The following is a 113,458-nucleotide window of genomic DNA, read 5'->3' as shown; positions in this document are numbered from 1 at the left end:
GCTCCGGCTTCCGCTACGGCTGGACATTCGACTCCACCGTGCTCTGGCAGGAGCCGTTCGTCATCTACAGCCGCATCCTGGAGCACACCGAGCGGCTCGTCGTGGGGCCTATGGTCACCAACCCCTCCACCCGCACCCCCGAGGTCACGGCCTCCACCTTCGCCACCCTCAACGACATGTACGGCAACCGCACGGTGTGCGGCATCGGCCGCGGCGACTCCGCGATGCGCGTGGCCGGCCGCAAGCCCAACACCCTCGCGTCGCTGCGGGAGTCCATCCGCGTCATCCGCGACCTCGCCGAGGGCCGCGAGGCCGACGTCGGCGGCACGCCCCTGCGCATCCCCTGGATCCGCGACGGCAAGCTCCCCGTCTGGATGGCCGCCTACGGCCCCAAGGCCCTCGCCCTCGCCGGCCAGGAGGCCGACGGCTTCATCCTCCAGCTCGCCGACCCGTTCCTCACCGAATGGATGATCAAACACGTGCGGGAGGCGGCCGCCGAGGCCGGCCGCGACCCGGCCGCGGTCAGCATCTGCGTCGCCGCCCCCGCCTACGTGGGCGACGACCTCGCCCACGCCCGCGAGCAGTGCCGCTGGTTCGGCGGTATGGTCGGCAACCACGTGGCCGACCTCGTCGACCGCTACGGCGAACACTCCGGCATGGTCCCCGAAGCCCTCACCGCCTACATCAAACAGCGCCACGGCTACGACTACAGCCACCACGGCCGCGCCGGAAACCCCTCCACCGACTTCGTCCCCGACGAGATCGTGGACCGCTTCTGCCTCCTGGGCCCCGTCGCGGCCCACCGTGAACGCCTGGAGCATCTGCGGGAGCTGGGCGTGGACCAGTTCGCGGTCTACGCCATGCACGACGCGAAGGAGGCGACGATCGACGCGTACGGCGAGCATCTGATCCCCGTGCTGGGATGAACAGGGCCGGCCGGCTCGCGGCGCCTCGTGCATGGCCAAGGGCCGGGGTCGAGCACGCACTTGCCCTCTGGTTTCCGTCACCGCGAAGGCGCGGAAACCAGAGGGGCGATGTCCGTCACCCGTAGGGTCTACTGCCCGGCGCTGCCCAAGGTGAGCAGCGGAGTGAGCCTGGGCTTTCCCTGGTCTCCGTCGGTGATATCGCGGAGCGTTGCGTACGTATCGACATCACCGCCGATACGGATCGACACGGGATTCCCGGGCCGGCCGTTCTCCAGGTTGTTGACGAGCTTGGAGAGCTTGCTCCAATTGTTTTCCAGTTCGGCTCCCCACGGTTCGATGGTGTGGGCGCCGTTCGGCATGCCGCCGCGAGTGAGCGTGGTGGCAATCCTGGTCTGGATCCAGCCGAAACGTGCCGATTCGGAAGTTGCCCCGATGATGGATGCCAGGGACTTCTTTATGTCCGGATCGTTGCCCGCCCCTCGGATGCCGGTCAGCTTCGTCAGGTCCTTCTTGAGGCTCTGCGGCTTGTATGAAATGCTGCCGCGCGTCTTATCGTTGGCCTGGAGCCCGCCTGACGTGTAATCGCCCGTGTAGTCCAGCATTTGCCAATGCTGGTCACCTTCGGGGTGTGCCATGCTGAATCCCTCAATCATGGCGTTCGGGGATTCCTTGAACCTGTAGTTCCGTCCCTCGATGGTGAAACCGTCGAGGTAGAGGTTCGAGGCGCGAATGTAGAGGGAGATGCGGTGGGGATTCTGTTTGTCCTGGTGATCCCAGACCATCACCTCGATGTAGTTCCTGCCGTCATTCCCGGTCCGGAATATTCCAGGAGTGTTCCCTCCCGTGCTGGCCTTCCGCCGGATTCCGTCCACCATTCTGCTGTAGTAGGAACCGGCTGCCGGGTCTCCCTCGGACATGCCTGTCACGTCCCAGTCCTCCCGTCCCCACCAGTTGGCCGGGAACGCCTGCGCGGGCGCGGTGGAGGTGACTTGCACGAGGGTGCAGGTGGCCAGGACGGAGAGCAGCAGTGCCCCCAGGCGCCGGCCCAGCCTCTTGGCGGGTGTCGGATGCGTCATCGGCGATTTCCGTTCCTATCTATGGACATGGCGGTCCGACGCCGGGGGACCCGGTGCCGAGGTGGATCACGGATCGCCGGCCGTCGTTGACCTGCAGGGAGTCGTCGATGCTCGCGCGCTGTGCGAGATCGCGGCCCAACGCCTGTTCGGCCAGGCCTCGACGCGGTCGGCGGCCTACGCGGCCACGCTCCCTCGCCGACCCGTCCCCGCGGGGTCCGCCGCCCCGGCCGGGGCGCTGTCGCCGTGCACGAGGGTGCGCTTCTTGCACTCCCTGCCGGGGATGGGCCGGCAGTTGCCCCAGGAGGTGTTGGCGAAGGAGATCTCGTGCGCCTTGGAAGGGTCGTGCAACGACCCGCGGGTGGCCGTCGGTTCCCCTTGGCCGCTCGCCGGCATGCGCTCCGGCGACTCGCCGGCGATGGCGGGGGCCGCAAGGGCGCACAGGGCGGCCAAGGCCGTGACGGCGCCGGCGGTGGTGCGGAGAAGACGGTTCACAACGCGATCCTTTGAGCGGTGGTGTCATCGCTGCCGGTTTCATGATTCTTTCCCGCATACCCCCTTTGCGGCCAGGTGCGTTGCCTGTCATTAAAGTGTCAGTTTCATCAGGGGACAGGGGGAGGAAGTGCTCGAAACGGACGCGGTGGGCGGTCGGGGCGTGCCGGGGCCGGGGGGTCCGAAGCCGTCCACGGGACGCGGCGGATGCACCCCGCTTCCGTACGGCCCCGGTGTTCGCAGCGGCGACGATGTGATGGACCGGCGGGTCTATGACCACGTCCGCGTGCACGGCTCCCTGGATCCCGCTGTCCTGGCGCAAGCCCTCGGCGCCGACGTGCAGGAAGCCGGCATCGCACTGGCCCGGCTGATCCGGCGTCATCTGGTCCGCCGCGATCCGGCCGACCCCTTCCAGGGCCGCGCCCTGCCCGCGCAGGAGGCCCTGGAGAGCCTCACCGCCGAGACTGAGGCCCGTATCGCCGTCGAGACCGCCGCCCATCAGCAGCGCCTGGCCGCCCTGCGCGCGGACGTCCACCGGGTCACCCGTCCCGCCCGCCCCGATGCCCCCGGCGCCGGCCTGGACGCCGTGACGGTGCTGCCCGATCTCGCGGCGGTCAACTCACTGCTGGAGCAGGAGGCGGCCCGCTGCCGGTACGAGGTCATCGCCTGCCAGCCCGGCGACGTCTCCCGCAACCCCGCCAACCTCGAACCGGCTCTGGTTCGCGACCGCGCCCTCCTCGAACGCGGCGTCCGCATGCGTACCCTTCAGCAGCACGTCGTCCGCTTCCACGCCCCGACCCGGGCCTACATCGCCGCCGCCACGGCCCTGGGCGGCGAATACCGCACGGCCCACGAACTTTTCGGGCGCCTCATCGTCTTCGACGACACCGTCGCGTTCCTGCCCACCGACACCACCACCTCCGGCGCCGTCGTCGTCCGAGAGCCCCATCTCATCGCCTACCTCCGCGGCATCTTCGAACAGGCGTGGACTCACGCCACCGCATTCGTCGACCCCAACTCCCTCGGCGCCGAAGGGTTCGGACAGGCGGCCCGCGACATTGACACCACCCTGCTGAAACTGCTCGCAGCCGGCCTCAAGGACGAGACCATCGCCCGCCGCCTGGGCATGTCCCTGCGCACCGTCCGCCGTCACGTCGCCGACATCCTCGAACGTCTCGGAGCCGAGAGCCGCTTTCAGGCAGCCGTCATCGTCACCCGCACCGGCCTCCTCGGCACCCGCGACGACGAACCCGGCCGCTGAGAGGGCGGCCGGGCTTCCTCTGGGGAACGCGAGCAGTCCTCTAGGGAACGCGAGCAGTCCACTCGTGGGAGCTGAACTTGGTCCGTGCAAGTTCTTGCGCACGGCTCAGCTCCTGCTCGGTCACCTCGCCGACCGAGCAGCCGTAGCGGTTCCGGAAGGAGGCGATCATGCGATCAATGACGTCGTTGCGAGGAAGCCCCGTCTGCCGGCGAAGCGGATCGACCCGCTTCTTGGCACTCTTGGTCCCCTTGTCCGACAGCTTTTCCCGTCCGATGCGCAGCACCTCGAGCATCTTGTCCGCGTCGATGTCGTAGGCCATCGTCACGTGGTGCAGCACCGCACCGTTCTCGCCGACCATTCGTTTCTGTGCGGCACCGGCGATCTTGCCGGCGTCGGTGGCGATGTCGTTCAGCGGCTGATACCAGGCTTTGACGCCCATGTCCCCGAGGGCGGCCAGCACCCAGTCGTCGAGGTAGGCGTAGCTGTCGGCGAAGGACAGCCCTTGTACGAGAGAGTCCGGTACGTAGAGCGAGTAGGTGATCGTGCTTTGGGGCTCTACGAACATGGCCCCGCCACCACTGATACGCCGGACGACCGTCATGCCATGACGGTCGGCGGACTCCACGTCCACTTCGTTGCGCAGGGACTGGAAGCTGCCGATGACCACGGCCGGGGAGGCCCACTCCCACACGCGCAGCGTCGGCGGTCGCCGGCCGGCCGCCACCTCGGCCGTCAGGACCTCGTCGAGGGCCATGTGCAGGGCGGGGGACTGGGGGCCGTCGTGGATCAGCTGCCAGTCGTAGTGGTGCCAGTCGGTGGCGTTCGCCAGGGCGCGGCGGACGGCGATGCCCACGGCCTCGGAGGTGAAGCCGAACATCACCGTGCCCTCGGGCAGCGCGGCGTCGATGCGCGCCGCGAGCTGCGGGGCGGTCAGGTCGGCGGGCGCGCCCTCCAGGGCGCGGTTGATGTCGAGGAGCGCCTCGTCGGGTTCGAGGAAGAAGTCCCCGGCCACGCGTACGCCGTGCAGCACCTCTCCCTGCGCGGCGGACTCGACATCCAGGTCGACGACGACGAGTTTGCCGCCCGGCACCTTGTATTCACCGTGCACGGCGCCTCCTCCAGCTTCTCTTCCCAGGCCGGCACTGCCGTCCGGCGACGGATCAACCGTAACGCCGTCCCGCGGGTCGCCGTGCCGCCCCCGCGGCGCACCCGTGAGCCCTTGCGCACCGGCGGTCGGGTCTGACGTCATGGACGCCATGTTCACCACCCGGCCCACCCTGCAGGGCACCTTCGGCATGGTGTCGTCCACCCACTGGCTCGCGTCGCAGTCCGCGATGGCTGTCCTGGAGAGCGGCGGCAACGCCTTCGACGCGGCGGTCGCGGCGGGCTTCGTCCTGCACGTCGTCGAGCCGCACATGAACGGGCCGGCCGGGGAGGTGCCGGCGGTGTTCGCGCCGGCCGGCGGTCCGGTGCAGGTCCTCGCCGGGCAGGGGCCGGCGCCGCGCGGCGCGACCATCGAGCACTACACCTCGCTCGGCCTCGACCTCGTCCCCGGCACCGGCCCCCTGGCGGCCGCCGTCCCGGGCGCGTTCGACGCCTGGATGCTGCTCCTGCGCGACCACGGCACCAAGCCGCTCGCCGACCTCCTGTCGTACGCCATCGGCTACGCCGAGCACGGCCACGCCCCCGTCGAGGCCATCGGCCGGACCGTGGCCACCGTCCGGCGGATCTTCGAGACCGAGTGGACGTCCTCGGCCGAGGTCTACCTGCCCGGCGGCCGCCCGCCGGCCCCCGGCACGCTCCTGCGCAACCCCGCGCTCGCCGCCACCTGGCGCCGCCTGATCGCCGAGGCCGAAGCCGCCGGCGGCAGCCGCGAGCAGCGCATCGACGCGGCCCGCCGCGTGTGGCGCGAGGGCTTCGTCGCCGAGGCCCTTGTCGCCGCCGCGGCCCGCCCGACCCTCGACACCTCCGGCGAACGCCACGCCGCGCCCCTCACCGGCGACGACCTCGCCGCCTTCCGGGCCGGATACGAGGAGCCGGCCCGCCACGACTGGAACGGCTGGACGGTCTGCAAGCCCGGCCCGTGGTCGCAGGGGCCGGTCCTGCTGCAGCAGCTCGCTCTGCTCGACGGCCCGCCGGAGTACGGCACCCCCGAGTACGTCCACACCCTCATCGAAGGCAGCAAGCTCGCCATGGCCGACCGCGAGGCCTGGTACGGCGACGCCGCCGACGTCCCCCTGAAGGACCTGCTCTCCGCGGGCTACAACGCCGCCCGCCGCGCCCTGATCGGCGACCTCGCCTCGTACGAGCTGCGCCCCGGCGGCCCCGGGGGCCGCAGCCCGCGGCTGGCCCGGCACGCCGTCGCCGCCGCGGAGAGCACCGCCCCGGCGCCGGCGCCGGGCGCGGGCGAGCCGACCGTCACCGTCAGCGGCGCGACCCGCGGCGATACCTGCCACCTCGACGTCGTCGACCGCTGGGGCAACATGATCTCGGCGACGCCCAGCGGCGGCTGGCTGCAGTCCAACCCCGTCGTCCCCTCGCTCGGCTTCCCCCTCGGCACCCGGCTGCAGATGGCCTGGCTCGAACCCGGGCTCCCCAACTCCCTCACCCCCGGACGCCGGCCGCGCACCACCCTGACGCCGTCGCTGGCCCTGCGCGACGGCGAGCCCGTCCTCGCCTTCGGCACGCCCGGCGGCGATCAGCAGGACCAGTGGCAGCTGCACTTCTTCCTCGCCGTCGCCCTGCGCCCGCCCGTGCGCGGCGGCCTCGACCTGCAGGGCGCGATCGACGCCCCCAACTGGCACCACGAGTCCTTCCCCGGCTCCTTCCACCCGCGCACCATGGCGCCCGGCTCGGTCGTCGTCGAACGGCGCCTCGGCGAGACCGCGATCGGGGAGCTGCGGCGGCGGGGCCACCGGGTGACGGTGGGGGAGGCGTGGTCGGAGGGGCGGCTGTGCGCGGTGGCCCGGGACCCGCGGACGGGCGTGCTGTCGGCGGCGGCCAACCCGCGCGGCATGCAGGGGTACGCAGTGGGCCGCTGAGCGGATGCCGGGGGCGGTGGGGCCCGTGAGGCCGTGGGGGCCCGCGTTCACCGAGGGGACGCCTCGGAGACGCAGGGCCGCCACTGGTTGTCGGTGGGGCATGGTTCGATGGACGCATGCTCGAAGACTTTCTCGCAGGTGACCTGACCGACGTCGAGGAGGCGGTGCGCAAGGCGGCCGCCGCCGAGATCGTGCCCCGCTTCCGGCAGCTCGCCGCGGACGAGATCGTCGAGAAGAACGGCCCGCACGACCTCGTCACGGTCGCCGACCGGCGCGCGGAGGAGCACCTCACGGCCTCGCTCACCGCCCTGCTGCCCGGTTCGGTCGTCGTCGGCGAGGAGGCCGTGCACGCGGATGCGGGTGTGCTCGCCGCGCTCAGCGGCGACGCGCCCGTGTGGATCGTCGACCCCGTCGACGGCACCCGCCAGTTCGTGCACGGCGACCCCGGCTTCGCGACCCTCGTCTGCCTTGCCCACCGCGGCGAGCTCCTCGCCTCCTGGACCTACGCGCCCGCGCTCGACCTGATGGCCGTCGCCCGCCGCGGCGCCGGGGCCGCGCTCAACGGCGAGCCGCTGAAGGCCGGCTCGCCCGCCCCCGGCAAGGTCCTCGAAGTGGCGATCTCCCACTACGACTTCACCAACGACGAACAGAAGCGCGTCCTCGCGGCGCTCGCCACGGAGGGCGTCGCGCCGCGCCCCTGCGGCTCGGCCGGCCTCGAATACCTGAACGTGGCCCGGGGCAACATCGACGGGCTCGCCTTCAGCTGGGAGAACGCCTGGGACCACGCCGCGGGCCTGCTCCTCGTCGCCGAGGCGGGCGGCGCGAGCGGGACCGTCGCCGGCGAGCCCTTCCGCATAGCCGGCGGCAACGCGCTCCCGTTCGCCGCCGCGCGGGACGAGGCGACGCTCCGTCATATCCTGGGGCTGCTGGCGTCCGCCGGCTGATCCCGAGGCCGGATCCGAGGACCGGTCCGAGGGTGGATCCCGTGACGGGTTCGAGGACGGATCCGGTGACGGGTCAGGGACCTTTCGAGGACGAGGGGAGTGGCGTCCGGTGCCGACCATGCTCGACGCTGTTGTCGTAGGCGCCGGGCCCAACGGGCTCACCGCCGCCGTGGAGCTGGCCCGCCGCGGCCTGTCGGTGGAGGTCTTCGAGGCCGCCGACGCCGTCGGCGGCGGCGCGCGGACCGAGGAGCTCACGCTCCCCGGCTTCCGGCACGACCCGTGCTCCGCCGTGCACCCGCTCGGCGCCGGCTCCCCGGCCTTCCGCGCGATGCCGCTCGACCGGCACGGCCTGGAGTGGGTGCACCCCGAGCTGCCCATGGCGCACCCCTTCCCCGACGGCACGGCCGCCGTCCTCTCCCACAGCGTGGGGGAGACGGCGCACTCGCTCGGCCCGCGCGACGCCGGGGCCTACCGCCGGCTCGTGGCCCCCTTCCGCGGCAAGTGGGACACCGTCGCGGCGGACTTCCTGCGCACTCAGTGGGACGGGCCGCCGCGTGACCCCGTCCTCTACGCACGGTTCGGCTTGGTGGGAGCCCAGCCCGCGGCCCTGCTGACCCGCCGCTTCCGGGACGAGAAGGCGCAGGCCCTGTTCGCCGGGCTGGCCGCGCACGGCATCTCCCCCCTCACCGGCATCGGCACGGGCGGCATGGCCCTGGTCTTCGCGCTCGCCGCGCACGCGGGCGGCTGGCCGGTGCCGCGCGGCGGCTCCCAGGCCATCGCCGACGCCCTCGCCTCGTACCTGCGCGCGTACGGCGGCACCGTGCACACCGGCTTCGAGGTCAAGCGGCTGGACGACCTGCCACCCGCCCGCGCCTATGTGTTCGACACTTCGCCCACCGCGCTCGCACGCATCGCCGGCCTCGGCAACGCCTACCACGGCTACCGCTACGGCCCCAGCGTCTTCAAGATCGATTACGCGCTGTCGGGTCCCGTGCCCTGGACGTCGGAGGCCGCGCGCCGCGCCGGGACGGTCCACATCGGGCCGACGTACGGCGAGATCGACGCGGCCCTCGACGCCGCGCTGCACGGCCGCGACCCCTCGGTGCCCTTCCTCATCACCGCCCAGCCCAGCCTCGCCGACCCCACCCGTGCGCCCGAGGGCAAGCACACGTTCTGGGTGTACGGGCACGTGCCGAGCGGCTGGGAGGGCGACGCCACCGAGGTGATCGAGCGGCAGATCGAGCGGTTCGCGCCCGGCTTCCGCGACCTGGTCCTGGCCCGCGCCACGGCCGGCCCCCCGCAGCTTGCCGCCCGCAATGCCAACTACGTGGGCGGCGACTTCGCCATCGGCTCCGTGGCCGGCCTGCGCCTGATCATCCGCCCCAAGCTCGCCCGCGTGCCGTACGCGACGGCCCACCCGGCCGTCTTCCTGTGCTCCTCGGCCACCCCGCCGGGACCGGGCGTCCACGGCATGTGCGGGCACCACGCGGCGAAGGCGGTGTGGCGGAGGCTGCGGAGGGGGTAGACCCCGGCCGGACGGTCCGGGGGGAGCCACGCCCGCCCCGGGCGGGCGGCACGGCCCGGTTGCCGCGATGCGGTCGCCCTGCCGTCGGGGGCAGGCAAACGCCCCCGTACGCCGCACCGCTGAGGGCCCGCCGGAATGCGTTGTCTCCGCAACCGGTGCGCTCGGCGCGATCCGCCAAAAGGGCCTACGCCGCCCGGGGAAGCTCCTGCAGGATCCCGTTCCGTACGGTGACGGTGTCGGTCCCCAGCTTCCTCAGCACGCCCGCCGTCACCTTGTCGTCCGGGTCGAGGACGCCCAGGGCGACGTGTTCCGCGCCGATGTGGCGCTCCTTGCGGGCGTGGGCCTCGCGCAGCGAGCGCTCCAGGGCCTTCTTCGCGCGGGGCGTGAAGGGGACGTGGACCCTCCGGCGGGGTTCGGCCCGGCGGCCCCGGCCGAAGGGCAGGATCCGCCACCGCTCCTCGGGAGGCCCGGACCGGTCCAGCGCCCCGGGCCCGAAGGTGTCCTCCGCCCGGGCCCGTACGGCCTCCAGGTCGATGCCGAACGCGCGCAGCGCCTCCGCGTCGCCCGCCCCGAGGGGGCCGGCGGGCGCCAGCGCGCTCCGGCACCCCTCCGGCGTGACCCCGAACCGGGCCAGCGTGGTGACCACGGGGGCGCCGGCCTGACCGAGCACGCCGAGCAGCAGGTGCTCGCTGCCGATCCATGCGTGGCCCAGCGTGCGGGCCTCCTCCTGCGCCTGCAGGACGGCCTCACGCGCATCCAGGGTGAACCGTTCGAACATGCCTACCTCCTGGCGTGTTTCTTGTGCACTGCCTGCCTGCTGACCCCGAGCGCGGCGCCGATCTCCTCCCAGGACCAGCCCTGCCGTCGCGCGCTGTCGACCTGAAGCGCCTCCAGGCGCTCGACGAGCCGCCGCAGCGCGGCGACGGCGTGCAGTCCCACATGGGGATCGCTGTCCATGGCGGCCTCGGTGGTGCCGACCGCGTCCTTCGCATCCGTTCCGGCCATGGTGTCAACCTAGGATGACAAAGCCCCGCCTGTCAATCATTGTTGACAGGCGGGCGGCGTTCCGCTCGGTGGGCGGTGTTCCGGTCAGTCGTCGTTCAGGGGGCGCTTGTAGTAGCTCCACGGGAAGTAGCCGTTGCCGACCTCGGTCCAGCCGTCCGCCTTCATGCGCCGCCCGCGCCCGGCGACCGCGAGCGTGACGCGGCGGTACTCCCACCGCCGGTCGGACGCCACCACCGCGTGGTACAGCGGGCCGAACTCCACCAGCTCCCAGCGCTCCAGGCCCGCCTCGGCGAGGGCGGCCATCTCGTTGAACGCGGTCAGCGGAGTGAGCACCCGGCGCTCGGGAGACCCCTTCGGCATCGCGGCACCCTTGGCCGCGAAGCGCTGCTGCGCGGCCTGCCGGCTCACGCCCAGCAAGCGGCCGATGGTGTCCCAGCTGTGCCCCGCGGCCCGCGCGCCCTGCACGGCCTCGCGCAGCAGCCGGCTCGTCTCCTGGGCGCCGGTCCGGGTCGCGGCCACCAGGCGTAGATAGCCCTCCGGGTCGTGCTCCAGCGACTCGGCGAGCCCCTGGGGGGCGCCGAGCACCGCGCTCGCGATGCCCTCGCGGATGCGGGCCTCCTCGTCCGGACTGAGCCGTGCGGCGTCGCTCATCGCCGCCCCCCTTCGTGCAGGGGCTCGAGGGTGTCGAGGGTCGCCTCGTCGCGCTGGTGCTGCGCGGCGTCGGAGGTGCTCTGCACCTTCACCGTCCCGAAGAGGGCGCCCATGCCCGCGACGAGGAGGAGTTCGGCGCTGGTGAGCGCGAGGAACGCCGGGGTGCCGAGGTTCTCGGCGAGCGACAGGGCGAGCGTGATCAGGGCGATGGCGCCGAGCAGCAGCGCGAGAGCGGTGTAGGCGAGGGTGGGCTGCGGGGTAGGGGTGGTCGCAGCCCGCGACGAATTGATCATGACGTCAAGCTTTCCTTGACGGCGAACCCTTGTCAACTCTTCATTGACGCCCGTCGGTCTGCCGGCCCCTCGGTCCGCCGGTTCGCCGGCCCGTCCGGCTACCCCGCGGCGATCCGCTCCAGCAGCACCGGCAGTGCCGTCCCGATCGGCTCGCGCACCAGCTCGTCCGCCCGCTCGTCGTACGGCGTCGGCTCCGCATTGACGATGATCAGCCGCGCGCCGTGGTCGGCCGCCAGCCCCGCCAGTGACGCGGCGGGGTGCACCTGGAGGCTCGTGCCGACCGCGATGAACACCTCGCACGCCTTGGTCACGGCCACGGCCTCGCCGAGCACCTGCGGGTCCAGGCCCTCGCCGAACATCACCGTGGCCGACTTCAGGATTCCGCCGCACGTCTCGCACGCCGGATCCGGATCGCCCGCCGCCACGCGCTCCAGCGCCGCCTCCATGCTGGAGCGCTCCTTGCACCGGGTGCAGTGCACCGCCCGCGCCGTGCCGTGCAGTTCGAGGACCTTCCGCTCCGGCATCCCCGCCATCTGGTGCAGCCCGTCGACGTTCTGCGTGATGACGCGTACGGGCACGCCCGCCCGCTCCAGCCGCACCACGGCCTCGTGGGCGGCGTTCGGGCGGGCGCGCAGGGCGGGTCCGTCGCGCCGCATGCGCCACGAGCGGCGGCGGATCTCCGGGTCGGCCATGTAGTACGCGTACGTGACGAGCTTCTCGGCCTCCGGGTCGCGGCGCCACACGCCGTTCGGGCCGCGGTAGTCCGGGATCCCGGAGTCCGTCGAGATGCCGGCGCCGCTGAGGATCGCCACCAGGGGGCGCTTCTTGCCGCCGCCGTTGTTGCTGCTGTCGCTGCCGCTGGTCATGGCGTGAGCGTACGGAGCGGGTGGGGGTGCGGCGAACGGGTTTTTGTGGAGATCTGTCGATATTTTCAGCGGCTGGCGGGCGTGGGAGAGGGGGGTGAGGTTCATGATGATTTATCGACTTTCCGGATATTCGTTCCGATGGAGTCGTTTTATATGCGCGGCACTCGCTCGTGAGGGTGAAGGAAACGGCGGCAACCGGGTCAAGAACCGGGCTCGCCTCGCGGGTGCGGGTCCGCCCGTGTGTTGCTGTGGCCGCTGTGGGTCCCTTGGAGTGAAGGGAGCGATATGTCGCTAATTCGGAGACGGGCCGGGGCTTTCGTGGCCGGGCGCGGCGCGGTCGCGCTGGGCGCGCTGATCGCCTTCTGCGCGTCGGCGGGCGGGGGCGGTGCGGCCGCGGTCACGTCGCCGCCGGCGCCGTCGCCCGTGCCGGGGCCTGCGGGGCGTGGAGTGCCGGGCAAGGTGATCTCGCGGTTCGGTCAGAAGGTACGGAAGGCGCCCTCGACCTCTGCGCCGGTCGTGGGGAGCTACGGCCCGGGGGAGCGGGTGCGCATCGGCTGCAAGGCGGCCGGGGAGCGGGTGGAGGGGGACCGCCTCTGGTACCGGCTCGCGGGCGGGCGGGGCTGGATGAGCGCCCACTACGTGCGGGCGTTCGGGCAGGTGCTGCCGTGCCGGGGTGGCGGTCACGGCGGTGATCACGGGGGCCATGGGGGCCATGGGGGCTCGGGCGGCTCCCACGGCCGCCCCGGGCCGGCGGGCCCGCCGGGGCCCCAGGGCCCGAAGGGCGACCCGGGCCGCCCGGGCCCGGCGGGGAGGCCCGGCCCGGCGGGGCCTCCGGGGCGTCCGGGTGCGGGCGGGCCCCCTGGGCCGCCCGGCACCGTGGGTCCTTCGGGCGTTCCCGGTGCCAAGGGGGATCCGGGGGCCAAGGGCGCCCCGGGAGCCGCCGGTCCGGCGGGCCCGCCGGGTCCTCCGGGCGGGCCCGGGGCGAAGGGCGATCCGGGTGCGGCGGGCCCTGCGGGCGTGAAGGGGGACAAGGGCGATCCCGGTGCGGCAGGCCCCGCCGGAGCCAAGGGTGAGAAGGGCGCTCCGGGTGCCCTGGGCCCCGCCGGCCCCGCCGGCCCCGCCGGCCCCGCCGGCTCCGCGGGTCCGAAGGGGGATCCGGGTGCTGTGGGCCCGCCCGGGGCCGTCGGTCCTGTCGGCCCTCCTGGCGTCGCGGGCCTCAAGGGGGACAAGGGTGATCCGGGCGCCGTAGGCCCTGCCGGTCCTCCTGGACCTGCTGGTCCGGAGGGCCTTGCCGGCCCTTCTGGTCCAGCCGGAGCCAAGGGGGACAAGGGCGACGCGGGGGCTGTAGGTCCTGCCGGGCCTCCCGGTGCCGTGGGTTCTGCCGGGCCCATCGGAGCTCCTGGGCCGCCCGGGCTCGTTGGTCCTCCTGGCCCTGTCGGCGTCAAGGGGGACAAAGGCGATCCGGGCGCCGTGGGGCCTGCCGGGCCGACCGGTCCCGTCGGGCCTGCCGGTCCTCCGGGCGTCGCCGGCGTCAAGGGTGATCCTGGCGCTGTCGGACCTGCCGGCCCTCCTGGCCCTGTCGGTGTGAAGGGTGACAAGGGCGATCCGGGGACTGCCGGTTCTCCCGGGCCTGCCGGAGCCAAAGGTGACAAGGGTGATCCCGGTGCCGTCGGCCCTGCCGGCCCCGTCGGACCTGCTGGACCCGTGGGACTCGCAGGTTCCGAAGGTCCCGTCGGTCCTCCTGGTCCTGCCGGTGCCAAGGGAGACAAGGGTGATCCCGGTGCCGTCGGCCCCGCCGGCCCAGTCGGTCCTACCGGTCTCGTAGGGCCTGCTGGTGTCAAGGGAGACAAGGGCGATCCCGGTGCTGTCGGCCCCGCCGGCCCGGCTGGCCCTGTCGGCTCTGCTGGTGCTGCCGGTGCCAAGGGAGACAAGGGTGATCCCGGCCCCGTCGGCCCCGTCGGCCCGGCCGGTTCTACCGGTCTCGTGGGGCCTGCCGGACCCGCCGGCCCCACTGGCCCCGCCGGTCCTGCCGGCCCGCCCGGCGGTCCCGCCGGCCCCGTCGGCCCCAGTGGGCCCATGGGTCCTGCCGGGCCCGTGGGACCCCGAGGGGAGCAAGGGGATCCGGGGGTCACCGGGCCTGCTGGGCCCGCGGGGCCCGTGGGGGCGGTTGGGCCCGGTGGGCCTGCCGGGCCGGTTGGGCCCGTCGGGGCGGTCGGGCCGGCAGGGGGCGCCGGACCCAAGGGCGACCGGGGTGAGGCAGGCCCCACCGGCCCCGTCGGGCCCGAGGGGCCGGCAGGACCAGTGGGGCCCGCCGGGCCGGCAGGTCCCACCGGGCCCACCGGGTCCGCAGGGCCTTCCGGACCCACCGGGCCCGTAGGGCCGGGCGGTTCCGCCGGACCTCTCGGCCCCAAGGGCGACCGAGGTGACCCCGGCCCCGCCGGCCCGGTGGGACCCGTCGGCCCGAGCGGTCCCACCGGGCCCGCGGGCCCCCTCGGTCCTGCCGGAGCCACCGGGGCAACCGGCCCGACAGGGCCGATCGGACCACAGGGCGCCAAGGGAGACCCCGGAACCGCCGGCCCGGCCGGCCCCCTCGGTCCCGCCGGAACCGTGGGACCCGCCGGTCCGACCGGTCCCACGGGACCCACCGGCCCGGGCGGCCCCTCCGGCCCCATGGGCCCGGTCGGCCCCAAGGGCGAACCCGGTGCCCCCGGCCCCGCCGGTCCGGCAGGCCCCGCCGGACCCCCGGGCCCCACGGGCCCGCAAGGCATCCCCGGCACCACGGGCCTCCCGCTGACCGTCGTGCAGGACCACTCCGTGCCGCCCCTCTCCCGCGACCAGCAACTCCGCAGCCCCGTCTGCCCCGCCGGCACCCAGATCGTCGGCGGCGGCTACTTCCAGCCCGGCAGCCGGATCGGCGGCCTGGAAAAGCTCGACGCGTACCCGAGCGTCATCGAGAACGTCTACCTGGTGGGCGTGAACAACACGAGCCCCACTGCCATCGACCTACGCGTCTTCGCCATCTGCCAGCCCGCGCCGACCGCGCCGACCGCGCCGGCCCCGCCACCCCCGCAGAGCTGACAGAAGTGGAGAGCCCTCGGTAATTGACCTACAGGTCAAAAAGACCTACCGTTTCCTCCGTGGGAAGGCCCAAGCAGTTCGATCCGGACGCAGTCGTCGGCAAAGCCATGGACGTCTTCTGGCGCAAGGGCTACGCCGCCACCACGCCCCAGGACCTCGTCGACGAGCTCGGCATTGGCAAGGGCAGCCTCTACCACGCCTTCGGCAGCAAGCACGCCCTGTTCGAGCGTGCGCTGGAGCGCTACCGCGACACCCAGGCCGCGGCGCTGGTGGAGCTGCTCGATCAGCCCGGCCCCGTCCTGCCGCTGCTGCGCTCCGCGCTGGAGCTGCTGATCGAGACGGACCTCGGCGAGTCCGGCCGCCGCGGCTGCCTCGCCGTGAACACCGCCACCGAACTCGGCGGCAGGGACGACGCCTCCACCGAACTCGTACGCCGCATGTTCGAGCGCACCGAGGGCGCCTTCAAGGCCGCCGTCGAGCGCGGGCAGCGCACGGGCGAGTTCGCCCCGGACCGGGACCCGGCCGCGGTCGCGAGCCTGCTGCTCGCGGCGCTCGTCGGCATGCGGGTCATCGCCCGCGCCCAGGGCGGCCGGGAGCGGCTGTGCCGCGTCGCGGACGCGGCGCTCGCCATGCTCTGAGCGGCCGGGGCCGGGCCGGCCTCCGGCCCCGCCCACCCGTACCCATACCCATACCCAAATTTTGTACCTTCAGGTAAAGAAAGAAGCGTACGTCATGGATCTCCACCTCACCGGCAAGACCGCCCTCGTCACCGGAGCGAGCCGCGGCATCGGCCTCGCCACCGTCCGCTCCCTCGCCGCCGAGGGCGTACGGGTCGTCGGCGCCGCCCGTACGATCACCCCCGAGCTCAAAGAGGCCGCCACCGCGGCCGTCGCCGTCGACCTCAGCACGCCCGACGGCGCGCGCACGCTCGTCGAGCAGACCCTCGCCGCGCTCGGCGAGGGGATCGACCTGCTGGTCAACAACGTCGGCGGCGGCGACGAGGTCGTCCTCGGCGGGTTCCTCGACGCCGACGACGCCCAGTTCCAGGCGAACCTCGACCTGAACTTCCTCAGCGCCGTCCGCGTCAGCCGCGCCGCCCTGCCGTCCCTGACCCCGCGCCGCGGCTCCGTTGTCAACGTCTCCTCCATCAACGCGCGGCTCCCCGCCGCCGGCCCCATCGCGTACAGCGTGGCCAAGGCGGCGCTCACGGCCTTCGGCAAGTCCCTCTCCGAGGAGTTCGGGCCGCGGGGCGTGCGGGTCAACACCGTCTCGCCGGGTGTGGTCCGCACCGCGATCTGGGAGGACCCGGACGGGTTCGGCGGCAAGGTGGCCGCCGCGGCCGCCCGCCCCGTCCAGCCGCCCGCCCCGTCCGGCCCCGCTCCCTTCTAGCCCCCGCCCTGCCCCTCGTCGTCGCGGTCGCGGACGCTGTCCGCGACCCGGCGCAGCCGCGGGTGGCGCACCGGGCCCGGGGCCCGCTCCTCGATCGCGTCGCCGACCATCGTCCGCAGCGCGTCCCGCAAGCCGTGCATCGCGTGGTGCCGGGCCGGGCCCGCCCCCGGGTCCTCGCGCAGCTCCGACATCAGCGACCAGCACAGGGCCAGCATGACCAGCACGAACGGCAGGGCGACCAGGATCGTCGCCGACTGCAGCGACTGCAGCCCGCCGGCCACCAGCAGCACCGCCGCGACCGCGGCCATCAGGACGCCCCACGTCACCACCAGCCACGTCCGCGGGTGCAGCGCGCCGCGGCTGGAGAGCGAGCCCATCACGAGGGACGCGGAGTCCGCGCTGGTGATGAAGTACGTCATGACCAGCGCCATCGCGATCCACGAGGTGAGCGTCTCCAGCGGCAGCGTGTCCAGGAGGGCGAACAGGGACGCCTCCGCGCCGTCCTTGACGGTCCCGGCCATGTCGGCCGCGCCCGTCATGTCCAGCCGCAGGGCGCTGCCGCCCATCACGCAGAACCACACGACCGTGGCACCGCTGGGCACCAGCAGGACGCCGATGAGGAACTCGCGGATCGTCCGGCCGCGCGAGATGCGGGCGATGAACGTGCCCACGAAGGGGGCCCAGGACAGCCACCACGCCCAGTAGAAGATCGTCCAGGCGCCGAGCCACTGGGAGTCGGTGAACGCGCCCGTACGCGTCGCGAGGGTCACCAGGTCGTGCAGGTAGCTGCCGGCGGCCGCGGGGATGGTGTTGAGGACGAAGACGGTGGGGCCGAGGAGGAAGACGAAGAGCATGAGGCAGGCGGCGAGCACGATATTGAGCGTGCTGAGCCACTTCACGCCCTTGTGCAGCCCGGAGAACGCCGACAGCACGAACGCGGCCGACAGCCCGCCGATGATGATCAGCTCCAGGCCCGTGGTGTCCTTCACCCCGGTCGTGATGTTGAGGCCCTTCGACACCTGCAGGGCGCCCAGGCCGAGGCTCGTCGCCGTGCCGAACACGGTGGCGAAGACCGCGAGCAGGTCGATGACCCGGCCCGGCCAGCCGGCCGCCCGCTCCTCGCCGAGCAGCGGGACGAACGCCGAGCTCAGCCGGTTGCCGCGGCCCTTGCGGAAGCCCGCGTAGGCGAGGGCGAGCCCCGCCATGCCGTAGATCGCCCACGGGTGCAGGGTCCAGTGGAAGAACGAGTACTCCAGCGCGGTACGGGCCGCGGCCGGCGTGTTCGCGGTGACGCCGCTGCCGGGCGGCGGGGAGACGAAGTGCAGGAGCGGCTCGCCGACGCCGTAGAACATCAGGCCGATGCCCATGCCCGCGCTGAACATCATCGCGATCCACGCGAGGTTGCTGAACTCCGGCTGGTCGTCGTCCCGGCCGAGCCGGATCCGGCCGAAGCGGCTCACGGCGATCACCACGCACAGGGCCAGGAAGACGTCCGCGGCGATCACGAACAGCCAGGCGAAGTTGGACAGCACCCAGTTCAGTGCCGACTTCGTCAGCCGGTCGAAGGAGTGCTTGCCCAGCGCCGCCCACGCGACGACCGCGAGCACCGCCGCGCCGCCGATCGCGACCAGGGCCGCGTCCGGGGGCTCCTCACGGCCGCCCGGTGCGGCGGGGGCGTGCGGGTCGGACGGATCGTGCGCATGGGTGCTCATGACGCCCCACTATGGCCGGAAGAGTACGGAATTGGGCGGACTGGCACGCCGCGCGCGGGCATGGGCAACGGCCGATCCGCCCCGGTAGGGTCCAGGCGGCACGGCCGGGCTCGAAGCGCTTCGACGCGAGGGGTGGGGTGGGGCAATGGCGGACGCGGTACGGGTGCTCATCGCCGCGGACAAGTTCAAGGGCTCCCTGACGGCCGCCGAGGTCGCCCGGCACGTCGCCGCCGGGCTGCGGCGGGCCGCGGACGCCGCCGGCAGGCCCCTCGACATCGCCGCGCTGCCCGTCGCGGACGGCGGGGACGGCACGGTCGACGCCGCGGTCGCCGCCGGCTTCGAACGCCGCGAGGTGCGGGTGACCGGGCCGGTGGGGGCGCACGTCACCGCCGCGTACGCGCTGCGCGGCGGCACCGCGGTCGTGGAGATGGCGGAGGCGTCCGGGCTGCGGCGGCTGCCGGGCGGGGTGCCCGCGCCGCTCACGGCCACCACGTACGGGACCGGTGAGCTCGTACGGGCCGCGCTCGACGCGGGCGCGCGCTCGCTGATCCTCGGCATCGGGGGCAGCGCCACGACGGACGGCGGGGCCGGGATGCTCAGTGCGCTCGGCGCTCGGCTCCTCGACGCGTCCGGTGCGCCGGTCCGGCCCGGGGGAGCGGCCCTCGCCGGGCTCGCCACGGCCGACCTCTCGGGGCTCGACCCCCGGCTGCGCACCGTCTCCCTCGTCCTCGCCAGCGACGTCGACAGCCCGCTGACCGGGCCCGCCGGGGCTGCGGCCGCCTACGGCCCCCAGAAGGGCGCCTCCGCGGACGACGTGGCCCTGCTGGATGCCGCGCTCGCGCACTACGCCGCCGTGCTCGATGGTGGCGCGCTCGCGGGCTCGGCCGGGGCGGGTGCCGCGGGCGGGCTCGGCTACGGGGCCCTCGCCGGGCTCGGCGCGGTCTTCCGGCTCGGCATCGAGGTCATGCTCGACGTCCTCGGCTTCGCCGACGCCCTCGCCGGTACGGACCTCGTGATTACGGGCGAGGGCTCCCTCGACGCGCAGACCCTGCGGGGCAAGGCGCCGGCCGGGGTGGCCGCGGCGGCCCGTGCGCGGGGTGTCCCGGTCGTGGCCGTCTGCGGCCGGCTGGCCCTGTCCGTAGAGGAGCTGTCCGCGGCGGGCATTGAGCGCGCGTACGCCCTGACGTCCCTGGAGCCGGACCCGTCCCGTTGCATGGCCCTTGCGGGGCCCCTGCTGGAACGTCTCGCAGAACGGATTGCGGAGGACCACGTCCGGTAGCCCGGCACCGCCGGGCACCTCCGGTGGGGTTGTTCGCCGCGGCGGCGGGGTGAGAGAGCAGGCCCTCTCGACCGTCGCCACGGCTTCGGCGCGGCCGCTGTCTCCCGGCCGGATTCGGACCTGGGCGAGGCCCTCGGCTCGTCGGGCACCGCCGGACACCTCCGGTGAGGGTTGCGCGCCGCGGCGGCGGATGGGAGAGGCGGGGCTTCTCGATCAGCGCAACGGCTTCGGCGCGGGCGCTGTCTTTCGGCCGGACTCGGCCCTGGGCGAAGGCCCCGGCTCGTCGGGTACCGCCGCCCGCTTCGCCTCCGGTGAGGGTTGCGCGCCGCGGCGGCGGATGGGAGAGGGCAGGGTCTCTCGATCAGCGCAACGCCCATGCCCTCTGCCGCAGGCAGAAAACTCCCGCCGCAACGGCGAGAAGCCCCCGCGGCGCGGACCGGCGGTGCCCGCCGCACCTCGGCCGAGGGCCCCCGCCGAGCCCCCGCCCCGAGGGCACACCGCACACCCGCACACCGCCGTGGAAACGCCGAACGGAGTGGTCCCCGAACCCGAAGGTTCCGGGACCACCCCGTCCGTGGTCACCCGCGACGCCGCCGCTACGGAAGCTGCGTCGCCCTCGCCTCGCGGCGGTTGTCGCGGAACGTGTTCACCCGGCGCGCCGTGGCGAACAGGGGGATCACCGCGCCCAGGACCACCTGGAGCGCACAGCCCGTCTGGAGCAGGAGCTCGCCGCCGGGCGCGTCGAACGCCCAGGCCGCCAGCAGGCCCATGCTGAGCACGATCCAGCTGAGCATCGCCACCGCGAGGCGCCCCCGCGGCTTGGGGTACTCGACCCGGCTCACCATGAGCCACGCCACGCCCACGATCGCCAGCAGCGTCGGGACGAAGGGCAGCTCCAGGAGCACGATCGAGACGACCGTGAGCGCGCCGAAGGGACTCGGCATGCCCTGGAAGATGCCGTCCCGCAGCTGGACGCACGAGAAGCGCGCCAGTCTGAGGACGACCGCCAGCAGCACCACGACCGCGGCCACGGCCGACACCCGCTGGTGGGCGTCGTCGGCGACCATGCCCCACACGACCACGAAGTACGCCGGGGCGAGCCCGAAGCTGATCAGGTCGGAGAGGTTGTCCAGCTCCGCGCCCATCGCCGAGCTGCGCAGCTTGCGCGCCACGAGCCCGTCGAAGAGGTCGAAGACCGATGCGAGGAGCATCAGTATGACCGCGGTGGCCGCGCTGTGGCGGGCCATGCCGCCGTCCTCGTTCCCCGTGAGGTGGGGGATGAGGACGCCGGTGGTGGTGAAGTACACCGCCATGAACCCGCAGATCGCGTTACCGAGCGTGAGCGTGTCCGCTATTGAGAGCCGGGTGGACAGCGGCATGGTCTCCGCGTCCTCGGCCTCGTCCGCCTCGGGCACCCACGATGCCTCTTGATCAATCACGGTCAAGGCGTGTCACCCCCGCCGTGGTCTTCTGCCCGACCTCGACCGCGATCTCGACGCCCTCGGGGAGGTAGATGTCGACGCGCGAGCCGAAGCGGATCAGGCCGATCCGCTCACCCTGCTCCACCTTGGTGTCCGCGGTGAGGTAGGGCACGATGCGACGGGCGACGGCGCCGGCGATCTGCACCATCTCGATGTCGCCGAGCTCGGTGTCGAAGTGCCAGACGACGCGCTCGTTGTTCTCGCTCTCCTTGTTGAACGCCGGAACGAACCCGCCGGGGATGTGCTCGACGGACGTCACGGTGCCGGCCAGCGGCGCCCGGTTGACGTGGACGTTCAGCGGGCTCATGAAGATCGCGACCCGGGTGCGCCCGTCCTTCCACGGCATGATGCTCTGCACCACGCCGTCGGCCGGGGAGATGACCCGGCCCGGAGCGATCTCGCGCTCGGGGTCGCGGAAGAACCACAGCATGCCCGCCGCGAGCGCGGTGGCGGGCACGGCCAGCGCGGCCCAGCGCCCGGAGCGCCGGGCGCGGGACAGGCTTACCGCCGCCGTGGCGACGGTCGGGAGGAGCCACGGCGATGCTCCGCGCGCGAGGCGAACGCCGGCGAGGCTGTCGCGGTGTGCAGAGGAAGAGCTGTGGGGCATGGGTGACCTTCGTAGCGGAGGGTGCCGCGAAACGATTGGGGGACGGCGGCTTTCGGGGGATGCTATCGGTTGCGACCGGCAACTGGCTAAGCGCCAGGGCCAGTCCGTGGCCGAAGTCCGATGACAGGGTGTGATCTTCTTCTCGACCAAACCACCCCCAACCGGAACATTTATCCCTGGATCCGGTACTCCTCGAGTAGCCGGCGACCGATGATCATTTTCTGGATCTCTGCCGTTCCCTCACCGATGAGCAGCATGGGAGCCTCTCGGTAGAGACGCTCGATCTCGTATTCCTTCGAGAACCCGTATCCGCCATGGATGCGGAACGCGTCCTCGACCACCTCCTTGCAGTACTCGGAGGCCAGGTACTTGGCCATTCCGGCCTCGAGATCGTTGCGCCGGCCCGAGTCCTTCTTCCGGGCCGCATTCACCATCATCGCATGCGCGGCTTCGACCTTTGTCCCCATTTCGGCAAGTTTGAACTGGATTGCCTGGTGCTGGGCGATGGGTTTTCCGAAAGTTTGCCGCTGTTGTGCGTAGGCCACCCCCAGCTCGAACGCACGCTGTGCGACTCCGCAGCCACGCGCCGCGACATTGACCCGGCCGACCTCGACGCCGTCCATCATCTGATAGAAGCCCCGGCCCGTGACCCCGCCGAGCACGCGGTCGGCCGGCACCCGCAGCCCGTCCATGATCAGCTCGGTGGTGTCGACGCCCTTGTAACCCATTTTGTCGATCTTTCCGGGGATGGTCAGCCCCGGCTTGACCTCGCCGAACCCCGGCTCCTTCTCGATCAGGAAGGTCGTCATCGACTTGTGCGGAGCGGTCCCCTCGGGATGCCCCTCGTCCGTCCGGCAGAGCACCGCCACCAGCGTCGAGGTGCCCCCGTTCGTCAGCCACATCTTCTGGCCGTTCAGGACGTACGTGTCGCCGTCCCGCACGCCCTTCGATGTGATAGCGGACACATCCGAGCCCAGGCCCGGCTCCGACATCGAGAACGCGCCCCGGATCTCCCCCGCCGCCATCTTTGGCAGGAAATAGTCCTTCTGTTCCTGGGTGCCGTGCTGCTTGAGCATGTACGCCACGATGAAGTGCGTGTTGATGATCCCCGACACGCTCATCCAGCCCCGGGCGATCTCCTCCACGCACAGCGCGTATGTGAGAAGCGACTCACCCAGCCCGCCGTACTCCTCCGGGATCATCAGGCCGAACACCCCGAGGTCCTTGAGGCCCTCGACTATCTGCGCGGGGTACTCGTCCCGGTGCTCCAGATCCGTGGCGACCGGGATGATCTCCTTGTCGACGAAGCCGCGGACCGTCGAGAGGATCTCCTGCTGGACGTCCGTCAGCCCGTCGGTCTGTGCCAGGCGGCCCATCTCACTTCTCCCGGATGATCGGCTCGGGGCGGCCGGGCTGCTCCCCGCCGCGCTCCTTGATGTACGTGGCGGTGGGCACCATCACCTTCCGCCGGAAGGTGCAGACCACGGTGCCGTCCTGCTTGTAGCCGATGGTCTCGACGTGCACGATCCCGCGGTCGCTCTTCGACTTCGACGGCGTCTTGTCCAGCACGCGCGTCTCGCCGTAGATCGTGTCGCCGTGGAAGGTCGGCGCGACGTGCTTCAGCGACTCGACCTCCAGGTTGGCGATGGCCTTGCCCGAGACGTCGGGGACGGACATGCCCAGCAGGAGCGAGTAGACGTAGTTCCCGACCACGACGTTCTTGCCGAAATCGGTCGTCTTCTCCGCGTAATTGCTGTCCATGTGCAGCGGGTGGTGGTTCATGGTCAGCAGACAGAACAAGTGGTCGTCGTACTCGGTGACGGTCTTGCCGGGCCAGTGCTTGTACACGTCGCCCACAGTGAACTCTTCGTAAGTCCGGCCGAACTGCACGGTGCTCAGGCCTCCGGGATCTCGAACTTCGACGTACGGGTCAGCCCCGCCGCCCGGCCCTTGCCCGCGATGACCAGGGCCATCTTCCGGCTGGCCTCGTCGATCATCTCGTCGCCGAGCATCGCCGAGCCCTTCTTGCCGCCCTCCTCCGACGTGCACCAGTCGTACGCGTCGAGGATCAGCTCGGCGTGGTCGTACTCCTCCTGCGAGGGCGAGAAGACCTCGTTGGCCGCGTCCACCTGGCCGGGGTGCAGCACCCACTTGCCGTCGAAGCCCAGCGCCGCCGAGCGCCGCGCGATCTCCTTGTAGCCGTCCACGTTCTTGATCTGCAGGTACGGGCCGTCGATGGCCTGCAGGTCGTGGGCACGGGCCGCCATCAGGATGCGCATCAGGATGTAGTGGTAGGCGTCCGCCGGGTAGCCGGGCGGCTGCTCGCCGACGACCAGGGACCTCATGTTGATGGAGGCCATGAAGTCGGCCGGGCCGAAGATGAGCGTCTCGACGCGCGGCGACGCGGCGGCGATCTCGTCCACGTTGACCAGGCCCTTGGCGTTCTCGATCTGCGCCTCGATGCCGATGCGGCCCACCTCGAAGCCCATGGTCTTCTCGATCTGGGTGAGCAGCAGGTCGAGGGCGACGACCTGCTGGGCGTCCTGGACCTTCGGCAGCATGATGCAGTCGAGGTTGGGGCCGGCGCCCTCCACGACCGTGACGACGTCGCGGTACGTCCAGTGCGTCGTCCAGTCGTTGACGCGGACGGCAGTGGTCTTGCCGGTCCAGTCGCCGTTGTTGAGCGCGTCCACGACCAGGTGGCGGGCGCCCTCCTTGGCCAGCGGGGCGCAGGCGTCCTCCAGGTCGAGGAAGACCATGTCGGCGGGGAGGCCCTGGGCCTTCTCCAGGAAGCGCGGGTTGCTGCCGGGGACCGCGAGGCACGAGCGGCGCGGGCGCAGCGGCTTCTGGGGTGCGGGCGTGATCATGCGGGGACCTCCAGCGGGTCGAGGTGGTTCGCTTTCCGGATCTCGTCGACGATACGTCCGATGATCTCCGTGATGCCGAAATCTTTTGGAGTGAACACCGCGGCGACGCCGGCCGCCCGCAGTGCGGTGGCGTCCGCGGACGGGATGATGCCCCCGACGATGACGGGGACGTCGCCGGCCCCCTCGGCGCGCATGCGTGCCAGGACGTCGGGGACGAGTTCGGCGTGCGACCCGGAGAGGATCGACAGGCCGACGCAGTGCACGTCCTCGGCGACGGCCGCCGAGACGATCTGCTCCGGGGTGAGCCGGATGCCCTGGTAGACCACTTCGAAGCCGGCGTCGCGCGCGCGGACGGCGATCTGCTCGGCGCCGTTGGAGTGGCCGTCCAGGCCGGGCTTGCCGACGAGCAGGCGCAGTTGGCCGCCGCCCAGCTCCTCGGCCGTGCGGGCCGCCTTGGCGCGGACGGCGGCCATCGGGGTGCCGGCCTCCGCGGCGACCGCGACGGGGGCGCTGCTCACGCCCGTGGGGGCGCGGAACTCCCCGAAGACGTCGCGCAGGGCCCACGACCACTCGCCGGTCGTGACGCCGGCGCGGACGCACTCCAGCGTGGCCGCCATCAGGTTGTCCGAGCCCGCCGCCGCCTTCTTCAGCGCGGACAGCGACTCCTGGGCGCGGGCCTCGTCGCGGTCGTCGCGCCAGGCGTGCAGGGAGGCGACGACGCGGGCCTCGTTGGCCGGGTCCACGGTCATGATCGCGGTGTCGAGATCGGCGGTGAGCGGGTTGGGCTCGGTCGACTCGTAGCAGTTGACGCCGACGATCTTCTCCTCGCCGGCCTCGATCCGGGCGCGGCGCTCGGCGTGCGAGGAGACCAGCTGCGACTTCAGGTAGCCGGACTCGACGGCCGCCATCGCGCCGCCCATCTTCCGGATCCGCTCGATCTCCGCCAGGCACTCCTCGACGAGGGCGCCCACCTTTGCCTCGACGACGTGCGAGCCCGCGAAGATGTCGTCGTACTCCAGCAGGTCGCTCTCGTGCGCGAGGACCTGCTGGATCCGCAGGCTCCACTGCTGGTCCCAGGGCCGGGGCAGGCCCAGCGCCTCGTTCCAGGCCGGCAGTTGCACGGCGCGGGCGCGGGCGTCCTTGGAGAGCGTCACGGCCAGCATCTCCAGGACGATGCGCTGGACGTTGTTCTCCGGCTGCGCCTCGGTCAGACCGAGGGAGTTGACCTGGACGCCGTAGCGGAAGCGGCGCTGCTTGGGGTTCTCGATGCCGTAGCGCTCGCGGGTGATGCGGTCCCAGATGCGGCCGAAGGCCCGCATCTTGCACATCTCCTCGATGAACCGGACTCCGGCGTTGACGAAGAAGGAGATCCGGGCGACGACGTCGCCGAACTTCTCCTCCGGCACCTGGCCGGAGTCCCGCACCGCGTCCAGCACCGCGATGGCGGTGGACATCGCGTACGCGATCTCCTGGACCGGCGTGGCCCCCGCCTCCTGCAGGTGATAGCTGCAGATGTTGATCGGGTTCCACTTGGGGATGTGCGCCACCGTGTACGTGATCATGTCGGTGGTCAGCCGCAGCGACGGCCCCGGCGGGAAGACGTGCGTCCCGCGCGAGAGGTACTCCTTGACGATGTCGTTCTGCGTCGTCCCCTGCAGCCTGGTGACGTCGGCGCCCTGCTCCTCCGCGACCACCTGGTACATGGCCAGCAGCCACATGGCGGTGGCGTTGATGGTCATGGAGGTGTTCATCTGCTCCAGCGGGATGTCCTGGAACAGCCGCCGCATGTCGCCGAGGTGCGCGACCGGCACACCGACCCGGCCGACCTCGCCGCGGGCGAGGACGTGGTCGGAGTCGTAGCCGGTCTGCGTCGGCAGGTCGAAGGCGACCGAGAGACCGGTCTGGCCCTTGGCGAGGTTGCGCCGGTAGAGCTCGTTGGACGCCTCGGCCGTGGAGTGCCCGGCGTAGGTCCGCATCAGCCAGGGCCGGTCCCTCTCCTTGCGCGTCTTCGCCTCCGGGCGCTCGGATCCGGTGCCGACGTTCCTCAGCCCGCGGTCGCTGCGCTCCCTTGTCTTCGTCTCTTTCGGCACCGGCGCGCCCTTCGGCTCAGACGCGGTTTGACGCTCAGTCATTCCTGCGCTCTCACACGTTCCGGAAGCGGTTGATGGCGTCGATGTGCCGTGCCCGCATCTCCTCGTCGCGGACCCCCATGCCCTCCTCGGGGGCCAGCGCCAGCACGCCGACCTTGCCTCCCACGCCTCGCGGTAGTTGGCGAAGTGCGAGCCCACGATGCGCTTCAGCGACATCCACAGGTAGCGGTTGTCGTACTCGTGCTTGTAGCCCGAGGTCGAGGCGCAGGTGACGATCGTGCCGCCCTTGCGCGTGACGTACACCGACGCGCCGAAGGTCTCGCGGCCCGGGTGCTCGAAGACGATGTCGACGTCCTCGCCGCCGGTCAGCTCGCGGATGCGCTTGCCCAGGCGCTTCCACTCGCGCGGGTCCTGCTCGTGCTCGTCCTTCCAGAACTTGTAGCCCTCGGCCGAGCGGTCGATGATCGCCTCGGCGCCCATCCGCCGGCAGATCTCCGCCTTCTTGTCGCTGGACACCACGCAGATCGGGTTGGCGCCGCCGGCGAGCGCGAACTGGGTTGCGTACGAGCCGAGTCCGCCGCTCGCGCCCCAGATCAGGACGTTGTCGCCCTGCTTCATGCCGGCGCCGTTGCGGGAGACGAGCTGGCGGTAGGCGGTGGAGTTGACCAGGCCGGGGGCCGCCGCCTCCTCCCAGCTGAGGTGGCGCGGCTTGGGCATGAGCTGGTTGGACTTCACCAGCGCGATCTCGGCGAGGCCGCCGAAGTTCGTCTCGAAGCCCCAGATGCGCTGCTCGGGGTCGAGCATCGTGTCGTCGTGGCCGTCGGCGGACTCCAGCTCCACGGACAGGCAGTGGGCGACGACCTCGTCGCCGGGCTTCCAGGCATTGACGCCGGGGCCGGTGCGCAGGACCACGCCCGCGAGGTCGGAGCCGATGACGTGGTACGGCAGGTCGTGCCGCTTGGCGAGCGGGGAGAGCTTGCCGTAGCGCTCCAGGAAGCCGAAGGTGGGCAGCGGCTCGAAGATCGAGGTCCAGACGGAGTTGTAGTTCACCGAGCTGGCCATGACGGCCACGAGCGCCTCGCCGGGCCCGAGTTCGGGCACCGGCACCTCCTCGACGTGCAGCGACTTGCGCGGGTCCTTCTCCCGGGTGGCGAGGCCCTCGAACATGTCCGCCTCGTCCTTGTGCACGGTCACCGCGCGGTAGGAGTCGGGGACGGTCAGGGCCGCGAAGTCCTCGGGCTTGCTGTCCGGCGCGAGGATGGCGTCGAGTATCTGGTTCACGGTATTGCCTCCGGCGAAGCACGTTGGGAGAACGGCTTGAAGGAACGTCGGGGGTGGTGCTGAGGCGGTGCCGTCGGTTCGGCGGTGGTGCGGGGCGGTGCTCGGTGCAACTTCGACCCGGCGCCGGTGGGCGCGGTGGGAATGCCTGTGACGCAGGCGTCCGGGCGCACAAGATGCTTGTGGGGACAGCCGGCGCACGACGGTTGTGTCTGCGCGCCGGCCGCCCGGACACCGACAACGTATGGCACGCCGTGCCACACGACAAGACACTCGGTGCCAACAATTTCTCTCAGATGTCACCCGGAGGGCACGCATGAGCAATGAAGGCCGCCCCTTGGGGGCGGCCTTCATTGGTAAATATCGGGAGATGTCCTACTTCTTCTTGAGCGCCTTCTCGATCGCTCGCATGACCTCGTCCAGCGGCGCGTCCGTCCGGGCCACCGTGACCAGCACCTCGCCCTCGGCCCGCGCGGTCGCGCCCGGGGCCTCCTCCTGGCGGTCGCGCCCGGCCCCGATGCCCGTGCCGAAGGTCTCCCGCACGATCGCGAACGCATGGTCGAGCTGGGTCTCCACATCGCCCTGCCCGCCGCCGCGCAGCCAGCGCCGCAGGACGTGGTTGTGCGCGGTGACGACTGCCGACGCGGCGACCTCGGCGAGCAGCGGGTCGTCGTCGCCCACGTGGTGCGCGCCCTCGTCGAAGTGGCCGAGGAGGTAGCGGGTGAACAGCCGCTCGTAGCGGGCGACGGAGGCGATCTCGCGCTCGCGCAGGGCCGGCACCTCGCGGGTCAGGCGGTAGCGCTCGACGGACACGGCCGGGGAGGCCGCGTACATCCGCATGACCTCCTTGATGCCCCGGCAGACGGTGTCGAGGGGGTTCTCGTGCGGCGGGGCCGCGTCCAGCACCCCGGCGGCCCGCACGAGCGTGTCGTCGTGGTCGGGGAAGATGGCCTCTTCCTTGGAGCGGAAGTGGCGGAAGAAGGTGCGGCGGGCGACGCCGGCCGCGGCCGCGATCTCGTCGACGGTCGTCGCCTCGTAGCCCTTGGTCGCGAACAACTCCATCGCGGCGGTGGCGAGTTTGCGGCGCATGGTCAGGCGCTGGGCGGCGGCCCGGCGGCTGCCGGCGGTCTCGGGGCCGGGGTGCGGATCTCGGGTCTCACGGGGTGTTTCGTCGGCCGTGCGCGAAGCGCGGACGGCCTTGGCGGGCTGGGGCATGTGGGGAACGTAACACGCGTCCGCGCGGGCGTGCCGGGACGGACCGTCCCCCGGTTCGAGCAGTCCGCCCCAGCCCGCGTCGCGCTCGCGCGCCGTCCTGTCAGGCCTTCGCATACTCGCGGAAGCCGCGGCCCGTCTTGCGGCCCAGGCAGCCCGCCGCCACGAGGTGCTCCAGCAGGGGCGCGGGAGCGAGGCCCGGGTCGCGGAACTCGCGGTGCAGGACCTTCTCGATGGCCAGGGACACGTCCAGCCCCACGACGTCGAGCAGTTCGAACGGGCCCATCGGATAGCCGCCGCCGAGCTTCATCGCCGCGTCGATGTCGTCCGGGGTCGCGTAGTGCTCCTGCACCATCTTCACCGCGTTGTTCAGGTACGGGAACAGCAGGGCGTTCACGATGAACCCGGCCCGGTCGCCGCAGTCCACGGGGTGCTTGCGCACCTTCGCGCAGACCGCGCGGACGGTGGCGTGCACGTCGTCCGCGGTGAGGACCGTGCGGACGACCTCCACGAGCTTCATCGCCGGCGCCGGGTTGAAGAAGTGCATCCCGATGACGTCCTGCGGGCGCGAGGTCGCGCGGGCCAGGGCGACGACGGGCAGCGAGGACGTGGTCGTGGCCAGCACCGCGCCCGGCCTGCAGACCTTGTCGAGCGTGCCGAACAGCTGCTGCTTGACGGCCAGGTCCTCCGCGACCGCCTCGACGGCGAGGTCGACGCCGGCGAACGCGTCCAGCGAGCCCGCCGGCTCGATCGCCGCCAGGGCGGCCTCCCGCTCGGCGGCCGTCAGGCGGCCCTTGGCCACCGAGCGCGCGAGCGATCCGGCCACCCGCTCCTTGGCGGCCTCGGCCTTCTCCTGCGTGCGCGCCGCGAGCACCACGCGGTGGCCGGCCTTGGCGAAGACCTCGGCGATGCCGCTCGCCATCGTGCCCGACCCGGCCACGCCGACCGCGCGCACCTCGCGCGGCCCGGCCGCGGCCCCGTCCCCGCCTCTGCCCGGGGTCTCCGTGTCCGGCACGACCACGGCCGAGTCCGGCCCGTCGTAGGTGTAGAAGCCGCGGCCCGCCTTGCGGCCGGTCAGGCCCGCCTCCGCGAGCTGGCCGAGGACGGGGGCGGGCGCGTGCAGCCGGTCGTGGGAGGCCGCGTACATGGCCTCCAGGACCGTGCGCGCGGTGTCGATGCCGATCAGGTCCAGCAGGGCGAGCGGGCCCATCGGCAGTCCGCAGCCCAGCCGCATCGCCGCGTCGATGTCCTCGCGGGTCGCGTAGCGCGACTCGTACATCGCGGCCGCCTGGTTCAGATAGCCGAACAGCAGGCCGTCGGCGACGAAGCCGGGCCGGTCGCCGACCGCGACGGGCTCCTTGCCGAGCTCGCGGGCGAGCGCGGTGACGGCCGAGACGGCGGCGGGCGCGGTCAGCACCGACGAGACGACCTCCACCAGCTTCATCGCCGGCGCGGGGTTGAAGAAGTGCAGCCCGAGGACGCGCTCGGGGCGGGCCGAGTCCGCGGCCAGCCGCGTCACGGACAGCGCGTTGGTGCCCGTCGCCAGGATCGTGCCGGGGCGCACGATCGCGTCCAGCGCGGTGAACACCTCGTGCTTGAGGGCGTAGTCCTCGGGCACGACCTCGATCACCAGGTCGGCGCCGGCCGCCGCCCGCAGATCCGTGGCCGTGCGGAAGCGGGCCAGCGCGGCCCGCCGCTCGTCCTCGGTGATGCGTTCGCGGCGCACCGCGCGGGCGGTGGCGGTCTCCAGCGCGCGGACGGCGTGCGCGGCCGCGGCCTCCGAGACGTCGATGCCCACGACGTCGCGGCCGGCCCGGACCAGGACTTCGGCGATGCCGGCGCCCATGGTGCCGAGGCCCACGACGGCGACGGCCCGCAAGGGGGCGGGGGACGGGAGGGAGGTCGGCTCAGGGGTGGACGTACGGTCCATCGCGAGACTCCAGAGGGAGGTCCCCGTGCGCGCGGGGTCGCGCGGGGATGCGTCGGTCGGATGCGTTTCCGGGTACGGGTAAGGGGCGACCGCGGAAAGGGAGTTGTACGACCGGCAAGGCCCTGTCCCGGGGCCGTGCCGTACTCGACGGGCCGAACCGACGAACCGACGTCGAAGCGAGCGGGCGGCTGCGTCACCAGGCCGCCCGAGCGGGGGTGCCGCTCTTGCCGGGAGATTAACTCACGGGTAACCAAGAGCGCCAGGGTCTGGGCGGGCGACCTAACATGTGGCACAGGCCACTCAGGGGAGGGGAAGCGGGCAGTGACAGGAGCCGAGAGGGCAGAAGAGGAATTCCGTGCGCTGGTCAAGCGGGTGCGGGCCGAGCTGGTCACGTCCGCCGAGTTCGCCGGCTTCGAGCGGCTGCTCGCGCTCGTCCGCTCCCGCGACGGCGGCCCGCCCGCCCGGCGCGCTCGCCGGGACGAGCTCGCCGGGATCCTGGTCGCCCCCGAACAGCCGCTGTGGGCCCGTGAGATCGCCGCCTTCGTCCTGGGGGCGGAGGGCGACCGGCGGGCCTTCGAGACGCTCATACTGCTCCTGAACTACCGCGAACCGGTGCGCTGCGCCACCGCCGCCTTCGTCCTCGCCCGCCTCGGCGACCCCCGCACCGCCCGCGCGGCCGCGGCCCTCGCCACCAACCCGCTGCGCACCGCCTACGCCCTCCACCCCGTCCGCCTGCTGACCGAGCTCCGCGCCCCCGAGTCCGTCCCCGCCCTGCTCGCCACGCTCGAACGGCTGCTGGCGGCACGCGACCACTGCTGGCCGATCGCCCGCGCCTGCGTGGAGGGCCTGGGCGCCCTGGGGGACCGGCGCGCGGAGGACGCCCTGGTCGCGGCCCGCGCGCACGACCGCCTGCAGGCCGCGGCCCACGAGGCCCTGGCGCGGCTCACGTGACCGGCGGGCCGCCGGACGGCGTCCAGCCGCCGCTCGGGCGAGGATTGCCGGGCGTTCGAGGCGAGAACAGGCGTTCGCGCCGGGTGAGGGGATCCGGATTTGGGCGGGTGTGGCGTTGGTGGTTGGCTGTGCGGCGAAGCATGTAGCAGTTCGGTACGACGTCCGGAGGACAAGCCATGGGCCAGGTCGAGGCCACCACGGAGCGGATCATCGCGGCGGACCCCGAGGAGGTGTTCGACGCGCTGGCGGACTACACCGGCACCCGGGCCAAGCTGCTGCCTGAGCACTTCAGCGAGTACGAGGTGCGCGAGGGCGGGGACGGTGAGGGCACCCTGGTGCACTGGAAGCTCCAGGCCACCAGCAAGCGCGTCCGCGACTGCCTGCTGGAGGTCTCCGAGCCGACCACCGGCCAGCTGGTCGAGAAGGACCGCAACTCCTCCATGGTGACCACCTGGACCGTCACCCCGGCCGGGGAGGGCAAGGCCAAGGCCGTCGTCAGCACCGTGTGGAACGGCGCCGGCGGCATCGGCGGCTTCTTCGAGCGCACCTTCGCCCCCAAGGGCCTCGGCCGGATCTACGACGCGGTGCTCGCCAAGCTGGCCGCGGAGGTCGAGAAGTAGCCCGCGCGCAGCCGCGCCACCATCGGTGGAAGCCCGGACCGGCCGCGGTCCGGGCTTCACCGTTTCGGGTGGTTTCCCCAGTGCCGCACCGGACCGTCGTATGCCTCCGACCGGCGCAAAAGCCCCACGGATGGCCTCTCGGGTCAATCCCCTCGGTTGCCCGCCGTTGTCGCGAAATGCGAGAAAAGGGCGGCGATAGCAGGCGCTACGAGGGGAGCGGTACGTGGGCGGGACCACTTTGGTACAGAGCGACGGGCCGGCGCCCGCCCTGCCCGCACCCGACGCCGTCCCCGTCTTCGAGGCGCCCCCCGAACCCCCCGTCGGCCGGGGGAGGTTGCGCGTCGTCCTCGCCGGCCTGCTGATCGCGCTGCTCCTCGCCGCGCTCGACCAGACCGTCGTCGTCACCGCCCTGCCCACCATCGCCGGCGAACTCCACGGCCTCGGCCGCATGCCCTGGGTGATCACGGCCTACCTGCTCGGCTCCGCCGCCGCCCTGCCCGTGTGCGGCAGGCTGGGCGAGTCCACCGGCCGCAAGGGCGTGTTCGCCTTCGCCCTCGTCCTCCTCGCCGCCGCCTCCGCCCTCGCGGCCCGCGCGCACACCATGGACCAGCTCGTCGCCTTCCGCGTCCTGCAGGGGATCGGCGGCGGCGGAGTGCTGGCCGGCGTCCACGCGATCATCGCCGACCTGATGCCCGCCCGCGAGCGCGCCCGCCATCTCGGCGCGGCCGCAGCCGTGTTCGGCCTCGGCACCGTCGCCGGGCCCCCGCTCGGCGGCCTCCTCACCGACCACGCCTCCTGGCGCTGGTGCTTCGACCTCAACGTCCCCCTCGGCGCGCTCGCCCTCGTCGCCGCCGCCTTCGGGCTGCGGCTGCCCGGGACCGCGGCGTACCGCGCCCGCTTCGACGCCTTCGGCGCGCTCCTGCTCGCGGCCTTCTCGGCCTGCCTCGTCCTGCTGGCCACCCGGGCCGGAGCCGCCCACCCCTGGCACTCCCGCGTCACCCTCGGGCTCGCCGCGGCCGCGCTCGGCACCGCGCTGCTCCTCGCCGTCGCGGAGAACCTCGCGGCCGAACCCCTCCTCCCGCCCCGGCTGTTCCGGCACCCCGTCTTCACCGCCTGCGCCCTCCTCGGCGCCGCCACCGGAGCCGCCCTCTTCGGCGCCGTCGGCTATCTGCCCACCTTCCTGCAGATGGCCGACGGCGCGGGCGCCGTCCGTTCGGGGCTGCTCGTGCTGCCCCTGACGGCCGGCGCCGTCCTCGGCTCCCTCATCAGCGGACAGCTCGCCCGCCGCACCGGCCGCTGCCGGCTCTTCGCCGCCGCCGGCTGCGCCGCGGCCGCCGCCGGGGCGTACCTGCTCTCCCGCCTCGGCACCGCCACCACCTGGCCCGAATACACCCTCTGGACGGCGCTCCTCGGCACCGGCGCCGGCCTCGCCCTGCCGGCCGCCGTCCGGGCCGCGCAGCGCTCCGTCCCCACCGCGGACCGGGCCGCCGCCGGCGGCGCCGCCACGTACTTCCGGCAACTCGGCGGCGCGGCCGGCGCGGGCGCCCTCGGCAGCCTCTTCGCCCGCCGCCTCTCCGACGGCGGGGCCGTCAGCCCCCTCACCCCGCGGCTGCTGCGCGCCCTGCCCCCCGAGCTCCACAGCGGCTACGCACGGGCGTACGCGCACGCCCTGCCGCGGACCTTCCTGTACCTCGTACCCGTCCTCGTCCTGGGCCTTTTACTCGCCTTCCTGCTGAAGGAGAAACCGCCGGTGTCCCAAAACCTCGCAGAAGCCCCCGTCATCCCCTCCGCGCGGACCGCCCCGCCGGAGGAGGAGCCCCCCTACGTCGCCGGCATCCCCGTCACCGGGGTCGTCCAGCACCACGACGGCACGACCGTCCCCCGCGCCGCCCTCACCCTCATCGACAGCGGGGGCCGGCAGGTCGGGCGCGGCGCGACCGGCGAGGACGGGCGGTACGCGCTCAGCACGCCCGGCACCGGCTCCTACGTCCTCATCGCCGCCGCGGGCGGCCACCAGCCCCAGGCCGTCACCGTCACCGTCGGCGAGCGCCCCGTCGAGCTCGACGTGGTCCTCGGCGGCGCCGGGCGGCTCGCCGGGACCGTGCTCACCGCCGACGGCTCGCCAGTGCGGGACGCCCTCGTCACCCTGACCAACGTGCACGGCGAAGTCGTCGCCTCCACCCGCACCGGGCGCGACGGCGGCTACGACATCGGCGAGCTCATCGCCGGCGAGTACACGCTCGCCGGCAGCGCCCCCGTCTTCCGGCCCGCCGCCCTCCCCGTGACCGTCCAGTCCTGCCGCGAGACCCGCCAGGACATCGAGCTCGCCGGCGGCGCGGTGCTGCGGGGCGTCGTCCGCGCGGGCGGCGGGCGGCTCGTCGAGGACGCCCGCGTCACGCTCCTCGACGCCGCGGGCAACGTCGTCGACACGGCGACGACCGGGCCCGACGGGGCGTTCCGCTTCGTCGACCTGTCGGCAGGCGAGTACACGGTCATCGCGGCGGGGTACCCACCGGTGGCCACGGTGCTCCAGGTGGCGGGGGGAGGCCGCACGGAGCGGGACCTCCAGCTGGGCCACGCGGACTAGCCGTCCGGCTGGGTTCGGGGCACGTGCCGGTGCGGGCGATACCGCATTCCGCCGGACCCTCGCGGTGGGGGTGGATCGCCGCGGCGGCGGTGGGGGAGTGCCTGGGCGGCACTCCCTCTGTCCTCCCCGGTGGGGGAGTACCCGGCCCGGGTACTCCCCCGGCTCTCCCCGGCGGTGCCGGGAAGTTCTTCCGCCGCAGTGGTGAGGCACCACGATGGTGAGGGTCCGGCGGCATGCTCGGCGACCGCTGTCGACGGCCCCGCACTCGGGCCGGCTAGGCCGCCGGCCACGTCGCGTACGTGCGCATGCCGTACAGCAACGGTGCCCGGTCCGCCCCCGGCAACGGCTCCGCGCGGAATATTTCGCCGATGATCACCGTGTGGTCGCCCGCACGGTCCATGCGGTGGACGCGGCATTCCGCCGCCACGTGCGCGTCCTCCGGCAGCAGGGGCAGCCCCGTGGCCGGTGACCGCTCCCACGGCACGGCCGAGAAGCGGCCCGCGTCCCGGTGGGCGAAGGCGTCCGCCGCGCGGCGCCCCGCCCCGTGCAGGAGGTTGACGGCGAACCAGCCGCGCTCGGCGAGCACCGGCAGGGTGCTGCCCGTGTTGGAGGCGCACACGAGCAGCAGCGGCGGGTCGAGGGACACGCCGCACCACGCGGTGCAGGCGAAGCCGTACGGGGTGAGGCCGTCGTCCGTGGTGACGACGGCCACCCCGCCGGGGTGGGAGGCCATCAGGGCGCGGTAGCTGTCGGGGTCGACGGGGGAGAGCGCGGTGGTCATGGCGGGGTCCTCATCGGTTCGTGGTGCGGTTGCCGAGGGCCGTGGTGACGCCGATGCTGCCCAGGCACAGCACCGTGATCACCGCGGCGAAGACGCCGGCCGCCGTCATGAGCGTGCCGTTCGCCAGCAGCACGGCCACGCCGACGACCGGCACGGTCAGGCCCAGGTACGCGGCGACGAAGAAGCCGGATACCAGTTCCGAGACGCGGTCGGGCGACGCCTGGGCCGTCACCAGCGCCAGGCCGGACTTGAAGGAGGTGCCCGCGCCGGCGCCGCCCAGCAGGGAGCCGCACAGGAAGACGGGCAGGGAGGCGGCGGACAGGCCCGCGAGGATGAGGGCGAGCCCGAGCGGGACGGCGGTCATGCCCACGGTCAGGCCGGTGCGCGGCGCGAGCCGCGCCGCGAGGAGCTGGGCGGCCCCCGCGGAGCCGAAGGCGCTGAACGCCACCACGCCGACGGCGAGGTGGCTGTGGTTGTGCAGCCCCTGCACGAGGAAGTTGCCGGCGAGCGCGGCCAGCAGGCCCAGCAGGGAGAAGGAGGCGAAGACCGCTGCGGCCGCGGCGGCGAAGGGGCGCCGCACGGCCGGCGGCACGCTGATCCGCTGGGGGCGGATGCCGCCCCCGCGCGCGACGGCCCGTTCGGGCAGCGCCCACAGGGCGAGGCCCGGGAGGAGCAGCACGATCAGGACGGTGTACGGCAGGACGGCCGGCGCGGGTGCGTACTCGACGAGCACGCCCGACAGGAGCGCCCCGCTGCCGAGCCCGGCCATGTTGGTGACCGAGGCGATCAGGGCGGCGCGCGGCGGCGAGGGATGGAGCTCTCTGAGGTAGGCGGTGGCCGCGCCGGTCGTCAGCCCCACGGAGATCCCGGAGAGCAGCCGCCCGGCGAACAGCCCGGGAAGGGAGGGGAAGGCGATGAAGACGACGCTGCTCACCGCGGCCACGGCCAGCGCCGGGACGAGCGTGGCCCGCCGCCCGATCTTGTCCGACAGGCCGCCGAAGAGCAGCAGGGCGGCCAGGATGCCCACCGCGTAGGCGGCGAAGACGAGGGCGACGACGGGCGGGGACAGGTGCAGCCGCTGTGCGTAGAGGGCGTAGACGGGCGTGGGGACGGTGCCGCCGGTCATGACGACGAACAGCACGTACGTCACGGTGGGGACGGCGGCGCGCGGGATGCCCGGCGCGGCGGGGGCCGGGGCCCCCGCCGCCTCGGGGCGGCGCGCTCCGGTGCGCCGCTGCGTGTGGGCCCTCACCAGTCGAAGGCGGTCGCGTCGTACAGGTTGACACCGAGCGCGGCCTTGCCGAGGTACTCCAGGCACTCCTCCGGCTTGGCGGGCATCACGGAGGCGAAGGACGCCTCGCGCAGCAGCCGCTCCAGCGGCAGGGACCGGCTGACGGCGGCCGAGCCGCAGATGCGGACGGCGTCCTGCGCGAGCGCGGGGCCGGTCTCGCCGACGACGTACTTCGCGGCGTGCACCGCGGCGTTGGCCTCGGCGCTGCCGCGCCCCGCGTCGACTTGCGCCCCGGCCTCGGCGACGAGGGCCCGCGCCGCGGCCAGCCGCGCGGACATCCGGCCGAGCTCGCGCTGCAGCACCGGCGACCCGGCCCGCTTGGGGGACGCGGCCACGTGGTCGGTGGTGAAGCGCAGGATCGCCTCGGAGATGCCCAGGTACGCGCCGGTGTACCCGGCGATCATCCAGTGCGGTTCGCGCACCAGCTTGTACAGGGACATGCCCTCGACGCCGAGGAAGAGCCGCGAGCGCGGCACCGTCACCGCGTTGAGGACCATGCCCGCGGTGCTCGTGCCGTACATCGCGGAGAGGCTGTGCACCTCCCCGAAGCTCACGCCGGGGTCGTCCGCGGCGACGACGAAGTGCGAGACCTCGCCGCTGCCTTCGGTGCCCTCGGCGCGGGCGGCGACCACGTAGTAGTCGGCGACGCCCGCCAGCGAGACGAACGACTTCTCGCCGGTGATGACGTAATCGCCGTCCGTGGTGCGGCGGTAGGACGTGCGCACGCCGCGGAGCTTGGCGCCGCTGCCGGCCTCGGAGGTGGCGGAGGCGAACAGCTTCCGCCCGTTGATCACCTCGTCGAACAGCCAGGACCGGAAGGCCTCCGCCGCGGGCGGCAGGGGCGTGCCCGCGGACTCGCACAGCGAGCCGATGGCGACGTTGTGCATGTTGAAGCCGAGGGCCGCGGCGCCGTTGCGGGCGCCGAGCGCGGCCAGCACCCGCGAGTAGCCGGCGAAGCCGAGCCCGGCCCCGCCCGCCTCGCGCGGCACGAGCAGCCCCAGCAGGCCCGCCTCGCGGAGGATGCGGTACGTCTCGTGGCCGGCGGAACGGCCCGCGTCCACGTCAGCCGCGTGGGGGGCGAGGGCCGCCCCCGTCTCCTCGGCGAGCGCGAGGATTTCGTCGAATTCGGCGGGCAGCAGCCCGGTGGGCAAGGACAGGGCCATGAGGGGCCTTTCGGAAATCGGGTTCCCGGTGCGGGAACCGTTCTTCGGGCGCGGGAATCAGTTCTCGACGGGGAGCCCGAATTCACGGGCGACACCGATGCGCAGCAGGTCGTTGGGGCCTGCATACGTGAGGGCCGCCATCGGGCTGTGCAGATCGGCGGGGAGTTCGGAATCGGCGATGAAGGCCCGTACGCCGGACAGCGCCGTGGCGTGTTCCGTCAGCCGGACGTAGTCCTCGGAGACCGAGATCTTGGTCAGGGCGGCCTCCACCGACAGCCGGCGCGTGGGCGTGCCCGCGTCCAGCCGCGCCGCCATGCCGTACAGCAGCGTGCGGGAGCGGTGCAGGACGAGCGCCATGTCGCTGATGCGGGAGGCCACCTGGTGGCTGGCCCCCATGCGGCGGCCGAAGTGGCCGCGCTCGGACGCCCAGTCCGTCAGGCGCCGCAGGGTGCGGCGCATGGGGCCGAGGGCGTAGCCGAGCAGCAGGGCCCGCTCCCACGTGGTGGTGGAGGTCAGGAGCGCGAGCCCCGAGCCCTCCCCGCCGACGAGGCTGCCGGCCGGCAGCCGCACGCCGTCGAAGACCAGCTCGCCCATCGGGACGCCGGGCAGCGCGGTCTTGGCGAAGGCCTCGGCGCGGGTCACGCCCGGGGTGGAGACGGGGAACAGGAAGGCGGACAGGGAGAACGGCGAACGGCCCTCGCCGGTGCGGGCGAAAACGAGCGCGAGATCGGCCACCGGGGCGGCCGTGATGAACGTCTTGGCGCCCTCCAGCACGTAGCCGTCGCCGTCGCGCCGGGCGCGGGTGTCCATCGACAGCGGGTCGCTGCCGCCCTTGCGCTCGGTGAGCGCGTGGCACAGCAGCTCCCCGCCGTCCTGGATGCGGGCCACGGCCTGCCACGCGGCGGCGGGGAGCGCCGCGCGCAGCGGGTACTCCATGCCGAACACCTGGGAGGCCATGGCGTAGACGACGCCGGGGTCGACGCCGGCCAGGCCGATGCCTTCGATCATGGCGAGCGAGCGGGTGACGGGCCCGGGGGCGGCGGCGTCCGCGGGCGCCCCGGGCTCCGGCTCCGGGGGGTCCAGACGGAGCACGCCGAGCCCGGCGAGGGCCTCCCACTGGTCGCGGAAGCCCTTGCCGGCGAGCTGCTCGACCAGGGGCAGGGCCCGGTCGCGGTACGCGTCGACCACGGCCTCGGCCCCGGCGGGCCCGGAACGCAGCAGACTGTCTACGGCACTCACAGTGTCTCCTCGTTCTCCCCCAGAGCCTGAACGGCCTGGGCGGTGCCCCCGTCTCCGCCTGCGCGGCGCAGAGGTGCGGGCATCGCGGCCGGGTGCGGCGCGGCGGCCGCGCGCGCGTCGCTCACAGCGCGGCCCCCGCCCTGATGTTCTCCACTACGCTCCACAGGGCCTGCGGGCTGCGGAAGTTGGCCGCGACGATCTCGGTGTCCGGCAGCACGATGCCCGCCTGGGCGTCGAGCGCGGCGACGATCTGCATGATGGACAGCGAGTCCAGCAGGCCTTGTTCGAGCAGCGGGGTGTCGGGGCTCAGCCGCTGCGGCTCCTCGCCGCGCCCCCAGGTGATCTTGCTGCTGATGAGGGTGCAGAGTTCCTCTACGGTGTTCACTACGGTTTCCTCCGTTGTGGCACGTGGCCAGTGGTGCGTGGTGCGTGGTGGGTGATCGGGTCAGTCGGTGCGGGCGGCGAGCGCGCGGCGGTCGACCTTGCCGCGGGCGTTGACGGGCAGGGCGGCCGTGGGCACGACGCGGTCGGGCAGCATGCGCAGCGGCAGGAGCCCGCGCAGCCCGGCGAGGGTCTCCTCGGCCCCGGCCCCGTCGCTCTGGACGTACGCCCAGAACTCGCCGTGGTGCGGGTCGTCCTTGGCGACGACCGCGGCGGCCGTGACGTGCGGCAGCGACAGCACGGCGCTCTCGACGTCGAGCAGGTCGATGCGGTGGCCGCGCCGCTTGACCTGCGAGTCGCCGCGGCCGCGCAGGAAGACGCGGCCGTCGGCGGTGATGCGGCCGGTGTCGCCGGTGGCGTAGGCGCGGCGGGCGACGCCGTCGCGGAAGCGGACCGTGCGGGTCGGGTCGGTCAGGGCCCCGTCCTGCAGGTAGCCCTGGAAGACGGTGGCGCCGGCGACGTGGATCTCGCCCGTGCCGTCCGTGGGCAGGCCGTCCTCGCCGAGGACGTCGACGACGTCGCCCTCGACGGCCCTGCCGATGGTCGCCTCCTGGTCCGCGGTCCAGTCGGCGGGCACCCGGCTGTACGTGCAGACGTTGGTCTCCGTGGGCCCGTACAGGTTGTAGAGGGGCACGTCGCCGAGGAGCCGCAGGTAGCGCTCCAGGGGGCGCGGGGCGAAGGGCTCGCCGGCGAAGGCCGCCACCCTGAGCGAGGGCGGGAAGTCCTCGGCGATGCCGCCCCGTTCGAGCATGCCCTGGTAGAGGGAGGGCACGGCGTAGAAGGCGGTGATGCGCTGCTCGTGGAGCCAGCCGACGACGTCCCGGGGGAAGGAGCGCAGCACGTCCGGCATGAGGACGGCGCAGGCGCCCGCCGAGGCCGTGCCGAACAGGTCGAACGTCGTGAGGTCGAAGGTGAGGGCGGCCTGCGAGCCCACCCGGTCCGTCTCGGTCAGGGCGAGCTCGGCGGCGGCCCACAGCGCGAAGTGGGCGACGTTGGCGTGGGAGAGGAGGACTCCCTTGGGGCGGCCGGTGGAGCCGGAGGTGAAGAGGACGTAGCCGCCGCGGTCGGTGGGCGCGGGCAGCGGGGCGGGCTTCTCCTCGGCAGGGAGCGTGCGGACCCAGTTCAGGCCGTGGTCCAGGACGCCCTCGGCGGGCTCCGGGCCCGCGCCCGCCTCCTCGGCGGCCCGCCGGCAGCCGGCGAGCGAGCGGTCGGAGGCCAGCAGCAGGGACAGTCCGGCGCCGCGCACCATGTGGGCCGTGCGGACGGGCGGGTCCGCGACGTCGAGCGGGGCGGTGACCGCGCCGGCGCGCAGGGCGGCGTAGATGCCGAGGACGGCCTCGGGTCCCTTGGGCGCGAGGACGCCCACGCGGTCGCCGGGCTCCAGCCCTGCCCCGGCGAGCTGCTGTGCCAGCTCGCTCACGGCGCGGTCGAGTTCGGCGTAGGTCCAGGTGCGCCCCTGGGCGGTGAGGGCGGGCCGGCCGGGGTGCCGGCGGGCGGCCGCGGCGAGCAGGCCGTCCAGGCGGACGTCGTCGGTGTCGCTCATGGTCGGGTCTCCTGGCGCTAGGGCTGCTCTGCGGGGTCTTCCGCAAGGTCGTCCGCGGGGTCTGCGGAGCCGCCGGTGCGGCTCGTGAGGAACGTGCCGACGGCGTCGATGACCTCGTCGGTCCGTTCGAGGTGCGGGGTGTGGCCGCAGCCGGCGAGCTCCAGGCGTTGCACGGGCCCGCCGAGGCCGCGCTCGGCCGCGTCGAGGTGGGCCGTGGTCCCGTACGGGTCGCGCTCGCCCTGGACGAGGAGCACGGGGGCGGTGACGCCGGCCAGGTCGTCCTCGATGTCCCAGCCGCGGAACGCCTCGGAGAGCCACAGGCCGCTCCAGCGGCGGAACACGGTGTGCGGGTCCTGGTGGTAGAAGGCCAGCTCCTTGGCGAGCGGCCCGGAGTCGTGGGCGGTGCGGGCGGCCGCGACGCCGCGGAGTGTCTGCTCCTCGGCGAAGAGGTGCGGGGCGATGGCGACGACGGCCTCGACGGGGTGGGCGGCGGCGTGCAGCAGGGCGATCGAGGCGCCTTCGCTGTGGCCGACGAGCACGGGGCGGTGGATGCCTGTTCTGCCGAGCAGTTCGGGGAGGACCTCGTGGGCCTCCTCGTGGAGGGAGCGTGGGGTGCGCTCCTGCGGCGCCGGGCCCGAACTCCCGTGGCCGTGCCGGGAGAAGACCAGGGTGCGCCGGCCGGTGGCCGCCGCCAGACGGGCCGGGAAGCGCCGCCACATGGCGATGCAGCCGAGGCCTTCGTGGAGGAGGACGATCGGGGCCGCTTCGGGACTGCCTTCGAGGACGGTGTATTCGACAGGCCCTCGGGATAGCGCGACGGTGGGCATGCGGTGTCCTTGGTGTAAGGGCCGGTTGAGGGGAAAACTCGTGGCGGAGTGCTCCGGCCGACGCCGGGAACCGATAATTGCCGACGTCAATGCCGGCGTCAACTGCCTTTTTATTTGACATAGTTGACTCAACCATCCGATGGTCGTGGTAAAATGCGGGAATTCTTGGAATGTGTAATTCCCCCAGGCGCCGGTAGCGGTTTGCCTCTATCTCGTCCGGGCGTCTTCCGGGTGGTTCCGAAGAGGTCTCCGGGGGCGCTTCCGCCGTCTCCGCAATGCGCCGAACGCGTGATCGGCGGCCGGTCCCGTACGCCGGACGGCCGCTCCCCGGCCGGCGGTCCGCCGCGGCGACTGCTGCGAGCACCCGTGCGGCCGCCTCTCACCTGCGGTAGGACTGATGCATGGTGAAGATCCTGATCTCCGCGGACATGGAGGGCGTCACCGGCGTCACCTGCCCGGCCGACGTGCTGCCCGGCGCCTCGCAGTGGGAGAGGTGCCGCCATCTGTTCACCTCCGACGTGAACGCGGCGATCGCCGGGTTCTTCGACGGGGGCGCCGACGAGGTCCTCGTCAATGAGGCGCACTGGGGCATGCGTAATCTGCTGCTGGAGAAGCTGGACGAACGAGCCCAAATGCTCACCGGCAAGCACAAGAGCCTGAGCATGGTCGAAGGCGTCCAGCACGGCGACGTCGACGGCGTCGCCTTCGTGGGCTATCACACGGGCGCCGGCACCCCGGGCGTGCTGGCCCACACCTACCTCGCCAACACCATCACCGGCGTGTGGGTGGACGGCGCGCGGGCGAGCGAGGGGTTGCTCAACTCCCTGGTCGTCGCCGAATACGGTGTTCCGGTGGTGCTGGTGACGGGCGACGACCTGACCTGCGCGGACGCCAAGGGATATGCGCCGCGCGCCCGTTCGGTGGCCGTCAAGGACTGCGTCTCGCGGTACGCGGCCGTCTGCCGCCCGCCCGCGCGCACTGCCGCGGACATCCACGCCGCGGCCAAAGAGGCGACGGCCCTCGCCGTGCGGTACGAGCCCGCCAAAACCGCCGGCCCGTTCACCGTCGACATCGAGTTCGACGCGCACCACCTGGCCGGCGCGGCGACGGTGGTCCCGGGCGTGGAGCCGGGCGGCGAGCGGCGGGTCACGTACACCACGGCGACCATGTACGACGGAATCCGCTGCTTCAAGGCGGTCACGACCGTCGTGTCGGCCGCGGTGGAGGAGCAGTATGGCTGAGACCGTGACGGAAGAGGCCGGGGCCGGGGTGGACGAGCGCGCGCTCGACGAGGCGGTGCGCTTCACCTCGGACCTGATCCGCCTCGACACGACCAACCGGGGCGGGGGCGACTGCCGGGAGCGGCCCGCCGCCGAGTACGTCGCCGCGGCGCTGAGCGAGGCGGGCATCGAGCCGGTGGTGCTGGAGAAGGAGCGCGGCCGGGCGAACGTCGTCGCCCGCGTTCCCGGCACCGATCCGGGCGCGCCCGCGCTGCTGGTCCACGGGCACCTCGACGTCGTCCCCGCCGACCCCGCGGAGTGGAGCGTCCACCCCTTCTCGGGCGAGGTCCGCGACGGCGTGGTGTGGGGCCGCGGCGCGGTCGACATGAAGAACACCGACGCGATGGTCCTGTCGGTCGTCCGGGCCTGGGCGCGCACGGGCGCCCGGCCCCCGCGGGACGTCGTGCTCGCGTTCACCGCCGACGAGGAGGACCGCGCCTGGACGGGCGCCGCCTTCCTCGCCGAGGAGCACGCGGAGCTGTTCGAGGGCTGCCGGTACGCCATCGGCGAGTCGGGCGCGTACTCCTTCCACGCGGACGGCGGGCTGCGGCTGTACCCGGTGGCGGCGGGGGAGCGGGGCACGGCCTGGCTCCGGCTCACCGCGCGCGGCCGGGCGGGCCACGGCTCCAAGCCCAATCAGGCCAACGCGGTCACCCGGCTGGCCGAGGCCCTCGCCCGGATCGGCAAGCACCGCTGGCCGGTGCGGATGTCACCGACCGTGCGCGCCGCCCTCGTCGAGATCGCCGCCCTGTACGGCATCGAGGCCGACCCCGGCGCCCCGGGCTTCGACGTGGACGCGCTGCTCGCCGAGCTGGGATCGGCGGCCCGGCTCGTCGCCCCGACGGTCCGCAACAGCTCCAATCCGACGATGCTGGACGCCGGCTACAAGGTCAACGTGATCCCCGGGACCGCGGTGGGGCACGTGGACGGCCGCGTCGTGCCGGGCGGTGAGGGCGAGTTCCGCACGACCATGGACGAGCTCACGGGGCCGCACGTGGAGTGGGACTACTACCAGCGGGGGAAGGCGCTGCAGGCCCCGCTCGGCACCGAGCTGTTCGCCCGGATGCGGGAGGCGGTCGAGCGCTTCGACCCCGAGGGGCACGTGGTGCCGTTCTGCATGTCCGGCGGCACCGACGCCAACCAGTTCTCGCGCCTGGGCATCGACTGCTACGGCTTCGCCCCGCTGAAGCTGCCCGAGGACATCGACTACCAGGCGCTGTTCCACGGCGTCGACGAACGGGTCCCCGTCGAGGCGCTGCACTTCGGGGTCCGGGTGCTCGACCACTTCTTGATGAGCACAGCTTGATGAGCACAGCTTGATGAGCACAGCCTGTTGGACCGATACGAGGAGGCGTAGCAGATCATGGTGTCCACGGTGCCCTACGGAGCCTGGCAGTCCCCGGTCGGCGCGGAGCTCGCCGCGTCGCACGGCGGCGGCCCGGACTTCGTGGGCACGGCCGGTGACGAGCTGTGGTGGGTGAGCCCGCGCCCGGCGGAGGAGGGCCGCTTCACGCTGGTGCGGCGGCGGGCCGGCGGCCCGGAGGAGACGGTGCTGCCCGCTCCGTGGAACGTGCGCAACCGCGTCATGGAGTACGGCGGCCTGCCGTGGGCGGCCGCGGCGCGGGCGGCGGGCGGCCCGCTGGTGGTCTTCACCCACTTCGCCGACCAGCGGCTCTACGCGTTCGAGCCCGATGCCCCGGCGGGCGGCGAGCGGAGCACCCCGCGGCCGCTGACGCCGGTCTCGTCCGTGGGCGGCGGGTTGCGCTGGGCAGATCCGGTGCTGCTGCCGGACCGGGGCGAGGTGTGGTGCGTCCTGGAGGAGTTCACCGGCTCCGGCCCGTACGACGTGCGCCGGCTGCTCGTGGCCGTGCCGCTGGACGGCTCGGCGGCGCGGGACCGCGGCGCGGTCCGGGAGCTGACGGACGGCCGGAACCGCTTCGTCACCGGGCCCCGGCTCTCGCCGGACGGACGGCGGGCGGCCTGGATCGCCTGGGACCACCCCCGGATGCCGTGGGAGGGCACCGAGCTGAAGATCGCCGAGGTCTCCGCGGACGGGCGGCTGTCCGGAGCCCGGACCGTCCTGGGCGGGCCGGAAGAGTCCGTCCCCCAGGTGGAGTGGGCCGCCGACGGCTCGCTCGTCGCGGCGAGCGACCGCTCCGGGTGGTGGAACCTGTACCGCGTCGACCCGGAGACGGGGGAGAGCGCGGCGCTGTGCCGCCGCGAGGAGGAGTTCGCCGGCGCGCTGTGGCGTGTGGGGCAGCGCTGGTTCGCGCCCTTGCCCGGCGGGCTGATCGCCACCGTCCACGGCCGGGGTGCCGCCGTCCTCGGCGTCCTCGACCCGGGGACCGGCGAGATCGCCGACGTCGCCGGGCCGTGGACCGAGTGGGCGCCGACCCTGGCGGTGACCGGCACCCGCGCGGTGGGCGTCGCGGCGAGCCCGCGCAGCACGTACGAGGTCGTCGAGCTCGACGTCTGCACGGGCCGGGCCCGGACCGTCGGCGCCCGGCACACCGACCGCGTGGACCCCGCCCACTACCCCGAGCCGCTGGTGCGCGCCTTCGCCGGGCCGGACGGGCGCGAGGTGCACGCCAACCTCTACCCGCCGCGCAGCCCCGGCCACACCGCCCCCGAGGGCGAGCTGCCGCCCTATGTGGTGTGGGCGCACGGCGGCCCGACCGCCCGGTCGCCGCTCGTGCTGGACCTGGTGACGGTCTTCTTCACCTCGCGCGGCATCGGCGTCGCCGAGGTGAACTACGGCGGCTCGACCGGCCACGGGCGCGCCTACCGCGAGCGGCTGCGCGGGCAGTGGGGCGTGGTGGACGTCGAGGACTGCGCCGCGGTGGCCGCGGCGCTGGCCGCCGAGGGCCTCGCCGACCCGGCCCGGATCGCGATCCGCGGCGGCAGCGCGGGCGGCTGGACGGCCGTGGCCTCGCTCGCCGCCACGTCCCTCTACGCCTGCGGCACGGTCCTCTACCCGGTGCTGGACCTGGAGAGCTGGACGGCGGAGGGCGGCACGCACGACTTCGAGTCGCGCTACCTGGACTGGCTGATCGGCCCGCGGGACGAGGTGCCCGGGCTGTACACCGAGCGCTCGCCGCTGCACCGGGCGGACCGGATCTCCACGCCGTTCCTGCTGCTGCAGGGGCTGGCCGACCCCGTCTGCCCGCCCGCGCAGAGCGAGCGGCTGCTGGCGGCGATGGCCGGCCGGGGGGTGCCGCACACCTACATCGCCTTCGAGGGCGAGGGGCACGGCTTCCGCCGGGTCGGGACGATCGTGCGGGCGCTGGAGGCGGAGCTCTCCCTGTACGCCCAGACCTTCGGGGTGACCGCGCCGGGCGTGCCGGCCCTGGAGCTCGTGGCGACCTGACACACAACCAGTTCCCGTCTTGCCAGGGGGCGGTCGCCGGTCAGCAGGGGGCCGCCCCCCTATAGGCAAGAGCGTGAGGTTAGCCTAACCTAAGCCTTATTGTGCGCCCCCCGCGCGCGCAGCGATGGGGGCGCCCCTGCAGCGGGCGGTGATCCCGGCCGGGCAGGGTCATGTAAGGTAAGGCTTACCTTAGTTTGGAACCGGAATCGGGGGACCCACCGTGCAGCAGTCAGAACTCTCCGGCCGCGTCGCGCTGGTCACCGGCGCCGGCCAGGGCATAGGCGAGGCCGTGACCCGCGCCCTCGTCGCCCGGGGAGCGCGCGTCGCGGCCCTCGACTGGACCCCGGACGGCATCAAGGACCTGGAGGCCGAGCTCGGCCGCGGCAAGGTCACCGCCCACACCGCCGACGTCGCCGACAGCACCGCCGTCGAGGCCGTCGTCGACGAGGTCGAGAACACCGTCGGCCCGCTGGACATCCTCGTCAACGTCGCCGGCGTGCTGCGCACCTCGCCCGTCGTCGACATCACCGACGACGTCTGGCACCGCACCTTCGCCGTGAACTCCACCGGCGTCTTCAACGCCTCGCGCGCCGCCGCCCGCCGGATGACCGAGCGCCGCTCCGGCTGCATCGTCACCGTCGGCTCCAACGCCGCGGGCGTGCCGCGCACCAGCATGGCCGCGTACGCCGCCTCCAAGGCCGCCGCCACCATGTTCACCAAGTGCCTCGGCCTGGAGCTGGCCCGCAGCGGCATCCGCTGCAACGTCGTCTCGCCCGGCTCCACCGACACCGCCATGCAGCGCGGCCTGTGGGCCGACGAGCAGGCGCCCCAGCGCGTCATCGACGGCGACCCCGGCTCGTACCGCGTCGGCATCCCCCTCGGCCGGATCGCCGAACCCTCGGACATCGCCGACGCGGTCGCGTTCCTCGTCTCCGACCGCGCGCGGCACATCACGATGCACGACCTGTACGTCGACGGGGGCGCGACGCTGCGCGCCTGACGGCGCCGCCGTCTCCCGGGGCTCCGCCTTATTCGAGCCCGTCCGGCGATTGAGGACACCGCGCGCAGCGCGGTGCGGGGGGTTGGGGGCTCGCCCCCCAAGAAACGGCGAAGGGGCGGGTCAGGGGCACCGATGGCCCACAAGGCCGGCCGCCACCCGAACACTTCACGCAAGACCCACCCGGTGCGACCCACCGGAGGAACGGAGCAGCAAAGGTGACCACCGCTCACCACGTCGCGGACCGGCCGGGCGGCAGCGAGCCCGGCGCCCCCGTCGGGGGTGACACCGTCGGCGCCGCCACCTCGCTGCTCGACGCCTACGAGCCCGGCCGGGCCCGGTTCTTCGCCTCGCCCACCCGTACCCTCCTCGCCCACGGCGTCCGCGCCGAGGTGCCGCACGGCACCGCCCCCGTGGCGCAGCGCGTCGCGGAGACCCTCGCCGCCCGCGTGCGGGCCGGCGACGCGGCCCCGGTCGTCGTCGGCGCGATCCCCTTCGACCAGGCCGCGCCCGCCGCGCTGGCCGTGCCCGAGGCCGTCCGCTGGGCGCCGCCGCTCGCCGAGGACCCGCTGGTCGCCCTGCCGGCCGCCGCCCCCGGCGCCGCCCGCTGGGACGTCCGGCCCGTGCCGGAGCCGGCCGGCTACGGCGCCGCCGTCGCCGAGGCCGTGCGCCGCATGCGGCGCGGCGACTTCGCCAAGGTCGTCCTCGCCCGCACCCTGGAGCTCGCCTCCGACCGCGACCTCGACCTGCCCGCGCTGCTGCAGCGCCTCGCCCGCCGCGACCCCTCCGGCTACACCTTCGCCCTGCCTACCGGCCCCGGCCGCACGCTGCTCGGCGCGAGCCCCGAACTGCTGGTCTCCCGGCGCGGCGGCACCCTCGTCGCCAACCCGCTGGCCGGCTCCACGCCGCGCAGCGCCGACCTCGCCGAGGACGTCCGCCGCGCCGCGGCCCTCCTGCAGTCGGAGAAGGACCTGCACGAGCACGCCGTCGTCGTGGACGCCGTCCGCGAGGCCCTCGCCCCGTACTGCCGCGGCCTGCACGTGCCCGAGCGGCCCACGCTGGTGCGCACGGCCGCCATGTGGCACCTGTCGACCACCGTGACCGGCGAGCCGGCCGACCCGGCGGTGTCCGCGCTGGAGCTGGCCTCCGCGCTGCACCCCACGCCGGCCGTCTGCGGCACCCCGACCGCCATCGCGCGCGACGTCATCGGCGAGCTGGAGCCCTTCGACCGCGGCTTCTTCACCGGCATGGTCGGCTGGGGCGACGCGAACGGCGACGGCGAATGGGTCGTCACCATCCGCTGCGCCGAGGCGGAGGAGCGCTCCCTGCGGCTGTACGCCGGGGCGGGTGTCGTCGCGCAGTCCTCGCCGGAGGCCGAGACGGCCGAGACCGGCGCCAAGTTCCAGACGTTCCTGCAGGCTGTGGGGGTTGACCAGTGACCGAGACGACCGACGCTCCGGGCTATCCGGCCGAGTTCGCCGAGCGCTACCGCGCGGCGGGCTACTGGCGAGGAGAAACGTTTGGGCAGATGCTGCGCGACCGCGCGCGGGCCCACCCGGAGCGCGTGGCCATCGTGGACCCCGCGGGTACGTCGCACGGGGAGGAAGCGCGCCGCTGGACGTACGGCGAGCTCGACCTGCGCGCCGACCGGCTGGCCGCCGGCTTCCTCGCCCACGGCATCGGCAAGGGCGACCGCGTCGTCGTCCAGCTCCCGAACACCGCCGAGTTCTTCGAGGTCGTCTTCGCGCTCTTCCGCATCGGCGCCCTCCCCGTCTTCGCGCTGCCCGCCCACCGCGAGACCGAGATCAGCCACTTCTGCGCCTTCACCGAGGCCGCCGCCTACGTCATCGCCGACGTCAGCGAGGGCTACGACTACCGCGAGCTGGCCTCGAAGGTCCGCGCCGAGGTGCCCGCCCTCAAGCACGTCTTCGTCGCCGGCGACCCCGGCGAGCACACCGCCCTGGCCGGCGTCCCGACCGATCCGGTGGCCGTGCCCGATGCCCCCGCCCCGCACGAGCTGGCCTTCCTTCAGCTCTCCGGCGGCTCCACCGGCGTGCCCAAGCTCATCCCGCGCACCCACGACGACTACATCTACTCGCTGTGGGGCTCCAACGAGATCTGCGGAGTCGACGAGGACAGCGTCTACCTCTGCGCCCTGCCCGCCGCCCACAACTTCCCCCTGAGCTCCCCGGGCACCCTCGGCGCGCTCTACGCCGGCGCCCGCGTCGTCCTCGCCCCGCGCCCCAGCCCCGACGTCGCCTTCCCGCTCATCGAGGCCGAGGGCGTCACGATCACCGGCCTGGTCCCGCCGCTCGCGCTGGTGTGGACCGAGGCCGCGGCGGAGACCCCGTACGACCTGAGCAGCCTTCAGGTCCTGCTGGTGGGCGGCGCGAAGTTCAGCGAGGAGGCAGCCCGCCGGGTGCGCCCGGCCCTCGGCTGCACCCTCCAGCAGGTCTTCGGCATGGCGGAGGGCCTGGTGAACTACACCCGGCTGGACGACCCCGAGGAGACGATCGTCACCACCCAGGGCCGGCCGATCTCGCCCGCCGACGAGGTCCGCGTCGTGGACGACGAGGACAACGACCTGCCCGCGGGGGAGACCGGCCACCTGCTGACCCGCGGCCCGTACACCATCCGCGGCTACTGGCGGGCCCCCGAGCACAACGCGACCGCCTTCACCGCCGACGGCTTCTACCGCACGGGCGACGTCGTCCGGCTGACGGAGACGGGCCACATCGTCGTCGAGGGACGGGCCAAGGACCAGATCAACCGCGGCGGAGAGAAGGTCGCCGCCGAGGAGATCGAGAACCACATCCTCGCCCACCCGGCCGTGCACGACGTCGCCGTCGTCTCCATGCCCGACGCGTACCTCGGCGAGCGCACCTGCGCCTACGTCGTCCTGCGCGAGGGCGCCGGACCCGTGAAGTCGATCGCCGTCAAGAAGTTCGTCCGCGAGCGCGGCCTCGCCGCCTTCAAGGTCCCCGACCGGGTGGAGTTCGTGACGGAGTTCCCGCAGACGGGCATCGGCAAGGTGTCGAAGAAAGACCTCCGCGCGGCCATCGCCGCACAGGTCGCCGCCGCAGCAGCAGAGCGCTGAAAACGCTGAGAACCGAGAAAGGCTCACCGACCACCATGGCACTGCCTGCCATCGCCCCGTATCCCATGCCGCGGGAGGCCGACCTCCCCGCGAACAAGGTCGGCTGGACCGTCGACCCGAGCCGCGCGGTGCTGCTCGTGCACGACCTGCAGAACTACTTCCTCGACGCGTTCGAGGCCGGGGTCTCGCCCGTCACCGAGCTGCTCGCCAACGTCGCCGCGGTGAAGAAGGACTGCGAGCGGCTCGGCGTCCCCGTCGTCTACTCCGCCCAGCCCGGCGGCCAGAGCCCCGCCGAGCGCGGCCTCCAGCAGGACTTCTGGGGCCCGGGCCTGCCGGACGACGAGCGCGCAAAGGCCATCGCCGACGCCGTCGCGCCGGCGGCCGCCGACACGGTCCTGACCAAGTGGAAGTACAGCGCCTTCGTGCGGACCGACCTCGCCGAGCGGATGGCCGCCCAGGGCCGCGACCAGCTGGTCATCGTCGGCGTGTACGCGCACATCGGCGTCATGATGAGCGCCTGCGACGCCTGGATGCGCGACATCCAGCCCTTCCTCGTCGCCGACGCCGTCGCCGACTTCTCGGCCGAGGACCACGCCACGGCACTGCGCTGGGCAGCCGCCAAGTGCGCCGTAGTGACCACCACCGACCGGCTCTTCGAAGGGGCGTAACACCCATGGCACTCACCCTCGACCAGATCCGGGCCGACGTCGCCGACGTGCTCGGCGAGGACCCCGCCGACATCCCCGACGACGAGAACCTCGTCGACTACGGGCTCGACTCCGTCCGCATCATGACCCTCGTCGAGCGCTGGCGCCGCGACCACGGCACCGACGTCACCTTCGTGGCCCTCGCCGAGCAGCCGGCCATAGAGCAGTGGGCACCGCTGCTGGGGGCGGGAACGTGAACGCCCGCACCCTCGACCGGGCGGGGGCGCGTCCCCTGCCCGGCCCCTCCGGCGCGGGACGGTCCCCCGCGCCGGAGGGGCTGCCCCTGACGGCCGCCCAGTCGGGCATGTGGTTCGCCCAGGCCCTCGACCCCGGCAGCCCCGCCCTCGGCACCGCCGAATACCTGGAGATCCACGGGGACATCGACCCCGCCCGCTTCGCCGAGGCCCTGCACCGCACCGTCGGCGAGGCCGACGCCCTGCGCGTCCGCATCACCGACACCCCGGACGGCCCCCGCCAGCTCCCCATCGCCGTCGAAGCCCCCGGCCACGGCTTCCCCCTGCACACCGCCGACCTGCGCGCCGAGCGCGACCCCGACGCCGCCGCCCTCGCGTGGATGCGCGCCGACCTCGCCGAACCCTTCGACCTCGCCCGCGGCCCGCTCTTCTCCCACGCCCTCCTGCGCACCGGCGACGCCCGCTGGCTGTGGTACCAGCGCGTCCACCACGCCGTCCTCGACGGCTACGGCTACTCCCTCGTCGCCCGCCGCGTCGCCGAGCTCTACACCGCCCTGGCCACCGGCGAGGACCCGGCCCCCAGCCCCTTCGGCCGGCTCGCCGACCTCGTCGCCGAGGACGCCGCCTACCGCGACTCCGCCACCCGCACCCGCGACCGCGCCCACTGGCTCACCGCCTTCGCCGACCGCCCCGAGGCACCCGCCCTCGCCTCCTCGGCGGCCCCCGCCCTGCCCTCCCGCGGCCACCTGCGCGCCACCGCCCACCTCGACCCCGCGGCCACCGCCCGGCTGCGCCGCCTGGCCGCGTCCGTCCGGGCCACCTGGACCGACGTCCTCTTCGCCGCCCAGGCCCTCTACGTCGCCCGCGCCACCCGCAGCGAGGACGTCGTCCTCGGCCTGCCCATGATGGGCCGCATGGGCTCCGTCGCCCTGCGCGTCCCCGGCATGGTCATGAACGTGCTGCCGCTGCGCCTGACCGTCACCCCCGGCACGACCTTCGCCGAACTCGTCCACCAGACCGTCCTCGGCATCCGGGCCGCCCGCCGCCACCAGCGCTACCGCTACGAGGACATCCGCCGCGACCTCGGCCTCCTCGGCGAGGGCCGGCCGCTCACCGGCCCGCTCGTCAACGTCATGCCCTTCGACTACGGGCTCACCTTCGCCGGCGCCCGCGCGGGCGCGCACAACCTCGCCCCCGGGCCCGTCGACGACCTCACCATCGGCATCTACGACCGCGCCGACGGCAGCGGCCTGCGCATCGACTACGACGCCAACCCCGCCCGCTACGGCCAGGACGAACTCGCCGCCCACCAGGCGCGCTTCCTCGACCTGCTGGCCCGCCTCGCCGAGCGCGACCCGCACCTGCCGACCGGCGGCCTCGCCCTGGCCACCGCCGCCGAGCGCGAACAGGTCCTCGCCGAGTTCAACGACACCGTCACCGCGGTCCCGCCCACCACCCTCATCGGTCCCGTCGAGGCCCGCGCCGCCCGCACCCCGCACGCCACCGCCCTCGTCTCCGGCGCCGAGACCCTCACCTACGCCGGGCTCAACGCCCGCGCCAACCGGCTCGCCCGCCACCTCGGCACCCTCGGCGTCCGCCCCGGCACGGTCACCGCCGTAGCCCTGCCGCGCTCCACCGAGCTCGTCGTGGCCCTCCTCGCCGTCCTCAAGGCGGGCGGCGCGTACCTGCCGCTCGACACCGCCGACCCGGCCGCGCGCCTGCGCGACGTGCTGGAGACCGCCGCACCCGTGTGCGTCGTGACCGACCGCGCCGGCACCGCCGCCCTGCCCGCGGGCGCGCCGCCCGCCGTCGCGCTCGACGACCCCGCGCTCGGCGAGGTGCTCACCGCCCACCTCCCCACCGATCCCGGCCGGGCCCTGACGCCCCAGCACCCCGCGTACGTCCTGCACACCTCCGGCTCCACCGGAGCCCCCAAGGGTGTCGTCGTGCCGCACTCGGCGATCGACAACCGGCTGCGCTGGATGCAGGCGCAGTACCCGCTCGCCCCCGGCGACCGCGTCCTGCACAAGACCCCCGCCGGCTTCGACGTCTCCGTGTGGGAGCTGTTCTGGCCGCTGCGCGAGGGCGCCACCCTCGTCGTGGCCGGGCCCGGCGCCCACCGCGACCCCGCGGAGCTCGCCCGCACCATCCGCGAACACGACGTCACTGTCGCCCACTTCGTGCCCTCGGTGCTGCAGCTCTTCCTCGCCGGACCCGGCGCGGCCGGCTCCACCGGGCTGCGGCACGTCTTCAGCAGCGGCGAAGTCCTCCCGCGCGCCACGGCCGACGCCTTCCACCGGCTGCTCCCCGGCACCCCGCTGCACAACCTCTACGGGCCGACCGAAGCGGCCGTCGACGTCACCCACCACACCTGCCGCCCGGGCGACACCGGGCCCGTCCCCATCGGACGGCCCGTCTGGAACACCCGCCTCTACATCCTCGACGAGGCCCTGCACCCCTGCCCGCCCGGCGTCCCCGGCGAGCTCTACCTCGCCGGCGCCCAGCTCGCCGACGGCTACCTGGGCCGGCCGGACCTCACGGCCGAACGGTTCCTCGACGACCCCTTCGCGGGGCCCGGCGCGCGCATGTACCGCACGGGCGACCTCGCCCGCTGGCGGGCCGACGGCGAGGCCGAGTACCTGGGCCGCACCGACCGCCAGGTCAAGCTGCACGGGCGCCGCATCGAGCTCGACGGCATCGAGGCCGTCCTGCTGGCCGACCCCCGCGTGCAGGCCGCCTGCGCCGTCGTCCGCGAGGACCGGCCCGGCGACCGGCGCCTGGTCGCCTACGTGACTCCGGCCTCGGCGGATGCCGCCGCCGAGGCCGGCCCCGACGCCCTGCGCGAGGTGCTGGCCGCGCGGCTGCCCGCGAGCACCGTGCCGGGCGCCGTCGTGGTCCTGGACGCCTTCCCCACGGGCCCCAACGGCAAGCTCGACCGCGCGGCGCTGCCCGCCCCCGCCCCCGAGGCGGACACCGGCGGCCGCGCGCCCGCGGGGCCCCGCGAGGAGACCCTGACGCGGCTGTTCGCCGAGGTCCTCGGGCTGCCGCACGTCGGCGTCGACGACAGCTTCTTCGCCCTTGGCGGCACGTCCCTGCTCGCGGCGCGTCTCGTCGCCCGGATCGGCGACGTCCTCGGCGAGGACATCACCGGTGACGACGGGCCCCTCGCCCTGGGCACCCTCTTCCGCGCACCCACCCCGGCCGCCCTCGCCCGCCGGCTCGGATGCGGGGACGGCACCGCCCCGGGCGCCCTTGATCTCGTTCTGCCGCTGCGCGCGACCGGCAGCCGCACGCCCCTGTTCGCCCTGCCCCCGGCCGCAGGCCTCGGCTGGTGTTACACCGGGCTGCTCACCGGCCTCGGCCCCGACCAGCCCCTCCACGCGCTCCGGGCGCGCGGGTTCGCGCCCGGCGAGGCGCTGCCCGCGACTCTGGAGGAGATGGCCCGGGAGCATGCGGACCGCATCCGCTCGGTCCAGCCGTACGGCCCCTACCGGCTGCTCGGCTGGTCGGCGGGCGGCGTCCTCGCGCACGCCGTCGCCGTACGGCTGCAGGAGGCCGGCGAGAAGGTCGAGCTCCTCGCGCTGCTCGACGCCTACCCCGCCGGCGCCGCGTTCGAGGAACAGGCCGTCCTCGGCGCCCTGCTGGACATGGCCGGCTGCGCGCGCGACGGTGACGGAGCCCTCACCCGGGACGGGGTGCTCGCCGCCCTCCGCGCCGACGGCGGCCCCTTCGCCGCCCTGACCGCCCGGACGCTGCGGTCCGTGGCCGACGTCGCGCTCTCCACGACGGCCCTGGCCGCACGTCACCCGCACCGCGTCTTCGACGGCGACGTCCTCTTCTTCACCGCGGCGGACACGGACACCGAGCCGGCCCGCTCCGTGACGAGGGAGGCGTGGCGGCCGTACGTCACGGGTAGGGTGATCAACCACGATGTCGGCTGCGCGCATGCGCACATGACGCGGCCGGGACCGATCGCGGAGGTCGCCGAGGCGGTGACCCGCCACCTGGGAGAGGGCTGAGCGGATGGGCGTGAGCGGCGGGCCGGGCATACGGCCCGGGGTCCTCGGCGAGGACCCGCTGCCGGGGGCGTGGACACCGGGCGGGCCGCCGCGCGTATGGCTGCTGAACCTCGCCGGCCTGCGACCGGGCGGCTTCACGAACGAGGGCCCGGGGGCCGGTGAGCTGGGGCCCGGCCGGCCGGCGACCGGTGACCTGCCGGGCGGCGGTCTGCGGCCGGGTGCCGCGCCGGGCGAGGAGGCTCCAGGCGGTGGTCGGCGGTCCGGTTCCGGTGGCCGGCCGGGTGGGGGGCCGGAGGCCGGTGGGTTGCGGCCCGGCGGCCCGGGGCCCGGCCTGCTACCGGGTGACGGCCTTTCCGGCGACGGCCTGCGGCCGGGTGCCGCACCGGGCGACGAGGCCCCGGGCGGTGGCCTGGAGCCCGGTGCCCGTGGTCTGCCGGGCCCGGGTGACGGTCTCTCCGGCGGCGGCCTCGCGCGCGGCGCGTCGCGGGGCCACGGCCTTCCGGCCGGCGGCACGCCGCCCCGCGGCCCGCTCGGCGCCGCGCTGCGGGACCACGCGCGCATCCTCGACCCCGCGGAGCGGGACCGCGCCGCCGCGTTCGTGCGTGACCTGCACCGCGACCGCTACATCGCCTCCCACGTCGGGCTGCGGCTCCTCCTCGGCGCGTACTTGGCCACCGACCCGGCCGCGGTCGTGCTCGTGCGCGAGCCGTGCCCCGGCTGCGGCGGGCCGCACGGCCGTCCGGCCGCCGCCGGCGCGCCCCTGCACTTCAACCTCTCGCACGCGGGCGACCTCGCGCTCTTCGCCTTCGCGGACACCCCGGTCGGCGCGGACGTCGAGCAGGTCCAGCCCGCCGAGGTGGTCGACGAGGTGGCGCGCGTCCTGCACCCCGACGAGACCGCGGAGCTGGCCGCGCTGCCCGCGGAGCAGCGCCCGGATGCCTTCGCGCGCTGCTGGACGCGTAAGGAGGCCTACCTCAAGGGCACGGGCACGGGCCTGTCGGAGAACCCCTCCGTGACATACGTGGGCACGGGCCCCGGCCCGGCCTCCCCCGCGGGGTGGACGCTGAGCGACGTCGAGGCCGTGCCGGGCTACGCGGCGGCTGTCGCGGTCGCGAACGCGCGCCGGCCGCGCACGCCGTACGGGCGATAAGGGCGCGGGGGCGCATTCCGGGAGCGCGCGGGGGTGAGTCACCGAATATACGGCGCACAGCCCGGCGGCATTCCCCTGAATTTCCTATAACCTGGCTGGTCCGCGGAGGGTCGTGACGCATCGGGGGGAAATCATGCCGACCTCTGCTTCGATCATTCTATTCGTCTTCGGGGGCCTCATGGTCCTCATCTCTCTGCTGGGCAGCGGATTCTCGGTCCGGGAAATCTCCTTTCCCCGGATCAGCCCGGTGATCCGGTCCACGGCGGCGCTGCTCGGGGCCGGCCTCGTGGTCACCAGCATTGTCCTGCTGGCGAATAAGGATTCCGGAAAGACGGTGGCCGATCCTCCGCCGGGGACCGCGCCGCAGAAATCCGTACCGGCGTCATTACCGGCACCACCCTCGTCGCAGCCGCCCGCGCAGCCGTCCCCGGCCGCCCCGCCGCAGCCGCAGTCCTCGGCGCCCGTGCCGGGGACGCCCCGGTCCTCGGGGGCGACGGCGTCCCTGCTCGCCCACGTGCCGGACGCCATCCGCCCGAGCTGCTCGGACGGCGACGCGTCCAAGTTCCCGGCGTCGGTCGCCGCCGTGGTCGCGTGCACCCCGGCCGGCGGATTCCCCGTCATCTACGCCCAGTTCGTGGACGACATCAGCACCCAGGGAGGATTCCAGCGGCTCGTCAGCGACGTCACCTTCACCCAGAGCTCGTGCGGCCCGACCGTCCCGCTCAGCGGGCGGCAGAAGTACAACAACGGCGGAAAGATGGTCGGCGAACTCGCCTGCCACCAGGATCCGGACGACGGAGACGCCTATCTCACGTGGTCGAGCGAGGACGTGAAGATCATCGCGCAGGCGCACGCCCCGCTCGCCTCGTACGGGCAACTGCTCGCCTGGTGGAAGAACGCGGGCCCGCTGCACGGCACGGCCACGTGAGGAAGCGGGAAACGGAAATGGTGACATCCCGCCGGACCTCCCGGGAGCCGTGATGCCCGCCGCCGACTTCGTCCTCGAGATCAGCGGCGGGACCGGCGGGCAGTACGCGGTGACGGTCTCCTCGCCCGCCGGCGAGGGGGCCGCCTCGGTCGCCCTGGAACCCGATGCCATCGGCGCCCGCCTCGCCGACCTCCAACGGGCCGTCCTCGCCTCCTCGGTGACGCCGCGCGCGGCCGCCCTCGGCCTGGAGCGGCCCGTACGCGATGTGGGGGAGCGGCTCTTCCGCACCGTCTTCGACGGGCGCCTGCGCGGCCTGTACCTCGCCAGCCGCCAGCGCGCCGCCGAACGCGACCAGGCGCTCCGCGTGGTCCTGCGCATCCGCGCCCCCGAACTCGCCGCCCTGCCCTGGGAGCTGCTCCACGACGAGGACCTCGGCGGCTACCTGTGCCTGCGCCAGCCCCTCGTCCGCTACGTCGACCTGCCCGAGCCCCTCCCGCCGCTGCGCTCCGAACCGCCCCTCAAGATCCTCGGCATGACCTCGCTGCCCCGCTCCCGCGCGCCCTTGGGCGCCGAGAGCGAGCGCGCCGCCCTCGCGGTCGCGCTGCGGCCGCTGACCGGGCGCGGGCTCGTCGACCTCGACTGGGTCGAGGGCCAGACCGCTGACGACCTTTCCCGCAGGCTCCTGCGCGGTTGCCACGTCCTGCACTTCATCGGGCACGGCGCGTACGACCCCCAGCGCCACGAGGGCATGATCACGCTGGCCGACGCGGACGGGCGCGAGCACCACCTGCACGCCTCCGCCCTCGCCTCGCTCCTCAGCGTGGCCCGGCCCAGGCCGCAGCTGGTGATCCTCAACAGCTGCCAGAGCGGCATGGGCAACGCCGAGGACCTCTTCTCCAGCACCGCGGCCGTCCTCGTGCGCACCGTGCCGGCGATCGTCGCCATGCAGTTCGCCGTCACCGACAAGGCGGCCACCCGCTTCGCCGCGTCCTTCTACCAGGCGCTGGCCGAGGGCCGCACCGTCGACGAGGCCGTACGGGTCGGGCGGATCGCCCTCGTCGTCGACAAGGACGACAGCCTGGAGTGGGCGACCCCCGTCCTCTACCTGCGCGGCGGGGACGCCCGCCTCTTCGACATGCCGGAGCTGACGGCGGAGGCGGGCCCGGCGGTGCCGCGGCCTTCACCGCAGCCCGAGCCGCCCGAGCCGTCCGCGTCGTCCGGTATTCCGCCGAGGCCGTCCTGGGACCCGGCTCCCGGCGGACCCGGTACGCCCGGCGGCCCGGGGGTGTACGGCAGACCCGGTGTGCCTGGTGTGCCCGGCGCGGCCGGTCCGCCCGGCCCCGGCATCACCTCGCGCGTCCTCAACGCCCGCCAATGGGTGCACGCCCTCGCCGCCCACCCCGACGGCAGACGCCTCGCCACCGGATCCCGCAACCGGATCAGGGTCTGGGACGCCCACACCGGCAACCGGATCTGGGAGCAGACCGTGGGCGGCTGGCTCTCGTCCGTCTTCGCCGCCGCCTTCAGCCCCGGCGGCCGCCGCCTCGTCACCGGAGGCGCCGACAACACCGTCCGCATCTGGGCGGCCTCCGACGGCGAGGAACTGCTGCGCCTGCGCCACGACCACGTGGTCTTCGGAGTGGCCTTCAGCCCCGACGGCTTCCGCGTGGCCTCGGCCTCCGCCGACCGCACCGTCAGGCTGTGGGACTCCACCGGCGGTGACCCCATGCTGCGCATCACGCACGATCAGGTCGTCACCGACGTCGCCTTCAGCCCGGAGGGCGCCCGGCTCGCCTCGGCCTCCGCCGACCGGTCGGTGCACGTGTGGTCGCTCGGCGGGGACGCCCTGCTGCGCCTGCGCCACGACCACCCCGTCAAGGCCGTCGGCTTCAGCCCCGACGGCGGACATCTGGCGACCGCGGGCGACGACGGCTGCGTCCGGGTGTGGGACGCGGGCAGCGGGCACCAGCGCCTGCTGGTCCGGCACGGCGCCGCCGTGAAGGACGTGGCCTTCAGCCCCGACGGCCGGTGGTTCGCCACGGCCTCCGCCGACCGCACGGCCGGACTGTGGTGCACAAAGGACGGCGGCCGCGCGCTGCGCGTGCAGCACCACGACACGGTCTTCTGTGTCGCCTTCGGCCCGGACGGCACGTGGCTGGCCAGCGGCAGCGAGGACAAGACGGTCAAGCTGACGCCGGTACCGGGGGAGTACGGCTGAGCCCGGCCGGGAAGCGCCGGGCTCAGCCGTGGAGCCTGCCCGGCGGGGCCGCCGCGCTTGTTTCCGCGGCCCGTCCGGCGGGCGCGTCTGCCGAGGCCGCGGCCCGGTCGGGCACCGCCGGTCCACCACGTTGCGGATTCTCGCCGTTGCGGCGGAAGGAAGGCGGCTCGCCGGGACGCGGAGCAGCCGCCGTAGTCCTGTCCGGCGGACTTCCGCCGAGGCCGCGGCGCGGTTCGGCACCGCCGGTTCCCGGCACCGTGGTCGCTCGCCGCCGCGGTGGAAGGAGAATGCCCGCCGCAGCGGCGAGGGGCCACCGCGGCGAGGGACCGGCGGCATACGCGGACACCGCAATCCGCACGTTCGCCGTCGTCCGCCTGCCAAGTGGCATGGTGCCGGCCGCGGCTTTCCCCCTAGCTGCCGGCAAGGCTCCGGTGTCAGACTGCTCGGATGATCAAGAGAGCCACCGGCGCAACCGGTCACGCCTGGGCCGCCCTTGGCGGCGACCCGGCGCTCACGGCCGCCGTCACCTACGGCGGGCCGGGCGGCACGCTGCCCTCCCGGCTTCCGGTTCGTGAACTGGCCCGTGCCACGGTCGCGGTGGCCTCGCTCGCCGCGGCCGAGCTCGCCGCCGCCCGGCGCGGCGGCGGGCGGCTCCCGGCCGTGCAGGTGCACGACGGCGCCGTCGCCACCGCCTTCGTCAGCGAACGGCACCTGCGTGTCGACGGCCGCGCCGCCGCCACGTTCGCGCCGCTGTCCCGTTTCTGGCGCACCCGCGACGGCTGGGTCCGTACGCACGCCAACTACCCGCACCACCGCGCCCGGCTGACGGAGGCGCTCGGCCTGCCCCGTACGGACGACGGGGAGGCCCTCGTCGACCGGGTCACCGCCGAACTCGCCCTGCGCGACGCCGAAGAGGTCCAGGAGACCGTCAACGCGGCCGGAGGGCTGGCCGTCGCGGTGCGCTCCGCCGCGGAGTGGGCCGCCCACCCGCAGGGCGCGGCCGTGACCCGCCGCCCGCTGCTCACCCTGGAGCGCATCGCCGACGGCCCCTTGCGCACCCGGCCGGCGGACGCCGGGGCGCCCGCCGAGGGCCTGCGCGTGCTCGACCTCACCCGCGTCATCGCCGGTCCCGTCGCCACCCGCACCCTCGGGCTGCTCGGCGCGGACGTGCTCCGGCTCGACCCGCCCAACCTCCCGGAGAGCCAGGACGCGCACAACGACACCGGGTTCGGCAAGCGTTCGGCCGTGCTCGACCTCGCGCACCGCGCCGGCCGGGCGGCCTTCGAGGACCTGCTCGCCCGCGCCGACGTCGTCGTGACGGGCTACCGCCCCGGCGCGCTCGACCGCCACGGCCTCTCTCCCGAGGCACTGGCCGAGCGGCGACCGGGGCTGGTCGTCGGCCAGTTGAGCGCCTGGGGCACGGACGGGCCCTGGGGCGGGCGGCGCGGCTTCGACAGCCTCGTGCAGGCGGCCTGCGGCATCGCCGTGACCGAAGCCGGCCCCGACGGCACCCCGGGCGCCCTGCCCGCGCAGGCGCTGGACCACGGCACCGGCTACCTCCTCGCGGCCGCCGTCCTGCGCGCCGTCACCGAGCAGCACGCCACCGGCGGCACCCGCCTCGCCCGGCTCTCCCTCGCGCGGACAGCGCACTGGCTCACCCACGACCTGCCGCGCGACGAGAGCGGATCCGGCGGCGCGTACGCACCGGACGCATGGCTCACCGAGGCCGACGGACCGCTCGGCCGCGTCCGCTACGCACGGCCGCCGGTGCACGTCGAAGGCGCACCGCGCGACTGGGCGAGACCCCCCGCAGGCTGGGGATCCGACGCGCCGGAGTGGCGATGACGGCCCGTGGCGCTACCGGCGCCGGACCGTACGATGAAGCCGTGTCGGAATGGCTGGCCGAGGGGCCGCGCGTCGCGATCCGCCCCGTAGCGCCCGGGGACGGGCCGGAGTTCACCCGCCTCGTGCGGGCGAGCGCGGATCTGCACCACCCGTGGCTGTCCATGCCCGCCACCGAGGAGGACTTCGCCGCGTACGCCGCCACGCTCGACGGCGAGCAGCGCGTGAGCCTCCTCGTGTGCGTGCGCGAGACCGGCCGCGCGGCAGGCTTCGTCAACATCAACAACATCGTGCGCGGCCGCTTCCAGTGCGGCGCGCTCGGCTACGGCGCCTTCGTGCCGGCGGCCGGCCGCGGCCTGATGAGCGAGGGCCTCGGGCTCGTCCTGCGCCATGCCTTCGGCCCCCTCGGTCTGCACCGGCTGGAGGCGAACATCCAGCCGGGCAACGCCGCGTCGCTGGCGCTGGTCAAGCGCACCGGCTTCCGGCTGGAGGGCTTCTCCCCGGCGTTCCTCTTCATCGACGGGGCGTGGCGCGACCACGAGCGCTGGGCGATCACGGCCGACATGCCGCCGGACCGCCAGGAGGGGCGGCCGGGACCGGCAGCCGGCAGGACCGGCCGCCAGGACTGACCGCCAGGACCGATGACCAGGACCGATGACCAAGGCCGACCATCAGGCTGAGAAAGGTTGCCGTGCCCACGACCATCAGACGAGCCGTACTGTCCCTGCCCGCCGCCCCGCTCGGCGCGGAGAACCCCCTGCCGTCCCTCCGCACGGCCCGCGACGTCCACCGGCTCGACGCGGCACAGCGCAAGGGCCTGCCCGCCGACATGGCCCGCCAGACGGGCTACGAGCCGTTGCGCTCCGTGCTGCCCACGCGCCGCCGCGACCACTACACGCGCAAGCGCGTCCTCACCGACGTCGACGCGATCGTGGTCGAGAACGACCGGCTGCGCGCCACGGTCCTGCCCGGTCTCGGCGGCCGCGTCCACTCCCTCGAACACAAGCCGACGGGCCGGCAGCTGCTCTACGCCAACCCCGTCCTGCAGCCCGCCCACTTCGCGCTCAACGGCGCCTGGTTCTCCGGCGGCATCGAGTGGAACATCGGCGCCACCGGCCACACCCCGCTGTCCGTGGCCCCGCTGCACGCCGCCCGCGTGCCCGCGCCCGGCGGCGGGGAGATGCTGCGCCTGTGGGAGTGGGAGCGGCTGCGCGACCTGCCGTTCCAGGTCGACCTGTGGCTGCCCGACGGCTCGGACTTCCTCTACGTGGGCGTGCGCATCCGCAACCCCCACCACCGGTCCGCTCCCGTCTACTGGTGGTCGAACATCGCCGTCCCCGAGGAGGAGGGCTCGCGCGTCCTCGCTCCCGCCGAGTCGGCCTGGCGGTTCGGCTACGAGCGCAGCCTGCGCCGGGTCCCGGTGCCCGAGTGGGAGGGCGCGGACCGCACGTACCCGCTGAACAGCACGCACGCCGCCGACTTCTTCTACGACGTGCCCGGCGGAGAGCGCCGCTGGATCGCCTCGCTCGGCGCGGACGGCCGCGGCCTCGTGCAGACCTCGACCGACGCGCTGCGCGGCCGCAAGCTCTTCGTCTGGGGCTCGGGCCGCGGCGGCCGCCGCTGGCAGGAGTGGCTCACGGAGCCCGGCACCGGCGGCTACGCCGAGATCCAGGCCGGGCTCGCCCGCACCCAGCTGGAGCACGTGCCGCTGGAGCCCGGCGGCGAGTTCGCCTGGCTGGAGGCGTACGGCCCGCTGGCCGCGGACCCCGCCGCCGTGCACGGCGCCGACTGGGCGGCCGCCCGGGGCGAGGCGGCGGCCCGGCTCGAAGAGGTCCTGCCCCGCGCCGAGGTGGACGCGGCGTACGCGGCGTGGCGCCCGTACGCCGACGCCGAGCCGGCGGAGAGCCTGCACACGGGCTCCGGCTGGGGCGCCCTCGAAGCCGAGCGCGGGCACTACGACCTGCCGGGCACGCCCTTCGCCCCACAGACGCTGGGGGAGGAGCAGGAGCCCTGGCTCGCGTTCCTGCGGACGGGCTCCCACCCGTGGCCGGTCCGGGTGCTGCCGCCCCCGCCCTCGCTCGTGTCGCCGCAGTGGCGCGAGCTGCTGGAGACGACCGGCGGGAACGACCTCTACGGCGCCTACCACCTCGGGGTCGCCCGCTGGCACGCGGGCGACCGCTCGCAGGCGGTCCGCGCCTGGGAGGGCGCGGACGACTTGTGGTTCGTCAAGCGCTGCCTCGCCTTCGCCGACGCCGAGGACGGCCACGCCGAGCGCGCCGCCGACCGCTATCTGGAGGCCTTCGGGGACGCCCGCGACGATCGGCGCGAGGGCGCCTCGTGGACCGCCGCCATGGCCGCGCTCGGCGAGGAGGCGGTGGAGGCCCTGCTCGCCGCCGGCCGCGCCGACGACGCCGCGGCCGTGCTGGAGGACTTGCGCCCCGGCATCCGCGAGCGCGGCCGCTTCCGGCTGCTCCGGGCCCGGGTACTGCTCGCTCTCGGTGACGCCGCGGCCGCGCGGGAGGTCTTCGACCGCGGCTTCGAGGTGGAGGACCTGCGCGAGGGCGACGAGTCCCTCGGCGAGACCTGGTACGCGACCGAGGAGCGGCTGCTGGCGGGTGAGGGCCCGGTCACGGCGGAGATCCGCGCGCGGGCGCGGGCCGAGCGGCTGCCCCGGCAGTACGACTTCAGGATGCGGCCGACTTCGTAGCGGGCCGGACCGGGGCGCCGTCCCGCGCTCTCAAGGAGGCGGCGCTCCGGGACGGCGGTCCGCGCCCGTTCTTTCCCCGGTTCCGCCCCGGGCGCTGCAGGGCAGCGCCCGGGGCGGTGGTGACGACGAGTCATTCTTGACCGATCGTTCTCGAAAGGGCTACCGTCAACCTGTGGCCAGGACCAAGGAATTCGATCCGGACGCCGCGCTCCAGTCGGCCCTCGAGCTGTTCTGGCAGCGCGGCTACGAGGCGACGTCGATGGCCGATCTCGTCGGCCACCTGGGCATCGCCCGGGCGAGCCTCTACGCGACGTTCGGCAGCAAGCACGAGCTCTACCTCAAGGCGCTGAAGCGCTACGGCGAGCAGCGCGGCCCGGGCATCGCCGAGGAGCTCTCGCGCCCCGGCCCGGCCCTGCCGGCCGTGCGGGAGCTGGTGGCCCGCTTCGCGGAGGAGGCCGCCGGGGACGACCTGCGGCGCGGGTGCTTCGTCACCAACACCGCCGTCGAGCTGGCGCCGCACGACCCCGCCGCGGCCCGCAGCGTCGAGGACAGCTGGCTTGCCCTGGAGCGGGCGCTCGCCTCGGCGCTGACCCGGGCGGCCGGCCAGGGCGAACTGCCCGCCGGCCGGGATCCCGTGGCGCTCGCGCGGATGCTGCTCGTCCTCATGCAGGGCATGCGGGTCGTCGGCAAGGCCTCGCCCGGGCCGGCCCGGCTGCGGGACGCAGCGGAGCAGGCCCTCGCCCTGCTGGGCTGACCACCACCGAAAGTGCGCCACCACCGGTGACGGATCACCACCGGTTACGGACCACCGACCGCCCGACCGTTCAGGAGTCTCGACATGACCGCACGCTTCACCGGCAAGACCGTCCTCGTCACCGGCGGCGGTACGGGAATCGGCCAGGCCATCGCGCTCGCCTTCGCCCGGGAGGGCGCGCGCGTCGTGGTCGCGGGCCGCAGGGAGGAGCCCCTGAAGGAGACGGTCTCCTACGTGGAGGCGGAGGGCGGCGAGGCCGTCGCCGTCACGGCGGACGTGACCCGCTCCGAGGACGTGCGGGCCCTCGTGGAGCAGACCGTGGCCCGCTTCGGCAGCCTCGACGTCGCCGTCAACAACGTGGGCCTGGCCGTGCCCCCGGCCAAGGTCGCGGACGTGCCCGAGGAGGACTGGGACCGGATCGTCGAGACCAACCTCAAGGGCGTCTGGCTGTCCATGAAGCACGAGATCGGGCACATGCGCGCCCACGGCGGCGGCGCCATCGTGAACATCGCGTCCAACGTCGGCGCGCACCGCAGGAAGCCCGGGTTCGGCGCGTACACGGCCACGAAGGCGGCCGTCTCCGCCCTGACCCGCAACGCGGCCCTGGACCACATCGGCGAGGGCGTGCGGATCAACTCCGTCAGCCCCGGGCCGGTCGAGACCCCGATGTCCTCCCGCCCCGGCGAGTCCTCGCTGGACAAGGCCGAGCGGATGCGCCGCGAGGTGCCCGCCGGCCGGGCGGGCACCCCTGATGAGATCGCGGCCGCCGTGCTGCACCTCGCCTCGGACGAGGCCGGCTACACCGTCGGCGCCGACCTCGTCCTCGACGGCGGCGTCACGGCGTGACGGCCGCCTTCTCCTGCGCCTTCTCCTGCGCCTTCTCCGGTGCCTTCTCCGCGGCGGCGGCCTGCGTCCCGGCCTCCGCCGCGGGGCGGCGGGCCGTCAGCCACACGTACACCAGGATGCCCGCGAAGAGGAACAGCACGCCCTGGTAGACGGCCGCGTACCCGGCGCCCGCCACCAGCCAGAAGGAGAAGGCGAAGGCGCCCAGCGCGAGCACCATGTCACGGGCGAAGCGGCCCGTGCGGACCTTGTCGCGCTGCCCCGTCAGCAGGAAGTACACCTGCGCGGCAGCGGCCAGCAGGTACGGGACCGTCGCGGAGAACGTCGTGATGAGGACGAGGATCTCGAAGACCCCTCCCACGCCCGAGGTGTAGTTCACGACGGTCAGGCCCGTGGCGAGGACCGTGGAGGCGAGCACGCCGAACGTCGGCACGCCGCGCTTCTTCTTCCCGAACGCGGCCGGGAACAGCCCGTCCTTCGCGGCGGCGTAGGGGGCCTGGGCGCTCATCAGCGTCCAGCCGTTGAGGGCGCCCACGATGGAGATCACGGCGCAGGCGGCGATCAGCATGCCGCCCCAGTGGCCGCCGAACATCACGTCGACCGCGTCGGAGAACGGGGCCGTCGACGCGGCCAGCTTGTCGTGCTGGACGGTGCCGAAGACCGAGACCGTGCCCAGCAGGTAGACCAGGGCCGCGCCCACGGTGCCCAGGACGCTCGCGCGGCCCACATTGCGCTCCGGGTCGCGCACCTCGCCCGCGCTCATCGCGGCGGACTCCACGCCCACGTACGAGTAGAGCAGGATCGCGGCCGACGCCGTCAGCCCGCCGGTCCAGTTGCCGTCGGCCGTCGTGAAGGAGCCGAGGTTGTCCGGGTCGAAGAAGAACAGGCCGACCACCGCGACGAACAGCAGCGGCACGAACTTCATCACCGTGGAGATCATCTGGACGGCGCCCACCCAGCGCGTACCGGCCAGGTTCGCGAGCGCCGGCAGCCACAGCATGGCCAGCGCCATGGCCAGGTCCCCGGCCATGGAGCCCTTGCCGGTCATGACGTGCAGATAGCCGACGCCGGCCACCGCGAGGGCCGCGTTGCTCACCCACGTCATGGTCCAGAACGACCACGCGGAGAGGAAGCCGGCGAAGTCGCCGAAGGCCTCGCGCGCGTAGACGTACGGGCCGCCGGTCCGCGGATGGCGCTGCGCGAGCCGGCCGAAGACGAGCGCCAGGGCGATGGCGCCGACGGTGAGGACGCCGAACGCCAGCAGGCTGACCGTGCCGAAGGGGGCGACGGACGCGGGCAGCAGGAAGATGCCGCCGCCGATGATGTTGCCCATGACCAGGGCAGTGGCGGTCGGGAGGCCGAAACGGCGGGTGTGCGTGCCGTCGGTGTCGTGCATGAGGGGGTGTGCCTCTCGGTCCAGCGGGCAGGTTCGCCAGGATGTGCGACACGACATGGTGACCGGAGCTGAGCAGTCCGCAAAATCCTTTGTTTTTGTCCCGCTGCCCCCGCCCGGCGGCCGCAAAACCACCTGCGATCGGGCCTCCCGGCAGTGATTCGTCCACCCGTGGTCATCCGGGCGCCGCCCGGCGTCGTCCTGTCATCCGGTCTCCGTCACCCGGCCGCCCGTGTCGCCCCGCCCCGCACCCCGTGATCTGCCAAGGTGGACGGGGGCGGCAGCGGGCGGCCCCGGGGCCGGACAGGTGCTGCCGCCCGGTGCGGACGGCGCGGCGGTCGGAGGTACGGACGGATGCAGCCCAGCTTTCCCGCGCTCCCGGCCGGAACCGTGCCCGAGCGCGGGCTGCCCGTCCTGCCGGAGCTCGCCGAGCGCCTCGCGCGGGCCGCCCGGGACAGCGCGCCCGAACCGGTCGGCGGCGGCCCCGCCCTGCGCGCCGCCGCCTGCGGCTACTGGGCCCGGCGCGGCCTGCCCACCGCCCCCGAACACGTCCTCGCCGCTCCCGGGGCGCAGCCCCTGCTGCTCGCGGTCCTCGCGGGCGCCGGCGGCGACGTCCTCCTCACCCGCCCCTGCGCCGCCTGGTACCCGCCGCTCGCCCGGATCGCCGGGCGCCCCACCTACCACGTGCCGGTGCCCGCCGAGTGCGGAGGCGTGCCCGACCCCTTCGCCCTGCTGGAGACCGTGCGCCGGATCCGCGCCGAGGGCGGCAGGCCGCGCGTCCTCGTCCTGTCGCCCGCCGACGACCCCACGGGCTCGGTCACCCCGCCGGAGCTGCTGCACGAGGTGTGCGAGGCGGCCGTCGAAGAGGAGCTGACGATCGTCAGCGACGAGACCTGGCGCGACATGCGCCACGACCCCGGCGGCACGGTCTTCTTCGGCCCGGCCGAGATGTGGCCCGACCACGTCGTCGTCCTCACCGACCTCACCGGCGGCCTCTTCCCCACGGCCTGGCCCGCCGCCGTGGCCCGCTTCCCCGCCGGGGGCCGCGGCCCCGTCCTGCGCGCCCGCGTCACCACCGCGCTCGCCGCCGTACGGGCCGAGCTGACCCCGCCGGTCGCCGCGGCCGCCGCGTACGCCCTCGACGAGCCGGAGCCCGTCCGCGCCCGCGCCGCCGCAGCGGTGCGGCTCTACGGGGCGCTCGCCCGCGCCGCCCACGAGCGGCTCACCGCGGCCGGCGTGCTGAGCAGGCCCCCGCAGGCCGGCCCCTACCTCTACGCCGACCTCGGCGAGCTCCGCGCCCCGCTCGCCGCCCGCGCCGTCACCGACTCCGTGGAACTGGAGGCACACCTCAGCACCGCCCTCGGCCGCCCCGTGCCGGGCGGCCACCGCTTCGGCGACGCCCCCGACGCCCTGCGGGTCCGGATCTCCACTCCGCCGCTCCTCGGCACCACCGACGAGGAGCGGCAGCGCGCCCTGGATTCCCCGGACCCGCTGGCCGCCCCGGGCGTCGCCGACGCACTGACCGGTTTCGGATCGGCCTTCGGCCGGCTCGCGGGCGGCTGACCTACCGTCGATCTGTCATGCGCCGTCTCTGTCATGCGTCGTCCGCCGTCGTCCGCCGTCAGCCGCCGCCAGCCGGTACCGCCCCGTACCGCGCGATGCAGCGATTGGAGCCCCCTCGATGACCGAACAGACCGAGCGTCCCGTCGCCGGGCCGCGTCCCCTCGCCACGCCGCGTCCCCTCGCCGCGCCGCGCCCGCTCGGAGAGAACCGCCTCTGGCCCAAGTCGTTCGCCGACCGCCTCACCGCGCCCCTGCCCGGCGTCCGCGCCCTCGCCCGGCTGGCCCGCGAAGGCCGGCTGCGCCCGCGGGCCGAGGCGCTGCGCGACGCCGCCGCCCTGCCGGTCGCGCCCGGCCCGCTGCCGGCCGTCGACGCCCGCACGACCGCGGTCACCTGGGCGGGGCACGCCAGCTGGATCCTGCGCGTCGGCGGTCTCACGGTCCTCACCGACCCCGTCTGGTCGCGCAGAATCCTCGGCACACCGGCCCGGCTCACCCCGGTGGGCGTCCGCTGGGAGGACCTGCCGCCGGTCGACGCGGTCCTCATCAGTCACAACCACTACGACCACCTCGACGCGCCCACCCTCAAGCGGCTGCCCCGCGACACGCCGCTGCTCCTGCCGGCCGGCCTGGCCCGCTGGGCGCGCCGGCGCCGCTTCACGCGCGTCACCGAGCTCGACTGGTGGGAGGCGGTCGAGCTGCCCGGCCCGGCCGGCCCCGTCCGCTGCGACTTCGTCCCCGCCCACCACTGGAGCAAGCGCACCCTCACCGACACCTGCCGGTCGCTGTGGGGCGGCTGGGTGCTCACCGCGCCGGGCGGGCAGCGCGTCTACTTCGCGGGCGACACCGGCTACGGGCACTGGTTCGAGCGCATCGGCCGGCGCTTCGGCGGCATCGACCTCGCCCTGCTGCCCATCGGCGCCTACGACCCGCGCTGGATGCTGGGCACGGTCCACACCGACCCGGAGGAGGCCGTCGCCGCGTGCCAGGACCTGGGCGCCCGGGTGATGGCCCCCATGCACTGGTCGACCTTCATCCTCTCGGCCGAGCCTCCGCTGGAGCCGCTGCACCGCGTCCGCGCGGCGTGGGAGGCGACGGGCCGGCCGCGCGAGGACCTGTGGGACCTGCCGGTGGGCGGCTCGCGCGTGCTGCCCCGCTGACGCCCCGGCCGTCCCTCTCAGGCGTGCGTCGAGGACGGGTTACGGGCGCGCGTCGAGGACGTGGACGCAGACCGGTACCCCGTACTCCGGGTGGGTCGTCTCCCGCTCGCGCCGCATCCCCAGCTTGCGCAGGACCGCCGCCGAGGCGTCGTTGCCGGCGTTGTGCACGCTGACGACCCGGGCCAGCCCGCGGTCGCGGAACGCGAAGTCCAGGACGGCGCGGGCGGCCTCGGTGGCGAGGCCGCGCCCCCAGAAGGGCCGGCCGAGCCGCCAGCCGAGCTCCACGGCCGGGAGGATCTCGGGCAGGTAGGAGGGCACGGACAGGCCCGCGAAACCGGCCAGCCGGCGCGACTGGCGGACCTCGACGGCGAACAGGCCCACCCCGCGCTCGTCCCACTCCCGCTCCCAGGAGGCGATCGCTTCCGAGGTCCGCTCCCGGTCCTGCACCGAGCCGTCCCCGATCCAGCGCATCACCTCCGGGTCGGCGTTGACGGCGGCCATCGGGTCGAGGTCGTCCGCGCGCCAGCGGCGCAGCGTCAGGCGGGGCGTCAGCAGTGTGAGTGGGGAGGCCATGCGGGCATCCTGCCCAGCGCACGGCCGATTACCCGACCGGGCGTACCCGCGCACTGCCGTACGTACCGCCCGCCTGTGCCGCCCCGCTCTCAGACCCGGCGTCCCAGCTGGGCGAGCAGCCGGGTCTGGGCGTCGGCGCCGGCCGGCGGGTCCACGGGCTCGGCGAACAGGCCCGTGCCCGCGAGGCTGTCGATGTAGGGCTCCACCTCGCGCCGGGTCAGCTCCACCAGCGGCTTCGGCAGGTGCTCGTCCGCGCCGATCGCGCGGGCCAGGTCCCACGCGTGCACGACGGCGTCCGCCGCCATCTGCGTGCAGTACGCGCGGGCGGACGACGGCCCGGAGGACAGCTCCACCGTGCGGCCGAGGGCCCCGGAGGCCGCGAACGCCTCGCGTGCGGCGGCCTCCGCCGCGTCCCACACGGCCACCGGGTCGTCGCCCAGCTGGTCGCCGTCGAACGAGTCGCCGACGTCGTCGATGGACTTGCCGTCCAGCAGCGGCGGCACCCACAGCTGCTCGACGGCCAGATGGTTGACGAGGTCGCGCACGGACCACTCGGTGCAGGGCGTCGGCTCGTCCCACTGGCCGGGGCGGATGGCGTGCACGCGCTCGGTGAACAGTCCGAGCGCTTCCTTGTGCCGGGTGAGCAGCGTCGCATCGGTCATGCGGCCATTGTCGGCGCGGGGCGGCCGGGCGGCTACTCCCCGTCTCGCCGGAGGCCTCGGCGTCGGACGCCGCCGGCGGGGTACACGTGCGCCATGCGGAAGATCGTGAGCTCCTGGGACCGGGCGGCCTTCCACGCGGTCGCGGCGCACCACTGGCCGGGCGGGGACCGCGTCCTGCCCCGCCTGTCGCGCAGCGCGAACCACGGGCTGCTGTGGTTCGGCGTGGCGGCGGGCGCGGCCCTGGCCGGAGGGCGGCCCGCGCGGCGGGCGGCCCTGCGCGGGGCCGCGTCCCTGGCGGTCGCCTCGGCGGCCGTGAACACGGCCGGCAAGCGGTCGGTGCGGCGCGTGCGCCCGGTCCTGGACGCCGTGCCGGCGATCCGGCGGCTGTCCCGGCAGCCCATTACGACGTCGTTCCCGTCCGGCCACTCGGCGTCGGCGGTCGCCTTCGTGACGGGCGTCGCGCTGGAGAACCCCCTGTGGGGGCTGGCCCTCGCGCCGCTGGCCGCGTCGGTGTGCTTCTCGCGCGTCTACACCGGCGTCCACTATCCGGGTGACGTGCTCGCCGGGGCCGTGCTGGGCGCGGGCGCCGCCTTCGCCGTCCGCGGCGTCGCCCCCACCCGCTCCCAGCTCGCGCCACCGGCCCGGCCGCGGGCCGACGCCCCCGCGCTGCCGCGCGGCGAGGGCCTGGTGGTGGTCGTGAACACCGGCTCCGGGCAGCGGGCCGTCACGCGCCCCGACCCGGTGCAGGGGGTGCGCGCGGCACTGCCCCGCGCGGAGGTCGTCCCGTACGGGCAGGAGGGGCCGGACGGGGGAGAGGACCTCGGGAAGACCCTGGAGGCGGCCGCCCTGCGGGCCCGGGAGCGGGGCGGCGCCCTGGGCGTGTCCGGCGGCGACGGCACCGTCAGCGCCGCGGCCGCCGCGGCCCGCCGCCACGGGCTGCCGCTGGCCGTCCTGCCGGGCGGCACGTACAACCACTTCGCCTACGACCTGGGCATCGAGTCCCTGGCGGACGCCTGCGGGGCCGTGGAGACCGGCGAGGCGGTGGCGGTCGACATGGTGCGGGTGCGCAACGGCGCCGGCACCGACCTGGGCTGGTTCCTCAACACCTTCAGCATCGGCGCCTATCCGGACCTGGTCCGCGTCCGCGAGCGGTGGGCCCCGCGCATCGGCGCCTGGCCCGCCGGGGTGCTGGCGGCCGTGCACGTCCTGCGCACGGCGCGCCCGGTCCGCCTGTGCGTGGACGGCAAGCGGCGGCGCCTGTGGATGCTCTTCGCCGGCAACTGCACGTACCGCGGCCTGGGCCTCGCCCCCGTGCGCCGGCACGACCTGGCGGACGGCGTCCTCGATGTCCGCACCGTCTCGGGCGGCCCGCTGGCCCGCACCCGGCTGCTCGCGGCGGCCCTCGCGGGCGACCTGAAGCACTCCCCGGTGCTGCGGGCGGCCCGCCTGCGGACCCTCCGGATCAGCGGCATCGCCGAGGGCACGCACCTGGCGTACGACGGGGAAGTCGCCCCCGCCCCCGAGGCACTGACGCTGAAGAAGGAGAACGAGGCGCTGGTGGTCTACCGGAACCTGCCCGACTGACGAGACGGCACTCTCGCTATCCGAGACGAGCGCCTACGGTGCTGCCATGGCTTCCGACGACACCGCCGTGTACACCCACGGCCACCACGAATCGGTCCTGCGCTCGCACACCTGGCGCACGGCCCAGAACTCCGCCGCCTACCTGCTGCCGCACTTGCGGCCGCACCTGGAGGTCCTCGACGTGGGCTGCGGACCAGGCACCATCACCGCCGACCTGGCCACGCTGGTCCCGCAGGGCCGGGTCACCGGCCTGGACGCCGCCGCGGAGGTGCTCGGGACGGCCCGCGCGGTCGCCCGCGAACGGGGCCTGGACAACGCCGCCTTCACCGTGGGCGACCTCCGCGCCCTGGACTTCCCCGACGACTCCTTCGACGTCGTCCACGCCCACCAGGTGCTCCAGCACGTGGGCGACCCCGTCGGCGCGCTGCGCGAGATGCGCCGGGTCTGCCGGCCCGGCGGGATCGTCGCCGTCCGCGACGCGGACTACGCCGCCATGACGTGGTACCCGCGCGTCCCCGGCCTCGACGAGTGGCAGGACCTCTACCAGCGGGTCGCCCGCGCGGGCGGGGGCGAGCCCGACGCGGGCCGCCGGCTCCTGTCCTGGGCCCGGCAGGCCGGCTTCACCCGCACCACCGCCACGGCGAGCGCGTGGTGCTACGCGAGCGCGGAGGAACGCTCCTGGTGGAGCGGCCTGTGGGCGGACCGCACCATCGCCTCCGCGTACGCGCAACTGGCGGTGGACGGCGGCCACGCGGACCGGGCCGCCCTCGACCGGATCGCCGGCGCCTGGCGCGCGTGGGGCCGGCACGAGGACGCGTGGTTCGCCGTCCTGAACGGCGAAATCCTGTGCCGCGCGTGAACCGCACCGCATCGCCCCGCGGCTCCAACTAGCCTGGTTCCCATGAACATTCTGGGGACCTCGCTACGGGTGTGCGTCGAAGATCTGGACCACGCGATCGATGTCTACGAACGTCTGACCGGCGCCGAGGCGCTGCGCTTCCACCGCGGCGGTGTCGCGGTGGCCGCGGTCGGGTGCTTCTTCCTGATGAGCGGCCCGGAGAGGGAACTGTCCATCCTGCGGAAGATCACCGCCACCATCGCGGTGTCGGACGTCGACGAGGCGCTCGACGACCTGGCGGCGGTGGGCGCCCAGATCATCGCGGGCCCGGTACCCACGCCGATCGGCCGCAACGTCGTCGCCCGCCACCCCGACGGCTCGGTCTTCGAATACGTGGACCGCAAACAGGCCTGAGGGCGCTCACCTTCAGCTCCCTTCACCCGGGGGAACGGATTGCCTGGCAAGGCTGCTGACGGGCTCTTGCCAGGGCACCGCACCGTACGGGTTCAGGGGGTGTGCTGTCCGTCGCCGCTTGCGCGTGGCGGTTGCCGAGAGGGACAGCGCGGCAGCTGTCGGGCTGAGGCGGGCGTCGTTGCCCAGCCAGATGTTCAGCGTGTGCGCGAGACCGGCCGAGGTGTCGTGCGGGTGAACGGCAGGCCTCAAGGATGCGTATAGGACGGCAGCCGGCGCAGCTGGCTGGGCAAATCCCTGGCTAGCATCGGGAGTTCGCGGTCATCGACCGCCGTTGACCGTGGCGGCTTGGGCGGGGGAGCGGGAACGTGTCATTCGAGAAGGAATGGGCTCAGCATAAAGCCGATGCCAGTACACGCCTCGACAGCGCTTCGGCCGGCTCGGGAGGCGGCGGGGCGGCCGGTCTGGTCGTGCACGCGGATGACCTGGGAGCCGTCGGGCACGAGGCGTACCTACTCCATGAGGGCCTGCGGAAGGCCGGGGATGTCACGCGTGGGGCCAAGGGTGGAGACGGCAACACGGCCAACGCGGTAGCGGAGTTAAAGAGGGAGAACTTCGCCACGGCAGGTGCGATCAGCACCGCAGTCGAGGTGTGGAACTCTCAGCTTAAAACGGTTCTGCAGGCGTGCGCTCATATCTCCAATCACCTTGACTACTCCAAGGCGGCGCATGCCCGGGACGACGCCGAGATCGCAGCTGACCTGATCGAGGCCAAGCGTGCCGTGGCAGTCTCCGAGATCGAGAAGTATTTCAAGTAAGGGGTGGGCATGGCCAGGCTGACCTACAGCAACATCATGGAGGTCTCCCTCGAAAGTCTCGGCAAGGCGGTCACCGACTGGAAGGCCATGGTGACCGAGTTGGAAAGGCTCGCGAAGGACGCGTACGGCGGCCTTCTGCAGAAGTCCGATGCGGCCCGCTGGGCCGGTATGAATGCCGACGTGACCAAGGAATTTGTCCGTAAGACGGCGAAAGAATTCCAGGACGCGCACATCGAGGCGCAAAGCCTCTGGGTCGTTCTCGATCAAGCGCACACCGATTTCACCGAACTGAAGTCAAACATCAAGGCGGCTGTCACCGTAGCCCAGGACAAGGCGATCCTCGTCCGGGAAAAATCTGACGGCCTGGTCAAGTGTGAGTGGGCTCAGTGCACCGTGGATCCGCCCAGTAAAGAAGATGAAGAATGGAAGGCGTTCCAGGAAAGTTACATCAACTCGATGATAGCTGAGGTCCAGGAGGTGGACGCCGGCGTCACCCGAGCACTCCGGAAGAGTCACGGCGGTGACCGGCACGATTTCGGCCACGAGACCTACAAATCCCTGGACGACGCCCGGCGTGAGCAGACGCCGAAGGAGGAGGAAGACCCCGAATATGTGCGGCCTGCCAGTTGGGGCTGTGGTCCCGTACAGTCTACGGCCGAATTCTTGAGTTATCGCTCGTGGTCAAATGCCGCGTTTTACGGATTGCATGGAGACGGCGATAAGTTCTGGTACTACTTGGAAGGGGGCACCCCTTCGTATGTCGCTGGGCAGGTGAGTAACCGGTTTGAGAAGTCCGGCGGTGGCGGTAGCCACCGTAAGCCCACGACTGTGAACAAAATCGGGAAATTCGGCGGAAAGGTGTTCGGGTTACCCGCTTCACTGGTAGCCACCGGGGTGGATTTCTACTGCACGCCACCTGGCGGGGGCAAGCTGCCGGGCGACACCAAGGTGTTGGCCCCCAAGGAGCTCAACCGGGTGGAGTACGGAGGCGGAAGCCGGTCCCCCGGCGGGAAACAGCCCGTCATGTAACCCAGTTAGGAAGGGCTCCGATCATGCATGCGAACAACGCGCCTGGACCCAAGCGGCGCAGCCGTTCCCCCTGGGGCTGGGCCAGAGACTTCCTCGACCACCGCCTGATGGTCCTGGGTATATGTGTGGCGGTCGGCGGATTTGCAGGCAGCGTCAGGGGATTGATGGACGGAGCAGGGGCTCTGCAGATTTTGGCCCTGGCGGGAGCTGGGATCCTTGGGACGGCCCTCGCGGCGGCATGTGTCGTGGAGTACGCAAAGCGATGAACACCCGTCCACGCAGCGTTCTTGCTCGGCGCCTGACTGCATTACCTCGCAGGTAATCGCGCTTCCCCTGCCCCACCCGGCATCGTGAAGGCAAGCGCCACCCCGGGCCGGCGCACTCCGGCCCGGGGGCGTGAACCGTCCTCTTGATGCCTGCTCAGGGAGTTCGCCATGTCGTCGTACGAGACCGCCGTCACCCGCTACTTCACTGCCTGGAACGCCGCCGGTGCGGAGGCCGTGGCCAAGGCCGTCGCCGCCGCCTGGGCCGAGGGCGGGTCGTACACCGATCCGCTGGCCGACGTCCGCGGGCACGAGGGCATCGCGGCCGTCATCGCCGGGGCGCAGCAGCAGTTCCCCGGGTTCGAGTTCCGGCGGACCGGTGTGGTCGAGGGGCACCACGACGTGGCGCGGTTCCAGTGGGAACTGGTGTCCCTCGCCGACGGGTCCGCCCCCGTGGCCGGCTCCGACGTGATCACCCTGGACGGGGACGGCCGGATCCGGACCGTGACCGGGTTCCTGGACCGTATGCCTACGGCATGAGGGAGGGCAGCAGGCGCGCGGTCGCGGGGTCGGCCGGCAGGAACGTCTCCACCGCCAGCTCCGAGACCGTCACGTCCATCGGGGTGTTGAACGTGGCGATGGTCGAGACGAAGGAGAGGGTGTGGCCCGCGTGGTCGATGACCATGGGGAGGGCGAAGGGGATGTCGCCGCCCTCCCGCCGGGCCTGTTCCTTGCCGACCGCGTCCGGGACCGGGTAGGCGCTGACCTCGTCGTAGAGGGCCCGCAGCGGCGCGGACCGCATCAGGGCGAGCTGACGCTCCATCTGGTGCAGCAGGTGGCCCCGCCATTCGGGGTAGTTGCGGATGCGGGGCGCCAGGCCCGCGGGGTGCATGGTGAGCCGCATGGCGTTCAGCGGCGGGACGAGCAGGGACGGGGCGACGCCCTCCAGGAGCATCGCGATGCCCCGGTTGGCGGCCTGCACCTCGTACGTGCCGTCGACGACGAGCGCCGGGAACGGCTCGTAGGAGGTCAGCAGCCGCTCCAGGCCCTCGCGCAGCCCGCCCAGCGCCGGGTCGTCCAGCGGCCGCTCCGGGTACGCGGGGGCGTGACCGGCGGCGACCAGCAGGGCGTTCCGCTCCCGGACGGGGACGTCGAGGCGGTCCGCGAGGCGCAGGACCATCTCCTGGCTGGGCCGGGAGCGGCCCGTCTCGATGAAGCTGATGTGCCGGGCGGAGGAGCCGGCCCGCAGGGCGAGCTCCAGCTGGCTGATCCGGCGCCTGTCCCGCCACTGTCTCAGCAGCGGGCCCACCCCGGGGGCGTCCACGACAGTCGTCATGATCCGACCGTAACGCGCCGCCCCCGGCGCGTCCGCCTCACCCCAGGTCGAAGGCGTTCGGCAGCCCCAGCCCGTGGCGGACCGCGTCCTCGGCCCTCGGCAGCGCCAGCTCCGGGGCACGGTAGAGCGGCGTGATCGCGCACCGGCCGGACCGCGAACCCGTCTCGTCCAGCAGGGCGTTGACCGCGGCACGCGCCGACGCGTTGGCGCCCTCCATGGTGGCGAGGTCGATGTCGGTGGCCACGTAGTCCCCGCACAGGAAGAGGTTGGGGATCGCCGTCCGCGCCGAAGGGCGGTTGTGCCAGGTGCCGGTGGGGTGGATGAGGAGTTGTTCGTCGTTGACGGGGCGGGGCCCGCCGATCTCCACGGCCGGGTCCAGGAACCACGAGTGGATCTTCGCGTCGCTCAGCACCGTGCGCCCGGTGTCGTTGAGACCGGCCTTCATCTGCGCCCACACCTCGCGCGCGACCTCCTCGCGCGTGCACTGCTTGGCGGTCTTGCCGTAGAGGATGCCGGGCTTGTCCCACTCGGAGACGTCGACGGACAGGCAGTCGGCGGCGACGCCGTCCCCGTAGTCGGCCCGGAAGTCGCGCTCGGACCAGTACTGCGCCTGCCCCACGGAGGTGATCGACCAGGGGGAGTCGATGTGGTTGACGTGCCCGTGGAGGATGGGCGTCGGCTCCGTCAGATAGAACTGGATGCCCGTCATCCAGTCCGTCTGCAGCTTGTCGCAGCGCGCCAGCTGCGGGTCGGCGGCGCGCACTTGCGCGTTCCAGGTCGTACGGGCGTGCTCGACGGGCATCGCCGAGACGAAGTGGTCGGCGGTGACGGACCGCTTGGCGCCGGACGGGTCCTGCAGCACCGCCTCGGTGATCCGGCCGCCGGCGATCCGCAGGTCCCGTACGGCCGAGCCGATCTCGAAGGCGACGCCCAGGGAGCGCAGGTGCGCGACCCACGGGTCGATCCACGCCTCGTTGGTCGGCGCGTCGAGCACCCGGTCCGGCTCGCCGTCCGCGCCCCGTCCCAGGGCGTTGAAGAGGAACGCCTCGATGCAGGTCGACACCGTCTTGGTGCTGGCCACCTCGGCCTTGGTGGCCACGATGTTGCGGGTGATGCCGATGGCCAGCAGCCGCTGGTAGTTCGGCGACATCCGCGCGGCGCCGATGAACTCCCACCAGGGCGTGCGCTCCCACGCCCCGGTGCGCCGCTCGTCGCAGCTGGTGAGCCAGACGAGCAGCCGGCTCACGAAGTAGGCGGTCTCGTGGACGGGGATGTTGCCGAACGCGTCGAGGAAGCCGGTCAGCGCGCGGCGCAGGGCGTCCGGGGTGAGCAGCGGCGGCGGCTTGCCGACCGAGCGGAACGGCAGCCGGATGTCCTCGTGGCCGATCCGGGCCAGCATCACCTCGGTGGAGGCCACGAGGTTGCCGTGGCAGCCGTCGGCGTTGCCGGGGAAGGGTATGCGGCGCAGCGTGTCCGGCAGGTTGCGGTAGAAGCCGGGGATGAAGCGGAAGCCGTGCTCGCCGGGCAGCGGCTTGCGGCCGCCCCGCGCGCTGCCGGGCACGTCCATGCTGCGGGCCTTGCCGCCCGGCGCCTTCTTCTCGTACACCGTCACCCGGAAGCCGCGCTCGGCGAGTTCGTGCGCGGCGGTGAGCCCCGCGACGCCGCCGCCGAGGACGGCGACGGTCCGCGCGCCGGATGCGCGGGTGCGGCCCGCCCCGGCGGGTCTGGCGCGGGGGGCCGCGGCCGCGGCCGGTCCGCCGAGCGCCGCCGTGCCCGCCGTCGCGGCGACGGCCGCGGCCCCGCCGATGAAACCCCTGCGCGTGCTGCCCGTACCGTCCATGCCCGGCCCCCTGGCGTCGGTGACGTGTACACGTTCGGCGCAGGAGCATAGGAGCGTCACCTACTTCCCGGTAGCACTTGTCCGGCACACGGAGCCCCGTACCGCACATTGGCGCGAAAGCACCCCCGCACCGTGGGACGCTTGAGTCACCGGCACCCGGCGCGGGCACCTACCCCGGGCAACCACCGCACCCACTACGGCACCCACCCACGAAGGGGACAGTCATGGCCGTCGAACCGCTCTCCCAGAAGGACGTCGAGGAGCGCCTCCAGGAGCTGCCCGGCTGGACCACGGACGGCGTCCGCATCAGCCGCACCTACCGCTTCGACGGGCACTTCCAGGCAGCCGCCATGGTGATCCACATCGCTCAGATCCAGGACGAGCTGGATCACCACTCGGACGTGACCCTGGGCTACAACACCGTGTCGGTCAGCGTGAACACCCACAGCGTGGGCGGCAAGGTCACCGGCCTGGACCTCGGGCTGGCCCGCCGCATCGAAGCGGTGGCCTCGGGCCACGGCGCTCGCTGACCGTGGCTCAGGTGCGTCCCCGCGCCCGCTTGAACCGCTCCAGCGCCTCCTCCAGGCCGACCACCGGCCCGGGGTAGCCGCAGCGCGCCCGCTCCCCGTCCGGCAGCAGCCACGGCCGGTGGACGGCCCGGCCCGGCACGCCGGCCAGCTCGGGGACCCAGCGGCGCACATACGCGCCGTCCGGGTCGAAGCGGTCTGCCTGCGCCAGGGGATTGAGGACCCGGTGGGGGCGGGTGTCGCTGCCGGTGCCCGCCACCCACTGCCAGTTGAGCTGGTTGTCGGCCACGTCGCCGTCCACGAGCAGGTCCAGGAAGTGCCGGGCCCCGGCCCGCCAGCCGAGGTACAGGGTCTTCGCCAGGAAGCTCGCGGCGATCAGCCGGGCCCGGTTGTGCATCCAGCCCTCGTGCGCGAGCTGCCGCATCGCCGCGTCGACCACCGGATAGCCCGTCCGGCCCGCCCGCCACGCGTCGAACTCGCCGGGCGCCTCGCGCCACCGGTCGCCCCGGGTGCGGTAGTCGCGCCGGGCCGCGTCCGGCCGGGCGGCCAGCATCTGGTGGTGGAAATCCCGCCACGCCAGCTGCCGTACGAAGGCCTCGGCGCCCGCACAGCCCCCGCCGGCCCGCTCCCGGGCGCCGGCGGCCAGCTCCACCGGCGACAGGCACCCGAAGTGGAGGTACGGGGAGAGCCGCGACGTCGCGTCCCCCGCCAGGTCGTCGTGGCGTCCGGCGTAGCGCGCGAGCCCGCCGCGCCGCCAGGCCGCCAGCCGGCGGCGGCCCTCGGCCTCGCCGCCCCGCGGCAGCGCGGGCGAGGCCGCGCCCCGGGCCAGGGACGACGCCGCGGGCAGCGGCCCCGTGCGCACCTCGGGCAGCAGGACCGCGCGCGGCGCCGGCAGCACCGGCCGCAGCGGCTCGGCCGACCAGCGGCGGAAGTACGGGGTGAACACCGCATAGTGGTCCTTGCCGGCGGGCAGGACGGCGCCGGGCGGCACCGCCGTGACGACCGCGTCGTGCACCCGCAGCCGCCGACTGTCCGCCGCCAGCGCGCTCCGCAGCCGCTCCTCGCGGCGCAGCGCGTACCCGCTCACGCCCGCGGCGACGTGCACCTCGCCCGCGCCGGTCCCGGCGGCCACCCGGCAGGTCTCCGCCACCACGTCGCCCCGGCGGACGACGAGGGCCCCGCCCCGGGCCCGCAGCCCCTCGTCGAGCGCGGCGAGGCAGTCCGCCAGGAACGCGGCGCGGTTGGGCACGGCGAAGCCCGCGGCGGCGATGCCCGAGTCCACGACGAACAGCGGCACGACGCGCGGCGCGCTCCGCAGGGCCGCGGCGAGCACCGGATTGTCGTGCAGCCGCAGATCGGAGGTGAAGAGGACGACGGACACGCCGTCAGGTGCGGGGGGTGGTGTCGCGGGGTCGGCTCGTACGCCCATCCCGCGATTGTGCCGCCGCACCCGGCCGGGGCGCGGGCGGCAGGGCCGTTACGACCAGGGGATGTTGAGCCAGGGGCTCGCGGCGTCGGTGGTGAGGACGCGGTGGGCGAGGAGCGCTTCGTCGTCGGAGCTGGCGGGGCTGGCGGGGCTGCCGGGCCCGCCGGCATGGCTGACGCTGTCGTGGCCGTCGTGGCCGTAGTGGCCGGGAGCTGTGTGGTCAGGGCCTTCCGGGTGGCCCGAGTGGCTGGGACTGCCGGGGAACCCCGGCCGGCCCGGGGCGCCGTGGACCGCGGTGCGCGGGTCGCCCGCGCCGCCCGGCCGCAGGGCCCGCCCCAGCAGGAAGCCGGCGGCGAACGCGGGCCACGACCCGTACGTCCTGCGGGCGGTCTCCCCGGCGGACAGCACGACCCGTTCCGCGTCGGCCGGGCCGCACAGCCGAGCGCCGAGGCCGAGCCGGGCGACGGCCACGGCGCACGCGAGGTCGTGGGCGGCGGCCGAGGCGACGCGCTGCCCGGGCTGCAGCACCGCCTCGCCCCGCAGCCGCTCCTCGGCCTCGGCGATACGGGTGACGGCGGCGTCCATCGCCCGGACCTCGGCCTCGGGCGCGGCCCGGTGCACGAGGACCTGGGTGACGGCCTGACGCCACTCCTCGGTCGCCGGGCCCTGCGCGTCCCCGGAGCCGGGCGCGGTGCCGGAGTGCTCGGCGAGTCCCTCGCGGGCCCGCAGCGCGAACTCCGCATCCCGCCCGGCCCCGGCCCCCGCCAGCAGTCGTTCCGTCAGGTGCCACCAGCCGGCGGGGTCGGCCACGCCCCACGTGTCGCGCAGGACGGCACGGTCCTCGGCGTAGTCCCGGTAGACGGTGCCGAGCTCGTTCCAGGGCACGCCGTCGCGTACGGACAGCGGGGCGCCGCAGGCCAGGCCCTGGGCGAGCGGGCCGTGCAGGGGGCCGGTGTACAGGGACAGCAGCCGGCCGGGCGCGGGCGGCGGCGTCTCGGCGTAGACCTCCAGCCAGGCGGCGCGGTCCAGCGGGGTGGCCGGGAGGACGGCCGCGGCCGGCTGCCCCGGATTGACCGCGAGGTGCCACTTGTCGTGCGGCCATTCCAGGGCCAGCACGTCCAGCGTGGTGCGCTGGAAGACCCAGTCGGGCTGCCAGAGCGGCAGGGCCCCGCGCGTCAGGACCGGAAGGCAGCGCTTGCCGGACGCCGGGTCGCGGTACGGGGCGAGCGGCGCGGGCGGCACCAGGCCGTCGGCCTCCACCCTGGCCACGGCGACGTACAGCTCGGCCGCCGCGACGGCGCCGATCTGCCCGTCCCAGTCCCCGCGCGCCGTCGCCGCCTGCAGCTGCTGTTCGATGGGGGTCGGCGGGGTCCAGGGCGAGAAGAACATGCGTGCGACTCTATAGAGGCGGCACGGTGCTGCGGAGCCCCGGTCCCCGCGCGTCCCCGCGCAGCGGACTCAGTTGACGTCGAACTCGTCCGGGTCCGGGCCCAGGCGCGTGCCGGTGTCGAGCGCGGCGATCGCCGTCATGTCCTCGTCGTCGAGGGCGAAGCCGAAGACGTCGAAGTTCTCGCGGATGCGCGACGGCGTCACGGACTTGGGGATGGCCACGTGGCCCAGCTGCAGGTGCCAGCGCAGCACGACCTGTGCGGGGGTGCGGCCGTGCTTGTCCGCGATGCCCGCGATCACGGGGGCGCTGAGCAGCTCCTTGCCCTGGCCGAGCGGTGCCCACGCCTCGGTGGTGATGCCGTGGCGCGCGTGGAGGGCGCGCAGCTCGGACTGGGCCAGGAACGGGTGCAGCTCGATCTGGTTGACGGCCGGGACGACGGACGTCTCGGCCAGCAGCCGCTCCAGGTGGGCGGGCTGGAAGTTGGAGACGCCGATCGCCCGGGCGCGGCCGCTCTCCGCGATCCCCTCGAACGCGCGGTAGATGGAGAGGTAGTCGTCGCGGACGGCGCGCGGCCAGTGGATGAGGTACAGGTCCACGTAGTCGAGGCCGAGCCGCTCCAGGGAGGCGTCGAACTCGCGGAGGACGGCGTCGCGCGTCCAGGCCTGCGAGGCGCTGTTCCACAGCTTCGTGGTCACGAAGAGCTCGTCGCGCGCGATGCCGGAGCCCGTCAGGGCCTTGCCCGTGCCGGTCTCGTTCTCGTACACGGCCGCCGTGTCGATGCTGCGGTACCCGGCGGCCAGGGCCGACTCGACGGCGGCCGTCGCCTCGGCGTCGGGGACCTGGAAGACGCCGAAGCCGAGCTGCGGCATCTCGACGCCGTTGTTGAGCGTGATGGACGGAATGGAGGCAGCCTTGCTCACGGGTGCTCGATCCTTACGGTCGGAGTCGCGGGTTCACAACTCCCAGCGTCAACGATCACAGCCGTCACCGCATTCCCGTGATGCCCCCGTCGCCCCGGAAACCTCCCCGGGGCTGTCCGCCGTACAGCGCGTCCACCTCCCGCGCGTACGCCACCTCGATCGCCTTCCGCCGGAGCTTCAGCGACGGCGTCAGCAGCCCGTCCTCCTCCGTGAACCGGGCTTTGAGGATCCGGAACGTCCGGATGGACTCGGCCTGCGAGACGAGGGTGTTCGCCGCCACCACGGCCCGCCGGATCTCGGCCTCCAGGTCGGTGTCGCGCACGAGCTCCGCGTCCTGCAGCAGCCCGGATCCGCCACCGGACGCGGTTCCGGTCCAGGGACCCGTCCCCGGCGCCGGTCTGCCGCGCATGTGCAGCCAGTGCGCGACCGCCTCCTCGTCCAGCGTGACCAGCGCGGCCACGTACGGGCGGTCGTTGCCGACGACGACGCAGTGGGCCACGAGCGGGTGCGCCCGTACGCGCTCCTCCAGCAGCACCGGCGACAGGCTCTTGCCGCCCGATGTCACCAGGATCTCCTTCTTCCGCCCGGTGATGGACAGATAGCCGTCCTCGTCCAGCCGCCCCAGGTCACCGGTCGCGAACCAGCCCTCCTGCAGCACCGCGCCCGTCGCCCGCGCGTCGCCCAGGTAGCCGGCGAAGACCTGGCCGCCGCGCAGCCAGACCTCGCCGTCGCCGGCGATCCGCACCGTGGTGCCCGGGACGGGCTGCCCGACCGAGCCGAAGCGGGGCCGCTCGGGCGGGTTGGCGGTCGCGGCCCCCGTGGTCTCCGTCAGCCCGTAGCCCTCCAGGACGCTCACGCCCGCGCCCGCGAAGAACAGCCCCAGCCGCCGGTCCATGGCCGAGCCGCCCGACATCGCGTGCCGCACCCGGCCGCCCAGCGCCTCCCGCACCTTGGCGTAGACCAGCCGGTCGAAGACCTGGTGCCGCAGCCGCAGCGCGGGCCCCGGCCCCGCGCCCCTGCCGAACGCCCGCTGCTCCACGGCCTCCGCGTAGCGCACCGCCACGTCCACGGCCCGCTCGAACGGTGCGGCCCGGCCCTCGGCCTCGGCCGTGCGCCGCGCCAGCGCGAAGATCTTCTCCAGGACGTACGGGACCGCGAGGACGAACGTCGGCCGGAAGGCTCTCAGGTCCGGCAGCAGGGCGGCGCTCGTCAGCTGCGGCTGGTGGCCGAGCTTCACCCGCCCGCGCACCGCGGCGACCTGCACCATCCGGCCGAACACGTGGGCCAGCGGCAGGAACAGCAGCGTCGCCGCCTCGTCGCCCGGCCGGGAGCGGAAGACGTGCTCGTAGCGCCTGACGACGTTGTCGGCCTCGGCCATGAAATTGGCGTGGGTGAGCACGCAGCCCTTGGGGCGGCCGGTCGTGCCGGAGGTGTAGACGACGGTGGCCGGCGTCGAGGGGGTGAGGGCCATCCGGTGCCGCTGCACCACGTCGTCGCCGACCCGCGCCCCGGCGGCGGCCAGCTCCTCGACCGCCCCGGCGTCCAGCTGCCACAGCCGCGTCAGCTCCGGCAGCCGGTCGATGACCGAGCCGACCGTCATCGCATGGTCCTCGTGCTCGACCACGCAGGCCGTCACGCCCGCGTCGCGCAGGATCCAGCAGACCTGGTCGGGGGAGGCCGTCGGGTACAGAGGCACGGGCTGCGCGCCGATCGACCACAGCGCGAAGTCGAAGAGCGTCCACTCGTAGCGCGTACGGGACATGACCGCGACCCGGTCCCCGAACCGCACGCCCTCGGCGAGCAGCCCCTTGGCCAGGGCCAGGACCTCGTCCCGGAACGCCGCCGCGGTCACGTCCCGCCAGCCCCCGTCCGGCCCCTTGCGGCCGAACGCCGCCTCCCCGGGCTCCTCGGCGGCGCGGTCGAAGACGGAGTCCGCCAGACCTCCGACGGGCGGCATCGTCACGAGCGGCGGCACGGTGATCTCGCGCAACGGGCAGCTCCTTGTCATGCTCCGCACAGCGCGATGCCCCTACCCGGCGTACGGGGCCCTCAATCACCTTGGGGGAGTGGCGTGTTGGGGGCGGACCGCCCGGAAGGCGGCGCGCCGAAGCCGACGGTACGGAACTCCGGTCGGCGCGCCTCGGGCCGTGCCTTCACCGGGAAAACCGGTGAAGGCACGGCCCCGCTCGCCTTCGGCCGCGCCGCGGTCAGCCGCGCACGTGCAGTCCGAAACCCGTGCGGCCCACGGGCTCCAGCCCCTCCTTCAGGTGCAGCGAGGGGATCTCGTAGTCGCCGAAGTTCTGCCGCCGGAACGCGATCGGCTCGGTCGACTCCAGGGTCAGCAGGCGCTGCTCCCAGGCCTTGGCGACGTCCGGGTAGTTCTCGTCGGTCATCCGGTCGGTGCCGTACAGCACGAACGGCGGCAGCACCTCGATGCCCGGGTAGTAGAGGATGCCGTGGTGGATCGGGAACAGCAGGTCGTCGATGGGGCCGTTGATCCCGCGAGCGGCGTAATGCGACTCCGGGCCGCCGGCGGTCACCGACAGCAGGGCCTTCCTGCCCGCGAGGGTGCCTTCGCCGAAGCGCTCGCCGTACTTGGTGTCACTGTGCTCGCCGACGCCGTACGCGAAGCGGTAGGTGAACACCCGGTCCACCCAGCCTTTGAGGATCGCGGGCATCGAGTACCACCACAGCGGGAACTGGAAGATGATCGTGTCGGCCCACAGCAGCTTTTCCTGCTCGGCGAGGACGTCCGGGGTGAGCGTCCCGGCGTCGAAGGCCCGGCCCGAGTCCAGGGCGACCTTCAGCGGGCTTGAGGCGTCGGGGCCGTAGTCCGCGGCGTCCACGACCGCCTTCCAGTTCATCGCGTACAGATCGCTCACCCGTACTTCGTGCCCGGCGGCCTCCAATGTGGACACCGCGAGGTCCTTCAGCGAGCTGTTGAGCGACTTCGGCTCCGGGTGGGCGTGGACGATCAGCGTCTTCATGGGAACTCCTTCGGATCGGGTGCCTTCGATCCTGGGCGCCGCGGCGCCCGGCGTTCAGGGGCGCCTCTTCCGTCGGACGGGACTTCCTGGTATTGGCAGGGCCACCTTCACGGGCACCGCCGAGGCCATACTGGGAGGCATGGACGATCTTGCGGGCTTCCTGCGGACCCGGCGTTCCCGGGTCGACCCGGCGACCGCCGGCATCCCCACCGACAGCCGCCGCCGGGTGCAGGGCCTGCGCCGCGAAGAGGTCGCGCACCTGTCCGGAGTCAGCGTCGACTACTACGTACGCCTGGAGCAGGGCCGCGCGACCCAGCCCTCCGAGCAGGTCCTCGACGCGCTCGCCCGCGTCCTCGGCCTGGACGAGACCGAACGCGGTCACCTCTGCCGGCTCGCCCGGCAGCGCCGCCGCCGCGCGAAGGCGCCGGGCGGGCGGGTCCGGCCGGAGCTGCTGCGCGTCCTCGACCTGGTCACCGACGCACCCGCGCTGATCATGAACCACCGCCTGGACGTGCTCGCCGGGAACCGCCTCGCCGGGCTCCTCTACGGGCGGCCGGTGCCGGGCCTGCCGGGCCTGAACACCGCCCGGCACATCTTCCTCGAGGAATCCGAGCGCGGCCTTTACGCGGACTGGGAGACATGCACCCTCGACGTGGTCGGGCACCTGCGCCTGGCCGCCGGAAAATACCCCGAGGACCCGCGCCTGGCCTCGCTCATCGGCGAACTGGCGATGGGCAGCGAGCGCTTCCGCCGCCTCTGGGCCCGCGCGGACGTGCGCGCCCGCACACATGGACGCAAGGCCTACCGGCACCCGCTCGTCGGACTGCTGGAACTGCACGGGGAGAACTTCGCACTACCGGACGAATCGAGCATGGAGCTGCTGGTGCTGTCCGCGGCCCCCGGCAGCCCCGCCGCGGACGGGCTGCGCCTGCTCGCGGCCCTGGGCGCGGACGGCGGTGACGCGCGTCCCGCAGTGAACGCTCAGGTCCGCGAATAATCTGCGAATAATCCACGAGTAGTCCCTGGCATACCGATTGATCCGCGTCATACCGATTGCTCCGCGAGTAGCTCGACGACGCCCATGCGCGGTGAACAGTGGCCCGCGGCCGGGGCGGGCCCGGCGGCCTCTTTGAAGCCGGCGACCCCGTAGCCGGACGCGACCCGCGCTACCCCTGCAGCCGGTCGCCCGCCGCGAGGACCGCCCGGGCCAGCGCCTCCGCCGCCCCCCGCGCCGTACTCCCCGGAGGGGCCCCGTGCAGCAGCACCACGTCGACCTCGCCGAGGTCCGGCAGGCCCGGGCCGGGGGCCAGACGGACCAGGCCCGGCGGGATCATGCCCAGGGTGTGGGCCATGACGCCGAGGCCCGCGCGGGCCGCCGCGACCAGGCCGCTCAGGCTGCCGCTCGTGCAGACCACCCGCCAGGACCGGCCGCTGCGCTCCAGCACCTCCAAGGCCCGCGCCCGGGTCACCGCGGGCGGCGGGAAGGCCACCAGGGGGAGCGGCCGGTGCGGGTCCAGGCGGAGCCGTTCGCCGCCGATCCACACCAGCCGGTCCCGCCACACGAGCCGCCCGTGCGGCTCGCCGTCGGGGTGGCGCTTGACGAGGACGAGGTCCAGCCGCCCCGCGGCCAGCCGCTTCTGCAGGGTCTCCGACAGGTCGACGGTCAGCTCCAGGTCGACTTCGGGGTGCTCGCGGCGGAAGCCCTCCAGGACCTCGGGCAGCCGGGTGAGGACGAAGTCCTCCGACGCCCCGAACCGCAGCCGCCCGCGCAGCCGGGTGCCCGCGAACCAGTGGGCGGCCCGCTCGTTGGCCTCCAGGATCGTACGGGCGAAGCCCAGCATGGCCTCGCCGTCCTCGGTCAGCCGCACGCTGTGCGTGTCGCGGACGAACAGCTGCCGGCCGGCCGCGGCCTCCAGCCGGCGGACCTGCTGGCTCACCGTCGACTGCCGGACCCCCAGACGGCCGGCGGCCCGGGTGAAGCTCAGCGTCTGCGCGACGGCCAGGAACGTACGGAGCTGCACGGGATCGAACACGGCACCAGCGTAGGTCGCTCATCGCCGTTCATGATGACAGTCAGAGCGGCAAACGGGGTTCCGCATAGGCGCTCCGCGCACCAGGCTGGGGCCATGCCGTCGCGCTTCCGCTTCCGCCTCCCCGTCGACCCGTACATAGCGGCCCTCCTGGGCACGGTCGCCCTCGCCGCCCTCCTGCCCGCCAGAGGCCAGGCGGCGACCGTCGCCGGTGGCGCCTCCACCGGCGCCGTGGCGCTCCTGTTCTTTCTCTACGGCGCCCGTCTCTCCACTCGCGAGGCCCTGGACGGCCTGCGCCACTGGCGGCTGCACGCCACGGTCCTCGGCTGCACGTTCGTGCTTTTCCCGCTCCTGGGCCTCGCCGCCCGCGGCCTCGTCCCCGTCGTCCTGACGCCGCAGCTGCACTCCGGGCTGCTGTTCCTGTGCCTCGTGCCCTCGACGATCCAGTCCTCGATCGCCTTCACCTCCATGGCGCGCGGCAACGTGGCGGCAGCGGTGTGCGCGGGCTCGTTCTCCAGCATTGTGGGTATCGCGCTCACTCCCCTCCTTGCCGCACTCCTCCTGGGCAACAGCGGCGGGGGCTTCTCGGCCCGCTCCCTGCTGTCGATCGTGCTGCAGCTCCTCGTGCCGTTCCTCGCGGGCCAGTTGCTGCGCCGCCGTGTGGGCGGGTTCCTCACCCGGCACAAGAAGGTCCTCGGTTACGTGGACCGCGGCTCGATCCTCCTGGTCGTCTACTCGGCCTTCAGCGCGGGCATGGTCCGCGGCATCTGGCACGAGGTCACCCCGCTGCGGCTGCTGGCCCTGCTGGGCGTGGAGGCCGTCCTGCTGGGCCTCATGCTGACGGCCACCACGTACGGCTCGCGGTGGCTCGGCTTCGGCCGCGAGGACCGGCTGGCCATCGTCTTCTGCGGCTCGAAGAAGAGCCTGGCGGCCGGCCTGCCCATGGCGGGCGTCCTCTTCGGGGCCCAGGCGAGCCTGGCCGTGCTGCCGCTGATGCTCTTCCACCAGATGCAGCTGATGGTCGGGGCGGTCCTCGCGAAGCGCTACGGGCGCGAGCCGCTGCCGGAGCCGGGGCCCGCCGCGCCGTCGCTCTCCCGGGCGGCCTGAGCGCTGTCGATGTGATTGACGTGGCTGACGTGGTCGGCGTGGCTGACGTGGTCGGCGTGGTCAACGCGGTCCAGGGGCAGCCACAGCAGCAGATCGCGGGACGGGGCCGGCTCCCCGGGCCGCAGCGACAGCCCCGACAGCCCCGGCTGTCCAGACCGCCCCAGCCGCGCCACTTCGCCGTCCGTCAGCGCCCGCCCGTACACCCGTACGTCGTCCAGCTCCCCGGACAGCCACGCCCGGCCGTCCGGGCGCTGCCCCAGGTGCACCCCGAACGTCGAGTTGCGGCTGACCGTCCCCGGCACGCCGGGCACCGACGAAGCGGCCCCGTCCACGGTGAGGACGATCCTCCCGCCGCCGCGCCGCAGTACGACCCGGTGCCACAGCCCGTCGCTGTACGCGGCCGACCGGACGACCGCCGTACGGGCCGGGCCCGCCCCGGCGACCGCCGTCACCTGCCCGGTCACCCGCCCGCCGGGCGCGACCCGCAGCGCCACCTGGGGCGCGCCCCCCATCCCGCCCATCCACAGCAGCGGCTGCTCGGCCCGCACGGCGGCGGACGGCGGCGGGGTTGCCGACGGTGGGACAGCCGGCGACCGGACAGCCGATGACCGGACAGCCGGCGACCAGGCGTCTGAAGGCCGGGCGGACACCGGCCGGGCGGACATCGGCCCGGCGGCCGACGGCCGGGCGGACAGTGATCCGGCGGCCGTTGCCCTGGCGGCCGGCGACCGGAACCACAGCACCGCGGTGAAGTCCCGCGTCCCCAGCGGGAGGGAGGCCCGGTAGGGCAGCCGCACCGCGTCGTCCACCCCGTCGAAGGCGAGGCCCCCGCCGGAGCGGCCCCGGACCGGGCGCGGGCCTCCCAGGACGTACGCGTCCCGCGCGCCCGGCGCCCGGTCCGGCGTCGTGGGGAGCGGCCCGGAGCGCGGGCCCAGCCACTCCTCGGTGAAGCGGGCGAACCGGATCTCGTCCCGCGCGTTGCCCCGGCCCGCCTCGTACAGCAGCCCGGCCGTACCCGTCCCGCCGTCCACCACGGCCATGTCCGAGTAGCCCGCCCAGTCGGCGGTGACGAGCCTGCCCCGCTCCACGCCCTCCCACGTGCGCCCCTCGTCGTAGGAGGAGCGGATCGTCATCGAGCGCCGCCGGTCGGGGTCGGCGGGCGACGCGAACAGCCAGCGCCCGGGGCGCAGCACGGCCACGGACCCCTGCACCATGGGTGTGTAGAGGTCCGGGACGGCCCGGAACGGCCCGGCGAACTCCGTGCCCCCGTCGGGGCTGACGGCGAAGTCGCGGTTGCCGAGCTCTGTGCCGTCCTGCTCGCGCCCGCCCGCGTACACCGTGCCGTCGGCCCGCTCGGCGAGCGTCAGCTCGGACGGCTTCTGCGCGTACGTGCCGTCCGGGGCGGCCGCATGGGTGTCCACCGCCCCGAGCCGCCAGTGCGCGCCCCCGTCGTCGCTGAGGGCGAGCGCCGCGTGGTTGGCGTGGCCCCGGGTGCCGTCGTGGCTCTCGGCGTTGAGGCCGACGACCAGGCGGCCGCGGTGCGGGCCGTGCGCGAGCTGGATGCCGTGGCCGGGCCCCGTGGCGTACCAGGAGTTCCAGCCGGGCGGGCGCAGCTCCCGCGTCAGGTCCTCCGGCTCCGACCAGTGGGCGCCGTCGTCGTCGCTGTGCTGCACGTGGGGCGTGCGGTCGCACGGCACATCGCAGTTGCCCGCGTCCGGGCGGCCCCGGTTGTCCGTGGTGAGGAGCGTGATCCGGCCGCTGCTCCGGTCCACGACGGGCGCGGGGTTGCCGTGGGTGTCGCCGCGCCCCTCGTCGACCACCTCCAGCGGGCTCCAGGTTCGGCCCCCGTCGGCGGAGCGCTTGACGACGACGTCGATGTCGGTGGCGTCGCCGCAGTTGCCCTTCCGGCCCTCGGCGAAGGCGAGGACGGTGCCGCGGACGGTGGTGACCAGGGCGGGGATGCGGAAGCAGGAGTAGGCGTCCCCGTCGGCCGCCTCCGGCCCGGCCTTGAAGAGGACCCGCTCCTCGAACCCGGTGTCGGTGGCCCGGGCCGGGGGCGGTACGAGGAGGGAGCCTGCGAGACCCGCCAACGCGGCTGCGGCGATCGCGATTCTGAGGGGGCTTCGGGGGGCGGCGGGAGCAGTGCGGACGTGCGGCGGCGCCATGAGGCCGAACGTAGGTCTCGTACGACTGTCACACAAGGAAGACTCGGCCGAAGAGCCCATACGAGTTGGAGTGTGGAGTGCGGGAGGGGCTGCACAAAGGGCTCACGCCGGCCGCAGGACGACCTTGCCCAGGTTGACGCGCCCCTCGATGAGCTCGTGCGCCTTCGCGGCGTCCTCCAGCGGCAGTTCGGCGTGGACGCGCGGCCGCAGCCGCCCGGCGGCGAACAGCTCCCACAGCTCCAGCCGCCACTGTTCCATCAGCTCCGGCTGGTGGCGGGCGATCAGTGCCATCTGGAAGCCGATCGCGGACTTCGCGCCGACGAGCAGGTCGTACGCCTCGATCGTCCCGCCGCCCGAGCTGTACGCGACGAGCCGGCCGCCGGGTGCGAGCGCGGCGACGGCGGGGGAGAGGAGCTCGCCGCCGACCGCGTCCAGGACGATGTCGACCTCGCCGCCCCAGCGGGCCGGGTCCGCGGACTCGCGGGCGAGCTCGTCGTAGGTGACGACGTGGTCCGCGCCCAGTTCGCGCAGGAAGCCGGCCTTGGCCTCGGCGGCCGCGGAGCTGACGGCCGCGACGACCCGGCCGCCGCCGAGCTCCTTGGCGAGCTGCACGGCGAGGTGGCCCGCGCCGCTCGCCGCACCCGTCACCAGGACGGACTCTCCGGGGGCCGGGCGGGCCGCCGCGTACGCCCCGCGGGCCACCAGGCCGCAGCGGACCAGGGCGACGGCGTCCGTGGCGGTCGCGCCCTCGGGCACGGGGGAGGCCATCGCGGCCAGCAGGACGGAGTGGTCGGCGTAGCCGTCGCCGAAGCACAGGCCGGTGACGCGGTCGCCGACCGCGAAGCCGGTGACGTCCGGGCTGGTCGCCACGACCTCTCCGGCGACCTCGCCGCCCAGGCCCGCGGGCAGCGGGAGCCCGCCGCCGCGCACCTTCCGCACGACGGGGAGCGTGACGCCGACGGCCTCGGTGCGCACGAGCAGCTCGCCGGGGCCGGGGGCGGGGACGTCGGTCTCCTCCAGGCGCAGGACCTCGGGGCCACCGTTCTCGTAATAGCGGACACGGCGCATGGGGCGCACCTCCAGGGTGTCGTTGGTTGCCCCAACAGTTTTCGTTGGGAGCTCCAACGATAGGCGGATCTTCGTTGGGGTGTCCAACGTTTTTTGTTGGGGATCCCAACGGGTATGTCGGTAGGGTCGCACCATGACCGAGCCCCACGAGCCCGCGCTCGACCGCATCCGCGCCCTCCCCAGCTGGCTCCTCAACCGCGCCGCCGGGCGCGGCCGGCGCCTGCTCGGCGAGGCGTTCGCCCATGAGGGCCTGCGCATGCCGCACCACGCCGTCCTGGCCGCCGTCGCCGACATCGGCCCCGTCGCCCAGGCGGCCCTGGGCCGCGAGACCGGCTTCGACCCCAAGGACATGGTCGGCATCCTCAACGACCTCCAGCGGGCGCGGCTCGTCACCCGCACCCCCGACCCCGACGACCGCCGCAAGAACGTCATCGCCCTCACCGCCGAGGGCCGAAGCTGCCTGGGGAGGCTCGCGCAACTGGGCGACGAGGCCAACCGGGCCCTGCTCGCGGCGCTCACCCCCGCCGAGCGGGAACAGTTCGTCGCGCTGCTCGCCCGCGTGGCGGAGGAACGGGAGGAGGGGCCGGTGGCCTGACGGCGCCGACGGAACGTCAGCCGGACGCCGGACGCGCCTCCTCCAGGACGATCCGCTGCTCGCCCGCGTACACGTTCATCGACGCCCCGCGCAGGAAGCCCACCAGCGTCAGCCCCGTCTCCGCGGCCAGGTCCACCGCCAGCGACGACGGCGCCGACACCGCCGCCAGCACCGGGATCCCGGCCATCACCGCCTTCTGCGCCAGCTCGAACGAGGCCCGCCCGGAGACCAGCAGCACCGACCCCGCCAGCGGCAGCATCCCCTGCTGGAGGGCCCGCCCGACGAGCTTGTCGACCGCGTTGTGCCGCCCCACGTCCTCGCGCACGTCCAGCAGCTCGCCGTCCGCCGTGAACAGCGCGGCCGCGTGCAGCCCGCCCGTGCGGTCGAAGACGCGCTGTGCCTCCCGCAGCCGATCGGGGAGGGAGGCCAGCAGAGCGGGTTCGAGCCGCATCGGGGCCGGCCCGTCGGACAGGGCGTGGCGCGCGGTCGTCCGTACGGCGTCCAGGCTCGCCTTCCCGCACAGCCCGCACGAGGACGTCGTGTAGACGTTGCGCTCCAGCGTGATGTCGGGCACCGGGACGCCGGGCGCGAGCCGCACGTCGACGACGTTGTACGTGTTCCCGCCGTCGTCCGTCGCTCCGGCGCAGTAGACGATGTTGGCGACCTCGTCCGCCGCGCCCAGCACGCCCTCGCTGACGAGGAACCCCGCCGCGAGCGCGAAGTCGTCGCCCGGCGTGCGCATGGTGACGGCGAGCGGCTTGCCGTTCAGCCGGATCTCCATCGGTTCCTCGGTCACCAGCGTGTCCGGACGGGCGCCGACGGCCCCGTCCCGGATGCGGATGACGCGGCGTCGTGCGGTGACCCGTCCCATGAGCTGATACGTCCCGGTGATCGTGGGGTTCCTGGATGCCCCATTGTCCCCGGCGGCTCGGACGCGCCGGCGCCCGCCCGGTCATTCCCCGGCGCCGGTGAAGGACGCGGCCGCGCACGCTTCCCTCCGTCGCGGCGGTGACCGCCCACGACGGTGGAATCCGGCGGTGCTGTACGCACCCGCGCCGTACGCACACCGTGCCGTACGACACCGCGCCGTACGCACCCTGTGCCGGATCCACCGGTCCGAACCGGCTGGGGCTAGCCGATCCCCTGCCGGTCCGGGAGCAGGGCGAATTCCCGGTCCGCCCCGTCCGGCACCGCCCGCGTCACGGCCTGCTCCAGCAGCGCTCGGTGCCGCTCCAGCGGCGGGCGGCGCCCGGCGGGGGCCAGGTGCCACAGGTCGTCCAGGGCCGCCGCCAGCCGCCGGGTCACCTGCGGGCTGCCGGTCGCGCAGCCGCGGATCTCCGCGAACCCCAGGTCGACCAGGTCCGCCCACCCGGGCACGTCCTGCACCAGCCGCACGGCGCCCCGGCGGTCGCAGTGGTGCAGCGCCCCGAGGGGCCGCCGGGCGAGGGCCGCGAGGAACTGGGTGATCCGGTCCAGGCACTGCACGGCCGTCGTCGGATCGTTCACGGCGGGCGACAGGGCCCGCTGGGCGATGTCCGACAGCTGCCGCAGCCCGAAGCCCGGATCCTGGTGGAACGTGCGCTCCACGCCGACGGACACCGTGTACCGCAGCGCCCGCGGCGCCGGCGCGGCCCCGCCGTGCACCGCGAACACCGGCGTCCCCGGCACCACGAAGTCCCCGATCCGCGGGATCAGCCGCAGCACGACCCCGTGCCGCCGCGCCACCCGCACCAGCCGCGCGATGTGCACGTCGCGCAGCACCCCGGCCCGCCCGCTGTGCACGACCTCCGCGCCGGGCCCTGCCAGCGCCGGCCGCTCGTCGTCGGGAACGCCGTACCTGCCCAGCACCCGGAACGACTCCCGCGTGATCCGGTCGATCACATGGCTCACCCGCATCAGCCGCAGCGTGGCGTTCACGTACGCGATGAACAGTCCCAGGCTCACCATCACCAGCAGGACGCACACGATGCTGGAGAACACCGGGACCGTAGTGACCGTGCGCGGATCCTCGTTCCCCTCGTACGACGCCTGCACCAGCAGGGCGAACAGGAACGTAGCCAGGAAGACGGCGAACGTGCACTTGGTGATCCGGCTGCGCACGTACAGCCGCACCACGCGCGGGGAGAACTGCCCGCTGGCCATCTGCAGCGCGACCAGGGAGATCGAGAACACCACGCCGATGAAGGTCAGCATCGCCGAGCCGACGGTCGTGATGATCGTCTTGGTGTCGTCGGCGATCCCGATCAGCGACTCGACCGTCCCGTAGTCCCCGTCCTGCTTCAGGGCCCCGATGACCAACTGGTCCAGCTCCAGCACTCCGGCGGCCAGTCCCGCCGCCCCGAGGAGCCCCACGGTGGGCGCGAACCAGAACGTGTCCCTCAAGTGCTCCCGCAAAGGCGACAGGGGCCGTGGCCGCCGCCGGCCGCTCCCGGCCGCCTCAGCCGTCCAGGTTTGCCCCGTATTGCCCAAACACCTAGTCCGGGTGGCGGAATGGCAGACGCGCTAGCTTGAGGTGCTAGTGCCCTTTATCGGGCGTGGGGGTTCAAGTCCCCCCTCGGACACCAGTAGAAACCCCAGTTGACCTGGGGTTTTTCTGTTTCTCCAGCGGTGGCGTGACCAGACCTCTACCGGGTTCTCGTGGGCGCCCAGATCGTTCGTGATCTTCGATGCCCGCCAGTAGCGTCACGGTCATTGCCAAGGCCCTGGGGATCTCGCGCGCTCTTGTACCGGCACATCGGTGAAAGTGGCGCACAGGGGCGCAGTCATGCGCTCACCTCGGAGTGCACCGGGACGGGCGGGTGCACTCCAGTGAGGGCTTCCGCGCGGGCGACAAGGTGGGGCGCAAGGTCCGGATACCAACCACGGGCTACGGCTTGCAGCATCTCTGCCAATGCGGCGAGTTCGCCGATTCGGCCGGCGGGGGTGCCGAGAACCGCCGCGAACTCCGTTCGAATGCGGTCGGCAACGTCCGGCACGAGCAGGCTATTGGCGTGGAGGAGCCCCGCGTCGTAGCCGAAGGGCACGAGTCCCCACCGCTCCCAGTCCAGCAGGCACAGGGGTGCTTCGGTGAGGTTGCCCCAGTGCAGGTCGCCGTGACCTGTCACCCGCTCCACCGTGGTGGGGGCCGGGACGCCGAGGAACTGGGGGAAGGCCCGTTCGATCCACCCGTCTCGGACGGTCACCTTCACTCCCTCCGCTTCAGCGAGCAGGGCAAGGGCTTGCCGGAGGTCCGCCCACCACTCGTCAGGAAACCCGGGGTCGTGCTCGATGTCGGCCCGGTCCGGGGACACCACGGGTTGCGTGAGGTAGTCGAGGACTTCGACCTCGAAAGCCCACTCGCCGTCAGTCCAGTCGTGCACCCCGTGCAGGCGGGGGCGCGGGACACTTTCAGGTACCAGCTCAGAGGCACCGACGATGCCCTCCCCCCACTTCCTGCCCGCGTTCCTCTTCGCCGTCCGGCTCACCCGTAGCCACCGGTCCCCCGCTCGACGCCCGAGGGTCACACCGAGGAAGCCCCATGCCGGCGGCCCCGTGCACGTGAGACCCAGTGCCTTGGCCACCCGGTCGTGGGCAGCCTCCATCAGGGTCTGTACCTCCTTATTCACCGGCGAGTTCATCCGTCACCCTCCTGAGTTCCTGGGCCGTCAGAGGCGCAGCCAGAGCCTTGGCCGCATCGTCCCAGTGCTCGCGGGTGCTCGCGGAAGTCAGGACGACATCGAGGCCAGGACACGAGCCGGCGGCCAGCAGGGCAGCGGCTGCGGCCGACAGGCCGGGGCGGATGAGGTTCACCAATCCGGGTGTCATGGCATCAAGAAGTTCGCCCCCGTGCAGGGGCGCGGAGCCGAACGTGATCAGCCCCGCGTCCTCCGCCTGCACCAGCGGACCGCCGCCGTTCAGGGCTTGCGTGATCGGGGCATCCATGATGAGGCTGACGGGCATCTGCAACCCCGTGAAGTGATGCCCGGAGGAACCCGCCGCCTGCCGGGCGAGCGCGAGCAACTCGAGGATGCTGAACGCTCCGGAGGCCAGGCCCGACCAGGTGGCGACGCCGTAACCGCCGATCCTGCCCGCATGGGCAACCTCCTCCAGCGCCGTGAAGGCTTCCCGCACACGCCCGTGCAGAGCCGCACGGTCGAGGCCGTGCCCGTGGTGCTCAGGGTTGTGCACGAACACCAGGTCCACGCGCCCGAGTGCGGCCAACGAGCGCTCCGTCTGCCAGCGGACGAAGCTCCGTTCAAGGCTGTGCCTACCGGCCGCCTCGCCTTGGCTGAGCACGCCGTCAGCCAGGGCGCTGCGCCCTTGTTCCGCCGTGAAGAACCCTGTCTTCGTGGCTACTCGAACGGTCGGGTACTCCCCGAGAACTGGGCGCAGTTCCTCATGCGCCCGGCCATGGGCATAGTTGGGGGCCGTGTCCACCCAGGGGCTACCGGCAGCCAGGGCGCTGCGTGCCGCCTGACTGACGGCACGCACGCGGTATGTTCCCAGGGAGAGCGCGGCGGTCACAGCGCCGTCCCCACTACTGCGACGGCATGGCCGTCGATGAGGGCGGAGACCAGTTCGGCCACCTCCTCGACCTCCAGCCCGGCGGAGTCGGCCATCTCGCCCAGTGTGGTCGGCTGGTTGGTCAGCAACGTGCCCAGCGCGGGCGCGGCGGACTCGGCGAAGTCCCACGCGGTACCGGCCGCCGAGAAGGTGACCGTGCCCTGTTCGCGGTTCGCCGTCAGGCGACCCCTCGGAGCCGTGAGCTTGACCGTGATCTCCCCCCGTGCGGGGAGCCCGTCCACGTACGGCAGGGACGGGATCGCGTGGCCCAGGTCAGTCGTGTCGATCGACTCCGCCCATCGCTCCACGAGGCGCGGGTCCGCCATCATGTCGGCCACCTCACGGCGCACGGTGTCGATGAAGTCCGACTGTTCCGCCAGCGAGCCGAAGCGCGGAATGTCCCTGCGCAACGCGAGGGACGCCCGGAGCTGATCGACAACCCATAGCATCAGGTCAGCGCCCGTGTGCGGGACCGTGCCGAACGTGAGGTGAAGGGATTCCGTCCCCTGGTCAGCGGTGACCGAGTGCCACCAGCCGCGCGGCAGGTAGAGCACGTCACCCGGGGACAGAACGAGGTCCGCCACCGGGTCGCCCTCCGGCTCCTCCGGCGACTCCACGTCCCGGAAGGCGGGCGCCTCACGGGTCATCCCCCACAGGCGCCACCGCTTCGATCCGTGCAGTTGGACCACCACGAGTCGGGTAGGCCCTCCGCATTGCTGCGGAGGAGCCCCCCTCAGAACCGGACGTGCACCTCTCGGCGCATCCGGCTCAAGCAGGTCCCTAGGACCGCGCATGATTGACCTCCAGGGGTCCGCGCTTCTTGTCTCCGGCGTGATGGCTCCGGTGACAGTCAGCGTGGATGAGCATGAGATTGGACGGCTTGTCGCTGCCGCCGAGTGATCGGTAGACCAGGTGGTGCCTGTTGAGGGTGCGGTGCACGGCCTTGAACCAGTCCGCCCATTCGCGAACGGATTCGGGCTCGTATCCCGCTCCCGCGATCAGGTCCAGCCCGCAGAGCGGGCACAACCCCTTTTGCTTGGCGGCGAGGTTGACGTTGAGCTTTCCGTCAGCCTCCGGATGCCTGCGCTTGCGAGTTCGAGCGGCCCAGTATTCGTCCAGGCTCGGGTCATCCTTGGATGAGGTGCCCTTGACTGGGATGTGCCTTTGAATTCTGGTCCAGGCGAACTTGTGCAGGATTCGCCCGCTGTCGCGGTCTCCGAATACCCAGTGGTCGTTCCGTCCAGGGTGGAGACGTCCGAAGTACCGTTCCTTGACCCAGGTCCGGCGCTTCCTCGGGTGCCTCCGCAGGGCCCACCGCCACGTCCTGTGCCACACGAAGTGGTCCAGGTCCGTGAAGGTCTCCTTGGCTACCGCGCCGCGATAGTAGGTGGCCCAGCCCTTGATCAAGGGGTTGAGTCGCTGGATGAGTGCGTCCTGTGTCGGACTGCTCTCAATCACCAGACGGATCTTTTCCTTGACCTTTTCCACCGCCTTGGCGCTCGGCTTGATGAGCGTCTTCGGGCCGTACTTCCTCACGTTGAAGCCGAGGAAGTCGAAGCCATCCGCCAGTTGGACAATGCGTGTCTTCTCTGGGTGGATGGTCAGCCCGCGAGGCTCAAGCCATTGCGCCAGTTGCTCCCGCGCCCATTCGGCCTCGTTCTTCGACGTGCAGAACACGGCGAAGTCGTCGGCGTACCGGACCAGGAGCGGCACCTTGTCCCTCTGCGATTTCGCGTGAGAGTCAAGGTCACCGATGGCGGCTCCCATGCCGTGCAGCGCAATGTTCAGGAGGAGCGGACTGATGACGCCGCCTTGAGGAGTTCCTTCCTCTGTCGGCGCGAACCGTCCGTTCTCCATCACACCGGCCTTCAACCATCGCCGGATCGCCGCCGCAGCGGGGAATCCGTCAATGGTCTCCATCAGACGGTCGTGGTTGACCCTGTCGAAGGCCGCCGCCAGGTCGGCGTCGAGGACCCACGTGCGGCGAGCTGTGCTGCGCGCTGTGAGCCGGAAAATCTTCTCGATCGCGTCGTGACAGCTGCGGCCGGGGCGAAAGCCGTAGCTCTTCCCCTCGAACCGCGCCTCCCATTCAGGCTCCAGGGCGTTCTTGACCCTGGCCTGTTGCGCCCGGTCCCGAATCGTCGGGATGCCGAGCGGGCGGGTCTTCCCGTCCGCCTTCGGAATGTGCACTCGCCGTACCGGCTTGGCGTCGGCTGCGGGTTCGTCGGCGAGTGTCCTCGCCAACCTCCCCCGGTCCGCCGGCTCCAGCGCCCTGAGCCCGTCCACTCCGGGAGTACGGCACCCTGCGCTCAGCTGGGTCACGCGGCGAACGCTCACAAGGATGTTCGCCCGCGACCTGAGCATGAGCTTCTGGAGATTACGGACCTTCTTGAGGTCCCCATCTTGCGCGGCCTTGAAGATCCGCTGCCTCATCCGCCGTACGTCTCGCTCCGCCTTGCCCCAGTCGATGCTGTGCCAGGCTTCGGCGTCGTCCAGCTCCTCGTTCAGCGCAGGCAGCGCCACGTCGGCTACTGCTTCCATGTCGCCTCCTTCGTTGTCCAACTCGGCTACTGGTTATGGCTTTTGAGACTTCGTGTCCTCAAGGACCCACCAGACCCGCGTGGGCTCCCTTTCGAGCCCGGCCACTTGGACCGGTATCCGCCGGGTTATGCGCAGCGGCTGAGGTGCCGAACTCTGCGTGTTCCCCTGGGCTTTCGCCCCAGCGGCATTCGCTTCTCGGGTCTTCCTGTTCCCGCAGGAGAGTTCTGCTCCGGTTACCCTCGGCTTACCGCAGCGCATCCGCTGCGGACTCCTACGGGGTTTCGCTGTTCCACTCTTTCCAGATGCGACCTGCGAGGACGTCCCCTTTACCCCGGACCCGGTGGTGATCGTGCCGACCGGACGACGACCCGGACGGCCACTTTGGGCTTTGCAACCCGGTGGGCCATTAACCGCCGATTGCTTGCCATGACGCGGTTTGACGATGACGAGGCTTCATCAGGGATTCACTTGTATTCGTCCGTCAGATCTTCTCCCCGCCCTGTGGCTTCACCATGGCTCGGTGCTGCCCTTGAGGCTTTCCGGGAGGCTTCTTCCCCCGCTGTTACCAGCGAAGTTCGCTCCCTGGGAGACCGGCTACGTGATCACTTAGCCGGAGCGACGGGCCACCTCAGCCCGCCGCCACTGGGCAGAGCAGCTTTCAGCTCGCACCATCATGGTCGTCCCAGTGCCGGCCGAAGCCTTCCCTCTCCGTCCACGAGGCGTACACGTTGGCCTGCACGGAAGTCCCGAGGAAGCGCGCCAGCCCCTCGGCAGCCGCCCCCACGGCGGGGTGGATCTTCTCCAGCGCATCGAGGACCAGCGACGCCCCGTCTCTGAGCTGGGCGTGGAAGTCGGACGGTTGGATACGGGACCAGGTGACCGCACGGCGGTTCGTGGTCGGGATCGCGTAGCGGTGCAGCGGGACCATCTCGCCGTCAGCCGACAGGCGCAGCCGGGGCGGCTCCAGTCGCTGGGTGGCGATGATCCGGTTCAGGTCGTCCCAGGAGAACAGGCCCGCCGTGTCGGCAACTCCGGGGAAGTGCGCGTAGGAGCGGTGGTACGTCTGGGCGAGGAACCTGTCCCCGCCCAGACGCCCCGCCCACGTGGCTGCATCAGGCAACGTGGGCGCTCCTGTCAGTCGTTGCCGTCGGAACGGCCACTGCTGACGTCAGACTCCTGCTCGGCGCGGGTGCGTGCGGCCACGATCTTCCGCTTTGCGACGAGCAGGCCACCCCCCTCGGGGGCAACCGAAGTGGTGTTCTCTTCCACCATCGGACCTACCTCTCTCTTCTCGGGAACTCCCGCCGGGAATCCGGCAGGAAGCAAAGGGACAGCGGCGAGCGCGGCGGCAACCGGATCGCAAGGGTTCCGGCGAGAATCAGGACCAGGGCGCCGAGGAGCATGGCCAGGTAGAGCGGCCCGTTGCGTGGGTTCACCTTCACCGTGCGCACCGGACCGTACGTCCGGCCACCGGCGTACGACACCCGCAGAGTCATGCGCCCGGTCATGAGCGCACACCACCATCAGGGCCGAACGTCCGCCGGTAATCCAGCAACCGGCCCCGGCCGCCGCGGACTCTCTTCTCATTTCGCTCGGTCGCCGCCATGGAGGAAATCATTGACCCGGAAAACGGCGGCTGTGTAGTTCTTTCCCGTCATGGACTAAAGATCATGAACGGCAAGCGGCGGACCACTCCGCCAACAAGGCTCGTGCTTCCTTCCCGAACAAGGCATAACCCTCCAGCGTGGAGAACAGCTCCAGATGCATTTCGATGTCTCTTGGATCCCTCAGGATCACAACACCGGTCGTGTTCTCCACAGTGGCCAGCGTGTTGTCATAGATGGTGAAGGTGTCCATCGGAGCCATGGGCTTGTATCCCGTGATAGGGATTACACCGAGCTTCACGTTCGTAAGGTGGGTTAGCGAGGCCAGTCGGTCGATCTGCATCGCCATCGCGGCCGGGGACAGGAGCGGCCACCTCGCAGCCTGCTCAGTCAAGATGAAGGTAAAATGCTTCTTTGTGTCGTAAAGAACTTCCTGCCGCTCCAGCTTCCTCGCGATCGTCTTAGTGACATCGGCCGGTGAATGGGCGAGGCTAGCCCGGATGTACTCAGGGGTGGACAGCAGTCCTGTAATCATCGAGAGCAGGAAGAAGCGGAACTCCGTAGACGAGGATTCAAGGGCCGCAAGTTCAGTCTGCTTCTTCTCCAGGCCCCTACGCCTCAGCGAGCGCAGGTCTTGCCATTCGGTGTTGGCCAGCCTCGCGAGGGCGATGACCTCCTCGATGGCCTCGGGCGGCGCCACGACGGCCCGGAGGATTCTTTCCAGGTCCAGCAGACTCGGCTGAGCTTTCTCATTCTCGATCCGACTGATCTTCGATTGGGACATGTTGCAACGCCGAGCGAGCCGATCCCCAGTGAGGCCGGCTCGCTTGCGTAGTTCTTTCAGCAGGGCAGCAAGTTCCTGTTTCGGCTGCCCGAGCTGTTGAGGATCGAACGTCACTCGCTGCTCACGTACTCCAGGAACGGCACGGATTCGGCAACGGCAATCCGTTTCCATTGCCGGTACGGCTCCGGGTCGCCCTCGTACAGTTCCCGGTTGATCTGCGTCCCGTCTCCCCGGTAGTTCATCAGGACCACTTTGGACTCATCGAACATCCAGAAATCCTGGTCCGGCAGCCCGGGGTTCTCCCGGTCGGTGAGGTCGATAATGCGGATGTCCTCGCCCGCCTTCACGTGGTGCCGGTAGTAGTACTCGAACTCGAACCGAAGGTAGTCGGAGAGCGGGCGGGTCACGACGTGTACCCTGCCGACGCCCTTTCCTTCCGAGGCCCACTGCCGGACCTCATCCATCCAGGCCGACGTGTAATCGTCCGGAGAATTATCCCCGGCGAGGAAGCGCTTCAGCTTCTCCGCTTCCTGGGGCATGGTGTAGACGGGAAGCGTTTCCAGCCGCCACGCCTCACGCTCCATGGAATCGAAGCAGTCATTCCACGCGTCACCATCCAAGTGCACGGATTGCCTCCCTGAGAACCGCCTCCGGGATTTCCACAAGCCCTTCACCCGCGGGCGGGGTGAAGGCGTCGGACACGCCGCCCTGCACCACGAACGATCCGGTCGCCGTGCGATACACGTTCGGGCAGTCCTTCTCTCCGCACTCGCCGTTGCCGTTGCCCGTGAGCCGGGTGAGAGCCGAATGTTCGGACATGTCAAACCCCCTTGCTCAGGCCCCGTTTGGGTCGCCTGCCCAACGACAGTAGAGGGGGTGACGCTACGCGTCTATGCGTGAACGCGACTATGCGTGTCCTTGCATAAACAGGTCCCGACCGCCCCAGCCCACCCCCGGTACGTGGTCACGTACGCCGTGCAGACCGGGCGTAGCCCCGTGGCGACGTCCGGGAAGCCTGACCAGGGACGGAAGTCTCCGAGGAGGGTTGGTCACGTGTCCAACGCATGACCAACAGGGGCCCGAGAGGGCCTGAAGCAGAAGGAAGAACAGGAGAAACGCCCGCCGAAGGAGTCCCGGGCGTCATTCCTCAGCACCCACCCATGCTCCGGCGAGTACGCCTCGGCCCATTGCTGAGCGTGATGCTGTTGGCTGCCGATGCGGGCAGCTCGGCGTCTTCGAGGAAGCGGGGGGTCGGCTCAGCTGTCCCAGCTCTTCCGCGGTTGCGTCGAAGTAGTGCAGCGGTGGGTCGCTTTCCATCCCTGCCATACCCTTACCGGCCAGCTGCGTGACCTTGGTCACGACTGCCTCCGGTCAGGTTGATCGAGATTCGGCCGATGCTTCCAGTCCACTGCCGGTGGTCGTGCCGCGCAACCTCGGCTCTTCGGGGTCGTGAAGGCCGCCGCGATCAAGGTGAACCGCTGCGGCGCCTCGTTCTGGTTCGGGGTCACCGGCACCCGGTGGACGGGCACTTCGAAGGTCCGTTCCGTCCTGCCGTCCCACGGTGCCCGGATCGCCTCCTTCTCTCCTCCGTGAACGCCGGCCTGTCGCGAGTGGTGGCGGGCGAAGAGGGCATGGGGTGGGCCGTAACACCTAGTCCGGGTGGCGGAATGGCAGACGCGCTAGCTTGAGGTGCTAGTGCCCTTTATCGGGCGTGGGGGTTCAAGTCCCCCCTCGGACACCAGTAAGGTCAGACGAAACCCCTGCTCAGCGGGGGTTTTTCTGTTTTCTCGGACTGGCTCAGCGGTGAATGTGACCAGTAGCGTGACCAGTACGTTTTTAAACTTTCCGCGACCGGCGGCGTGACCAACCACGTGACCGGGCCGGACGCGGTTCTTGCTCAGGCTGCCAGCATCGGCAGGCTGCTCGGCCCGTTCGGAGCGCGCCCTGCAAGGCTGATCCGGCGGGAGGCCGGAGCGACTCCGGCAAGGCCGATCCGGCTGGCGCTCACCAGACCCTCAGGGCGCAGAACGGCACCGTTCTTCCGCACGTAGGTGGTGACCGCACCCCGGGACTTGTAGCCCTCCTTGCCCGGGATCACCCACCGGCCATCCAGCGTCACCACGCTGTACCGCTCCGTTGCCGGGCAGTACACGGAGTACGCCACCGCACGGAGCGTCAGGTCCCGCCCCTGGAGATGCGGGTACAGCTCAGCGTCCGAGCCGATGATCAGCGCAGCGTTCGTCAGCCCGTGCCCCTCCATGGCGTTCTGGGCGGGAGTCGTGACCAGGCCGCCCCTCATGATGACGTCCATCGAATGCCCCTTCCCCTTGTCGTCCCTCAACCGGCCTTGCAGTCACTTGGGCTCGAACTCGCCGCACACGTTCCCTGCACCGTCCACGATCCAGCCGCCCCCGTCCGTGCGGTCGTTGCCCGCAGCAGGGCCGCACAGCGCCGTGTCGAACCCCTCGTTGAACGCCGCCACGGACACCCGCTCGACCGCGGCCCGCTTGCCGGACTCACCCGCCTTGAAACCCGCCATGCCACCACCCGCGGCCAGGACCGCAGCGGCCACCACACCGGCCAAGAAACGCTTCAACACAACCCACCCCACAGACCCTCGGGAACGGCCGTCAGACCGCACCACACGCGTTTTCTGAGGCGCTGCCACCCACTTCGTGGGGAGCGCCATGATCCTTAGTTCGTTAGCGGCCCGCCCTATCGGGGCCACCCGATCCGGCCCCGCATCACTCAGTGATCGGCGCCGCAATTCATTTCTACCTCAACAGCAATTCCAGGCAATCCAAATAGAGCGTGATCCGCATCACAAACCATGAATGCAAGCCTGTTCGCGCCCCCATTCCAAAACCCCTAAAAACCAACGTTTCCGCAGGTCAGAGTACATGTGACACCCGGGGGTAATGCCTAGTTAGAAAGAAATAGGACCCACCGGGGGTGCCTCTTTCCGACCGTGTACGGGTATCAAAGTGTCAGGAATTCGCCACCCGCCGGCCTACCGTGGGGGCAATGACAAGGCTCGCGAAAACAAAAATTCCCCGAGGCGCCGGCCTGGGGCCTTCGTGGGTCGTTTTCAGGCCCTGTGAGGCGCCTCGGGGGGCGTGAACGAACTAACCAAGCAGGATTTTCGTGATCCGGGTTACAGTTTTCGGCTGCACCGTTACGGCCGGCGCGTATCACAGGTACATATTTAATGTCGGGGGGTGGTATATACCCCTCCCAGGGCCCCCTCAGGGCCCTGGGGTGATCGCTGTCTCCTCTGATTCCGGAGACTCCGCCTGGAAGTCGATAGCTCTGCCGGCCTCAAGGGGGCCGTCTCTGCGGGTACCGTTCAAGAACGGGAGCTTCACCGATGGGAGTTGAGGCATGCAGTGGGGCGAGTACTCGAACGGTCAACGCATCAAGATCCTGCGCGGTAGGGATGTCACGCAGGCCCAGCTAGCCGAGATGACGGGCCTTTCCGTCGTCACCATCCAGAAGGCGGAGCAGGACAAGGCGCTCAGCCTGAACACGCTCCTGACCATCGCGGACTCGCTTGGAGTCGACACTTCCGTCATCCTTGGGCAGCAGGCTCCCCGGCGAGCCATGGCCCAAGCCGACCGGATCACGCTGCGCACGCTCTCTCAAACCGTGCACGACACGGCCGCGGGGATGCTGCCTGGAGGTGTCGAGGAGGTGGGTGGGGCTGACGATCTGCGGTCGGCTATCAGTGCGTGCTGGGAACGGTATTGGAAGGGCCTCTACGTAGAGGCGGGCGCCCTTGCCGCCCCGCTTCTCCAGCAGGCGGCAATGCATCTTCACGGGCGCCCCACTGGCGAGCAAGGCGAAGCCTGGGGCCTTCTCGCCGACAGCTACCGCATCTCCGCATACGTGGCCAACCTCATGGGTGCACGTGACCTGGCGTACGCGGCGATCGGACATGCCCAGGCCTCGGCCGAGCGCTCGGCAGACGAGTTGCAGCCGGCTGTCGTGGCCTCAGGGCGCTCCTGGATTTACCTGCGGGATGCACGGCTTCAGGATGCGCTGCGGCTGGCCGAGAAGGCTGCCGTAGACGTTGAGCCGCGGTTCTCTACCGCGACTGTTGACCAGCTGACGGTCTACGGCAGTCACATCAACTTCGCTGCGGTGGTCGCGTCGCGCCTGAAGAACAAGGCGCGCGCTGCCGACTACTTGTCGCAGTCCCACGCCGCCGGCGTCCGCATGGGTACGGAGCACCGGGCATATGGGACGCTCTTCGGCCCGCTGACAGCTACCACGCAAGCGGTAGGCATCAACGTAGCCCTTGGCCTGACTGGCAAGGCGCTGACGCTGATTGACGGCATCAAGGACGTCTCGGGACTGACTGAGGCCGCCCAGCATCGCTATGCCATGGATAAGGCGATGACTCTCGCGGACGCTGGCCTCTGGGACAGGTCACTGGACACCTTGGAAGAGACGCTGGTCCAGGCGCCCGAGTGGGCTCGCCATCAGGCGCTGCCAAACGTCATCGTCGAGAAGGTGGGCCGTGCCTCAACCGCGCGGCTACGGCGTGTCAGGGATCTCATTGGCGCCCAGACAGGCATCTCTCACGGTTTCCCCCCGGCGACCGCCAAATCGGCACTTTAAGGACACCTTAGCGGCGGAGTGGTATGAGGCGGACGACTTTGGACCGCATGCAGAGCAACCGTCTTACGTAGCAGACGAGTTGCTTCGGAGTGGCTTTGCCGAGTCGTCCGCCTCGTTTCTGGGCCTGCACTTTCCGTAGGGGCATGGTTACTCACATGCCCCGCACGCAAAGCGATCGGATGCGCAGGGAAGCGCTGGTGGACGCCGCCAGCGGGCGCCTGGGTCGTGTTCGAGTCGCTCTATATGCCTGCATCGATGATGGTCGCGAACCGCTGGAGGTGATGGCAGCTCTACGGCGATGCGCCGAGGCGCGTGACTGGGTAGTCGCCTTGGCGGTGTATGACTCGGTCTCGCTGGCTGTTGCTCGCTCCGACCGCAAGCTGTGGCCGGTGGTCGAGAACATGGTGGTCGCCGGGACGGTCGGCGGGCTGCTGGTCCAGTTCGCCGATGAACTCGCTCCGACCGCAGAGGGCAGGGAGGAGGTTCGCGGATGGTTGGCCCAGCGCCAGGCCTTTCTCCTCTCGACCGAGGCAGCGTGCCCTACTGCCTCCGCAACTCGCGACGGCAGGCGCCCGGAGGCGCTCCCTGCGGCACTCCCGAACTTCAGGTGCACGAGGGGCGGGCTAACGTGAGACAGAGGAGCAGCGCCCGCGAAGTCTTGGCTTTGCTCATGGCTCAGCGTGGCCAGAATGGTGTCCTGCTGGTCCAGGTGGTCAAACCCTCGTCGGCAGTCGCATGCCAGGTCCGTGGCCTGGGCGAGAGTGTCGATGTGCCTGACCTGCCGCCGGGATCCATGGAATACCCCGACTGCGCGTGTCCGCGCCACCGTGCCGGCCAGGGAAGGCCGGACTCGACGGTGCGGCTCACGGCCGGCGGGGGGCGGTAATGGGGATCCGTACCCGCTACGTCTACGCCGAGTGGACCACGATGGCCGACCCGCAGACCTCGGAGGAGTTCTCCGTCGAATGCCGGGAGGCTGGCTGCTCTGGCGAGGTCAGCATCAAGGATGGCCCTGCCGAGGCTGACAGGTGGAAGTACCAGCACACCATCAGCACGGGTCACCGCCGTTTCTGGGAAACCCAGGGCCGCGCCACGCTCGTCGGCCCGCCCCCCGGCGCCATCGTCGCCGGTCAGATCATGGGCCACGAGCGGGCCGCGGATCTCCCGGACCGCAGCCGGCCCCCGCTCGAACCGGTGAGGGGCACTGCGTGGTCCGAGCCGCGATAGCAACCCCGCCATCGGTATTAATCGGTAGTTGCGAGAGGTGCGGTGAAGGCATTCCTTCTCCGCAGCCCGGACAGCGCCTGTGCGACGCCTGCCAGAACTGATCCACCACGAGACTCTTGTCCCTCTCTGACCCCCGTCGGGGAGGAGCAGGAACAGTGCCTGCCCGGTTTCCGTGCGGTTGGATCCGTCGGGCAGGCCGTCAGACTCCCTCAGCTGACGAGGCCGAGGGGAACCGCCCCGGGGATGACGAACCCTCGGGACCGCTCTGGATCACCACCGAAGCCACCAAACGGAGGTTCTGCAAGATGACCACAACGCTCGTACCTTTCGGTGCTCAGGCACCGATGCCGACGTACGTCGTGGAGATTGACCCCTCCACGTTCGAGTACGACCCTGACCGCCAGGTGAACATCATGAGGGATGGATCCCTGTGGGCGAAGACGCCGATGGCTGCGTCGTCTACCGCGACGAACAACGACACCTCCCCGGGTAACCCCCCGGACGAGGAGGCCGACCCGTACGCCTTCCCGGAGATCGAGCCCCAGCGCGCACCTCACGGCCACCGGCTCGTGAAGCCCGCGGCGTAGGTTGCAGATGACGCCCGCGCGGGCACGTGTTGATCGTCGCTGAACAGCTCGACCCGACCGCCGATCTCGTTGTGCAGGCACTCAGCGAAGCTGGAACTCCTGCACTACGTTTCGACCTCGCAGAGTTCCCCCAGGTCATCACGCTCGCCGCTGAACACCAGGCCGACAGGCCTGGTTGGGCCGGTGAACTGGTGACCAGCCGGCGCGCGGCGCGCATTCAGGAAGTCCGGGCCGTCTACTACAGACGGCCCGGACTTCCGGTCGTGTCGCCGAAGGTTGCCCGGGAATACCGAGACTGGGCAGTATCACAGGCACTCGTCGGCATGGTGCAGGTCCTCTCATCCCTCCCGGTGGTATGGATGCACCACCCCGACGTCTACCGAGCCAGCGCCCACAAGCCCGGTCAGCTCGCCGCCGCGACCCAGGCCGGCCTCCGGGTCCCCGCCTCGTTCCTGGGGAACAGCTTGACTCACGCTCGCCGGTGGGCAGCAGGAGTCGGCGGTTCACTGGTCTGCAAACCGATCGCGGCCGCATCGCTGACGCTCCCTGACGCCCCACCCACGATGTTGCCCACCCGGCGCGTAGAGCCAGCCGAACTGGACGAGTCGTTCGAGCTGACCGCCCACTACCTCCAGGAGTGGGTGCCGAAGAGGCACGAGATCCGGCTCACCGTCGTTGGTCAGCACATGTTCCCCGTCGCCATCCACGCGAGCAGTACGAAGGCGAAGGTGGACTGGCGCAGCGACTACGACGCACTGGAGTACGAACCGGTGGCCATTCCCGATGACGTCGCTGCGGGGGTTCGCCACTTCATGGCGGCGTACAAGCTCAACTACGGTGCATTCGACTTCGCAGTACGCCCCGATGGGCAGTGGGTGTTCTTCGAGTGCAACCCGGCCGGACAGTGGCAGTTCATCGCCAAGGCCACCAATCTCCCCATCGCCGAGGCGCATGCCTCCCTACTGCAAGGAGCAGTTTCTTGAGCCATCCGGACACTGACGCGATCCAGGCCCGCCGGGAAGCCCTCGCTCAGCAACTCACCGAAAAGGGTGATCTACGCTCGGCGGAGTGGCGCAGTGCCGTTCTTGATACCCCGAGGCATGTCTTCGTCCCGACCTTCTATCGACAGATCGAGGGGACGTGGCAGCCCGTGACGGCCGGCCACCCCGACTACTTCGATCACGTCTACAGCGACAGGTCGCTGACCACGCAGGTGACCGGGAATTCCGCTACATCGTCATCCAGCCAGCCGAGCTTGATGTTGCAGATGCTGGAGGCCCTGGATGTGCAGGACGGTGACAAGATCGGGGAAGTCGCGACAGGGACCGGTTACAACGGGGCACTCATCTGTCACCGTATCGGGGAGACAAACTTCGTTACGGTAGAGGTCGACAGGAACCTGGCTCGCATCGCGAAGGCCCGACTGCGCGCGGCAGGTTACGCGCCGGCCGTCATGACGGGTGACGCCAGGGCAGGATTCCCCGGTGACGTCACCCTGGACCGGTTGATCGTCACGTGTGGATTCAGCACCTTCCCGTACGTGCTGGCTCGCTCGGTCCGCCCCGGCGGTGTGATCGTCTCCCCGATCGGCTGGGGAAACGCGCGGCTCACCAAGGGCAAGGACGGGACTCTGGAAGGCAAGTTCCTCCCCGGCGGCTCGTGCTTCATGCCGGCTCGCGGAGAGGGTGACACCGGGCACGTTCCCTATCCCGGGGAGCCCGAGCACACCACCGAACGAGCCACGGCAACGAACTTCAGTCTCCTGAAAGACGAAGGACTGTGCTTCCTCTCGTCCCTGGCGCTGCCGGACGTAGGCACTGCCATCGAGATGGACGAGAACGGGACAGTCACCGGCTATCGCCTGTGGAGGCAAGACGGCTCCTGGGCCCGAGTCCACGGCGGACGCGCACAGCAGGGCGGTCCCCGGAGGCTCTGGGACACGATCGAACACGCCATCGCATGGTTCCAAACGCAAGGAAGTCCTGCGCGTGACCGCTTCGGTGCCACGGTCACGCCGGCTGGTCAGCGCTTCTGGCTCGACGAGCCGAAGCAACGAGTACCGCTCGCAGTCTGATGCTGGCGCCCCCGGTCCGTTCTCGGTCCGGGGGCGTTCTGCGTCCTGCTCAGGATTCCGTAGCAGCCTTGCGTGCCTTCACGTATGTTCCGCGCTTCGGAACCGTGTAGACGTACCCCAGTTCCACAAGGTGGCGGATCGTCCGTTGCACAGTCCTCAGGGCAACGCCATACCGGTCGACAAGTGTCGGCTGTGACGGGATGGGGCGATCGACTTCATAGATGCCAGCGTTGATGTCCCGGATGATGTCCGCCGCGATCTGCTGATACGGCGGGATCGGGGACCCGTAATCGATCTTGCTGGCTGCCATGTGCTGAGCGTAGACAATCAGCCCGCACAACGCCTACCTCGCTAAGGGTAGCTAAGAAGCGCTAAGCGTAGACAAGAGTAGTGAAGGAGCGTAGCGTCACGATCACAAAAATGACCCCGACAGCCGCGTAGGACCGGCTATCGGGGTCGCACGCCACCAGCTATTCAGGAGCTGAGACGCATGCAAAACCCTATCGGTCGTGCCCTCCTGTGGGTACTGCGGGTATTACTGCCTGGTCGTGGCCAGCACAGTCGAACCCGCCCCACCATCGCCCCAGTACCGCACCCCCCCGACCCAGCCGCCCTACGTGATCTGCAGCGGGAGCTGGCCGATCCCGCCTCATCACCTCGCCCGGTACGTCATGCCGCCCGACACGCGCCCTCTCGTGCCTCGGTTCCTCGAAGTGCACGAAGAGGAAGTGTGCAGGGAGCGCGAAGAAGAAGAGCGCCGACGCCACCACCGTCGCGAGGCCTTACAGGCGGCCATCGCCGGCTGGGACTACCCGGACGCCCTGTACATCACGCCAGGGACCGGCCTGAGCTCCGTGCAGGTCTGCCGTACCCCCGACGGCATGGCGGTGCTCGCATGATCGCTAAGTGCAAGACCTGTGGGCAGGAGATCGAGCGGTACATGGTGTGCGGGAGCGGCCCCAGCATCCTCGTCCCGATTCCCCATCGCTGCCCCAACCTCCCGGACACGGGCTCCTCTGAGACCTAAGACAAAATGCCGCAGCCCCCTTCGGCCTCACCCGGCCGAAGGGGGCTGCGGCATGTTTGGGACTCCGGCAGATGGAGGGCCGGCAGGTGACTTCCAGTGTCTCCATGTCGGCGAGGTTAGCCCCGCCGTACGTATCGCAAGTTGCTCAGCAGGATCGAAATCTGAGCATGATAGTCGAAATGGCTAACGTGACGGAAAATGCTGTCTTTATGCGAGAAGAGATGT

The 113,458-nt window shown here is 72.6% G+C and carries 97 protein-coding genes, 2 tRNA genes and 4 pseudogenes (1 of these 103 running past the window's edge); 50 read left to right on the top strand and 53 right to left on the bottom strand.

Annotated elements, in window-relative coordinates:
* Positions 1 to 926: the 3' portion of a TIGR03842 family LLM class F420-dependent oxidoreductase gene (locus tag IF61_RS0120080; RefSeq protein WP_030367841.1), read on the top strand. Its footprint begins 73 nt before the window's first position; only the last 926 of its 999 coding nucleotides appear in the window; its start codon lies off the left edge, out of view; it ends in the stop codon at positions 924 to 926.
* A gap of 128 nt (positions 927 to 1,054) precedes the next feature.
* Here IF61_RS0120080 and IF61_RS0120075 read toward each other — a convergent pair whose 3' ends face one another.
* Both IF61_RS0120075 and IF61_RS0120070 read right to left on the bottom strand, forming a co-directional pair.
* Positions 1,055 to 2,002, bottom strand: coding sequence for a ribosome-inactivating family protein (locus IF61_RS0120075; RefSeq protein ID WP_030367840.1), 948 nt, complete (start codon positions 2,000 to 2,002; stop codon positions 1,055 to 1,057).
* A gap of 174 nt (positions 2,003 to 2,176) precedes the next feature.
* Positions 2,177 to 2,494: a hypothetical protein gene (locus IF61_RS0120070; protein WP_030367839.1), complete on the bottom strand. Its 318-nt coding sequence runs from the start codon at positions 2,492 to 2,494 to the stop codon at positions 2,177 to 2,179.
* 283 nt (positions 2,495 to 2,777) lie between these two features.
* On the opposite strand from IF61_RS0120070, the gene IF61_RS0120065 reads away from it, so the two are divergent.
* Positions 2,778 to 3,752 carry a LuxR C-terminal-related transcriptional regulator gene (locus tag IF61_RS0120065; protein ID WP_157848635.1) on the top strand — a complete coding sequence of 325 codons (975 nt, stop codon included), beginning with the start codon at positions 2,778 to 2,780 and terminating at the stop codon, positions 3,750 to 3,752.
* 40 nt (positions 3,753 to 3,792) lie between these two features.
* On the opposite strand, the gene lplAB is transcribed toward IF61_RS0120065, so the two are convergent.
* Complete coding sequence (gene lplAB / locus IF61_RS0120060; protein ID WP_030367837.1) at positions 3,793 to 4,860, bottom strand: lipoate-protein ligase LplAB; 1,068 nt, start codon at positions 4,858 to 4,860, stop codon at positions 3,793 to 3,795.
* A 148-nt stretch (positions 4,861 to 5,008) separates the two neighbouring features.
* On the opposite strand from lplAB, the gene IF61_RS0120055 reads away from it, so the two are divergent.
* The 3 genes from IF61_RS0120055 to IF61_RS0120045 all read left to right on the top strand — a co-directional run bounded on the left by IF61_RS0120055 (position 5,009) and on the right by IF61_RS0120045 (position 9,262).
* Positions 5,009 to 6,793 carry a gamma-glutamyltransferase family protein gene (locus IF61_RS0120055; protein ID WP_030367836.1) on the top strand — a complete coding sequence of 595 codons (1,785 nt, stop codon included), beginning with the start codon at positions 5,009 to 5,011 and terminating at the stop codon, positions 6,791 to 6,793.
* 116 nt (positions 6,794 to 6,909) lie between these two features.
* Complete coding sequence (locus IF61_RS0120050; protein ID WP_030367835.1) at positions 6,910 to 7,737, top strand: inositol monophosphatase family protein; 828 nt, start codon at positions 6,910 to 6,912, stop codon at positions 7,735 to 7,737.
* A 109-nt stretch (positions 7,738 to 7,846) separates the two neighbouring features.
* Entirely contained in the window at positions 7,847 to 9,262 is a 1,416-nt protein-coding gene (locus IF61_RS0120045) for a phytoene desaturase family protein (RefSeq protein WP_030367834.1), read from the top strand.
* 184 nt (positions 9,263 to 9,446) lie between these two features.
* On the opposite strand, the gene IF61_RS0120040 is transcribed toward IF61_RS0120045, so the two are convergent.
* The 5 genes from IF61_RS0120040 to IF61_RS0120020 all read right to left on the bottom strand — a co-directional run bounded on the left by IF61_RS0120040 (position 9,447) and on the right by IF61_RS0120020 (position 12,077).
* Positions 9,447 to 10,040 carry a Clp protease N-terminal domain-containing protein gene (locus tag IF61_RS0120040; RefSeq protein ID WP_030367833.1) on the bottom strand — a complete coding sequence of 198 codons (594 nt, stop codon included), beginning with the start codon at positions 10,038 to 10,040 and terminating at the stop codon, positions 9,447 to 9,449.
* Positions 10,041 to 10,042: 2 nt separating this feature from the next.
* Positions 10,043 to 10,267, bottom strand: coding sequence for an AsnC family protein (locus tag IF61_RS32465; RefSeq protein ID WP_043189849.1), 225 nt, complete (start codon positions 10,265 to 10,267; stop codon positions 10,043 to 10,045).
* 84 nt (positions 10,268 to 10,351) lie between these two features.
* Positions 10,352 to 10,918: a hypothetical protein gene (locus tag IF61_RS0120030; RefSeq protein ID WP_052392849.1), complete on the bottom strand. Its 567-nt coding sequence runs from the start codon at positions 10,916 to 10,918 to the stop codon at positions 10,352 to 10,354.
* Entirely contained in the window at positions 10,915 to 11,211 is a 297-nt protein-coding gene (locus tag IF61_RS0120025; RefSeq protein WP_030367831.1) for a hypothetical protein, read from the bottom strand. Before IF61_RS0120025 ends, IF61_RS0120030 begins: the two co-directional genes overlap by 4 nt.
* Before the next feature lie 98 nt (positions 11,212 to 11,309).
* A complete protein-coding gene (locus IF61_RS0120020) occupies positions 11,310 to 12,077 on the bottom strand; it encodes an SIR2 family NAD-dependent protein deacylase (RefSeq protein WP_052392848.1) in 768 nt (255 codons plus the stop codon).
* Between the two features lie 285 nt (positions 12,078 to 12,362).
* Here IF61_RS0120020 and IF61_RS37730 point away from each other — a divergent pair.
* From IF61_RS37730 to IF61_RS0120005, 4 genes and pseudogenes are all read left to right on the top strand, one after another.
* Positions 12,363 to 12,707: pseudogene (locus tag IF61_RS37730) on the top strand (SH3 domain-containing protein); the annotation flags it as partial.
* A gap of 2,040 nt (positions 12,708 to 14,747) precedes the next feature.
* Positions 14,748 to 15,155, top strand: coding sequence for a hypothetical protein (locus IF61_RS37050; RefSeq protein WP_052392846.1), 408 nt, complete (start codon positions 14,748 to 14,750; stop codon positions 15,153 to 15,155).
* 59 nt (positions 15,156 to 15,214) lie between these two features.
* Positions 15,215 to 15,793, top strand: a complete 579-nt coding sequence (locus IF61_RS0120010) for a TetR/AcrR family transcriptional regulator (protein WP_030367829.1) — start codon at positions 15,215 to 15,217, stop codon at positions 15,791 to 15,793.
* Positions 15,794 to 15,887: 94 nt separating this feature from the next.
* Complete coding sequence (locus IF61_RS0120005; RefSeq protein WP_078660349.1) at positions 15,888 to 16,544, top strand: SDR family NAD(P)-dependent oxidoreductase; 657 nt, start codon at positions 15,888 to 15,890, stop codon at positions 16,542 to 16,544.
* Here the strand turns inward: IF61_RS0120005 and IF61_RS0120000 are convergent.
* A complete protein-coding gene (locus tag IF61_RS0120000) occupies positions 16,541 to 18,256 on the bottom strand; it encodes a BCCT family transporter (protein WP_030367827.1) in 1,716 nt (571 codons plus the stop codon). The two genes, IF61_RS0120005 and IF61_RS0120000, sit on opposite strands and share 4 nt — an antisense overlap.
* Positions 18,257 to 18,401: 145 nt before the next feature.
* On the opposite strand from IF61_RS0120000, the gene IF61_RS0119995 reads away from it, so the two are divergent.
* Positions 18,402 to 19,535 carry a glycerate kinase gene (locus IF61_RS0119995; RefSeq protein ID WP_030367826.1) on the top strand — a complete coding sequence of 378 codons (1,134 nt, stop codon included), beginning with the start codon at positions 18,402 to 18,404 and terminating at the stop codon, positions 19,533 to 19,535.
* Between the two features lie 596 nt (positions 19,536 to 20,131).
* On the opposite strand, the gene pssA is transcribed toward IF61_RS0119995, so the two are convergent.
* The 9 genes and pseudogenes from pssA to IF61_RS0119955 all read right to left on the bottom strand — a co-directional run bounded on the left by pssA (position 20,132) and on the right by IF61_RS0119955 (position 31,000).
* Positions 20,132 to 20,980, bottom strand: a complete 849-nt coding sequence (gene pssA / locus IF61_RS0119990) for a CDP-diacylglycerol--serine O-phosphatidyltransferase (protein WP_030367825.1) — start codon at positions 20,978 to 20,980, stop codon at positions 20,132 to 20,134.
* A complete protein-coding gene (locus IF61_RS0119985) occupies positions 20,967 to 21,623 on the bottom strand; it encodes a phosphatidylserine decarboxylase (protein ID WP_030367824.1) in 657 nt (218 codons plus the stop codon). Before IF61_RS0119985 ends, pssA begins: the two co-directional genes overlap by 14 nt.
* A gap of 170 nt (positions 21,624 to 21,793) precedes the next feature.
* The gene (locus tag IF61_RS0119980; protein ID WP_030367823.1) at positions 21,794 to 22,999 is read right to left on the bottom strand and encodes an acyl-CoA dehydrogenase family protein; all 1,206 of its coding nucleotides are present in this window, start codon (positions 22,997 to 22,999) and stop codon (positions 21,794 to 21,796) included.
* A gap of 1 nt (position 23,000) precedes the next feature.
* Positions 23,001 to 23,513, bottom strand: a complete 513-nt coding sequence (locus IF61_RS0119975; protein ID WP_030367822.1) for a MaoC family dehydratase — start codon at positions 23,511 to 23,513, stop codon at positions 23,001 to 23,003.
* Positions 23,514 to 23,518: 5 nt separating this feature from the next.
* Positions 23,519 to 24,490 carry an HpcH/HpaI aldolase/citrate lyase family protein gene (locus IF61_RS0119970; RefSeq protein ID WP_030367821.1) on the bottom strand — a complete coding sequence of 324 codons (972 nt, stop codon included), beginning with the start codon at positions 24,488 to 24,490 and terminating at the stop codon, positions 23,519 to 23,521.
* Positions 24,487 to 26,538: a protein meaA gene (locus IF61_RS0119965; RefSeq protein WP_078660371.1), complete on the bottom strand. Its 2,052-nt coding sequence runs from the start codon at positions 26,536 to 26,538 to the stop codon at positions 24,487 to 24,489. The genes IF61_RS0119970 and IF61_RS0119965 overlap by 4 nt, the downstream gene beginning before the upstream one ends.
* Before the next feature lie 94 nt (positions 26,539 to 26,632).
* Positions 26,633 to 27,861: pseudogene (gene ccrA, locus IF61_RS34360) on the bottom strand (crotonyl-CoA carboxylase/reductase).
* Between the two features lie 372 nt (positions 27,862 to 28,233).
* A complete protein-coding gene (locus IF61_RS0119960) occupies positions 28,234 to 29,073 on the bottom strand; it encodes a TetR family transcriptional regulator (RefSeq protein ID WP_030367819.1) in 840 nt (279 codons plus the stop codon).
* 100 nt (positions 29,074 to 29,173) lie between these two features.
* Positions 29,174 to 31,000, bottom strand: a complete 1,827-nt coding sequence (locus tag IF61_RS0119955) for a 3-hydroxyacyl-CoA dehydrogenase family protein (protein ID WP_052392844.1) — start codon at positions 30,998 to 31,000, stop codon at positions 29,174 to 29,176.
* Between the two features lie 321 nt (positions 31,001 to 31,321).
* On the opposite strand from IF61_RS0119955, the gene IF61_RS0119950 reads away from it, so the two are divergent.
* The 3 genes from IF61_RS0119950 to IF61_RS0119940 all read left to right on the top strand — a co-directional run bounded on the left by IF61_RS0119950 (position 31,322) and on the right by IF61_RS0119940 (position 35,158).
* The gene (locus IF61_RS0119950; protein ID WP_030367817.1) at positions 31,322 to 31,951 is read left to right on the top strand and encodes a HEAT repeat domain-containing protein; all 630 of its coding nucleotides are present in this window, start codon (positions 31,322 to 31,324) and stop codon (positions 31,949 to 31,951) included.
* 176 nt (positions 31,952 to 32,127) lie between these two features.
* Positions 32,128 to 32,571 (top strand): SRPBCC family protein, encoded by a 444-nt coding sequence (locus IF61_RS0119945; RefSeq protein ID WP_030367816.1) that lies wholly within the window; start codon positions 32,128 to 32,130, stop codon positions 32,569 to 32,571.
* Between the two features lie 223 nt (positions 32,572 to 32,794).
* The gene (locus IF61_RS0119940) at positions 32,795 to 35,158 is read left to right on the top strand and encodes an MFS transporter (RefSeq protein ID WP_030367815.1); all 2,364 of its coding nucleotides are present in this window, start codon (positions 32,795 to 32,797) and stop codon (positions 35,156 to 35,158) included.
* 274 nt (positions 35,159 to 35,432) lie between these two features.
* Here IF61_RS0119940 and IF61_RS0119935 read toward each other — a convergent pair whose 3' ends face one another.
* The 7 genes from IF61_RS0119935 to IF61_RS0119900 all read right to left on the bottom strand — a co-directional run bounded on the left by IF61_RS0119935 (position 35,433) and on the right by IF61_RS0119900 (position 42,443).
* Positions 35,433 to 35,939 carry a flavin reductase family protein gene (locus tag IF61_RS0119935; protein ID WP_052392843.1) on the bottom strand — a complete coding sequence of 169 codons (507 nt, stop codon included), beginning with the start codon at positions 35,937 to 35,939 and terminating at the stop codon, positions 35,433 to 35,435.
* Positions 35,940 to 35,949: 10 nt separating this feature from the next.
* Positions 35,950 to 37,191, bottom strand: coding sequence for an MFS transporter (locus IF61_RS0119930; RefSeq protein ID WP_052392842.1), 1,242 nt, complete (start codon positions 37,189 to 37,191; stop codon positions 35,950 to 35,952).
* Positions 37,188 to 38,393, bottom strand: coding sequence for an acyl-CoA dehydrogenase family protein (locus IF61_RS0119925; RefSeq protein WP_052392841.1), 1,206 nt, complete (start codon positions 38,391 to 38,393; stop codon positions 37,188 to 37,190). The genes IF61_RS0119930 and IF61_RS0119925 overlap by 4 nt, the downstream gene beginning before the upstream one ends.
* A 57-nt stretch (positions 38,394 to 38,450) precedes the next feature.
* Positions 38,451 to 39,632, bottom strand: a complete 1,182-nt coding sequence (locus tag IF61_RS0119920) for an acyl-CoA dehydrogenase family protein (protein WP_211264910.1) — start codon at positions 39,630 to 39,632, stop codon at positions 38,451 to 38,453.
* A gap of 121 nt (positions 39,633 to 39,753) precedes the next feature.
* Entirely contained in the window at positions 39,754 to 40,017 is a 264-nt protein-coding gene (locus tag IF61_RS0119910) for an acyl carrier protein (RefSeq protein ID WP_030367810.1), read from the bottom strand.
* 60 nt (positions 40,018 to 40,077) lie between these two features.
* Positions 40,078 to 41,616 (bottom strand): amino acid adenylation domain-containing protein, encoded by a 1,539-nt coding sequence (locus IF61_RS0119905; RefSeq protein ID WP_043189840.1) that lies wholly within the window; start codon positions 41,614 to 41,616, stop codon positions 40,078 to 40,080.
* A 17-nt stretch (positions 41,617 to 41,633) separates the two neighbouring features.
* Positions 41,634 to 42,443 carry an alpha/beta fold hydrolase gene (locus IF61_RS0119900; protein WP_078660348.1) on the bottom strand — a complete coding sequence of 270 codons (810 nt, stop codon included), beginning with the start codon at positions 42,441 to 42,443 and terminating at the stop codon, positions 41,634 to 41,636.
* A gap of 404 nt (positions 42,444 to 42,847) precedes the next feature.
* On the opposite strand from IF61_RS0119900, the gene IF61_RS0119895 reads away from it, so the two are divergent.
* The 17 genes from IF61_RS0119895 to IF61_RS0119810 all read left to right on the top strand — a co-directional run bounded on the left by IF61_RS0119895 (position 42,848) and on the right by IF61_RS0119810 (position 66,549).
* On the top strand, positions 42,848 to 43,684 hold the full coding sequence (locus tag IF61_RS0119895) for a M55 family metallopeptidase (protein ID WP_030367807.1): 837 nt from the start codon (positions 42,848 to 42,850) through the stop codon (positions 43,682 to 43,684).
* Positions 43,677 to 45,029 carry a M20/M25/M40 family metallo-hydrolase gene (locus IF61_RS0119890; RefSeq protein WP_030367806.1) on the top strand — a complete coding sequence of 451 codons (1,353 nt, stop codon included), beginning with the start codon at positions 43,677 to 43,679 and terminating at the stop codon, positions 45,027 to 45,029. The genes IF61_RS0119895 and IF61_RS0119890 overlap by 8 nt, the downstream gene beginning before the upstream one ends.
* 57 nt (positions 45,030 to 45,086) lie before the next feature.
* Positions 45,087 to 47,090 (top strand): prolyl oligopeptidase family serine peptidase, encoded by a 2,004-nt coding sequence (locus tag IF61_RS0119885; RefSeq protein WP_030367805.1) that lies wholly within the window; start codon positions 45,087 to 45,089, stop codon positions 47,088 to 47,090.
* A 220-nt stretch (positions 47,091 to 47,310) separates the two neighbouring features.
* Positions 47,311 to 48,090: a 2,3-dihydro-2,3-dihydroxybenzoate dehydrogenase gene (locus tag IF61_RS0119880; RefSeq protein ID WP_078660347.1), complete on the top strand. Its 780-nt coding sequence runs from the start codon at positions 47,311 to 47,313 to the stop codon at positions 48,088 to 48,090.
* 215 nt (positions 48,091 to 48,305) lie between these two features.
* Positions 48,306 to 49,526 carry an isochorismate synthase DhbC gene (dhbC, locus tag IF61_RS0119875; protein ID WP_030367803.1) on the top strand — a complete coding sequence of 407 codons (1,221 nt, stop codon included), beginning with the start codon at positions 48,306 to 48,308 and terminating at the stop codon, positions 49,524 to 49,526.
* On the top strand, positions 49,523 to 51,184 hold the full coding sequence (locus tag IF61_RS0119870) for a (2,3-dihydroxybenzoyl)adenylate synthase (protein WP_030367802.1): 1,662 nt from the start codon (positions 49,523 to 49,525) through the stop codon (positions 51,182 to 51,184). Before dhbC ends, IF61_RS0119870 begins: the two co-directional genes overlap by 4 nt.
* Before the next feature lie 35 nt (positions 51,185 to 51,219).
* Positions 51,220 to 51,852 (top strand): isochorismatase family protein, encoded by a 633-nt coding sequence (locus IF61_RS0119865; RefSeq protein WP_030367801.1) that lies wholly within the window; start codon positions 51,220 to 51,222, stop codon positions 51,850 to 51,852.
* 5 nt (positions 51,853 to 51,857) lie between these two features.
* Positions 51,858 to 52,088, top strand: coding sequence for a phosphopantetheine-binding protein (locus tag IF61_RS0119860; RefSeq protein WP_030367800.1), 231 nt, complete (start codon positions 51,858 to 51,860; stop codon positions 52,086 to 52,088).
* Positions 52,085 to 56,104 (top strand): non-ribosomal peptide synthetase, encoded by a 4,020-nt coding sequence (locus IF61_RS0119855; protein ID WP_030367799.1) that lies wholly within the window; start codon positions 52,085 to 52,087, stop codon positions 56,102 to 56,104. Before IF61_RS0119860 ends, IF61_RS0119855 begins: the two co-directional genes overlap by 4 nt.
* A 4-nt stretch (positions 56,105 to 56,108) precedes the next feature.
* Positions 56,109 to 57,254: a 4'-phosphopantetheinyl transferase family protein gene (locus tag IF61_RS37045; RefSeq protein WP_107043073.1), complete on the top strand. Its 1,146-nt coding sequence runs from the start codon at positions 56,109 to 56,111 to the stop codon at positions 57,252 to 57,254.
* 133 nt (positions 57,255 to 57,387) lie between these two features.
* On the top strand, positions 57,388 to 58,182 hold the full coding sequence (locus IF61_RS35925) for a hypothetical protein (protein WP_157848634.1): 795 nt from the start codon (positions 57,388 to 57,390) through the stop codon (positions 58,180 to 58,182).
* Positions 58,183 to 58,234: 52 nt separating this feature from the next.
* On the top strand, positions 58,235 to 60,400 hold the full coding sequence (locus IF61_RS33450; protein ID WP_157848633.1) for a CHAT domain-containing WD40 repeat protein: 2,166 nt from the start codon (positions 58,235 to 58,237) through the stop codon (positions 60,398 to 60,400).
* 447 nt (positions 60,401 to 60,847) lie between these two features.
* Positions 60,848 to 62,245, top strand: coding sequence for a CoA transferase (locus IF61_RS0119830; protein WP_030367794.1), 1,398 nt, complete (start codon positions 60,848 to 60,850; stop codon positions 62,243 to 62,245).
* The gene (locus tag IF61_RS0119825) at positions 62,242 to 62,871 is read left to right on the top strand and encodes a GNAT family N-acetyltransferase (protein ID WP_052392840.1); all 630 of its coding nucleotides are present in this window, start codon (positions 62,242 to 62,244) and stop codon (positions 62,869 to 62,871) included. The genes IF61_RS0119830 and IF61_RS0119825 overlap by 4 nt, the downstream gene beginning before the upstream one ends.
* Before the next feature lie 62 nt (positions 62,872 to 62,933).
* Positions 62,934 to 64,949 carry a DUF5107 domain-containing protein gene (locus IF61_RS0119820; RefSeq protein WP_030367792.1) on the top strand — a complete coding sequence of 672 codons (2,016 nt, stop codon included), beginning with the start codon at positions 62,934 to 62,936 and terminating at the stop codon, positions 64,947 to 64,949.
* A 172-nt stretch (positions 64,950 to 65,121) separates the two neighbouring features.
* Positions 65,122 to 65,703: a TetR/AcrR family transcriptional regulator gene (locus IF61_RS0119815; protein WP_030367791.1), complete on the top strand. Its 582-nt coding sequence runs from the start codon at positions 65,122 to 65,124 to the stop codon at positions 65,701 to 65,703.
* An 84-nt stretch (positions 65,704 to 65,787) separates the two neighbouring features.
* Entirely contained in the window at positions 65,788 to 66,549 is a 762-nt protein-coding gene (locus IF61_RS0119810; RefSeq protein ID WP_030367790.1) for an SDR family NAD(P)-dependent oxidoreductase, read from the top strand.
* Here the strand turns inward: IF61_RS0119810 and IF61_RS0119805 are convergent.
* Entirely contained in the window at positions 66,539 to 67,942 is a 1,404-nt protein-coding gene (locus IF61_RS0119805) for an amino acid permease (protein WP_211264909.1), read from the bottom strand. The genes IF61_RS0119810 and IF61_RS0119805 overlap by 11 nt on opposite strands.
* Before the next feature lie 351 nt (positions 67,943 to 68,293).
* Here IF61_RS0119805 and IF61_RS0119800 point away from each other — a divergent pair, with 351 nt between their 5' ends.
* Together IF61_RS0119800 and IF61_RS0119795 are read left to right on the top strand one after the other, a co-directional pair.
* Positions 68,294 to 69,502, top strand: coding sequence for a pyridoxal phosphate-dependent aminotransferase (locus IF61_RS0119800; protein ID WP_043189834.1), 1,209 nt, complete (start codon positions 68,294 to 68,296; stop codon positions 69,500 to 69,502).
* Between the two features lie 118 nt (positions 69,503 to 69,620).
* Complete coding sequence (locus tag IF61_RS0119795) at positions 69,621 to 70,658, top strand: MBL fold metallo-hydrolase (protein WP_030367787.1); 1,038 nt, start codon at positions 69,621 to 69,623, stop codon at positions 70,656 to 70,658.
* Positions 70,659 to 70,697: 39 nt separating this feature from the next.
* On the opposite strand, the gene IF61_RS0119790 is transcribed toward IF61_RS0119795, so the two are convergent.
* Complete coding sequence (locus IF61_RS0119790) at positions 70,698 to 71,231, bottom strand: GNAT family N-acetyltransferase (RefSeq protein ID WP_030367786.1); 534 nt, start codon at positions 71,229 to 71,231, stop codon at positions 70,698 to 70,700.
* Between the two features lie 89 nt (positions 71,232 to 71,320).
* Positions 71,321 to 71,893: a TIGR03086 family metal-binding protein gene (locus tag IF61_RS0119785; protein WP_030367785.1), complete on the bottom strand. Its 573-nt coding sequence runs from the start codon at positions 71,891 to 71,893 to the stop codon at positions 71,321 to 71,323.
* A 93-nt stretch (positions 71,894 to 71,986) separates the two neighbouring features.
* Between IF61_RS0119785 and IF61_RS0119780 the strand changes: the two genes are divergently transcribed.
* From IF61_RS0119780 to IF61_RS0119755, 6 genes are all read left to right on the top strand, one after another.
* Positions 71,987 to 73,477, top strand: coding sequence for a bifunctional phosphatase PAP2/diacylglycerol kinase family protein (locus tag IF61_RS0119780; protein ID WP_030367784.1), 1,491 nt, complete (start codon positions 71,987 to 71,989; stop codon positions 73,475 to 73,477).
* A gap of 46 nt (positions 73,478 to 73,523) precedes the next feature.
* Complete coding sequence (locus IF61_RS0119775) at positions 73,524 to 74,336, top strand: class I SAM-dependent methyltransferase (protein ID WP_030367783.1); 813 nt, start codon at positions 73,524 to 73,526, stop codon at positions 74,334 to 74,336.
* Positions 74,337 to 74,378: 42 nt separating this feature from the next.
* Positions 74,379 to 74,729, top strand: coding sequence for a VOC family protein (locus IF61_RS0119770; protein ID WP_030367782.1), 351 nt, complete (start codon positions 74,379 to 74,381; stop codon positions 74,727 to 74,729).
* Positions 74,730 to 75,094: 365 nt separating this feature from the next.
* Entirely contained in the window at positions 75,095 to 75,544 is a 450-nt protein-coding gene (locus IF61_RS0119765; protein ID WP_030367781.1) for a hypothetical protein, read from the top strand.
* Between the two features lie 9 nt (positions 75,545 to 75,553).
* Complete coding sequence (locus IF61_RS33445; protein WP_157848632.1) at positions 75,554 to 76,573, top strand: hypothetical protein; 1,020 nt, start codon at positions 75,554 to 75,556, stop codon at positions 76,571 to 76,573.
* Between the two features lie 434 nt (positions 76,574 to 77,007).
* On the top strand, positions 77,008 to 77,376 hold the full coding sequence (locus tag IF61_RS0119755; protein WP_030367779.1) for a nuclear transport factor 2 family protein: 369 nt from the start codon (positions 77,008 to 77,010) through the stop codon (positions 77,374 to 77,376).
* Here IF61_RS0119755 and IF61_RS0119750 read toward each other — a convergent pair.
* Positions 77,366 to 78,172, bottom strand: a complete 807-nt coding sequence (locus IF61_RS0119750) for a helix-turn-helix domain-containing protein (protein WP_030367778.1) — start codon at positions 78,170 to 78,172, stop codon at positions 77,366 to 77,368. The two genes, IF61_RS0119755 and IF61_RS0119750, sit on opposite strands and share 11 nt — an antisense overlap.
* Before the next feature lie 37 nt (positions 78,173 to 78,209).
* Positions 78,210 to 80,012: a hydroxysqualene dehydroxylase gene (locus IF61_RS0119745; protein ID WP_030367777.1), complete on the bottom strand. Its 1,803-nt coding sequence runs from the start codon at positions 80,010 to 80,012 to the stop codon at positions 78,210 to 78,212.
* 224 nt (positions 80,013 to 80,236) lie between these two features.
* Between IF61_RS0119745 and IF61_RS0119740 the strand changes: the two genes are divergently transcribed.
* Entirely contained in the window at positions 80,237 to 80,542 is a 306-nt protein-coding gene (locus IF61_RS0119740) for a 4a-hydroxytetrahydrobiopterin dehydratase (protein ID WP_030367776.1), read from the top strand.
* A 7-nt stretch (positions 80,543 to 80,549) separates the two neighbouring features.
* On the opposite strand, the gene IF61_RS0119735 is transcribed toward IF61_RS0119740, so the two are convergent.
* The 5 genes from IF61_RS0119735 to IF61_RS0119715 form a co-directional block, all read right to left on the bottom strand.
* Entirely contained in the window at positions 80,550 to 81,968 is a 1,419-nt protein-coding gene (locus tag IF61_RS0119735; protein ID WP_052392837.1) for a cryptochrome/photolyase family protein, read from the bottom strand.
* Positions 81,969 to 82,016: 48 nt separating this feature from the next.
* The gene (locus IF61_RS0119730; protein ID WP_052392836.1) at positions 82,017 to 83,354 is read right to left on the bottom strand and encodes a DUF1266 domain-containing protein; all 1,338 of its coding nucleotides are present in this window, start codon (positions 83,352 to 83,354) and stop codon (positions 82,017 to 82,019) included.
* 69 nt (positions 83,355 to 83,423) lie between these two features.
* A complete protein-coding gene (locus IF61_RS0119725; protein WP_052392875.1) occupies positions 83,424 to 84,224 on the bottom strand; it encodes an aldo/keto reductase in 801 nt (266 codons plus the stop codon).
* 115 nt (positions 84,225 to 84,339) lie between these two features.
* The gene (locus IF61_RS0119720) at positions 84,340 to 86,265 is read right to left on the bottom strand and encodes an AMP-dependent synthetase/ligase (RefSeq protein ID WP_052392835.1); all 1,926 of its coding nucleotides are present in this window, start codon (positions 86,263 to 86,265) and stop codon (positions 84,340 to 84,342) included.
* 217 nt (positions 86,266 to 86,482) lie between these two features.
* Positions 86,483 to 87,262 carry an NAD(P)H-dependent oxidoreductase gene (locus IF61_RS0119715; RefSeq protein ID WP_030367771.1) on the bottom strand — a complete coding sequence of 260 codons (780 nt, stop codon included), beginning with the start codon at positions 87,260 to 87,262 and terminating at the stop codon, positions 86,483 to 86,485.
* Between the two features lie 139 nt (positions 87,263 to 87,401).
* Here IF61_RS0119715 and IF61_RS0119710 point away from each other — a divergent pair, with 139 nt between their 5' ends.
* A complete protein-coding gene (locus tag IF61_RS0119710; RefSeq protein ID WP_030367770.1) occupies positions 87,402 to 88,259 on the top strand; it encodes a helix-turn-helix transcriptional regulator in 858 nt (285 codons plus the stop codon).
* Between the two features lie 169 nt (positions 88,260 to 88,428).
* On the opposite strand, the gene IF61_RS0119705 is transcribed toward IF61_RS0119710, so the two are convergent.
* Positions 88,429 to 89,295, bottom strand: coding sequence for a LysR substrate-binding domain-containing protein (locus IF61_RS0119705; protein WP_030367769.1), 867 nt, complete (start codon positions 89,293 to 89,295; stop codon positions 88,429 to 88,431).
* Positions 89,296 to 89,388: 93 nt separating this feature from the next.
* On the opposite strand from IF61_RS0119705, the gene IF61_RS0119700 reads away from it, so the two are divergent.
* Positions 89,389 to 90,399, top strand: a complete 1,011-nt coding sequence (locus IF61_RS0119700) for a bile acid:sodium symporter family protein (protein ID WP_030367768.1) — start codon at positions 89,389 to 89,391, stop codon at positions 90,397 to 90,399.
* Here the strand turns inward: IF61_RS0119700 and IF61_RS37040 are convergent.
* Positions 90,336 to 92,564 carry an exo-alpha-sialidase gene (locus tag IF61_RS37040; protein WP_078660344.1) on the bottom strand — a complete coding sequence of 743 codons (2,229 nt, stop codon included), beginning with the start codon at positions 92,562 to 92,564 and terminating at the stop codon, positions 90,336 to 90,338. The two genes, IF61_RS0119700 and IF61_RS37040, sit on opposite strands and share 64 nt — an antisense overlap.
* Positions 92,565 to 92,666: 102 nt before the next feature.
* Entirely contained in the window at positions 92,667 to 93,632 is a 966-nt protein-coding gene (locus tag IF61_RS0119690) for a quinone oxidoreductase family protein (protein WP_030367766.1), read from the bottom strand.
* 133 nt (positions 93,633 to 93,765) lie between these two features.
* Between IF61_RS0119690 and IF61_RS0119685 the strand changes: the two genes are divergently transcribed.
* Positions 93,766 to 94,227 (top strand): MarR family winged helix-turn-helix transcriptional regulator, encoded by a 462-nt coding sequence (locus IF61_RS0119685; protein WP_030367765.1) that lies wholly within the window; start codon positions 93,766 to 93,768, stop codon positions 94,225 to 94,227.
* Between the two features lie 16 nt (positions 94,228 to 94,243).
* On the opposite strand, the gene fdhD is transcribed toward IF61_RS0119685, so the two are convergent.
* Both fdhD and IF61_RS0119675 read right to left on the bottom strand, forming a co-directional pair.
* A complete protein-coding gene (gene fdhD / locus IF61_RS0119680; RefSeq protein ID WP_030367764.1) occupies positions 94,244 to 95,098 on the bottom strand; it encodes a formate dehydrogenase accessory sulfurtransferase FdhD in 855 nt (284 codons plus the stop codon).
* A 260-nt stretch (positions 95,099 to 95,358) separates the two neighbouring features.
* Positions 95,359 to 96,696, bottom strand: coding sequence for a DUF2254 domain-containing protein (locus IF61_RS0119675; RefSeq protein ID WP_052392833.1), 1,338 nt, complete (start codon positions 96,694 to 96,696; stop codon positions 95,359 to 95,361).
* 7 nt (positions 96,697 to 96,703) lie between these two features.
* Between IF61_RS0119675 and IF61_RS0119670 the strand changes: the two genes are divergently transcribed.
* A tRNA-Leu gene (locus tag IF61_RS0119670) sits at positions 96,704 to 96,791 on the top strand.
* A gap of 198 nt (positions 96,792 to 96,989) precedes the next feature.
* Here IF61_RS0119670 and IF61_RS0119665 read toward each other — a convergent pair.
* The 10 genes and pseudogenes from IF61_RS0119665 to IF61_RS34355 all read right to left on the bottom strand — a co-directional run bounded on the left by IF61_RS0119665 (position 96,990) and on the right by IF61_RS34355 (position 104,517).
* Positions 96,990 to 97,844 carry a hypothetical protein gene (locus IF61_RS0119665; RefSeq protein ID WP_030367762.1) on the bottom strand — a complete coding sequence of 285 codons (855 nt, stop codon included), beginning with the start codon at positions 97,842 to 97,844 and terminating at the stop codon, positions 96,990 to 96,992.
* Entirely contained in the window at positions 97,825 to 98,730 is a 906-nt protein-coding gene (locus IF61_RS0119660) for an aldo/keto reductase (RefSeq protein ID WP_030367761.1), read from the bottom strand. The genes IF61_RS0119665 and IF61_RS0119660 overlap by 20 nt, the downstream gene beginning before the upstream one ends.
* A pseudogene (locus IF61_RS0119655) lies at positions 98,727 to 99,464 on the bottom strand (JmjC domain-containing protein); the annotation flags it as partial. The pseudogene IF61_RS0119655 and the gene IF61_RS0119660, both read right to left, overlap by 4 nt.
* An 85-nt stretch (positions 99,465 to 99,549) precedes the next feature.
* Positions 99,550 to 101,310 carry a group II intron reverse transcriptase/maturase gene (gene ltrA / locus IF61_RS0119650; protein WP_030367759.1) on the bottom strand — a complete coding sequence of 587 codons (1,761 nt, stop codon included), beginning with the start codon at positions 101,308 to 101,310 and terminating at the stop codon, positions 99,550 to 99,552.
* A gap of 670 nt (positions 101,311 to 101,980) precedes the next feature.
* Positions 101,981 to 102,430, bottom strand: a pseudogene (locus IF61_RS0119645) (cupin domain-containing protein); the annotation flags it as partial.
* A gap of 14 nt (positions 102,431 to 102,444) precedes the next feature.
* Positions 102,445 to 102,582 carry a hypothetical protein gene (locus tag IF61_RS36335; protein WP_169748831.1) on the bottom strand — a complete coding sequence of 46 codons (138 nt, stop codon included), beginning with the start codon at positions 102,580 to 102,582 and terminating at the stop codon, positions 102,445 to 102,447.
* A gap of 5 nt (positions 102,583 to 102,587) precedes the next feature.
* Positions 102,588 to 102,818, bottom strand: coding sequence for a hypothetical protein (locus IF61_RS0119635; RefSeq protein WP_157848631.1), 231 nt, complete (start codon positions 102,816 to 102,818; stop codon positions 102,588 to 102,590).
* A 160-nt stretch (positions 102,819 to 102,978) separates the two neighbouring features.
* Positions 102,979 to 103,812, bottom strand: coding sequence for a helix-turn-helix domain-containing protein (locus IF61_RS0119630; protein WP_030367756.1), 834 nt, complete (start codon positions 103,810 to 103,812; stop codon positions 102,979 to 102,981).
* Positions 103,809 to 104,324, bottom strand: a complete 516-nt coding sequence (locus IF61_RS0119625; RefSeq protein WP_030367755.1) for a DUF6879 family protein — start codon at positions 104,322 to 104,324, stop codon at positions 103,809 to 103,811. Before IF61_RS0119625 ends, IF61_RS0119630 begins: the two co-directional genes overlap by 4 nt.
* Complete coding sequence (locus tag IF61_RS34355; protein ID WP_078660343.1) at positions 104,308 to 104,517, bottom strand: hypothetical protein; 210 nt, start codon at positions 104,515 to 104,517, stop codon at positions 104,308 to 104,310. Before IF61_RS34355 ends, IF61_RS0119625 begins: the two co-directional genes overlap by 17 nt.
* A gap of 834 nt (positions 104,518 to 105,351) precedes the next feature.
* On the opposite strand from IF61_RS34355, the gene IF61_RS0119615 reads away from it, so the two are divergent.
* Positions 105,352 to 105,439, top strand: a tRNA-Leu gene (locus tag IF61_RS0119615).
* A 156-nt stretch (positions 105,440 to 105,595) separates the two neighbouring features.
* On the opposite strand, the gene IF61_RS0119610 is transcribed toward IF61_RS0119615, so the two are convergent.
* Both IF61_RS0119610 and IF61_RS0119605 read right to left on the bottom strand, forming a co-directional pair.
* Positions 105,596 to 106,009: a hypothetical protein gene (locus IF61_RS0119610; RefSeq protein WP_030367754.1), complete on the bottom strand. Its 414-nt coding sequence runs from the start codon at positions 106,007 to 106,009 to the stop codon at positions 105,596 to 105,598.
* A 42-nt stretch (positions 106,010 to 106,051) separates the two neighbouring features.
* Positions 106,052 to 106,294 (bottom strand): hypothetical protein, encoded by a 243-nt coding sequence (locus IF61_RS0119605; protein ID WP_157848630.1) that lies wholly within the window; start codon positions 106,292 to 106,294, stop codon positions 106,052 to 106,054.
* Positions 106,295 to 107,079: 785 nt separating this feature from the next.
* Here IF61_RS0119605 and IF61_RS0119600 point away from each other — a divergent pair.
* The 6 genes from IF61_RS0119600 to IF61_RS0119575 all read left to right on the top strand — a co-directional run bounded on the left by IF61_RS0119600 (position 107,080) and on the right by IF61_RS0119575 (position 112,206).
* Positions 107,080 to 108,318: a helix-turn-helix domain-containing protein gene (locus IF61_RS0119600; protein WP_030367752.1), complete on the top strand. Its 1,239-nt coding sequence runs from the start codon at positions 107,080 to 107,082 to the stop codon at positions 108,316 to 108,318.
* Between the two features lie 197 nt (positions 108,319 to 108,515).
* Positions 108,516 to 108,950, top strand: coding sequence for a hypothetical protein (locus IF61_RS0119595; protein ID WP_157848629.1), 435 nt, complete (start codon positions 108,516 to 108,518; stop codon positions 108,948 to 108,950).
* A gap of 253 nt (positions 108,951 to 109,203) precedes the next feature.
* Positions 109,204 to 109,545, top strand: a complete 342-nt coding sequence (locus IF61_RS0119590; RefSeq protein ID WP_030367750.1) for a DUF7848 domain-containing protein — start codon at positions 109,204 to 109,206, stop codon at positions 109,543 to 109,545.
* A 305-nt stretch (positions 109,546 to 109,850) separates the two neighbouring features.
* Positions 109,851 to 110,132 carry a putative ATP-grasp-modified RiPP gene (tgmA, locus tag IF61_RS0119585; protein ID WP_052392832.1) on the top strand — a complete coding sequence of 94 codons (282 nt, stop codon included), beginning with the start codon at positions 109,851 to 109,853 and terminating at the stop codon, positions 110,130 to 110,132.
* Between the two features lie 26 nt (positions 110,133 to 110,158).
* The gene (locus IF61_RS0119580) at positions 110,159 to 111,115 is read left to right on the top strand and encodes an MvdC/MvdD family ATP grasp protein (protein WP_030367748.1); all 957 of its coding nucleotides are present in this window, start codon (positions 110,159 to 110,161) and stop codon (positions 111,113 to 111,115) included.
* The gene (locus IF61_RS0119575) at positions 111,112 to 112,206 is read left to right on the top strand and encodes a methyltransferase domain-containing protein (RefSeq protein WP_052392831.1); all 1,095 of its coding nucleotides are present in this window, start codon (positions 111,112 to 111,114) and stop codon (positions 112,204 to 112,206) included. The genes IF61_RS0119580 and IF61_RS0119575 overlap by 4 nt, the downstream gene beginning before the upstream one ends.
* A gap of 49 nt (positions 112,207 to 112,255) precedes the next feature.
* On the opposite strand, the gene IF61_RS0119570 is transcribed toward IF61_RS0119575, so the two are convergent.
* Positions 112,256 to 112,516 carry a GntR family transcriptional regulator gene (locus tag IF61_RS0119570; protein ID WP_030367746.1) on the bottom strand — a complete coding sequence of 87 codons (261 nt, stop codon included), beginning with the start codon at positions 112,514 to 112,516 and terminating at the stop codon, positions 112,256 to 112,258.
* Positions 112,517 to 113,458 lie beyond the last annotated feature (942 nt).

The sequence above is a fragment of the Streptomyces roseoverticillatus genome, assembly GCF_000719265.1.
GTDB classification, from domain to species: Bacteria; Actinomycetota; Actinomycetes; order Streptomycetales; family Streptomycetaceae; genus Streptomyces; species Streptomyces roseoverticillatus.
The sequence above is the reverse complement of the archived record's forward strand: the minus strand, read 5'-3'. Positions and strand labels throughout refer to the sequence as shown.

Excerpts from the sequence above, each read along its gene's own strand:
- IF61_RS0119825 (WP_052392840.1), top strand. The coding sequence starts at position 62,242 with ATGACGGCCCGTGGCGCTACCGGCGCCGGACCGTACGATGAAGCCGTG.
- IF61_RS0119730 (WP_052392836.1), bottom strand. The coding sequence starts at position 83,354 with ATGTTCTTCTCGCCCTGGACCCCGCCGACCCCCATCGAACAGCAGCTG.
- IF61_RS0119905 (WP_043189840.1), bottom strand. The coding sequence starts at position 41,616 with ATGAGCGACACCGACGACGTCCGCCTGGACGGCCTGCTCGCCGCGGCC.
- IF61_RS0119745 (WP_030367777.1), bottom strand. The coding sequence starts at position 80,012 with ATGGACGGTACGGGCAGCACGCGCAGGGGTTTCATCGGCGGGGCCGCG.
- IF61_RS0119740 (WP_030367776.1), top strand. The coding sequence starts at position 80,237 with ATGGCCGTCGAACCGCTCTCCCAGAAGGACGTCGAGGAGCGCCTCCAG.
- fdhD (WP_030367764.1), bottom strand. The coding sequence starts at position 95,098 with ATGGGACGGGTCACCGCACGACGCCGCGTCATCCGCATCCGGGACGGG.
- IF61_RS34355 (WP_078660343.1), bottom strand. The coding sequence starts at position 104,517 with ATGTCCGAACATTCGGCTCTCACCCGGCTCACGGGCAACGGCAACGGC.
- IF61_RS0119735 (WP_052392837.1), bottom strand. The coding sequence starts at position 81,968 with ATGGGCGTACGAGCCGACCCCGCGACACCACCCCCCGCACCTGACGGC.
- IF61_RS0119970 (WP_030367821.1), bottom strand. The coding sequence starts at position 24,490 with ATGATCACGCCCGCACCCCAGAAGCCGCTGCGCCCGCGCCGCTCGTGC.
- IF61_RS36335 (WP_169748831.1), bottom strand. The coding sequence starts at position 102,582 with ATGGTGGAAGAGAACACCACTTCGGTTGCCCCCGAGGGGGGTGGCCTG.
- IF61_RS0119775 (WP_030367783.1), top strand. The coding sequence starts at position 73,524 with ATGGCTTCCGACGACACCGCCGTGTACACCCACGGCCACCACGAATCG.
- IF61_RS0119795 (WP_030367787.1), top strand. The coding sequence starts at position 69,621 with ATGACCGAACAGACCGAGCGTCCCGTCGCCGGGCCGCGTCCCCTCGCC.
- tgmA (WP_052392832.1), top strand. The coding sequence starts at position 109,851 with ATGACCACAACGCTCGTACCTTTCGGTGCTCAGGCACCGATGCCGACG.
- IF61_RS33445 (WP_157848632.1), top strand. The coding sequence starts at position 75,554 with ATGGCCAGGCTGACCTACAGCAACATCATGGAGGTCTCCCTCGAAAGT.
- IF61_RS0119770 (WP_030367782.1), top strand. The coding sequence starts at position 74,379 with ATGAACATTCTGGGGACCTCGCTACGGGTGTGCGTCGAAGATCTGGAC.
- IF61_RS0119785 (WP_030367785.1), bottom strand. The coding sequence starts at position 71,893 with ATGACCGATGCGACGCTGCTCACCCGGCACAAGGAAGCGCTCGGACTG.
- IF61_RS0119635 (WP_157848631.1), bottom strand. The coding sequence starts at position 102,818 with ATGACCGGGCGCATGACTCTGCGGGTGTCGTACGCCGGTGGCCGGACG.
- IF61_RS0119995 (WP_030367826.1), top strand. The coding sequence starts at position 18,402 with ATGGCGGACGCGGTACGGGTGCTCATCGCCGCGGACAAGTTCAAGGGC.
- IF61_RS0119715 (WP_030367771.1), bottom strand. The coding sequence starts at position 87,262 with ATGAAGACGCTGATCGTCCACGCCCACCCGGAGCCGAAGTCGCTCAAC.
- IF61_RS0119790 (WP_030367786.1), bottom strand. The coding sequence starts at position 71,231 with ATGGCCTCCCCACTCACACTGCTGACGCCCCGCCTGACGCTGCGCCGC.
- IF61_RS0119980 (WP_030367823.1), bottom strand. The coding sequence starts at position 22,999 with ATGGGCCGCCTGGCACAGACCGACGGGCTGACGGACGTCCAGCAGGAG.
- IF61_RS0120025 (WP_030367831.1), bottom strand. The coding sequence starts at position 11,211 with ATGATCAATTCGTCGCGGGCTGCGACCACCCCTACCCCGCAGCCCACC.
- IF61_RS0119570 (WP_030367746.1), bottom strand. The coding sequence starts at position 112,516 with ATGGCAGCCAGCAAGATCGATTACGGGTCCCCGATCCCGCCGTATCAG.
- IF61_RS0119800 (WP_043189834.1), top strand. The coding sequence starts at position 68,294 with ATGCAGCCCAGCTTTCCCGCGCTCCCGGCCGGAACCGTGCCCGAGCGC.
- IF61_RS0119690 (WP_030367766.1), bottom strand. The coding sequence starts at position 93,632 with ATGCGCCGTGTCCGCTATTACGAGAACGGTGGCCCCGAGGTCCTGCGC.
- ltrA (WP_030367759.1), bottom strand. The coding sequence starts at position 101,310 with ATGGAAGCAGTAGCCGACGTGGCGCTGCCTGCGCTGAACGAGGAGCTG.
- IF61_RS0120075 (WP_030367840.1), bottom strand. The coding sequence starts at position 2,002 with ATGACGCATCCGACACCCGCCAAGAGGCTGGGCCGGCGCCTGGGGGCA.
- IF61_RS0120005 (WP_078660349.1), top strand. The coding sequence starts at position 15,888 with ATGGATCTCCACCTCACCGGCAAGACCGCCCTCGTCACCGGAGCGAGC.
- IF61_RS37045 (WP_107043073.1), top strand. The coding sequence starts at position 56,109 with ATGGGCGTGAGCGGCGGGCCGGGCATACGGCCCGGGGTCCTCGGCGAG.
- IF61_RS0120050 (WP_030367835.1), top strand. The coding sequence starts at position 6,910 with ATGCTCGAAGACTTTCTCGCAGGTGACCTGACCGACGTCGAGGAGGCG.
- IF61_RS35925 (WP_157848634.1), top strand. The coding sequence starts at position 57,388 with ATGCCGACCTCTGCTTCGATCATTCTATTCGTCTTCGGGGGCCTCATG.
- IF61_RS32465 (WP_043189849.1), bottom strand. The coding sequence starts at position 10,267 with ATGGCCGGAACGGATGCGAAGGACGCGGTCGGCACCACCGAGGCCGCC.
- IF61_RS0119830 (WP_030367794.1), top strand. The coding sequence starts at position 60,848 with ATGATCAAGAGAGCCACCGGCGCAACCGGTCACGCCTGGGCCGCCCTT.
- IF61_RS0119945 (WP_030367816.1), top strand. The coding sequence starts at position 32,128 with ATGGGCCAGGTCGAGGCCACCACGGAGCGGATCATCGCGGCGGACCCC.
- IF61_RS0120020 (WP_052392848.1), bottom strand. The coding sequence starts at position 12,077 with ATGACCAGCGGCAGCGACAGCAGCAACAACGGCGGCGGCAAGAAGCGC.
- IF61_RS0119890 (WP_030367806.1), top strand. The coding sequence starts at position 43,677 with ATGGCTGAGACCGTGACGGAAGAGGCCGGGGCCGGGGTGGACGAGCGC.
- IF61_RS33450 (WP_157848633.1), top strand. The coding sequence starts at position 58,235 with ATGCCCGCCGCCGACTTCGTCCTCGAGATCAGCGGCGGGACCGGCGGG.
- IF61_RS37050 (WP_052392846.1), top strand. The coding sequence starts at position 14,748 with ATGGGCCCGGTCGGCCCCAAGGGCGAACCCGGTGCCCCCGGCCCCGCC.
- IF61_RS37040 (WP_078660344.1), bottom strand. The coding sequence starts at position 92,564 with ATGGCGCCGCCGCACGTCCGCACTGCTCCCGCCGCCCCCCGAAGCCCC.
- IF61_RS0119935 (WP_052392843.1), bottom strand. The coding sequence starts at position 35,939 with ATGACCACCGCGCTCTCCCCCGTCGACCCCGACAGCTACCGCGCCCTG.
- IF61_RS0119700 (WP_030367768.1), top strand. The coding sequence starts at position 89,389 with ATGCCGTCGCGCTTCCGCTTCCGCCTCCCCGTCGACCCGTACATAGCG.
- IF61_RS0120000 (WP_030367827.1), bottom strand. The coding sequence starts at position 18,256 with ATGAGCACCCATGCGCACGATCCGTCCGACCCGCACGCCCCCGCCGCA.
- IF61_RS0120030 (WP_052392849.1), bottom strand. The coding sequence starts at position 10,918 with ATGAGCGACGCCGCACGGCTCAGTCCGGACGAGGAGGCCCGCATCCGC.
- IF61_RS0119755 (WP_030367779.1), top strand. The coding sequence starts at position 77,008 with ATGTCGTCGTACGAGACCGCCGTCACCCGCTACTTCACTGCCTGGAAC.
- IF61_RS0119805 (WP_211264909.1), bottom strand. The coding sequence starts at position 67,942 with ATGCACGACACCGACGGCACGCACACCCGCCGTTTCGGCCTCCCGACC.
- IF61_RS0119750 (WP_030367778.1), bottom strand. The coding sequence starts at position 78,172 with ATGACGACTGTCGTGGACGCCCCCGGGGTGGGCCCGCTGCTGAGACAG.
- IF61_RS0119725 (WP_052392875.1), bottom strand. The coding sequence starts at position 84,224 with ATGCCGCAGCTCGGCTTCGGCGTCTTCCAGGTCCCCGACGCCGAGGCG.
- IF61_RS0120055 (WP_030367836.1), top strand. The coding sequence starts at position 5,009 with ATGTTCACCACCCGGCCCACCCTGCAGGGCACCTTCGGCATGGTGTCG.
- IF61_RS0119710 (WP_030367770.1), top strand. The coding sequence starts at position 87,402 with ATGGACGATCTTGCGGGCTTCCTGCGGACCCGGCGTTCCCGGGTCGAC.
- IF61_RS0119600 (WP_030367752.1), top strand. The coding sequence starts at position 107,080 with ATGCAGTGGGGCGAGTACTCGAACGGTCAACGCATCAAGATCCTGCGC.
- IF61_RS0119590 (WP_030367750.1), top strand. The coding sequence starts at position 109,204 with ATGGGGATCCGTACCCGCTACGTCTACGCCGAGTGGACCACGATGGCC.
- IF61_RS0119985 (WP_030367824.1), bottom strand. The coding sequence starts at position 21,623 with ATGCCCCACAGCTCTTCCTCTGCACACCGCGACAGCCTCGCCGGCGTT.
- IF61_RS0119955 (WP_052392844.1), bottom strand. The coding sequence starts at position 31,000 with ATGGACCGTACGTCCACCCCTGAGCCGACCTCCCTCCCGTCCCCCGCC.
- IF61_RS0120040 (WP_030367833.1), bottom strand. The coding sequence starts at position 10,040 with ATGTTCGAACGGTTCACCCTGGATGCGCGTGAGGCCGTCCTGCAGGCG.
- IF61_RS0119960 (WP_030367819.1), bottom strand. The coding sequence starts at position 29,073 with ATGCCCCAGCCCGCCAAGGCCGTCCGCGCTTCGCGCACGGCCGACGAA.
- IF61_RS0119685 (WP_030367765.1), top strand. The coding sequence starts at position 93,766 with ATGACCGAGCCCCACGAGCCCGCGCTCGACCGCATCCGCGCCCTCCCC.
- IF61_RS0119610 (WP_030367754.1), bottom strand. The coding sequence starts at position 106,009 with ATGGACGTCATCATGAGGGGCGGCCTGGTCACGACTCCCGCCCAGAAC.
- IF61_RS0119885 (WP_030367805.1), top strand. The coding sequence starts at position 45,087 with ATGGTGTCCACGGTGCCCTACGGAGCCTGGCAGTCCCCGGTCGGCGCG.
- IF61_RS0119900 (WP_078660348.1), bottom strand. The coding sequence starts at position 42,443 with ATGCCCACCGTCGCGCTATCCCGAGGGCCTGTCGAATACACCGTCCTC.
- IF61_RS0119925 (WP_052392841.1), bottom strand. The coding sequence starts at position 38,393 with ATGGCCCTGTCCTTGCCCACCGGGCTGCTGCCCGCCGAATTCGACGAA.
- IF61_RS0119780 (WP_030367784.1), top strand. The coding sequence starts at position 71,987 with ATGCGGAAGATCGTGAGCTCCTGGGACCGGGCGGCCTTCCACGCGGTC.
- IF61_RS0119865 (WP_030367801.1), top strand. The coding sequence starts at position 51,220 with ATGGCACTGCCTGCCATCGCCCCGTATCCCATGCCGCGGGAGGCCGAC.
- IF61_RS0119860 (WP_030367800.1), top strand. The coding sequence starts at position 51,858 with ATGGCACTCACCCTCGACCAGATCCGGGCCGACGTCGCCGACGTGCTC.
- IF61_RS0119665 (WP_030367762.1), bottom strand. The coding sequence starts at position 97,844 with ATGAACTCGCCGGTGAATAAGGAGGTACAGACCCTGATGGAGGCTGCC.
- IF61_RS0119810 (WP_030367790.1), top strand. The coding sequence starts at position 65,788 with ATGACCGCACGCTTCACCGGCAAGACCGTCCTCGTCACCGGCGGCGGT.